Source organism: Sorangium sp. So ce426 (assembly GCF_051475585.1).
Lineage (GTDB): Bacteria > Myxococcota_A > Polyangia > Polyangiales > Polyangiaceae > Sorangium > Sorangium cellulosum_B.
The window spans coordinates 2,417,277-2,532,619 of the sequence record NZ_CP150341.1 but is presented as its reverse complement, the minus strand read 5'-3'; the positions used below and the strand labels follow the sequence as shown (position 1 = coordinate 2,532,619).

Below are 115,343 nucleotides of genomic sequence, written 5' to 3'. Positions count from 1 at the left end.
ATGGCGGCGATTGGACCGCCCCCCCCGTCGTGACGGCCTTGTCCGGAATGACCATCAACGCCTACAACCAGTCGTCGAGGACCATCGTCGCCCGCGTGGACGACGGCGCCACGACCGCCAGTTTCCAGCTGCGCGGCCAGCTCGCTGACAGCGAGACGACGTGCGACGTGGACCGCACGTTCACCCTGACGATCGACGAAGAGAACAAGGTTGAGATCACGAGGCACGACGCGCTCCCGTTCCTGCCGCACAGGCACGCCTCGCTCGATCCGGGCAGGCACTCCTCGTTCGACGTGATGCGATGCGACGGCGGCGACGCCGGGCCGCGCGCGTCGGGCGGTGAAAACGAGCGCGTCCCACGGACGAAGGCCGCTGGCACCACCGAGGCGACGGCCGACGTGGCGCGCGGCGACGCTGGCCGGAGGGGCCGGGCAACGACCAAGCGAAGAGGCTGAGCGAGCGCGGCGAGCACGTCTCCGCGCCGGCGTCGTGGCCCCTCGACCTCGCAGGTCGACTGCCCGCGCCCCGGGGAGCCGCCCCGACCGCTTCCATGGCACGGACGGCGTGGATCCAACGGAGGGTCGAGCGCCCGCGCCGCGTCTGGTAGCCTGGTCTGCGGGGAGCGGGCGGCCGGGATGCAGCGTGCTCGCCGTAGCGACGCTCCTCTGCGCATGGCGGTCCACGTCTTCATCTCCTACGCCCCCGCGGATCGGTCGCACCTCGAAGCGCTCGAGGCGCACCTCGCCTCGCTCAAGCGGCAGGGCCTGGTGAGCACCTGGCACCACGGCCGGATCGGCCCAGGCGCGATGCGCGACGAGTCGATCGCGGCGGAGCTCTCCTCCGCCGAGGTGGTGCTGCTGCTGGTGAGCGAGGCGTTCCTCGCCTCGGACAGCTGCTACGAGCGAGAGCTCGGGCGAGCGCTGGAGCGGCATCGCAGCGGGGCGGCGCGTGTGGTGCCCATCCTGGTGCGCGCGTGCGACCTGGAGGGCACCGCTCTTTCGGAGCTCCAGGCGCTGCCGCGGGACGGCGTGGCGGTGACTAGCTGGGGCAACGCGGATGAAGCGTGGAGGGAGGTTGTGCAGGGCATCCGCGCGGCGGTCGAGGAAGCCGCCGCGAGCGCGCGCCCGGAGGCTGCGCTCGCCAGCGCAACCGCGCTGCCCGGCGTGAGCCTGCGCGAAGCAGACGAGACGATCCGCGCTGTCGACAAGCAGATCGCCGCCGCGCAGAAGCGGCGGGTAAGGCTTAGAACCGCCGGTGCGAGCACGGAGGAGGTGGACCGGGAGATCGTGGACCTCCGGCGCAAGCGCCGGGAGGGCGGCCAGCTCCACGTCGGCGAGGAGCTCAGCGACGGTCGGTACCTGCTGCTGGAGCGGATCGGGCGCGGCGGGTTCGCGACCGTGTGGCGCGCGCTCGACGCGGGGCGGGGCGACCTGCCCGTGGCGATCAAGGTGCTGCACCCGAACCTGGCGGGCGACGAGAGCCGACAGGAGCGGTTCTTCCGGGGCGCGCGCGCAATGGCGGAGCTCGACCACCCCGGCGTGGTGCGCATCCTCGATCCCAAGGGCGAGGACAGCGGCTGGCACTACTTCGTGATGGAGCTCGTCCATGGCGAGGACGTGCGCAGCGCGGTCATCGGGAAGCGACTGCCAGCAGAGCGGGTGATCCCGATGCTCCTCAGCGCTGGAGAGGCGATCTCGTTCGCGCACGGGAGGGGGCTGGTACACCGGGACGTGAAGCCGGCGAACATCCTGCTCGATGCGGACGGTTTGCCCCGGATCACGGACTTCGATCTGGTGTGGGCACGCGACACGACTGGGGGCACGGGGACCGGCGCGATGGGGACGTTCCTCTATGCGGCACCGGAGCTGATGCACCGCCCGCAGGAGGCGGACGCGCGCGCTGACGTGTACGGGCTGGGCATGACGGCGGTGTTCTGCCTGCACGGCGCGGAGCTGCCGCCCGTCATGATGCGGTATCCGGGGCGGGTGATCGAGCGGCTGCCGTGCAGCGCTGCGGTGCGGAAGGTGCTGGAGCGGGCGATCGAGTTCGAGGCGTCCGAGCGGTTCCCAGATGTGGCGGCGTTCTGTGAGGCGCTGCGAAGCGCGGCGGGGAGCGGGGGTGAGGCGCCGCAGACCGCGACAGAACATACAGCGACGCTCGAGAGCGGCGAGCCGAGAGAGAGCACAGCGTCGAGCGAGCGCGTGGCGCAGCTCAACGCGGCGGATGGCGTTCAACGGTCACATGGCGGCCTCTCGCGCACGGTGCTGCGAGGCTTCGAGCAAGGCGGTCATGCGTACGCTGCGATCCGAGATGCCATCCTGGCCCCGCGGGAAGCGCGGGTCAGAGATCCGGTTGAGCTGACCGTCGTGGGGTTCGAGATGAACGGGGAGCAACTGGTCGTGTCGGGAGGCTGGAGCCTGCCATGGCCGAAGCACCCGGTCCCCGGATCGGCCGAGGAGCCATTCCAGGAGCACGGGACGTTCCGCTGCACCCTCATCGGGAAACCAGGCAGCAGCGGAGCCACGAAGGTGACCTACCGGAGCGACTTCTTCGAGTCGCTCTTGCCATGGGTGGACATCCCTGGTGGCACGTTCCTCATGGGCAGCCCCGATGACGACACGGAAGCCCACAGGGCCGAAAGACCCCAGCACCAGGTGGACGTCGAGGGATTCACCATGGCCGCTACGCCAATCACGGTAGGGCAATACGCGGCCGTGACAGGCCAGGCCGCCGAGCAGGAGGATCCGAATCGGCCGATCAGAAACGTATCGTGGGGAGACGCCATCGATTTTTGCAATACGCTCTCCCAGTTGGCAGGAAGGCAATCCTGCTACACGTCGACGCCGACGGGTCTGGCGTGGTCAGAGGACATAGACAGCTTCCGGCTACCGGATGAATCGGAATGGGAATACGCGTGCCGCGCCGGCACCACTACCCGATATTCCTTCGGCGATGACGAGCGCCAGCTGCGCGAGGTCGCATGGTACCTTGAAAACAGCAATGGCCAGATCGCCACGGTTGGGCTGAAGAAGCCGAATCCATGGAACCTTTACGACATGCATGGGAACGTGTGGGAGTGGACCTGGGACTCATTCCTTGACGTCAACGGCGAAGCCGCGGTGGGCAAGAGCAAGGTGTTCCATCTCGTCGAGAGGGCAACCGCCGACACGAGCAAGAGCGAGTCGGCTCGCCCTCGGACCGACAGCCTCCGGGTGGTGCGGGGCGGTTCGGCCATCGAGAGGCCCAGGTGGCTGCGCTCGGCGAGCCGGCTCGGATGCGTGCCCAGCCACAAATACGAGCACCTCGGCTTTCGCTGCGCCGGTCCCGCCCGCCGAAAAGGCTGATCTCCGTCTCCCCGCCTTCACCCCCCCGCCTTGCGCGTGTACCGGTGCTTCACCCCGAGCGGGAAGTACTCCGGATCTCCCGCCGCCCTCAGCGTCACCCGCGGCGCCCGCTTCCCTGCCGGCACGTAGCTCCTGAACTCGCTGTTCAGCCGGACGAGGTGCTCCTCGATCGACCGCGCCGCCGCCTCGCGCCGCGCCTCGCTCTCCCCCTCCCCGGGCGCGAGCTCGACCACCACCGAGAGGACCACATCCCTGTCCGCGCCCTCGCGGACCTCCAGCACGAACTTCCCCGTCACCCACTCCTTCACGCCGGGCTGCTCGATGCCCACGACCACGTTCTCCGGATAGATGTTCGCCCCGAAGTACGACACCGTGAAATCCGAGCGCCCGAACACATGGACGAACGGGAGCTCCCTGGCCCCACGCTCCCCGTCGAGCTCCCGCCGCGGGTCGAAGCCGAAGCCGGCCAGGGCGGCCATCATGTCCGCGTGCGAGGTGACACCCCCGCTGTCGAGGATCGCGTAACGCACCAGCGGGACGCCGTTGTCGCCCGAGAAGAGGAGCATCCCGTCGCGCTGCTCGAAGAACCGCTCCGCGGGGTCGTACTGCACCAGCGTGGGGAGCCGGTCCTGCCCGAACAGGGCGCGCGCGGCGTCCGGCCTCCCCGCGAGGAACCTGCGGATCGCGACGCTGAGCGGCGTCTCGTTGCCCAGCACGCCGGCGTCCGCCGTCCCGTACAGCGAAGCCGAGTCGTAGCAGGGCGACGTCGACCCGACGCGCTCGCCGACCAGGGTCCGCCACTCCTCGCTGAACACCTCCCCGGCCATCACGAGCTTGATCCGGAAAGGCGCCCAGTCGACGCCCCGGGCCCGCCCCGTGTCGATGACGTCCTTCAGGAACGGCGGATAGCCGAGCAGGACGACCTGCTCGAACGCCGGCCCCAGATCCTGCACGACGCGGAAGATCTCGTCCTTGTTGTTGCCCGGCGTGACGACCGTGATCGGATACCCCTTCGCCGCGAGGTGACGGCAGCACGCGGCGGTGTACATCCCGCCGACCCACGAGCCGAGCGCGAAGCACACGACCGCGAGCGTGCGGCGCGTGTCCGCCCGGAAGCCGTCGTGGAACACCTGCTCGAAGCGCCGGGCGACCGGGAGCTCGTCCGTGACGGAGCGCGGCCAGAACGTCGGCTTTCCGGTCGAGCCCGAGGAGACCGCGATCATGTCGCACGGCTCGACCCGCCCGCCGCGGCATAGATCCGCGATGGGGTGCCGGAGCACGTAGTTCTGCTTCGTGATCACCGGCAGCGCCGCGAAATCCGCGGGCGTCCGGATCGCCGCCGGGTCCACGCCGTGCTCCGCGAGGAAGCGACGGTAGGCAGGGACAGCGGCGGCGACCTCGTGGAACAGCGCGAGCGCGCGCTCGGCCGGATCAGCCTCACGGTGCCGCGACAGCGCCGCGTCGAGCGGCGTGCTCAGGAAGGCGTCGATGGCCGCCAGGACCCGCTTGGGTTGCACATCCTGCATCGCGAGATCTCCCTCCGTCCGATGGTTCGCAGCAAGCGGACGCCGCTTCAACGAGAGCGCCCGCCTGACTCTCTATCCGCTCGCGGGCGAAGGCGCCCCGCGCAGGGTCAGCGCCCTCCACCCCCCGCCGCGCCGGCGAGCTCCGCCGCGAGCGCGATCTCCTCGGCGCGCTTCTCGTAGCCGTCCGGCGGCTCGGAACGCGGGTTCGCGAGCAGCGACGTGATCACCGTCTCCAGCCAGCGCCGGAGCGGCGTGTGCTGGAAGCCGAGCTCCGCCCTCGCCTTCGCCGGATCCAGCATCGACATCCAGCGGTCGCTGAACGGCGACATCGCGACCGGATCGATGCCGCGGGCCCTGATCGCCGCCGACGGGATCGGCGCGAGCCGCGCCGGCGCGCCGAGCAGCGAGGCGATGAGCTCGAGCAGCTCGGCGAGCGTCGGCGTCTCGTCCATGCAGAGGTTGTACGCCTCGCCGAAGGTCGACGGCACGAGGAGCAGCTTCACGATCGCCCTGACGACGTCACCGCTGTAGACGTGCCGCACCGCGTGTCCGCCGCCGTCCGGGACGAGCAGCGGACCACCGTCGAGCATGCGGACGATGTACCGATCGAGGCGGCGGTAGGGATCGCGCTCCCCGTTCACCATCGGGATGCGCAGGACGGTCGCGGGGAAGCGGTCCCGCTGCCAGGCGGCGGCGATCTCCTCCTCGCAGCCGCGCTTGTTCACGCCGTAAGACCACGCCGCGCGGTCCTCTTCGCCCGCGGGCTCAGGGAGGAGCGGGCCGTTGTAGTCGCGCTCGCGCGACGGCCGCGGGCACGCCTCCCGGACGAGGTACACCGAGCCGGTGCTGATCATCACGTAGTGGCCGATGCGCCCGCCGCCGAGCGCCTGGGCCGCCGCGCGGCCGTCCGCGGCCGTGTACGCGGTGAAGTCCACCGCGGCGTCGAACGCGCGACCTCCGAGCGCGTGCGCGAGATCGCCGGCCGCACGATCGCAGCGGACCCGCGCGACGCGATCGCCGAACGCGTCGGGCGTCGCGCCGCGGTTCAGGAGCGTGACCTGGTGGCCCGCAGCGAGCAGGCGATAGACCAGGAAATGACCCATGAATCGAGTGCCGCCGAGCACGAGGACGCGCATGCGCGGCAACCTATCACCGCCGCGCGCAACGACGATGACGATGACGAGGACGCCATCACGCGCGGGAAGACGCGCGGGACGGCGCGCGGGACGGCGCGCGGGAAGGAAGCCGCCGCCGGGCGGCCTCGCGCGCGGCGCGGACCGGGACCAGGTCGACCCCGGGTCGTGCTAGATAGCGGGCCGTGCCGTTCTCCCACATCCTCGGCCAGGACACCGCGGTCGGCACGCTCGTTCGCGCGCTCGAGGCGGGCCGCGTGCACCACGCCTACCGCTTCGAGGGCCCGCCGGGCGTCGGCAAGGAGCTCGCGGCCGTCGCCCTCTCCCAGGCGCTCGTCTGCACCGGGGGCGACCCGCTCGGCTGCGGGCGCTGCGACGCGTGCCGGCGCGCGGCCGCGCGCTCCGACGGGCGCCCCGCGGCGCCGCTCCACCCCGACGTGCAGATCGTCGCGAAGAACTTCTACCCCGCCGCCGTCATCGGCCGGAGCCGCGACGAGCTGACCGAGATCTCGGTCGATCAGGTCCGCGCCATCGTGCTCGCCCGCGCCGCCTACCCGCCCCACGAGGGGCGCGCTCGGGTGTTCATCGTACGCGACGCCGAGGACCTCAGCGTCGGCGCCGCGAACGCGTTCCTCAAGACGCTCGAGGAGCCGCGGCCCGGCACCCACTTCATCCTCTTGACCTCGCGCGGCGACCGCCTGCTCAACACGATCCGCTCGCGCACCCTGCCCGTCCGCTTCGCCCCGCTCTCCGAGGCCCTCATCCGCCGCATCCTCCGCGATCGCGGCGTGCCCGAGGGGCGGCACGACCTCGCCGTCGAGCTCGCCGCCGGCAGCGCGTCCACGGCGCTCGATCTTGCCGACGAAGAGCAGACCGCCTCGCGCGACGCCTTTGTAAAGCGTGTCCTCGAGGCCGCGGCCGCCCGGGACCTCGGGCCCGCCGTCGTGTTCGCCGAGTCGGTGGACCGCGACAAGGGCGCCCTCAAGGACGACCTCCGCGCGCTGAGCGCCGCGCTCGCCCGCGAGGCCCGCGCCGCGGTCACGTCCGATCCGCGCCACGCAGGCCTGTCGGCCCGGCGTTACGCCGTGGTCTCCCGCGCCGTGGCGCAGCTCGAGCGCAACGCCTCGCCGAGCCTCGCGATGGCGTCGCTGATCGCGGAGCTGCGCAGCGTCGTCGGCTGACAGGCGCCGCGCGCCCACGTCGCCGCGCGGGCCGGCGTCAGCCCTCGCCGCCTCCGCCCAGCCGCTCGTATCCGCCGTCCTCGATGCGCCGCCCGGCCCACGCGTGGATCCGCCCCTCGCTGGCGAGCACCACGGCCGCGTCGCGCCCGGCGCCGTCGTAGAGGGCGATGATCCCTGCGTCGCCCACGGGGGGCGCGCCCTGCCCGCACCGCTCGAGCGCCGCCGGCAGCCGCGCCCGCCGCCGCATGGTCGCGCCCGCGATCTCGAGCGTCGCCGGCGGCTCGTCCGGCGAATCGGCCGCCGCGGGCGCGAGCCACAGGATCTCGCGCCGAGGCGCGGGGAAGGCCACGACCGCCCCGTGCGCGCCGCCCTCGGGCGCGAGGAACACCGCGGCGACGATCTCGCCCCGCTCGCGCGCGACGATCGCGCCCGAGAGCCAGCGCTCCTCGCTCCCGGCGAGGACCACGTCGCCGAGCGCGAGCGGCAGCTCGTGCCACGGCGCGTCCCCCGGGGGCGCCGCCGGCGCGCCTCGCGCGCGCTCGCCGCCGTTCCCTCCCGGCGCCTCCCGCTCGCGGCGCGACGCCATGTAGCCCACGGTCGCGGCCACCGCGGCGGCCGCCGCGAGCAGCGTGAGGCTCATCGCGCGCCCCTGTCCACCGGCGCCGCACGCGCGCCCGCGCCCGCGCCCGCGCCCGCGCCCGCCAGCGCGAGCGCCTGCTGGAGCGCCCGCGCCCGCGCGCTCACCTCCTCGAGGGCGCGCGGCGCGGGCGTGCCCTGCTCCGGCAGCAGCGCGGCGATGATCGCGGCGGCGGAGCAGCGCGCGCCCACCTCGGCCGCCCTCTCCAGCGAGATGCCGCCGATCGCCACGACCGGGAGCCCGGGACGCTCCCGCTCGACCAGGGCGCACAGCGACGCGAGCCCCTCGAGGCCGACCACCGCGTCGGGGCGCTCCTTGCTCGAGGTCGCGAAGATCGGCCCGATGGCGACGTAGTCGAGGCGCTCGACGGAATCGCCGGAATCACCGGCGTCGCGGAGCTCGCTCGACGCCCGGAGCGCGGCCTCGATCTGCGCGGACGTGTGGGTCGAGAGCCCGACGCGCAGCGGGACGGAAGCGCGCTGCGCCAGCCTGCGAACCGCGGCCACCGGGAGATCGTCCTGGCCGACGTGCACGCCGTCGCAGCGGGCGAGGATCGCGAGATCCGCCCTGTCGTTCGCGAACAGCGGCACCCCCGCGCGCGCGGCCAGGGGCTGGATCGCGCGGAGCAGCGAGAGCGTCTGGGCCGCCCCGCCCCGCTTGTCGCGCAGCTGGATGGCCGCGGGGCGCGCGTCGAGGACGGCCTCGGCGAAGGCCGCAGGATCGAGCCCGCGGCGCGCGAGCGAGTCGGTGTCGACGATGGCGTACAGGCCGCGCATGACCACGCTTCGAGCGGTGGGAGAGCGCCCGGGCGCTCCGGAGGAGGCCAGGCTCGCTGGCTACGCTAAGGTTGACGCCCCCGGAAAGAAAGCGGAAGCGTTCGCTCCCGAACGGATCCTCCATGCGCACACGTCTCGTCCGGATCGCCTGTCTGTTCACCTCGATCGCTCCTGCTGCAGCGGCCATGATGGGGCTCGCGTCGAGCCCTGCGCTCGCGCTCGCGGACGAGAAGTCGAGCCCCGCGCAGCAGACCGAAGGACCGGGCTCCGCCGTGCCCGCGGAGGGGCCGAAGGCTGGCGCCGCTCCGCCGCCCGGCGGGAGCAAGGTCGCCGCGCCCAAGGCGAGCGTCGCCGCGCCCAAGGCGAGCGCGAAGAAGAAGGCACCCGAGTCCCCGCCGCTGCCGCCTTCACCGGCGCGCCTGTGGCTCATCGCGCCGTCGCCTCACGGGCCCTGGACGTTGCGGATCGACAACGAAGGGGAGCGGCCGATGCGCATCCCGGCGGACGTGCGGCTGCTGCGCCTGGAGGTCGAGACGCTGAACAAGCGCGCGAAGAAGACGGTCCGCTGCGCCGCGCCCGCGGGGCTCAAGCCGAGCGGCTTCCCGGAGCGGCGCGCGCTGCTGCTGGCGCCCGGTCAGTCGTACATGGAGCATTTCGACCCGCGCCTGCTCTGCTTCGGCAAGGACGAGGCGGCGCTCGCGGGCGGCTCGGTGGTGAGGACCTGGTACGGCTGGGGTCCGCCGCCCAAGTGGTCGAAGAAGCCGCCGGCGGCGCCGTTCGCTGCGGAGTCGACGGACGATCCGCCGGCGTTCGCCCCTGCGCCCGGCCTCGCGGCGCCCACCGTCGTGCTGAGCTATGCCCTGCCCCCGGATGCGGCCGCGGACGATGCCGGCGGCTCCGAGCCAGCCTCTCCGGCGGGCGAGACGGCTCAGCCTCCTGGCGACAAGGCGGCTCAACCCACGGACGACAAGGCGGCTCAGCCCACGGACGACAAGGCGGCTCAGGCCACGGACGACAAGGCGGCCCCGACGTCCGCGGACAGGCCAGCTGGCGAGTCCGCGGAAAAGCGCGTTCCGGCGGACAAGGACCACGGCGCCGGTGCGCGGGGCAAGCCGATCGTGGACGCCAACGCGCCTCGCCTGGAGCTCACGAGCGAACCCTGGTCCGACGCGGCGAGCCCTCGCTCGATCGTCGTCCGGGTGAGCGCCAAGAACGCTGGCAGGCGCGCAATGACCGTCGCCATCCGGTCTCGGATGCTCGAGTTCCACGTGGCCGGCCCGAACGGCGAGACGATTTGCACGGCGGCCCCGCCGACGAGGGCGATCCCGCGCGATCTCTTCAGGACGCTGAAGCCCGGCGCATCGGCCGACGTCTCGGTCCTCCTCCGGGAGGTCTGCCCCGCCGACACGTTCAAGCGCGAGGGCCTCTACGAGGTCACGGCGACGCTGCACGCGAACGAGCCGGGCACCGGGCTCGGACTGGATGCGTATACCGCCGTCGTCCACGCCAAGAACACGACGCTCCTTCGCGTGAAGAGCGCACCAGAGCCGTTCTATGCGGCCGCGCCGCGAGCCGTGCCGACGCCGAAGCCCGAGGCCAGCCAGGCGCCGGAGCAGGAGGATCGCGACTGATGTCGTAGAGGTGTGCTGGGGTCGCTTCGATGCGACGCTCCATCCAGGATTTCTGGGCGAACGTACGCGCCAGAGGGGACCATGACCATCACGTGGCGACCACCTACGAAGCGAAGCAGGGTCGAGCGCATCCTGCACGACCATCCCGCAGACAGCAGCCGCTGCGACGAGGCCGCGAAGGCGATCTGGCCTCTCGCGCGCGAACAGGACGACGACGCGGGATTCTGGCTCCTGCGCGCTGCCCCCTGGTGTGGTCCTTTGTTGATGATCCAGAAGGGTCTCATCGGCATCCTACCCAAGGGCATCCCGGATCCGCCCAAGTGGACCCACCACATATGCGTGACCACGGAGAAGCATTGCGTCTGCGCGCTGACGGGCGCCGATGGATATCCCGAGGAGCGATACCTCACGGAGAAGTTTCAGTACACGGAGGACGTGCACACGACCAGGGTCATGGACTCTCCGGGGCTTGACGAGTCGCTGGCGGCGCTTCGCGCGGGATGGAGCACATGATCGATCCGATCAGCGCTGCCGTCGGCTACCTCGACCGGCGCCTCTTCACTATGAAACGCGCGCCTGGCACGTGGGGCTCGCCGGAAAGTCTGGAGCTTCAGGCCCTCCTATTGATCGAGCTGCGCACGTTCCTGTTGCGTCGCCGGACACACGCGAAGAATCCCTTCGAGGTACGCGACGCGTACATCCGCTTCATTCACGCGCGCTTCCCCGATCGGCCTGGATACTTGCTGTCCGCTCTGCTGCCCGCGGATGATGTCCAGGTCGACTTGCCTCCGCTGCTTGAGGAATTTCGAAGGCAGATCGTGGAGAAGCTCCTCCGTGAGGATCCGTTTGCCATGAACGAATTGGTGCTCGATCTCGTGCTCGGCGGGCGCAAGGGGGAGGGACGTTTCGCTGCGGCATGCCGCTACTTCTGTCGCTTCGAGCGCGCACTGCGCGCGTTCCTCCGTACAGGCGCTTCGGGACGGAGGAACACGCGGGGCATCCTCCCAGAGCCCGAGGTGCAGGTCCTGCGCGACGACGGAGGCGCAACGCGCGTGCGTATACTCATCAACGGTCTCGACCGGGGTGGAGGCGAACCGGTCGCCCGCGAGGCCCTGGGGGCGCTCCTCGCGACGCTCGCTCGGCTCGAGAAAAAGGCGGAGCAACCCCCGGCAGCGCACGACCGATCGTTGGTGGCAGCCGCGCGACGCCTGTTGCCGCGTAGCGGACTCCAGTCCATCTGCATCGGCGGCGTGATGACGGGCACCGCGCCGCTGGTCCTCCAAGCGAGCGGGGATCGCAGGGAGCCTGCGCTGCCGGACTGGGCCGCCCTTTCCGCGATGGATCCGCAGCTGCCCCCGCGGTTGTCTCCCGCGCCTCCGGAGGCGTTCCGTTGAGCATCACCCACGCGGATCGCCGGGTGGTCACGTTCTACGCCTACAAGGGCGGCGTAGGGCGGACCATGGCCCTCGCGAACGTTGCGTATCGGCTCGCGGACACCCACGCGCTCGACGTGATCGCGGTGGACTGGGATCTGGAGGCGCCGGGGCTGCATACGTTCTTCGGAGTCCCTGAGCGGGAGCTCGCTGAGGCGCGAGGCGTGCTCGACTACCTCGAGGCATGGGAGGAAGCCGTGCTGCGCAAGGACCCCGAACCGCCAGACGCGACTGGCTGGCTCATGCGGATCCAGGAAGGGCAGCGCGGCCCCCGGCACGGCTCGCTGCGCCTGATGATCGCGGGGCGCCAAGATGCCGAGTACGACAGCCGCCTTGCCCGCTTCGACTGGAAAGCGTTCTACGAGACGAGGGCGGGGGCGCGGGCTGTCGAGACGCTGCGCGCCCAGCTGGTGGATCGAGCGGACTTGGTGCTCGTGGACAGCCGAACTGGCCTCACGGATCCAGGGGGGATCTGCACCGTTCAGCTCCCGGACAGCGTTATGCTCATGACGTCGCCGAACCGGCAATCGCTTGAGGGGATCGAGCGCGTGGCGAGATCGATCGCTGCAGCAGGGCCCGAGCAGCGGGCCGGACGGAAGAAGCCGCGGGTGTGGCTTTCGGTCTGTCGGGTCCCGATCGTGGAGGAAACGACGCTGGCAGAGCGCTGGCTCGCGGAGCAGAAGCCGTGGTTTGAAGCGGGGATCGAGCAGGGCATCTGGACGCAAGAAGAGCATCCGTATGGGCTCCAAACCCATCTAGTACCGCAGCGGGCCCGCTACGGATTCGGTGAGGAGCTGCTCGGCCGGGCGACAGACATCGCCGTCCATGAGCCTCTGGCCGAGGCCTACGACGGGATTGCAGCCACGCTGCTCGAATGGGCGGTCGATCCATTCCGCACGACCGAACTGGTCGAGCCCACGCCACGGGACCGCGCTGGAAAGCAGCTCTCTCTTCTCCAGAGGCGCGCGGAGGAAGCGGAGGCGCGCGAGGATGTCCGCGGGCTCATTCTGGCACTCGCGGAGCTCGGTGTCGCCTTGGTCAATGCAGGGCAGAGCGACGCGGCGTTGAGGGTTTTCGAGCGCACTGCTGCTCTCGCGCAGGGGCAAGGCGATCGTGAGGCGCACGCATCGATCAGCGTCCTTATAGGGGTCGCTCTGACGCAGTGCAGGGAGCACGAGGCTGCCCTCCGTCGACTTGAGGAAGCCATTCGTGAGGCGGACTCGATCGGGAATCGACAGATCGCGAGCATGGCACGGATGCATGCATCGATGTCAGCAGTGGCTATCCAGCGGATCGACGATGCCGTTAGTATGCTCGTCTCGGCGTCTCAGGAGTTCCGAGCACTAGGAGACGAGAAGAATGCGGATGCTGCGCTACGTATGATGCTGAGATTTCAGGTTCTGGACGCGAAATTCCGCCCAGTGAAGCGTATGAGAGCGAAGATGGAGCACCAGGCTCGAGAAATCGCGTCGCTCGCACGCAGAACAAACCAGCCTGACAGAGAAGCTCTCGTCATACGCCAGCTACTCGCTCTTTCCGACCTTGGTCCCGCGCTGGCCGACCATGACGACCTTCGCCGCCGCCTCGCGGAGCTGGAGGGCCCCAACGCTGCGCCTGAGCCCTCGCCTGCCCGTCCCCCGCGCCCCAAACGCCGCCGCGCGCGCTAACGCACCGGGCTCGCCCTACACCGGAAGGATCCCCCGCTTCTTCTCCGGCCGCTCCACCCGCTTCTTCCGCGCGAGCTCCAGCCCCCACGCGATCGCCCTCCGGGTGTCCCGCGGATCGATCACGTCGTCGATGAGGCCCCAGCCGGCGACCTTCATCACGTCGATGTTCTTCTGGATCGCGTCGACCATCCCCTGCTTCACCTCCGGCGGCGGCGGCGCGTCGCCGAACATCTTCCTCGCCGCGATCCCGAGCATCCCCTCCGGCCCCATCACGCTGATCTCCGCGGTCGGCCAGCCGACGATGAGGTCCGGCTCGTACGCGCGCCCGCACATCACGTAGTAGCCCGCGCCGTACGCCTTGCGCACGACCACCGTGATCTTGGGCACCGTGGCCGCCGCCATGACGTGCAGCATCTTCGCCCCGTGGCGGATGATCCCCTCGTGCTCGACCTTCGAGCCGATCATGAACCCCGGCACGTCCTGCAGGAACACGAGCGGGATGTTGAACGCGTCGCAGATCTGCATGAAGCGCGCGGCCTTGTCCGACGCGTCCACGTCGAGGATGCCGCCCATCTGGGTCGGCTGGTTCGCCACGACGCCGACCGGCTGGCCGCCGATGCGCGCGAGGCAGGTGATGATCGACCGCGCCCACCGCGGCTTCAGGTCGAACCGCTCGCCGTGATCGACGATGGCGTCGATCAGCTTCAGCATGTCGTAGGCGCGCCGCGGGCTCTCCGGCAGGAGGTCGAGCAGCGACTCCTCCCGCCGGTCGATCGGATCCGTGATCGGCAGGCGCGGCGGCTCCTCGTCGCAGCTCGAGGGGAAGAACGACAGGTACCGCTTCACCGCGGCGACGCACTCGGCGTCGCTCGGGTACTCCGCGTCCCCGACGCCGCTCTTCGTCGTGTGCACCTTGCTGCCGCCGAGCTCCTGCTCGGAGATGTCCTCGCCCGTCATCGCCCGCACGAGCGCGGGGCCGCCGAGCGCCAGCGAGCCGACGTCCTTGACCATCGGCACGAAGTCCGCGAGCCCCGGGATGTACGCCGTGCCCGCGGCGCCGGGCCCCACCATGGCCGCGACCTGCGGCACGACGCCGCTCATGTGCACCTGCTCGCGGAACAGGTGCCCGGAGCCGGCGAACAGCGAGATGCTGTCCGGGTGCATCGAGCCGGGATCGATGCGCGCCCCGCCCGAGTCGATGAACCACACGATCGGCCAGCGGCCGCGGAGCGCCATCTGCCGCAGGCGGGTCACCTTCTCCTCGCCCGTCTGCCCGATGCTGCCGCCCTTCACGGTGAAGTCGTACGCCGCGGCGCAGACCATCCGCCCGTCGACCTTGCCGAACCCGCAGACCACCGCGTCCGCCGGCGGCCGGTCGCTCCCGTCCGGCCCGGCCGCGAGCCCCATCTGCGTGCCGTGCATCCCCACCTCGAAGTGCACCCCGTCGTCGAAGAACGCCGCGAGCCGCTCCCGCGCCGTCATCTTCCCGCGCGCGTGCTGCTTCGCCACGCGCTCCTCGCCGCCCATCCGCCGCACCAGCTCCCGACGGGCCTCGAGGTCCTTCACGAGCTCTCGCATGTTCACGGGCCACCTCTCCCTGCGCGCCCCGGCGCGCCTACCTGCCCGACCAGCGGGGCTTTCGCTTCTCCAGGAAGGCCAGGAGCCCTTCCCGCGCGTCGTCCGTCGCGAGGCAGCCGGCGAGCCGCTCGCGCAGGAGCGGCAGCGCCGACTCGAGGTCGAGATCGTCCTGCGCCGCGAACGCCTCGAGGCCGAGGCGCACCGCGATCGGGCTCTTCGAGGTGATGGCGGAGGTCACCTCGTCGACCGCGGCGTCGAGCGCTCCCGGCTCGACCACCTTGTTGAGCAGGCCGCACTGCGCGGCCTCGTCGGCGTCGAGGCGCTGCCCGAGGAGCATCATCTCCAGCAGCTTGCGCCGGCTCACGTGCCGCTGGAGCACCGCCATGATCATCATCGGGAACAGGCCGACGTTGATCTCCGGCGTCCCGAGCTTGGCGCCGCGGGCGCCGATCGCGAAGTGCGACGCCGCGACGAGCCCGAGCCCGCCGCCCAGCGCGTGCCCGTTCACCCGCGCCACGATCGGCTTGCTCGAGTTCGCGAAGGCGAGCAGGAGGTCCGCGTAATCGCCCTTCATCTCGGGCGGCGGCGCCCCCTCGGCGCCCGCGATCTGCGCGAAGTCCCCGCCCGCGCAGAACGCGTCGCCCGCGCCGGTCAGGACCACGCAGCGCACCGCCTCGTCCGCCGCGCCCGCCGCGAGGGCGTCGAGCAGCTCGCCCACCATCGCCGGCCCGATCGCGTTCTTGCGCCACGGGTTGTTCAGCGTGAGCCGGAGGACGCCCCCCGCGGAGAAGGCCTGGATGACCGTGTACGCGCGCTCCGTCACGAGGCCGTTCCTCCTGTCGCTCCTGCCGCGCCGCCGTCGTGAAGGCCCAGGATCTGCCGGGCCTCCTCGACCGTCGCCGGCCTGCGGCCGACGTCGCGCACCATGCGCACGGCCACCTCGCAGAGCTCTCCGTTGCTGCGCGCCATCTCGCCGCTCGGCAGGTAGAAGTGGTCCTCGAGCCCGCACCGCACGTTGCCGCCGAGCACGAGCGCCGCCGCCAGCATCCTCCACTGCCCGTGGCTGATCCCGATCACCTCCCACTCCGAGCCGGGCGGCATGATCCTGGTCTGGAGCTGGAGCGACTCCACGTGCGCGGGGATGCCGCCCAGCACGTTGACGATGAACGAGAACTGGAGCGGGGGTTTGAGCAGCCCCATGTCGACGAGCGGCCAGGTACCCTGGGTGTGCCCCGTATCGAAGCACTCGAGCTCTGGCTTCGTCCCGGCCTCGTTCATTGCGTCAAGGAGCTTGCAGATCTTCGCGTACGTGTTGGGAAACACCATATCGAAATCGAAGGTCTTCCGCGCGCGCGAGTACTTCGAGTAGTTCATGGTGCCCATGTTGAGCGCCGCGATCTCGGGGCGGCTCTCCCGGACGGTCGCGCACTGCTCGCTCACGTCGTCGAGGAGGGTGCCCGTCGAGAAGTTCAGGATCACCGGGCAGCGCTTGCGCACCTCGTCCTTGATCCGCGCGAACACGGCCGGAGAGAACGTCGGTGATCCGTCATCGTTGCGCGCGTGGATGTGCACCGCCGCCGCCCCTGCGTCGTAGGCCCGCTTCGCCTCCTCGGCGATCTCGACCGGCGTATAGGGGATGGCGGGGCATTGCTTGCGGCCGGCGAGCACCCCTGACAGCGCGCAGGTCACCACGCAGATATCGGGATCTCGTCCGTTCGGATCCCTCGGTTCCCCGGTGAACGTCGGCTTCTCTCTCATGCCCCCTGCCTCCCTTTCGCGTCCTCAGCGCCGTCGCTCTTCTTCTGTCCGGCTCAGTCCGACCCGCGAGACCACCTGTTTCTGCAGCTTCGTCAGGATCCGGAGCAGATCGCGCAGATCGGTCGAGCTCAAGCTCAGCAGCGCGCTCCGGAAGATCTCCATCGGTTCGACCTGGATCTCGCGGGCGAGCCGCGCCCCCTTCTCGCTGAGCCGGATGTGGACGACGCGCCGGTCGGCCTTCGAGCGTTCGCGGCGGACGAGCCCCTCTCGCTCCATGCGATCGACGATCCCGGTCACCGTGCTGTTCTGCGCCCGGATGCGCTCCGACAGCGTGGACAGCGAGAGATCCTGGAACGACTCGAGCAGCTTGAGGATGGTGAGCTGTGGCCCGGTGAGGCCGAATCCGCTCGCCATGCCCTTCGTGAGCCTGCGCGACTCCGTGTAGAGATAGATGATCATCTCCACGATGGCGTCGATCTCCGGCCTCTCGGGCGGCGGCAGGGTCGCTGTCACGATGCTTCGTGTACGAAATATTCGCTCCCCGGGGGAAGCGCAACCTGGATCTACCGCCGTCCCAGCCGCGGCTTCCCTGTCGCCCGGTCTGCCCGGAGCTCCCGGATGCACCACCTCAGCGCCTCCTGGAGGTCCCGATGCACCTGGACGGACGAGAGCTCGACGCCGAGCGACGAGGCCGTCTGCGCCACCTGCGGCTGGACCCCGGCCACGACCCCTTGCGCGCCGAGCAGCTCGATCGTCTGGAGCATGCTGATGAGGTGCTGCGCCGTCGTCGAGTCGACCTCCTCGACCCCCGTCACCTCGACGATCGCGTAGCGCGACTTCGTCTCGACGATCGTGCGCAGCAGCTTCTCCGTGATCTCTGTCGCCCGGTGGCGATCGATGCTGCCGACGAGCGGCAGCACGAGCACGCTGTCCCAGACCTGGATGATCGGCGTCGACAGCGTCTCGATCGCGGACTCCTGCCGCGAGATCACCGCGCGCATCGACTCCTGCTGCTCGACCACCGCGCGGAGCGACTCCTCGGCGCGCATGCGCTCCAGCGTGATCGCGAACATCTCGCCGATGACCTGGAGCAGCGCCCGGACGCTCTTGTCCCACGCGCGCGTCGATCGCACCGCGTCGAGCCCCACGACGCCCACGAGCCGCCCCGCGTACGCTGCAGGCATCCGGACGAGCGAGGCGATCCCGAGCTCCGTGAAGGCCCGCCGCTCGCTCGCTGCCTCCTCCGGCAGATCGGCCACGCGCGGCACGTCGCACACCTCGAGGCGGAACAGCCGCTCGACGAGCCACGGATACACGTCCCTGGACACGACTCCCCGCTCCGCGCGCAGCGACGGCACCCCGTCGGCGCACCACTCGTGCGTGTTCAGGAACCTCCGCCCGTCCTCCGCGAGGAGGAACAGGCTCGTCCTGTCGGCGCAGAGCGCCTTGCCGAGCTCCGCGAGCGCCGAGTGGAAGCCGCGGTCGACGTCCGAAAGCTTCACGTTGATGAAATGGGCCGAGATCGACGCGACAAGCATCTTGGTCTCGATCCGCTGCATCAGCGCCCGCTCGAGGCGCTTCTGCTTGCCCACGTTGCGCGCCCACCCGTACACGAGCCCCTCGCTCGGCACCGAGAGCATCGACCACGACAGCCAGACGTAGAGGCCGCTCCTGCTCCTGCACCGGTTCTCCAGCCCGAGCGTGACGGGCCCCTGGCGGAGCCGATCCATCTGCTCCCTGGTCGCGACGACGTCGTCCTGGTGCACGAGATCGAGGAGGCTCCGGCCGACGAGATCCTCGGTCCCGAGGCCGAGCGTCCGCTCCCAGGCGCCGCTCACCCGCAAAAACGATCCATCGCTCCGCAGAACACACAGCGGATCGGGACAGACAGCGAAGAACCTCTCTACGTCCGCTTCGTTCGCAGGTGTGTCCATCGCCGGTCGCCTTCCCCAGCCCACACCCCCGCGCTTAGGTCTCCTTGACGTCCTCGAACGTCGTCCGCGCGGCCACGTGCTCCTCGTTCAGGTTGAGCAGGATGGGCAGCGTCTCGTGCTGCCAGTCATCGTCGAGGATCCGCCGCACGGTCACCCGGCCGGGCACCAGGTTGTACACGGCGTCCACGATATCCATGATGACGTAGAAGCCGTTCGAGTTGCAGAACCGCATCTTCACGAAATCCATCACCGTGGACGTGATCGGGTGCTGCGGGAGGACTCGGGCCAGCTCGTCCAGGTAGCTCGACAGGTACCGGTACGGGTTGTCGATCCGGATAGCGCCCTCGAAGGTCAAGACGAGGCGGTTGTCGTCATCGAGCCGGGCGACCGACTGAAAGACGCTCAGCCCGCCATCCGTGATTTCTCCATAGCTGAGAGCCTTCATACGCGACCTTTCGTGGAAAACATACGCAGCCTTTTCAAGGGAAAGTAGCCTGGACGACGAGGATTCCATCGACGTACTGCGTCGAGAGATGGAATTTGTTCTCGGCGGTCAACCGAATGAGCCCTAGACCGCCCCTGCGTCGATCGTTGCGCCGCTCGCGCACCGTCCTGGCAAAGAGCTCTCTCGGGTCCTCCGCGGCGAAGATCTCGTCGAATACCGCCTTGACGGTCCGGTACTCTTCCGGCGTAACGCGGTTGGATACCTTGATGAGCAATCGATCCGGATCGATGCTCAGATCGAGCCGCACCTCGCTCTCACGCTCGGTCCCGTGCTGGAGCACGTTGGTGACCAGCTCCGTGACCACCACGTTGACCTTCTGGCAGATCCGTCTGGGATAGAACCTCACCAGAAGCGCGTCCAAAAAGTTCGCAAGCAGGCCGGCCACGTCGCCCGTGATGTGATCGATCGGAGATATATATATCGATGCACCGACCGACGTCTGCGAATGATTCTTCTCGGGCTTCATCAGGCGCACCTTCGCAGGATGATCAGTGTGATGTCGTCGGCGTCCGCCACCCGGAACCGCGTGTAGTCCTCGATGCACCGGTCGAGGATCACCTGCACCGGTTCCTCGCTGTGCTTGACGACGATTTCGTTGAGACGTTGCACGGAATATATCTCCCCGCTCGCGTCCTGCGCCTCGAACATCCCGTCTGTGTACAAGGCGAGGACGTCATCCTCCTCGAACGGCAGCTCGAACTCGTGAAATGGCTTGATGCGCAGACCGATGAAGTTGCTCACCCGGTTGAACGAGCGAGGCGTACCGCGACGGACCAGGAGCCCGTACCCTCCGCCCGAGACGTAGCGGAGGAATCGGTCAGTAAACATGACGAAGTTCACCGTCGCGTACCGGCGAACCTCCCGGAGGAACGAGTAGGCGCTCCGGTTCACCCAGTCCACGATCGCCCCAGGGCTATCGAGCCGCTTGGTAGCGTGGGCGAACTGCGCCTTCAGAAACGCCATGATGAGCGCCGACGATACTCCGTGACCTGAGATATCGTAAACACCTATCGCGTGGCGCTCGCCGGGGAGGTAGAAGAAGTCGTAGTAGTCTCCTCCGACCTGGGCGAGCTGCTTGTGGAAGATGGCCATGTCGAACGAGGAGGCGATGGCCCCGCTCGCCTCCGGAAGGAGGGCGCGCTGGACCTGCCGCGCCACCGCGAGGTCGTCGTCGATGGCCCGGTTGTACCCTTCGAGCTCGTTCTCGATGCTGGTCGCGTGCTCCAGGATCGCCTCGTGCACCAGGGAGAGGTCGTCGAAGTCGAGCTTCAGCTTGTCGACGTACTCCAAGAGCGCGCTGCAGCGCTCCATGAAGTCTGTGAAGTTCCCCTCCTCGCGGAGCAACGTGTTCCACGCTTGCCGCTCCTTCACGATCGCCCTGATGGCATCCAGATTGCTCTGCTTCTGTAGGAAGCCTCTGGAGTGCATCGAGCTGATGTCCTTGGGTGCAGTCATGGCTCGACCTGGACGCGATTCGGGTTGGACGGAAGAACCCATCCGATCTCAATCACAGAGTATCATCTCGAAGTTCTGATTGAACTTCTTGAGGTTGGGCAGCGACTTCCCCTGCCACGGGATGGACTTCGACCCGCGGACGATGAGCTGGAGCTCGCCCTTCTTCCTGGTGGCGATCGCGAACTTGTAGAGGACGTTGATCCCGGAGCTGTTCAGGAAGTTCAGCGCCCTGACGTCGAGTGTGATGGTGGGAGGGTTCGTGGCCAGGACCTTGTCGAGCAGCTCCTCGATCGGGGCGTACTCGGTGGTGCCGCCAAGACGAAGGATTCCTTCCAGGTACACCACCACCTCAGAGGGATCGTACCAAACCCGGTAGTTACCACCTTTGATTTCCATTCTCGACCTTTCATTCAAAATAGGAATCCTGGCCATCGTCTTGATGCTGAAGCTGTTGACCGAGATCGGGTCCAGCTTCCAGCCAAGACTGACACCGTAATCATTCATGATGATGAGATACCCGAGCCCCGACCCGGCGTTCTCCGCGTCTTCGGCGTTCGCCTCCGCCTGCCGACGCAGGAGCTCCCCAGGGTCCTCCTGTGTGAGCTCTAGGAGCTTCTCACGAAGCGAGGGGACGGCGGCGTTCGTGATCTGGTTGCTGACGAGGCACACCAGGTCCTCACGCCCGATACCCACGGTCACCGTGATGTCACCGTGCTGATTGAACTTGACGGCGTTCTCAACCAGTTCGTTCAGCACGTACCCGATGGCGCCTGAGACCTCGTCTCGGCTGATGAGCCTGTCCTCGCCGTCTATCTCCGGAAAGAGCTCGCCGAAGTACTCGGCCATGAAATTGGCCGTCAGGTTACAAAGGCTCCATCTCACCGCGAACGAGTCGGGGTACAACGTCAGCGACATGTGTTCGCTGAACGAATCGTCTAAAGAGTAGACGCCGATGATTTCGCTCATGGTAATGCCCAGTCTCCCCCTTGCTCATACCCTCTTAATGACAAGTACAGTAATGTCATCATGGATTTTGTTGTAGCCTACGTGCGCCAAGACGTCCTCGATGATAGCGTCCTTGATCTCCCGCGAGGTTCTTTCGTGGTTCCGCGAGATCACCTGACACAGACGGTCGATTCCGTACTGCTCCTCTGAAGAGTCCTCCGCCTCGGTGATGCCGTCGCTGAAGAGCGTCACGACGTCCCCGGCCTCCAGCTTCACCTCGATGCTACCGATGAAATCGCTGATATCCAGGTCGATGCCTATCGGCAACCCGAGCCCCATGGTCTCGACACGATCGAGGGTCCCGTCCTTCCGGACGATGATGAGATCCTCGTGCTGACCGGTGAGCTGGAGCTCGCCGTCGCTGTAGTCGAGCAGGGTCAAGGACAGGTTCTTGTCCGATCGGATGCGCTGGATGTTCTGGTAGATGACCTTGTTGACGATGCTCAGGAACTTCTTCGGATCCCGCTCGTTGGCCGCGAGCAGCGTCCGGACGGCCGTCTGGACCATCAGCATCAAGACGCCGCTCTCCAGCCCGTGGCCGGTGACGTCGCCGATGCCGATCTTGACGAGCCCGTCGCTCCGGAGCACGTCGTAGTAGTCCCCGCCGACCTCGTCGGCAGGGGCCATGTAGCCCGCGATGTCGAGGCCCGGGATCTCCTGGAGCTCGCTCGGCGCGGGGAGCACCATGAGCTGGAGCTGCCGCGCGACGTTCAGCTCGGCGCCGAGCCGGATGTTCTCCTGGGCGAGCTTCGCGTTCAGCTCGCTGATCTCCTCGTTCGCCTTCTCGAGGGCCCTCGTCCGCTCGCCGACGAGCTCCTCGAGGTTGTTCGTGTAGGCCTCGATCTCGCTCGCCATCTCGTTGAACGCGACGCCGAGCTGCCCGATCTCGTCCGCGGAGTTCACGTCGATGCGAACGCCGTAATCGCCCTCGCGCATCCGCGTCGCGCCGGTCGAGAGCGCGACCAGGGCGCCCGTCATCTTGCGGGAGATCAGGTAGACGCCCAGCATGAGCACGAGGAACGAGGCGATCGTGATGAGGACCTGGGTCCCGACGATCACCGTCCTGCTCTTCTCGATGCTCTTCTGCGCCGCGAGGAGCGAGGCGTACATCTCCTTCTTCGGGACGACGAAGCCCATCGTCCACCGCTCCTTGGCCACGCGCGCGTCCGGCCCGGCCCAGCCGTTCACCGGCGCGAGCCGCTGGAGGGCGATGATGTACGTCTCGCCCGATATCACCATCTCCCGGTAGTCGACTTTATCATCGTTCGGAAGGACGATGCCAGAGACCCCCGGGTCCTCGCTGTCCTTGAAGAACCGCTGCAGCATGCCGACGCCGGAGTTCTGACCGGCGCCCGCGTCCGTGCGCAGCCGCAGCGTCTTCGCGCCGAGCTCGTTGACCGCGAAGACGTTCCCGTCCGCCTGCGCCAGGAAGGCGAAGCCCGCGGTGGCCAGCTTGACGTCCTTGATCGACTCGATGAGCTGCGCGAGCGTGAGATCGAGCCCGACGGACCCCACGAAGCTCTTGCGGTCCTTCGCCCAGAGCGGGTGGAACGCCGTCATCACGATGCCGCCGCCCGCCGCGTCGTCGTACGGCGCCGTGACCGTGGTCTGATCCGGGTGCGCGCCCAGCCCGGCCGGGTCCTTCGCCCACTCGTTCCAGCTCTCGGCGATGCCGGGGAAGAAGAACTTGTACCACCCCTGGTCGTTGTGCCCCGGATACAGCTTGTCGAACGTCGACGCCAGCTCCGTGTACGGCGTCAGCCGCACATACGGCTTGTCCTCAGGGCCGACGTAATAGATCTGAAGCTTGTCGGCGCCGTACTTGCCGAACGCGGGCATGATCAGGTCGAGAAACGCCGTCTCGTCGACGGCCCGCTGGACCTCGGGCAGGATCGTCCCGTCCTTCCCCATGTAGCCCCAGACGCTGACGACGCTCGGCTCGCTAGGATCGTTCTGGTACCAGTTCCCCTTCGGGTTGTACTTCATCTGATCGCGGAAATACGGGAAGTCGGCGGCCGTCCGCAGGAACGGGGCGACGTCCTCCTCGCGATCGATCACGATCTGCAAGACGCCGGCGAGGGTCTGGAGATCCCTGTACGCCTCGCCGAGCCTGAGGTTGACGTGAGTGGCCTTGTCCTCCAGGTGATTGGTGAGGTACTCGCGGTTCGCCGAGTTGAGGCCCGCCTCGATCTCGGCGGCGGCCTCGCTGCTCAGCCGGTGGATGCCTTGCCGCCCGACGACGACGTTCCACACGGCGCCGAGCAGGACGCTCACGCCCGTCACGAAGATGATCTTGGTGCTGAACTTCCTGAACCTGAAGAGCAGGCTCTGAGGCCGCTGTTCGCCAGAGTTCCGAGGTTGAACGCTCACGGCTGGCAATCTCCTAACGGCACGGCCCTGGGCCACTCGATCGGCATCACGACGCGGCGGAGCATGACGACCCGGTCTCTCCCCTCACATGACCCGCATCGGCTTGCGGCCCGAGCCGGCGTAGATCGGCCACGAGGCGAGGCCGTGCGGGTGCGTGATCGCCGCCATGTGAGCGCGAAGCCCGGTGCTCAGCTCGGCGTGGTAGTCCGGCGGGGCGCCGGCGGTCCGGGCCATGTTGGCGGTCACCGAGATCCAGCACTCGACGACGCGCGCGAAGTCGAAGCAGTCCGTATTCATGTTGTTGATGTCGATCAGGTTGACGCGGATGTCCTCGAGGCCCGCCTCTCCCATGATCTGCCGCGTCTTTATCCCCGTATCGAGATCCATCCCGATCGACCTGCCGAGCTCGACGAACCGCTTGTAGGTCGCGCGGATGAGGTCCTGCTCCGGATAGCCGTACGCGCACGACAGGAGCTCGTTCGTGATGTAGATCCGGCCGCCCGGCTTGCAGATGCGATAGAGCTCCTGCATGATGCGCTCGGGCTGCGGAAAGACCTGGAGAGACAGACGGCAAGACACGAAGTCGAACGAGTTGTCCGGCAGGAGCAGCGCCGCGGCGTCGCCGTACTGATACTCGACGTTCTCCAGCCCGAGCCGCCGCACGTGGTCCTGCGCGTAGCGGAGCGCGGGCCGGGAGTGATCGACCCCGACGACGTGCTCCGGCTTGAACTCCTTCTGGAGCAAGATCGCGAAGTCGCCGAAGCCGCACGCGATGTCGGCGATCTTCATCCCCGGGTAGAGGCCGTGGTTCGTCAGCCCCGTCTTCTCGTGCTCCCAGATGATGCGCTCCTGGAGGCGGAGGACGTCGATGAACTCGGCATCTTCGAGCATCCCCTGGCTCGGGTAGAACGCGACGTCGTAGATCTCGACGGAGACGCTCGAGTAGATCTCCGCGATGACCTGGAACTTGCGGATCGCCCAGGGGATGACGCTGGAGATGATCAGCCTGATCTTCAGGTTCGGACGAGCCTCGACGGCCCAACGGACAAACCTGTTTATCTCCAGGAATGCCACGTTGTTCATGTACTTGAGCCGCTTGAAGTCCAGGCAGAGCTCGCCGCTCGCGTTCTTGGCCGCGGTCTCCAGCGTGCCGCGGATGGCCCTCATCTGATCGGCACCGAACGGCCGCAGCATGCCCGAGAGCGCAACCTCCTGGTCGGTCTGGTCGACGCGCATGCTGAAGGTCACCTGCGAGCGCCACGAAGGGAGGCCGCTCGCAGACGAGGGCGGTACGGCGGATTCGCGACCGATCGGAGCTGTCATAGTTCTTCTACCTCAGTGAACGGGAACTGAATCGCCAGAAGGAGCCAGTCCCCGTTCGTGGGTTCGGAGATACTGAGCTTCGAGCCGTAGACGACCGCGAGTTCGAGCAGCCCGAGCGCCTGAGCGTCATCATCCGGAACGTCGTGCTCGAGCTGCTCTCGATACCAGGCCATCGGATCCGGCTGATTGGCCAGCTGGACGGCGTGGTTGTAGAACTTGGCGCTCTGCTCGTTGATCGGGACCTCCGCCTCGACGAGGATGTGGTTCTGCTTCTTGCGGAACCGCATCTTGATCTCGCCGGTGGAGCCGTGATTCCGGTATATCGCTTCCAGCAATTCGTTGAAGAACGTCGAGAGCAAGGTCGCGTGGCGCTCGGGGTCATCCTCATTGGCGCTCGCGTACCTCGCGAGGAAATTGGCTAGCTGATGACAGTGGTTCCACCGTTTACTGAAGCCACCGACCGAGAAGTTCGCGGAAATGACCATGCCGTCCGCCGGTAACGCGGGCGGCGGTCGCAAGGTCGGAGCTATGTCGGCCTGCTTGGAAACGGACATCAAAGCCTCGGGGGTTGGTTGACAAGTGAGGCACGAACGAGGTTACCCGGGTTCGGGGTGCCCCGTCGAGTGCATCGCGAGGTTTCCAGCGAGCGCCATCCGGGCCTTCACGCGGCAGAAACGTCAGCGACCGCCCGGCCGGTTGCACCAGGCATGCCACCGCGCCGTAAGCTTTCTGTAATACAGCTCGCATTTATCGACGATCACTGGTCTCATGACCAGGTGAACCGATGTAGGGCGCCGCCTGCTGGTCGGCGGCTCCGTTCGGTCGTTGCGCGCTTATCCGGGTGAAACGGGCTCCGCTTGCCTCAGCACGCGATGTTCGTGGGTCACCACGACAGGCAGACATTTTGTCCACAGAGCACCCGCGCCGGCGGCGCCATTTGTAATTCGCTACACATGTGCGCCCCGCCGCCTCGGCGGGGCGCACGGTCGTTGACCATCAGACCATTTGGAGCAGCAGAAGAGAGGTAATCGAAAGTGCGTCGCTGCTGTCAACCCCTTCCTGCGCGCGGCGGAGGTGCGCTCAGACATCGTGTGGTCCGGCGAGTCGCCGCGGGAGTGCGAGGAGATCCGTGCGCCCACCTACCACGTGGCCCATCGCGCGCCGGGGCCGAGTGCGTCTCTCGGGCGCGGATTCGGTATGCGGCCCTCTCGCGCGGGAGTCGGCGTCTCGAGGCAGCGCCGCGACGAGCCCCACGCCGGGCGAGCGCTCGCGGCTGGCGCTGGGTGTCGTCAGGCGTCCGGGAGCGCGTCGCAACATCGATGGTCCCGCAGCCCTCGTCCTGCGGCTGGGCGCCGCTCGACCGAGCACCCTCACCTTCGCCGCGAGCTGCGCGCGCGGCGCGAACGGCGCGAACGGCGCGAACGGCCAAGAAGCGCGCGAGGCCGGACATGGCAACGATTGAGCTTGACAATCATCCATGCGGGCCGCGTGTGTTCGCCGTCGCGCTGTCCGGCGCTGCAGCGCGCCGCGTCCCGACCGCAACGCGCGGCGCCGCTGTGGCGCGCGCGACCGGCGCCTCGGCGTCACCGCGGCGGAGCGCCGCGCCGCTCGATGGCGTCGAGCTCGTCCATCACCGCCTTCACGCGCGGATCCGTGGGATCGACGGCGCGCGCCTTCTCGTACGCTGCGCGCGCGTCCTTCAGCTGGCCCGACTGCGCAAGGGCGTTGCCCAGGTTGATCCAGGCGCTCCCGAGCCTGTCGTCGAGCTTGAGCGCCTCGCGGTAGAGCGCGGTCGCCTTCTGCAGGTCGCCGCGGAGGTGGTGCGCATACCCGAGGTTCGATCGGTAGGTGGCGCGCGCCGGATCGCGCGCCACGGCCGCCTCGAGGTGCGGAACGGCGCGCGCGGGATCGTTCGCGGCGAGGAGCGCCGTCCCGAGGTCGTTCTGCAGCCGCGCGTCCGCTGGCGAGAGCCTCGCGGCGCGCTCGTAAGCGCGGATCGCGTCGGACGTCCTCCCTGCGGCCAGGAGCGCTGTCCCGAGGTTCGCCTGCCGCTCCGCGTCCCCGGGGGCGAGCTCCGCCGCCCGCGTCAGCTCACGGACAGCGTCCTGCAGGTCGCCGAGCGCGAGGTGCGCGACGCCGAGCGCGGAGTGCGCCTCGGCGTCGCTCGGGGCGAGCTCCGCGGCACGTGTCAGCTCACCGAGCGCCGCGTCGGCCCGGCCGAGGACGAGGAGCGCGCGGCCGAGCTCGAGGTGCGCGAGCGCGTGGTCGGGCTCGAGCGTCACCGCGCGCTTCAGCTCCGGGAGCGCGGCGAGCAGCGTCCTGTCGCCCGGCGCCCCGTTGTAGTCGGTGGACACGCCTGCCCTGGCGATCGCCGCGCGCTGGGCGCCGACGATCGCCGCCGCGTCCTTCTTGTCGAGCCGCGCGGCCGCGCGATAGGCCCTCTCGGCAGCGGCGAAATCGCCGCTCGCATAGGCGGCGTCGCCCTCTTCGAGCTTCCTGTCCGCCGACGTGCCGGTGCCGCGCGCGACGCGCGGAGGAGGGCTCGCCGCCGCGGCCTCGCTTGTGGACGGCGCGTCGAGCGGGACGCCCGAGCCGACCGGCGCGCCCGCCGCGCCCGGGGCAGCGCCGCTCCCCGGAGGCGGCGCGGGCGCCGTGTTCGCCGTCGGATCGAGCCGGGCAGGCGGCGCAGGGGCCTCCGCCGAGGGTCGCGGCGCCGGCGAGCGCGACGCCGGCGCCGCCGGGGCGCAGCCGGCGAGCGCGAGCAGGACGCCGAGCCGGCGGATCGCTCCGCAGGCGCTCACAGCTTGTACGGGGTCATCGCGTGCTCCTTGCCGTCGTACCGGAGCAGCACAGGCTTGTTATCCATCTTCGTCGCCACGCCGACCGGCCGCTTCCAGCACCGGACGAGCGCCACGAGCGTCTCGCGCGCGTAGTCGGCGCGAAGGTCGAAGCCGCCGTGCACGTGCTCGAGCAGGAGCTCTCCCCGGTTGCCATAGTTGGCGTCGACGACACGGATGTACGGGTCGCCGAAGTTCGTCAGCTGGAAGAGGAGCTTCTCCTTCACCTCCTTGAACTCGCGGCTCTCGATCTCGAACCTGTCGTTCCGCCCCGAGAAGCCGAACGTGTACATCTTCTGCTCGATCACGAACTCCGGCGTCAGGAACTCGTCGATGAAGGTCACGTCGTTGTAGAGCGCGCGCACCTGGAAGATCTTCTCGCGGCCGAGGCCAAGCCGCATGTCCCACGTGCGCTTCGCGTCGAGGTCCGCGCACTCCTCCCACTCGCGGCCGAAGCGGCCCTTGTTCCATCGCTCCTCGATGTAGCGATAGAGCTCCACGCCGACCTTGTAGGGGTTGAAGCGCCCCGGCGCCGTCGCCATGACACCGGCGTTGTTCTCGGCGTAGTCGATGATCTCCGACGCATCGAGGACCTTCTCGGTCATCATCTTCGAGTGCCAGTACGAGGCCCACCCCTCGTTCATGATCTTCGTCTGGCGCTGCGGGACGAAGTAGTAGGTCTCCTCGCGGATGATCTCGAGCACGTCGCGCTCCCACCGATCGAGCGGCGCGTGGTCGATCAGGAACTTGAGCACGTCGCGCTCCGGGCGCTCCGGCACCTTGCGCTCCGGCTTCTTCTGGTCCTGCCGCTTCTTCCGCTGCGCCGCGAGGATCTCCTCCGGGTTGATGAAGGAGTCCATGTACTCCTTGGCCCGGAGCTTGTAGGTGTCCATCGGCTCCTCCGTGGGCTCCTCGTCCTCCTTGACCACAGGACGGCCGGTGAACGGGGCCCACGGGTCGATCAGGTTCTCGAGCGAGAGGCAGTGGTCGACGAACGCCTCGACCTTGTTGATGCCGTAGCGCTCGATGTGGCGCGACACGCGCGCGCCGTGGTTCGCCATCTTGTCGATCCACTTGCGGTCCGGATCGTAGGCGTCGCTCTTCCGCACCGGGTCGAGGATCGGGCCGCGATGGTCGAGATCGGTGGACCGGAAGCAGAAGTTGTTCTTGAAGAAGTCGACGTGCGCGTACACGTGCGCCATGACGAGCTTCTGGTCGGTGAGCGAGTTGCCCTCGAGGAGGTAGGCGTACGAAGGGTTGTTGTTGATGACCATCTCGTAGATCTTCGAGAGGCCATACTCGTAGCTCTTCGAGAGCTGCTCGTACTCCATGCCGAACCGCCAGTGCGGGTAGCGGCTCGGGAAGCCGCCGTACGCGGCGATCTCGTTCATCTGATCGTACGTCAGCATCTCGAAGATGACGGGGAAGAAGTCGAGCCCGTAGTCCCGGGCGATCTTCTCGATGCGCTCCTTCTCGGTGCGCAGGTAGCGGGGAAGCGCGGTGTTCAGGGCGAACTTGCTCATACCGCTCTACTTCCCCTTCCCCAGGAAATCCTTGATGCTGCCCACGATCGCGTCCTTGTCCCTGATCTCGCTCACCACCACCCGATCGTCCTGCGAGAAGTGTTCTTTCAGATCCTTGATGAACTGGCCCGAGCCGTACGGGCTCTCGACCTGCCCGTAGGCGAACATGTTGACCCGCGGCAGGATCTGGGTCTTGAGCACGTCCACGCAGGAGAGCGTGTCGTCCATCGACCAGTTGTCGCCGTCGGAGAAGTGGAACGGATAGATGTTCCACTCGTCCGGCGGGTAGTCGTTGTCGATGATCTGCGAGCACAGCTTGTAGGCGCTCGAGATCATCGTGCCGCCGGACTCGCGCGTGTGGAAGAACGTGTCCCGGTCGACCTCGCGGGCGATCGCGTCGTGGATGATGAAGCGCGACTCGAGGCCCTTGTACTGGCGGGTCAGCCACGCATCGATCCAGAACGACTCGATGCGCACGATCTCCTTCTGCTCGTCGCCCATCGACCCGGAGACGTCCATCATGTAGATGATGACCGCGTTCGCGACGGGCTCGGTGATCGTCTTCCACGAGCGGTACCGCTTGTCGTCCGGGACGGGGACGACGACGGGCGCCGACGGACGGAACGTCCCGCTCGAGATCATGCGCTTCAGCGCCTCGCGGTACGTCCGCTTGAAGTGGCGCAGGGACTCGGGGCCCACCCTGCGGATGCCGGAGTAGCGATCGTGGGCGTTCGAGATCTTGCTCTTGCCCTTGTCCTGGATGTCGGGCAGCTCGAGCTCCTCGCCGAGGATGCCGGCGAGCTCCTCGAGCGTGACGTCGACCTCGAGGAGGTGGTCCCCCTCGCCGCTGCCCGCCTGCCCCTGGCCGGGCTGCTTGTCGTCCGAGCCCCCCACGGGATCGCCGGGGTTGCCGTCGCCCTGCCCCACGCCGCCGCGTTGCTTGTCGCCGAAGCGGAAGCGCGGGATGTCGATCTGAGGGATGGGAATCGAGACGAGGTCCTTCCCCTTTCGTCCGATGAGCTCGCCCTGCGAGATGTACTTGCGCAGGTTCTCGCGGATGCGGCCGCGAACGATCTGACGGAAGCGCCCGTGATCCTGGTCGATCTTCAACGACACGCTCGCGAGTGTAGCATCGGAAGCGGCCTCGGGTCCGCACGTTCGGCGGGCCGCCGAGGTCTCCCGCCCCGGCGGCGCCGCTTCCCCGCTTCCGTTCGACATCTCCATCTCCACTTCCCCACGTTCCCCACGTCCCCGCCGTTGCCCCACCGCCACGCCCGCCCGTCGTGAACTGCCCCCGTGGTAGCCTCCGCGCCGTGCTTTTCCGAGCGCGCTGCCTCCTCGTGTTCCTCGTGCTCGTGGTCCTCGCGGCGCCGGCCGTCGGGTGCGGCTCCAGGGAGCAGCTCGTCGGGCTGCCCGATCTCGCGGGCGCAGGGGGCGCCCCCGACGCGCCGCCCCCAGATCCGCCGGTGTGCCGGGAGGACGGGCTCCCCTGCCAGGGCGCGGCGGACTGCTGCAGCGCCGCGTGCGCGCAGGGGATCTGCGGCGGCGACGGCTGCGCGCGGGACGGCGCGCCGTGCGCCGCCCCGGGCGACTGCTGCGCTGGCCTGTGCGCCGGCGGGCTCTGCGGGCAGGGCTGCTCGGCCGACGGCGCGCCGTGCCAGAGCGCGGCGGAGTGCTGCGCCGGGGTCTGCATGGGCGGGGCCTGCGGGCGGGGCTGCTTCCGGGACGGGAGCGCGTGCGGGTCCGCGGGACAGTGCTGCTCGCTGAGCTGCGTGGAGGGCGCGTGCCGCGCGCCGTGCATCCCGAACGGCGCGCGCTGCGGCGCGGGCGACGCGTGCTGCAGCGGCGCCTGCGTCGCGGGCGCCTGCGCCGAGGCGTGCGCGCCCGACGGCTCCGCGTGCGGCCAGGGCGCGGACTGCTGCACCGGGCGCTGCAACGCGGGCATCTGCGGCGGGTGCAGCTCGGACGGGGTCGCGTGCGGCTCGGCCGATGCGTGCTGCTCCGGCGTCTGCGCGCAAGGCGTGTGCGGGGGCGCGGCGTGCTCGCACGCGCCCTGCGAGATCGGCGCGCCGCTCGCCGCGGACTGCGGCGGGTGCGCGGCCGAGCTCTGCCGGTTCGACCCGTTCTGCTGCACCACCAGCTGGGACGAGATCTGCGTCGGCGAGGTCCCCAGGCTCTGCGGGCTGGTCTGCGCCGAGTGCGCCGCAGACGGCGGCCGCTGCGCGTCCGGCGAGGCGTGCTGCAGCGGCGCGTGCGAGGACGGCGTCTGCCGGCCCCCGTGCGCGCGCGACGGCCAGCCGTGCGCGGACTCCGGCGAGTGCTGCAACGGCAGCTGCCAGGACGGCCTCTGCGGCGGCCCCGCTTGCCCATCGGACGGGACGGGCTGCGGAGGATGCGTGGCCGACCGCTGCTGCGCGCAGCTGAGCCAGTGCCTGCTCAGCCCCACCTGCGCGGACGACGTCGCGTGCTTCTTCGGCTGCCTCGACGAGGGGAGCGGCCCCGCCGTCTGCGGGTTCCAGTGCATCCACAGCCCGGAGACGTTGCAGCTGCTGCGCTGCGTGGGCAGGAGCTGCGGCGGCGGCACCTGCTTCTGACGCGCGGCGCGGGGCGTGGTGGAGCGCGCCTCGCGCGGGCGTGGGGCTCGCCGCGCCCGCGGCTCCACCGCGCCCGCGGCTCCACCGCGCGGCTCTGGAGCGCGGAATTGCCGAGCGCCTGACGCGCAATAGGCGCTTTCGCCGGGGTTGGCTACAGCGGATCCTGATTTCGATTCCGGTGCTTCCCGCCGACTTTCCGACCGGGAAAGAGGGAAGGCTGTGGCACCATGAGTCCACGAGCGAGCTCATGTCGAGAGAGCTCGGGGGGAGGGCTCAATGCCGAGAGGCGAGACATCGAAGGATACGTCCAAGCAGAGGAAGCGGGTCCAGAGCGGCGAGCGCGAGCAAGCTGCGCCCGCGAACTCCCAGGGTGAGGCGGGTCGGAAGGCTCCGCGCAGGCGGACGAAGTCCGCCGCCGCCGCACGGATGGCCGCTGCGTCGACCCGGCGAGTGACCCGGGCGAAGAAGGGAGCGAGCAAGGCAGGAGCGAGCGCCGCGGCGCGACCGGGCACGGCGCGGAGCACCGCGGCGGCGGAGAAGAAGAAGACCAGCAGCGCGCCGAGGAAGGCGACAGCCGGACAGACGAGCCGGCAGCAGAGCGGCGCGGCCAAGAGGGCGGCCACGACGAGGAAGCGGACCGCCACCGGTAGCGCGGCGGGGCGCGGCCGGAGCGCGGCGGGCGCGACGCCGGGCGGGCGCAAGACGACGCGCGCGGCGGGCGCGACGCCGGCCGGCGGGCGCAAGACGACGCGCGCGGCGGGCGCGAAGCGCGCGGCGCCGCAGCGCGCAGCTGCGATGAGGAAGCCGTCGGCCAGCGCCCGCGTCGGGCGCGGAGCCGCGCGGCGAACGAAGGCGGCGCAGCCGGGCGCGCAGAGGGCGGGGCAGAAGCGCGCGACCGCCGGCAAGCGGTCGGCGGCCAGCTGAGCAGCAGCGTCGGGCGCGCCGCTCGCCGCGGAGCGCCCAGCCGCACCTTTCCCATCACATCCCATCCCAAGCATCCCAGGAGGGCGCCGGCAGATCTCGGCCGCCGAGCCTCCGCGCGAGGGCCCCACCTCCGGGCGCAGCGGCGCGCCAGCCACCTTCGCGGCCAACGGGAGAGGTGGGCGCGCGTCAGCCGCTCCGCCGCGCTGGCGACGAACGCTCCCGGAGCGCAGCGTCGTGCGCGGCAGCGCGGCCGACGCGCACGACGCAGCGCACGGGCGCTGCAGCGCGGCCGGCGCGCACGACGCAGCGCCCGGGCGTGATCAGGGCGGTGACGGCAAGGGCTCGCCGACCATGAGGACCACCCAGGTGGCGGCCAGGAAGGGATACGGCGCCCCGCCGAGGCCTGGCATCGTCGACCGAGCGCGCCGCGCGCAGAGCGGGCAGCCCGCGTCGCCGCGCCGGCTGAACAGGTACCGGCGCGAGGACGGCGGCGGCGGCGCAGGACAGACCTGAACTTCATCGCCCTCCATCACTCCGCGCATCCCCCCCATCTCGCCCTGCAGCGGGAGCGCCTCCGTGCGCCCGGTCTCCTGCGACGCCCCGCGCAACCGCGGAGCACGACCGCCCTCGCGAAGCCAACGCTCGATGGCCCGACATGCAGCCGCTGGCTTAGGGCGATGCTGGACCATCGTAGGAATGTTCCTTCTGCCGAGCCGAAGACCGCGACCCAGGCTCCGGATGTAACCCCGCACTGCGGGCGAGATTCATCCTAGCAGGATCCCCGGACCATGCATGGATGACATTCCGTATCTGCGTGGTGCTTCCCACCGCGACAGCCCCTTGTCTCGGCTGTCGTCATGATTGTCGTCTTCGTTCGTCTTCGTGCGTCTTCGTACGCTTCCGTCTGCTCAATCGATATCGAGGACGCTCTCCGCCCATCATCAAGGATCGTTTGCGGGGCAGCTCGGGATGGAGACGACGTAGTTCAGGAGAATACCGACATGCGTCCTTCAGCGCCGGCGGGGCTCCGGGGCCGGCGCGCGGGCGCGCGGGGCGCCGGCAGCGCGGTGGATGCCAGGGAGGCAGGTCACTGCGGGATGGGGATGGGGATCGGCGGCGGCTCGTCGTCGGGCACGATGCAGGACGACAGGTCGAACAGCATGAAGAGCAGCGCCTTCTCCTGAGCGCTCAGCTCCTCCGTGGAGCACCCATCCGGGAAGGGCGGGCCCGTGAGGTCCGCCGCAGAGACATGGATGTCCGTGAACACGAGACGCCCGCACTGCTGATCTTCTGGGACGTCGACGGGCGTGTTGAATGTGAAGTACTGGACCCCGGCCGGCTCGGGCTCGTCGTAATAGATCCACCGGGTCGAGATGTCCTCGGTCACGTCGCTCACCGTATGCTGTGCGCCGTTGATCACGATCTGGCCGGGCACGTCCGACGCGCCGACATTGACGAGCCACTCCGCGAGGGCTTGCCCCTTCGGGAGCGTGGTGTCCACGAGCGCCGTGAGAGGGCTCTCCGGGTCCGTGATGTCGTTGTCCCAGACCGCCGTGTCCGGGAACGGCGCCGGCCCCCGCTTCAGCCAGACGTTGTGCCAGTGGGACGCGAACACGCGCCCGCCGAGCGAGGTATAATCGAACATGGCCTGGCGCGCCGGCCCGGGTTTGTCTTCCTGGTGCGGGTCGCCCTCGCAGGCGAGGATCACCATGTCGTACTGGCTCAGGGCGTCGACGGTCCCCCAGAGGCTCGTGGCCGGCGTGAACTCCGCGCCTTGATTCAGGCGGTCCGCATAGCGCGTCGTCTCCACGTGATCGACGTCCCCGCGGCCGGCGAACAGGTGGATCCGCCCGGTCCCGGTCTCCGGCGTGAACTCGCTCTCATCGATCCCGAGTTTGTGCAGCAAGCACTCGAGCGGATCGGCGCCGCCCGTCGTGAGCGCGATCTTCGGGATGTGCCCCTCCGATTGGTTGCGCGGCAACCGGATGATCCCGGCGTCCGTCGCGGTGTCCTCGCATCGCTCGACCACGGGGAGCGTCATCTCGCGGCGCCATTTGCCCACCTGCACGACGAGCGGGATGTTCTCGCCGACCGGCACGTCCTCCAGGACGAATTTTCCTTCCGTATCGGTCAGCGCTGTCACGAGCGGTTTGCCGGAGAGCGTCGCGCTGCACTGATCGCAGGTCGCACCGTCGGGGATGGGATCGAGCGGCGCATTGGGGACGTAGACGATCACGTTGTAGAGCGGCAGTTTGCCCGAGGGGTCGTACACGGTGCCGCTCACCGTCGTCTTCGCCCCGTTCTCGCATTCGGCCTGCTGGCATTCGAGGCCCTCGCAGCCGCCTTCGCCTCCGACACCGCCCCCGCTGACGCTCGCCGGGAAGCCGCCGAAGCCACCGCCAATTCCACCGCCAATTTCACCGCCGATTCCAGCGCCACCGCCAGGCCCCGCGCCGCCGGATGCTAGAGGCGCCGTGCCCCCGGTATCTCCGCAGGAGCAGCCAGCCATGACGCCCGGTGCTACAGCGATCGCAGCCATCAAGACTCCCGCCTTGCCCGACCAAGTCACCATTTCGAGCCTCCCGGCGACGCGAGCAAAGGTGCTCTGCTGCCGCCCAGTCTCTATCGTATGCCAGACTGTAGAAATCGGGAAGTATGTCCAGCAAAGAGCAGGAATGGAGCGATGGGTTATTAGGGCGAGCCCTGATACCTCTGACTACCGCGTCCGCGAAGGACATGCGTGTCGCGCGGCCGGACGGCCCGGACAGTGGATCTCCGTGCGTCCGACATGGTGCGTGACGCAATGACAAGAAGGATTGACGGATCGATGATTCGCGACGGGCGCGTTGCTCTCTGACGTCGCACGTCGCACGTCGCACGTCGCACGTCGCACGTCGCGCGCCGCGCAATTGCGCCGCGAGCGAGGTCCCGCGACGAGCGCCGCTCGCGCCTCCGGCTCGCCTGAGCCCACTTCGGGCCCGTCCGGCCGATTACTGCGGATCGACGCGGGTCAGCCCGAACCAGAGCACGGCGTGCCACCGCTCGTGCCACTTCAGCAGCATCGGTCCGATCGCGAGCCCGGGCTCCACGGTCCGCAGCTCGTCCTTGACCGCGCTCACCGGCCAGGGATTGCCGAACGCCTTCTCGCCATACGTCAGCGCGAGCGTCGGCTTGCCGTCGAGCTCCGAAGGGATCAGCTGCGCCTTGAAGCGGCAGATCCGGCTCCCGAAGACCACGTTCGTGCCGGAGTTGCCGCCATGATCGAACTCGTTCCCTTTCCAGGGCATCCAGCGCGACGCGAGCGCCGTGATCAGCGGGCGGGTCGCCAGGTGGATCCCGGCCGTCGGCTGCAGGGCGAGCAGGCGCCCTCGCGGCAGATCGCCGAGCTCCGCCGGATCCGCCGGCTTCCCTGCCTCGTAGAACTGCCTCAGCGTACCCGGGTGCGCGCCGACGAGGCTATCAAGGGAGCTCGTCCCGGTGACATGACGGTGCCCGACGGACGGGCGTGCGCTCTGCTCGCTCTGGGTGGTCATCGGAACGCCTGGCATTCCACCGCGTCCGACAAGGGTCAACGGCAACCTTCAGCGCTCGTCGTCGCGCGGTTCCCTCGGTTCCCTCGGTTCCCTCGGTCCCCTCGGTCCCCTCGGTGCCCCCGGTTCCCCCGCGCTCGCCGTGCTCGCCTCTCGCGCCTCGCTCGCCTCACCGAGAGGCGCCGCGCCGCCCGCGACGATGGCCTCGTACGCCCGGCGTACGCGCTCGGTGATCGCGCCATAGCGCGCGAGCAGCTCGCGCGCGGCCTCGGCCGCGGTGCGGCCCCGGATGCCCGTCCGACGCGCGAGGGTCGGGACCCCGGGCGCGTCCTCCTCGAGGAGCTGCGACGCGTCCGCGTGCACGATGCGGATCCGCTGCTCCAGCTTGCGCAGGAACGCGTGGCCGTCCCGGAACGTCTCGGCGTGCCCGGCCGAGAGGTGTCCGGCCGCGGCGAGCGCGTCGATCGCCGCGAGCGTCTCGGTGGTCCTGACGCGCGGATCGGCGCCGTGCCGGATCTGCAGGAGCTGCACCGCGAACTCGATGTCCGCGAGGCCGCCCCGCCCGAGCTTGAAGTCGCGGCGGCCGCGGCGCTCGTGCGAGAGCTCGCGCTCCATGCGCAGCCGGAGCCGGTGGATCTCGTCGGCGATCCGATCGAAGTCGTCGGCCTGGAGGTACGCAGCCTCGTGCGCGATGGCGATCGCCTCCGCCCCAAGCTCGGGATCGCCGGCCGACGCGCGCGCCCGGATCAGCGCGAGCCGCTCCCAGATCGCCGCGCGCATGTGCCGCGCCCCGGGCGACGACTCCGGCTCCGCGGGCGCCGGAGAAGCCGCGTCGGCGCGGCGGATGCCGTGGTAGCGAGCGAACGAGTCGACGGACGTGACGAGCAGCCCCTGGCTGCCCGAGGGGCGCAGGCGCGTGTCGAGCTCGTAGCCTGGGCCCGCCGCGTGCGACATGGAGATGAGCCGGATGATCTGCCGCGCGCGCCGCGCGTAGTACGTGCCGGGGTCGGACGCGGCCCCCTGCTCGCCGGGCGGCGCGCACGCCGGGTCGAACAGGAAGAAGACGTCCAGATCCGAGCCGTAGCCGATCTCGCGGCCGCCGAGCTTGCCCATCGCGATCACGGCGAGCCCTCGCACGGGCTCGCCCGGCGGCGTCCCCAGCGCGAAGCGCGTCGCGGCCTCGAGCGACGCGTCGGCCAGATCCGAGAGCGCGAGCGTCGCCTCGCGCGTGCCGACCTCGCCGCTCAGGTCGGCGAGGCCGACCTCGATGGTGACGCGCGCCTTGGCGCGCCGGAGCGCCCCGATGAGCGCCTCCTCCGGATCCTCGTCCGGCGACGCCTCGCTGAGGCTGGCCTCGATCGTGTGTCGGATCAGCTCGGCGCTCGGCGCGCCGCGCGCGAACAGGACGGCGTCGACGAGCTCGGGGTACCTCACCATGGCGTCGCCGATGAACGCGCTCGACCCGAGCGCCTCGACGAGCCTGCGGAGCGCGCGCGGCTCGTCGCCGAGCATGCGCGCGTAGACGGAGGAGTGCCTGATGCGGGAGAAGCACAGCCGGAGGAAGCGCGCGGCCTGCTCCGGATCGGCGGCGTCGACCACCGCGGCGAGCAGCGTCTCCGCGAGGGACGAGGACGCCTCGCGGCTGCGCGCCCCGAGCAGGCCGTCCGGGTGGCGGGACAGCTCGAAGAGATCGTCGGCGACGTCGCGGAAGCGCGCCGTCAGCGAGGCGTGCGGCTCCGGCGGCGCGGCGAGCTCGGGCGCGGCGCCGTCGGCGGCGGCCGCCGGCTCGCCCCCGAGGACGAGCACGGCGTGCTTCGCCAGCGCCTCGGCGAACGCGTCGCGATCGCCATGGTCGAGCGCGGCCATCGCGTCGATCCACCGCGACGGCCGGGCGCTCCCCTTCGGAAGGAGCGACAGGAGCCGGGCCTTGATGCGCCCCCGGCGCTGCGCAGTGTCGGCCAGGAACGCCGCGGCGTCCTCGAAGCGCAGCGCCCGCGCGAGGCGGGCGATCTCCGCCTCGCTGTCGGGGAGGAGGTGCGTCTGCACGCCCGTCGCGGACTGCACCGCGTGCTCCGCGCGCCGGAGCGCGAGGTAGCCCTCCGCGAGCTCCCGCCCCTCCCGGTCGGTCACGTACCCCAGGGTGCGCAGGCGCCGCAGGCCGTCGAGCATGCCCTGCGCGCGCGCGCGGGGCTCGCGCCCGCCCCAGATGAGCTGCAGGGCTTGCACAAAGAACTCCGCCTCGCGGATCCCGCCCGGGCCGAGCTTCAGGTCGCGCGACGCGTCGTGCGGGAGCTCCGCGCGAGCGCGATCGACGAGCTCGATCATGTCGACGGCGAGCTGCGGATCGACCTGGCGCCGCCACACGAACGGGCCGAGCACCCCGAGCGCCTCCGCGCCAAAGTCGAGATCGCCGGCGATCTCGCGGGCGCGCAGCAGCGCGGCGCGCTCCCAGAGGCGGCCGAACGACTCGTAGTAGCGCTCGGCTGCGGCCAGGGAGTTGACGAGCGGGCCGCTCCGGCCCTCCGGGCGGAGCCGGAGATCCACGCGCCAGACGAAGCCGTCCTCCGTGACCTCCTCGAGCGTCGACGTGAGGCGGCGCGCGACGCGGGCCCAGAAGTCGTGCAGGGTGACCGAGACGGGGCGGTCGCCGGGCAGGCCCACGTGCCCGTCGTCCGTGTCGTAGAGGTAGATCAGATCGACGTCGGAGCCCGCGTTGAGCTCGTCGCCGCCGAGCTTCCCCATCCCGAGCACGACGAACTTCGAGCGCGCGCCCGTCGCGGTGCGCGGCTCTCCGAACCGCGCGGTCACGGCGGAGACGGCCTCGGCGAGCGCGACCTCGATCGTGGCCTCGGCGAGCGCGGTGAGCTCGCGCGCGGTGACGTCGATGTCCGCGCCGCCCGCCGACGGCGGGAGCAGCTCGCGCAGCGCGACGCGGATCCGCTCCTCGCGCGCCACGCGCCGGAGCTCCCGCCGGACGCGGTCCGTGTCCGAGACGTCGCCGACGCGGCTCCGGATCCGCGCCAGGTACGTGGCGCGATCCCGCGCCGTCTGGTGGCCTTCCGCCGCGAGCCGCTCCACGATGTCCGGATTCGCCTCGATGATCGCGCCGATCGCGGGGTAGGCGGCCGTCAGGAGCGCCGCGATGGCGAAGGCCATCGTCCCGGGACGAAGGCGAGACGACAGCCGCTCCGCGCGGTCCTTCACGCGTTGCTCATCGATCGCGCTCGCGATCTCCAGGAGCCTCGAGACCTGTTGCATGGCGGGAGGCTAGCAAGACCGTGGGGGCGTGAACGGCGGTTCCGCAGGGCCCGACCGCCGGTTTATCGCCACCTGGCCCCACCTCGCGCCTTGGCGGCGTCGCTCTCAGATCCTATGCTCGCCGGGTGCGATTGCTCTGCGTCTCGGATATTCACGGCCACGCCGACGCGCTCGCGGCGGTCCTGGCCACGGCCGAGCGCCGAGGGTACACCCAGCTCCTGGTCGCCGGAGATCTCTGCTTTCCCGGCCCGAAGCCGCTCGAGACGTGGCGCCGGCTCACCCAGGCCAAGGCGGTTTGCGTACAGGGCGTATCGGATCGCGCCCTGGCGACGCTGGACCTCGACAAGGTCAGGGCGCGGAGCGAGCACGAGCGCGCGCGGCTCGATCGCCTGTCCCAGACGCGAACCGAGCTCGGCGAGCTGATCCTTGCGCGGCTGGCGCGGCTCGCCCCGACGTACCGCCTGCCGCTCGAGGACGGCGGCGAGCTCGTCCTGGTCCACGGCTCCCCGGCGGATCCGCTCGAGCCGATCTCTCACGACATGACCGACGAGGAGGTGCTCTCCCTGCTCGGCGACGATCCGGCCGATGTCGTGATCTGTGGTGGCTCCCACGTCCCGTTCGATCGGATGGTGGGCGGGGTGCGCATCATCAACGTCGGCTCGGTGGGCGAAGCGCCGTGCTCGCTGCGGGGCACCGTCGATCACGTGCGCGCAGGTGCGCGCGCTCCTGGCGAGCTTGGCGAGCTTGGCGAGCTTGACGACCTTGTGCGGAGCGGCGCCGTCTCCGCGTATGGCGCGGGGCACGCCGACGCGACGTTCGTCGAGCTCCGGGCGGGCGAGCTCTGGGTCGAGCAGCTCGTGGTGCCGCTCGGCAGGGCTGCGTGAGCGCACAGGTGCGCGGGAGCGCTCCGTCGGGAGCGCGCGCAAGGGGCGGAAAACGCGCGTTCCGCGCGAAACGCGCGACGCTCCGTCACGCACCCTACCCGACAGGGAACATCGCCTGTGCCATGCCCTCCCGCTTGAACCTATTTCAAGGATTTAGGATCATCCTCAGGGAGCATGGGCAGCTACCTCCCCGACGATGACTTCGAGGCCACGCGGGTGGCCAACGTTGGGGAACTCCACAAGGAGCTCCCGGCGCGCTCGCCGAAGGACCGCGCCTACCTCATCGTGCTCGCTGGCTCGAACGTCGGCGAGATGTACCGGGTCGAGGGCGCCGAGATCGTGATCGGCCGGGCATCCGGGGCGACCATCCGGCTGAACGACGACGGCATCTCGCGGCGCCACGCGCGCCTCCTCCAGATGGACAGCCAGGTGCTGATCGAGGATCTCAACAGCTCGAACGGGACGATGGTGAACGGCGAGCACATCACGCGCGTCGCCCTGCACGACGGCGACAAGATCCGCCTGGGCTCGACGACCATCCTCAAGTTCACCTACCACGACCACCTGGATGAGTCGTTTCAGCAGCAGATGTACGACGCCGCGCTGCGCGACGCCCTCACCAAGGCCTTCAACAAGAAGTATTTCCTGGATCGGCTCGAGACCGAGGTCTCCTATGCGCGGCGGCACGGCGCGCACCTGTCGCTGCTCATGTTCGACGTCGATCATTTCAAGAGGATCAACGACACCTTCGGGCACCTCGCCGGCGACTACGTGCTTGCGAGGATCGCCAAGATCGCGAGCCACACGGTGCGGACCGAGGACGTGTTCGCGCGCTACGGCGGTGAAGAGTTCGGCATCCTGTGCCGCGGCGTGGGGCTCGAGAACGCGGGCATCCTCGGCGAGCGGCTGCGCCTCCTCATCGAGGGGTCGGTCTTCGAGCACGAGGGCGTTCGCATGCCGACGACGATCAGCGTCGGCGTCGCGGCGCACCCCGAGCTCGCGGTGCAGAACGGCATGGAGCTCATCGCGGCGGCCGATGAGGCGCTCTACGAGGCGAAGCGCACCGGCCGCAACCGCGTGCTCCTGAAGTTCGGACCGAAGCCGTAGAGCGGAGCGCGGGTTCATCGCAGCGCCGATCCGCACGGCCGCGCCGGGGCGCCGCGCCGCCCGAGCGGCCGGCGCATGGAATCGTGCGCCCGCGGAACGCGGGCGACGGGGCGCGGCCGCCGGCGCGCGCCTCAGTCGATCTTGAGGAGCTCCTTGACCTTGGCGATGACCTGCGGGGCCTGGATGGGCTTCGTGATGTACGCGTTCGCGCCGAGCTGCAACGCGCGCTGACGATCCTCCTGAGACCCCTCGGTGGTGATGATGATGATCGGGGTGTCCTTGTGGACCGGATCCGTGCGCACGCGCTTGACGAGCTTGAGCCCGTCCATGATCGGCATGTTGATGTCGGTGATGATCACGTCGTACTTGGTCGAGGCGAGCTTGCGGAGACCGTCGACGCCGTCGTCTGCCTCGGTGACGCGGAGGTTCTTCACGCGCGCCAGCGCGAAGACCAAGAGCTGCCGCATCATGGGCGAGTCTTCAACGATCAGACACGAGTACTCGGCCATGATCAGTCCTCCAGGTCCAGGAATGCCTGGACGCCAGGCACCTTCCGGCCGGCGTCGGTGAAGAGCCGCGCGTTGATGAGGGCGGGGGCGGCCTGGGCCCCGAGGAGCTTGAAGAGCTCGGTGTCCACGTTCACGAACTCCGTCTTTTGCGGGAGCGTGCTGAAGATCGCGATGACACCCACGGTGCGCCCGTTGAAGTCGAGCGGGATCACTGCAGCGGGATCCTCGATGCTCCCCTTGGAGACGTCCTTGGTCTCGTCGAAGAAGATTTCCCCCTTCGAGAATGCCTGGCCGACGACGCCTTCGGTCACGGGCATGCGCGCGATCTCCTCGACCGCGACGCCTTCGCTCGCGATCGAGACGAGCTCTTTACCATCGGGGGACGCCAGGTACACGGAGAAGGCGCCCGCCCCGAGGAACTGCGCCAGGAGCTCCTTCAGGTTGCGGAGGACATGGCGCACGTTGCGCGCCGCGTGCAGCTGCGACAGCGCGACGTACAGGTTCGCGAGGTTCGCGAGCTCTCCCTCCGCCTCCGAGTAGCGGCTGTTGAAGCGGTCCGAGGCCGCCACCATCCGCACCGACTGCGTCACAAGGTCGCGTTTCTCCTGCTCGAGCTCCTCGATCTTGCGGAGCAGATCGCGGATGGCCGAGTCGCTCGCGAGGTGCGCGCGGAGCTTGCCGTTCTCCGACTCGAGCTCGGAGATCTTGTCGCGAAGGCGCTCGTTCTCGCGGAGGAGCTCCTCGGTCAGCTGCGCCCCCTTGCGGAAGAACTGCTGAATGAAGGCATCGCGCTCCTTCTTCAGGTCCTCGGGGGGACGATCGCTCGGACGCCCTTTTTTCTCCGTCATTTTATCCCGGGGTTCTCCAGAGCTTCGGACCGTATCATGCGGGGCTGACCGGACGGAAGCGTCGAGCGCGGGCCAGAGGCGTGCCCGGCGCCCCCGCCAAGGACAGCGACCGCTGGGCGCCTCGCCGTCCCCGCCGACAACGTCGGTTCGGCCCCGCCGGCCCTACCCCGGGGACCGGACCCCGCCGACTCGGCCCCCCTACCCCCGTTGCCCCGACCGCCACGACTACGCCCTCTCCATCTGCTTCATGTGCTTCAGCAACCGGGTCCACCTGCGCAGCTCCCGTCCGAGCAGCACGGGTGCCTTCTGGAGCGACGCGACGTCGCGCGCGCCGACGAGCAGCATGACCGCCCGGAGCTCGGCCTCGACGCTCTCGAGGTACCGCACCGCCGCGTCCCGTCCCCCCGAGACGAACGCCTGGAGGACCGGGCGCGCGATCCCGGCCGCATGCGCGCCGAGCGCGAGCGCACGAGCGACGTCAAGGCCGCTCGTGATGCCCCCGGTCGCGACGATCGTCTTGAAACGAGGACGGATAGCGCGGGCGATGAGCACCGAGGCGGCCGTGGGCACCCCCCACTCGCGCAGCGCCGCACCGAGGGAGCGGGCCGCCCCCTCGGCGCGGGCCGCCTCGACGGCGACCCAGGAGGTGCCTCCAGCGCCGGAGACGTCCAGGTCGCGGACGCCCGCCCGGGCCAGGCGGTACGCCGTCCCCGGGCCGATCCCGCAGCCGGTCTCCTTCGCGACGACCGGCACGCTGAGGCCGCTCGCGAGCCGGCCCATCGCATCCAGCGCGCCGGCGAAGTCCCGGTCGCCGCCCGGCTGGACCAGCTCCATCGCGGGGTTCATGTGGACGCAGAGCGCGTCGGCGCCGACCTGGGCCACGAGCTCGGCGACCGCCTCCGTGGACAGCGATCGCGCCTGAACGGCGCCGATGTTCCCGAGGAGGAGGGTGGTCGGAGCGTGCGCGCGGACCTCGTAGGTGGCGGAGGCGTCGCCGTTCAGCATCGCCCGCTGGCTCCCGAGCCCGAAGCCGTACCCGCGCTCCTCGGCGATCTGCGAGAGCTCCCGGTTGATCGCGCGCGCGCGCTCCGTCCCGCCGGTCATGGCCGCGATCAGGAGCGGGACGCGGAGCCGCTTCCCGAGCAGCAGCACCGAGGTGTCGATCGCGTCGAGGGAGAGCTCCGGCAACGCGTCGTGGATCAGCTCGACCTGCTCCAGCAGCGTGGTCTTGGCGCGGAACCCGACGTCGCCGGTCGCGCAGAGCTCGATGTGATCCGCTTTCCTCTCGGAGATGCCCTTCGCCTCTTCCGTCATGGGGGCACAACTTTACGCGGTCGCCGACCGCCGTCGAAAAGGAAGTGGCATGGACAAAAAAACGCCAAAATTCGCGTCCCCGAGCCGGGCGTTGCCGCCCGGCCGGCCTTCTGCTGAGGCGACCTGGGAACTACCGCGCGACCGCCGCGCAGCGGTGGCATACACTGGCTGTATGGACCTCCCGGACGAACCGCAGATCCGCTGGATCCTTCGTACGACCGCAACGCTCCTCCAGCACGGCGCGGAGCCGGTGCGCGGGCTGGTGCAGCCGACGGCCGAGTTCTTCCCGGACGCGTTCGACGGCTCGCCGAAGACGGTGGCCGCCCTGATGGTGCGGGTCCAGGAGCACGCCGGGCTCCAGGATGTCCCGGTGGAGCTCGCGGTGGTCACCCCCGAGGGGCAGGCCAGCACCGTGAGCTGCTCGAGCGGCGCATGCGGCGGGATGGCGCTGGAGTCGAAGCTGGAGCGCGTCGCCCCGCGCGGCGACGGCGGGTACCGGGTCGCGCTCTCCGCGGGTGAGCTCCGCAACCCCACGGTGCTCACGACGGCGTTCGTGCGCGCCGTGGCGTACATGTTCCTGAGCGAGGCCGGCGCCTTCGACGCGCTCGCGCCGTCGGACCGCGAGCCCGCGGTGGATCTCGCCGCCGTGCTGCTCGGCTTCGGCGTCCTCGCGACGAACGGCTCCTACCTGTACGCGAAGGGCTGCGGCGGCGTGCAGGTGCACTCGGCGACCAAGATGCCGGTCGACGAGCTCGCGCTCGCGCTCGCCGTCTACTGCCGGCTGCACGACGTGCCCGATCGGACCGCCGCGCGACACCTCGACGTGACGCCGCGCGCCCACTTCGACGAGTCCGCCGTCTGGGCCAGCTCCAACGCCGCGCTCGTCCGCATGCTGCGCGCCGCGCCGGACCGGATCGCCGCGGACGACTACGCGATCGGCGAGTCGAGGAGCTGGCTGGCCCGCGCGCTCGGCCTCGGCAAGCGCCGGCCGGCGCGGACGGCGGACGACGAGCTGCGCGAGCTCGAGCGAGAGCTCGCGCCCGCGGCCGGCGCGGCGAAGCCGCGACCGCTGGACGAGGGCAAGGCCAGGAAGCTTGCCGAGATCCGTGCTCTCGTGGACGAGAGCCTGGGGAGCTGAATGAGCGTACGACTGTGGGACAAAGGGGGCGCGACCGACGCCCAGATGCTGCGTTACACCTCGCGCGACGACTGGCAGCTCGATCAGCGCCTGCTCGCGTACGACCTGCGGGCCACGATCGCGCACGTGCGCGGGCTCGCGCGGATCGGCGTGCTCAGCGAGGCGGAGCGGGACGCGCTCGTCCGCGAGCTCGAGGTGCTCGCGGCCCAGAACGAGGCCGGCGAGCTGCGGCTCACCGAGGACGACGAGGACGGCCACAGCGCGATCGAGGCCGCGCTTGTCGCCTGCATCGGCGACGCGGGCAAGAAGGTGCACACCGGCCGGAGCCGCAACGATCAGGTGCTCGTCGCCACGCGCCTGTACGAGCGCGACGCGCTCGACGAGCTCGCCGAGAACGCGACGGCCGGGGCCCGCGCGCTGCTCGATCTCGCCAGGCGCGAGGCGGAGACGCCGATGCCCGGCTACACGCACTTGCAGCGGGCGGTGCCGTCGTCCGTCGGCTACTGGGCCGCCTCGTTCGTCGAGGGGCTCACCGACGCGATCGACGTGGTGCGCGCGACGCGGGCGCTCGTCGATCGCTGCCCGCTCGGGGGCGCCGCGGGCTTCGGCGTGAACCTCCCGCTCGATCGCGTGGGCGTCGCGCGCGAGCTCGGGTTCGCCGGCGTGGCGCTGAACCCGCTCGCGTCCCAGACGTCGCGCGGCATCATCGAGGCGCAGATCCTCGCCGCCGCGTGGCAGGTGATGGCCGTGAGCCGCCGGCTCGCGTGGGATCTCAGCCTGTTCGCGATGAGCGAGCTCGCGTTCATCCGCCTCCCGGAGGCGTTCACGACCGGCTCGTCGATCATGCCCCAGAAGCGCAACCCCGACGTCGTCGAGCTCATGCGCGCGGCGTGCTCCGTCGTCCAGGGGGCGCTCGCCGAGGTGCAGTCCATCGTGGCGCTCCCGTCGGGCTACCACCGCGATCTCCAGCTCACGAAGGGCCCCACGATGCGCGGGCTCGACGAGGCGCTCGCGACGTCGCGCCTCTTGCCGCGGCTCGTCGAGGGGCTCGCGTTCGACCGGGAGCGCATGGCCCGCGCGATCACGCCGGAGTGCTTCGCCACGGATCGCGCCGTCGAGCTCGCCGTGGAGGGCGTCCCCTTCCGCGAGGCCTACCGCAAGGTCGCGGCCGAGATCGCGGCGCTGCCGGCCGGCGACGCCGCGGCGAGCCTCCGCGCGCGCGTGTCGCTCGGGGCTCCGGGCAACCTCGCGCTGGACGACCTGGCCCGCAGGCTCGATCGCCACGCGCGCTAGCTCCACCTGTCATCGATCCCGCCATGAGCGGGCGCGCGCCGCGCTGGCGCCGCCCGCCCGAGGGCCGTGTTCCCTGGCCTCGCGTGCGTGCGATCCCCGACGGGATCCGTGACACGCCGAGCTAGCGCTGCCGCGTCAGCTCGCGGACGGCGCCCGGGTCCGCCACCAGCACGAGGGTCGCCATGTCGAGGAACAGCCCCGTGTCGACGACGCCGGGGATCTTGCGGATGCGCGCGTCGACCGCCGCGGGCGCGTCCATCGGGCCGAACGCGGTGTCGAGGATCCAGTTGTGGTTGTCGGTCTGAAACGGGTACCCGTCCGCGTTCTTGCGGATCACCGGCTTGCCTCCGAGCGCGATCAGGTGCCGCGTGGCCGTCGTGCTCGCGAAGGGCACCACCTCGACGGGGATCGGCACGCGCGAGCCGAGCTTCTCGACGAGCTTCTCGGGCGTGACGAGGATGATGAACTGCGCGGCCTCGTAGGCGACCACGCGCTCGCGGAGGAGCGCGCCGCCGAGGCCCTTGATGAGGCCAAGGTCGGGCGCCACCTCGTCCGCGCCGTCGACGGCGATGTGGAGGCGCTCGACCTCCTCGAGCGACACCATCGGGATGTTCTCGCGGCGGGCAAGCGCCTCCGAGCGCTCCGACGTGGCGACGCCCTTGATCTGGAGCCCTCGGCGGACGCGCTCCCCGAGGCGGCGGATGAAGGCCTCGGACGCCCGCCCGGTGCCGAGCCCGAGCAGCATCCCGCTGTCCACGCGCGCGAGCGCGGCGTTGGCGATTCGATCGAGGTCGGAGGGGTCCGGTCCCGCGGTGCTCATGCGCTGCTCATCGGCCATCGGGACCGTCAGCGCAACGGGATTTTGTCGAGCTGGTCGAGCGGCCCCGGGCAGAGCGGCCGGAGCTTGCAGCCCTTGCACTCGGCGCCGGTCCAGATCGCCTCGAACGTCCCCTGCATCTCGTCGAGCAGGAGGTCGTCGTCGGTGAGCACGCCCGCCTCGAAGTTCCGCCGCCCCTCGCCCTTCGCCCCGAGCCCGGCGCCGGTGAGGTTGGCGGAGCCGAGGTAGAGGAGCGCGCCGTCGACGGCGATCATCTTCAGGTGGACCCGCGGGCAGCGCCGCATCTCGATCGGCGGCCGGGGCCGCCGGCGGAGCTCGGCGCGGAAGGCGCGCGACGGGACACCGGCGTGCAGCAGGCGCAGCTCGACCCCCCGGGCGGCGAGCGCGTCGAGCAGGTCGAGGAACGACATGTACCGGCCGCGCGCCCGCGCCCTCGATCCGATGGGCGCCTCCACGCGCAGCTCCTTCACGTTGGCCGTCGCGATCCACACGGAGACGCGCGCGTTCGCGACGGCGCCCATCACGAGCGCGTCGTAGTGCGCCCTGTCGCGGAGGAGCGTCAGCTCGACGCGCCGCTTCAGCAGCGAGCGCGCCTTCGCCTCGGGTTCGGTCCTCGCGCGTGCCCGCGGGCGCGCCGGCCGAGCGCTCACGCCGGTCGACCGGCGCTGGAGGGCGCCTGCTCGAGATCGAGGTGAGCGCCGAGCAGGGCCCGGACGTCCTCCGGCATCGGGACCGACACCAGCTGCACGAGGTCGGTGGTCACCACCGTGTGCCGTAGCTCCGCCGACAGCACGCCGTCATGGGCGCGGTGCATGCGGTACCGGAGCGTGGCGCTCCGCCGGCCGATACGGACGACCGACGTCTCGATCCGGAGCGCCTGGCCGTAACGCACCGGCGCCGCGTAGTCGGCCTCGACCCGCACCGCCGGCAGCCCGATCCGCCGCTCGAGGATGAGCCCGGCGTAGCCCCCGTCGAGCGGCGCGAAGAACCGCTCCATCGCCTCGTGCGCGTAGTTGAGGAAGCGCGCGAAGAAGACGATGTTCGCGGCGTCGACGTCTTCGAACTTGATCGGACGATCGAGGGAGACCATCGCGGCTAGGACAGGTCCTCGGCGAGCTTCTCCAGGGTCGCTCTCCCGAGCGGCGCCTTCACCGTGTAGCGCGGGTGCCCGACGACGAGCGATACCGTCGCCTTCCTCGCCTTGATCGCGGCCTGCGCCTCGGCAGGGAGATCCGCCTTGAGGTAATGCACGGCCGTCGTGCGGTCTTCCATCGTTCCGTCGCGCTTGCCGAGCGCCCGCGCGGCGACGCCGTCGACCTCGATCGAGACGGTGTCCTCGAGGCCCACCAGATCGATGAGCATCCGATCGCGCAGCGCTCGATCGGGGATCTCGACGAAGAGCGTCAGGCTGAGCTGCCCCGCGCCCGGGATGAGATCGTTGTACGTCTCGATCTCGTGGAGGATGCCGCTCTCGCTCGTGATGCGCTCGGTGCGGAGCATCTCCTGGATCTGGAAGAGCACCGAGTCGCGGTTCTCGAAGACCGCGGTCAGGTGGTCTCCGAGCCGCACGCGGCGGGGTCGCTTCTCCTCGATGATGCGGCTGCGGAATCGCTCGCGGATCGCCTCGTATTCGCCGATCCCGAGCACCTCGTTGCGATCGATGGGACGCATGACGCTCCTCTCCTTGACGACGTCGGACCGAGGTTCACGGCGTCGGGCCGAGCCCGTAGGCGTGGGCGAGCGCCTCGACCGGGTGCAGCACCTTCGCGCCGTTCTCCTTGACCATCCTGAGACCGGCGAGGGTGCAGTCGCTGACGATGACGTCCGCGCCGGCGACGCCGCGCACGAGCTTCGACGCGTACTTGCGCCCGGTCTCGTAGTGGGCCGCCTTCATCCCCCACGTGCCGTCGACCGCCGAGCACTGCTCGATGACGCGCACGTCCGTGTCGGGGACGACGCCGAGCACCCTGGCGCCCGGGAAGCCGATCTTCTGCGCGCGCAGGTGGCACGCGGCGTGGTACGCGATCGTGCCGAGCCCCTTCTTGAACTCGCGGTTGAGCTTCTTCTCGCGGCCGAGCTGGACGAGGAACTCCATCATGTCGACCGTCGCGGCCGCGACCTCGCGCGCCTCCGCCGTCTGCAGGTACTCCGGCCACTCCTTCTTCATCGTGTAGCCGCACGTCGGGCCGACCACGACGATCTTCCTCCCCCTGCGCACGTGCGGCAGCAGGAGCGCGACGTTGTGCTTCACCTTCGCGGTGAAGGCCGCGAGATCGCCGCCGTCGAGGTTCGGCATCCCGCAGCACGTCAGCGCCCCCGCAGGGGTGTCGCGCGGATCGTCCGCCCGCGGAGCGTCCGCCGACGAGCAGCCAGGGACGTGCACCGCGTAGCCGTTGTGCTCGAGGACGCGGACCGCCGCCTCGGGGACCGCGGGCGTGTTGTACTCGCCGTAGCAGGTCGCGAAGAGCACCACGTCGCCTTGCTTGCCGGCGCCGGCCGCGGCGCCGTGCTCCGCGAACCAGGACGAGAACGGCCTGCGCGCCATCTCCGGGAGCGGGAACTCCGACGAGATCCCGGTCACCTTCTCCTGCACCTTGCGCAGCAGGCGGCTCGCCTGCACGAGGTTCGCGAGCGGCGCGGCGGCGCCGGAGCCCAGCTCGCCGATCAGCTGCGGCTCGCCGAGGATCCTGTCCACCAGCGGGATGCCCTCCCGCTGGGCGCGCACCGCGCGCTCTCGCGCGAGCACGCGCGGGAAATCGAGGAGCTCGTAGGCGTGCTCGTCGGCCGTGTACGGGCACTTGATGTAGCAGAGCTTGCACTGCCAGCACGCGTCGCCCACGGCCTTGAAGTCATCGTAGGTGAGGGCCTCGGCGCCTTCGGCGACGCCGGCCTCGATGTCCCTGTCGACGCGCGCGAAGAGCTCGGGGAACGAGCCGCAATACCCGACGCACATGCGGCACTCGTGGCAGATCTGGAACGTCCGCCGCAGCTCTGCCTCGAGATCGCGGGGCTCGAGATATCGCTCGTCGTTCGGCGATGTCGCCGGTGGACGGTCTGGTGCACGCCGGATGACGCTCACTGGTCGGCTCCTCTCCAAAGCTTCAACTTGGGGTACGGCGCGGAGCGACGGCTCGCCGCGCGGCCTGGCGCCGGACGGCCGTCGAGGTCGCGATGGCGCGCGCGCCCCGGGTCGAGCCGACGTCGGTTCGGCGCGCCCCGGAGCGCTCGCGCTCTCGCGTCGGTCGCCCTCAGAAGTCGAGCGACTGCAGCGCCTTCGTGAAGCGCCCTGCGTGCGACTTCTCGGCCTTCGCGAGCGTCTCGAACCACTCCGCGATGTCCTCGAAGCCCTCGTCGCGGGCCTCCTTCGCGAAGCCCGGGTACATCGTCTCGTACTCGTGGGTCTCGCCGGCGACCGCGGCCTTCAGGTTCTTCTCCGTGCTGCCGATCGGCAAGCCGGTCGCCGGATCGCCCGCCTGCTTGAGGTAGTCGAGGTGGCCGTGCGCGTGGCCGGTCTCGCCGTCCGCCGTGTCCTTGAAGAGACCGGCGACCTCGGGGCGACCTTCGACGTCGGCGACCTTTGCGAAGTACAGGTAGCGGCGATTGGCCTGCGACTCCCCGGCGAACGCGTCCTTCAGGTTCTGGTGCGTCTTCGTGCCCGTAAGCTGCTTGGTTGTCATGGGTTCGCTCTCCTTCCTTCGGTTGAACGGCTGGGATGATGAGTCCCTGGTGCCCGCGCAGGTCGCCTCGGCGGCGCGGTGGATCCGCTAGACACGTCCAGGGCGCCGCGCCCCTCGAGCCCCTGCAGGGCGGAGTCGACTGTCCGCCGCGCCTCGCCCGGCGTCTCGCGCCTTGCCACGCGCGCCTTCGCCCCCCCGGGTGCCCCGCGCGCAGGCAGCGCAGAGCCCCCGGTAGATCCGCTCGACGGCGCGGACCTCGAAGCCGGGCGCGGCAGCGAGAGGCGCGGGGGCGATCTCGTCCGAGCGCTCGGCGGATGGCTCGGGCGGCTCGCACGGCACATCGCGGACGAGCCCGCAGCGATCGCAGACCGCGTGATGATGCGCCGCCATGTTCGGGTCGAAGCGCGATGCGCCCGGCGACAGAGACAGCGCGGCGCACAGCCCCGCGGACGCCAGCGCGTCGAGCGTGTTGTAGACCGTGGCGAAGCTCATGGTCGGCAGCGCCTGCCGGAGCCGCTCGAACAGCTCCTGCGCCGTCGGATGCGTCGGATCCGCCGCGAGCTCGCGCACGATCGCCAGGCGCTGCGGCGTCAGCTTGAGCCCCGACGCTCGCACGCACGCCAGCATGGAGGCGATCCGGGTATCCGCCTCGACCACCCTGCGCTCGAAGCCGACCGCGCGCCCCCGGGCACCCCGTGGCGCGGCCCCCTTTGCCGCAGCTGTCCGCGCGGTGGCCACCGAAAGATGTGTACTTAGAAAGTTTCTCAGGTGCAAGTCCTAACAATTACCCACGGGAAGCCTGAGAAATCCGGGGAAACTGCGGATTCGGGCGAAACCTGACGAACAAGACGAGTCAGTCGGGTCTGGCGAAACAGGCGAAACAGGCGAAACAGGCGAAACAGGCGAAACAGGCCGGACGGCGCGCCGTGACGTCGTGCCGCGCGACTACCGGGAGGTCTTGCGAGGCTAGAAGGCCTCTGCCATAGTGCGCGCCCCGCGCTGCCGGCCCCCGCCGGCTTGCATTTCGCCCGCCGAGTGGGCCAGTTTTTTCCCAGCAGAGGACGCTTCGAGACATGCCGACAGACGCCATTCAGTGCAAACCGCTCGAGGTCGCCGTGGGCGACAAGGGTATCGAGCGCGCCATCAAACATCTCAAGAGGAAGATGGCCGCCGAGGGGATCCTCCGCGAGCTGAAGCGCCGTCGGCACTACATGAAGCCGTCCGTGAAGCGACGGAAGAAGGCCTCGGAGGCCGCTCGTCGTCGCCGGAAGCGGTCGAAGATGGACATGGTCGCCTAGAGCGGCTGGAGCGACCACCCCTCGCGCAAGAGCAGCCGGCCAAGACGCAGAAGACGCACACGGACGCTTGATTCGAGCGTCCGCGGCGTGCTCTGCGTCTTGTCATTTTGTTCGTCCAGCAGTTGCCCCGGCAGGGTGATGCAACCGCGGTTGCGCGCCTGAGCGGCGCGGAGGCGGTGCCGCGCCGCGTCCAGCCTGGTGAGGTCCCGATGCGCGCCGTGGTGGTCACGACGTCCTATCCTGTCAGCGACGAGGATCCCTCCGGCCATTTCGTGCGGTCGTCGGCGGAGGCGCTCGCGCGCAGCGGCGCCGAGGTCCACGTGATCGCCGCCGGGGGCTCGCACATCGATCCACCCTCCCGGGACGGCCGGCTCGTCGTCCATCGGGCAGGCGGGGGCGCGCTGTTCGCGTGGCCCGGCGCCGTGGCGCGCGCGCGCGAGTCGCCGCTCCGGCTGCTCTCCGTGGCGCCGTTCGCGGCCGGCGTGCTCCAGCGGCTCCGTGAGATCGGGCCGGTCGATCGCGCGGCGGCGCACTGGATCATCCCGTGCGCGTGGCCGCTCCTGCTCGCGCTTCCGCGCACGCCGATCGAGGTGCACGCCCATGGCGCCGACGTCCGGCTCCTGCTCCGCGCGCCGCGCGCGGCTCGCGCCGCGGTGGTGAGCGCGCTCCTCCGGCGCGACGCGCGCTTCGTCTTCGCGGCCCGCGCACTGCGCGACGCGCTCGCAGGCTCGCTCGCTCCGGAGCAGGCTCGCGCGCTGGACCTCGCCTCGCGCGTCGAGCCCCCCGTGTTCGATCTGCCGCCGGTGGCGGGGCGCGCTGCCGCGCTCCGTCGCGAAATCGTGAAGGGCCCCGGCGAGCGCCTCGCCGTCGTCGCGTGCCGGCTGATCCCGACGAAGCGGGTCGAGCTCGCGATCGAGGCGGTGCGCGCCGCTGGACCCGGGTTGCGCCTCGTCGTCGTCGGAGACGGTCCAGAGCGCGGCGCGCTCGAGCGCCTCGCGAGCCGCGGCGACCTCGATGCAGAGAGCTCGCGCGGCGCGGGCGTCACGGCGACGAGCGACGGCAGCGCGGCGGTGCGCTTCACGGGCACGCTCCCGCGGAGGGAAGCGCTCGCATGGATCGGCGCAGCGGACGTGCTGCTGCACCCTTCATCGCACGAGGCCGCCCCCACGGTGATCCGCGAGGCGCGCGCGCTCGGCGTGCCGGTCATCGCCTGCGACGCGGGCGACGTGGTCGCATGGGCAAGGAGCGACGACGGGATCCTCGTCGCGGACAGCACAGCGCAGGGCCTCGCCACCGCGCTCCGCGGCATCTGATGGCGCCGCTCGGATCGCGCGCCCGCGGCGTCGCGGGGAAAGCCCCGGCGTTCTCGTTGGACGATCCGCGCCCCGCGCCCGGCTGCATCCAGCGCCAAACGCCCCGTCTGGAGCGAGTCTGCGTTCCTCGATGCGATGCCCTTGCAATTCCCAAGGCTTCGACTACGGTGCGCCCTCGCTCCGCACCGAAACGTGGCGGCGGAGTGGCTCGGGGCGTAGCGCAGCCTGGTTAGCGCACTTGACTGGGGGTCAAGGGGTCGGTGGTTCGAATCCACTCGCCCCGACTGGTCCGGCGGAGAGGTTCTCCGGCGGACCTTTCGGCTTTGTAGGGCTTCAGTTTTTGTCGACCGTGGACGCGCCGGACAGCGACCGCGCGGCGGCATCATGGAGCTCCGGTGTCGCCCTGGTCAGCCGGCTCCCGGCGTTCGCCGCGTCATCCGGCGAGCGAGGGCGGTGAGACAGGCGTGACGGGCCGATCGGCCTCGCCGGCGAGCTCGTCCTCGATGGCGATCATGGCGGCCATCACCACGTGTTCGGTGAAGGGGAAGCCGACCACCTGCACCCCGACGGGCAGGCCCACGCTCTTCGCATCGACCTCGGCGGCCCGCTTCTCCAGCCGGTCGCGTGGCCGCTCGCGGCGCGCCTCCTCGGGCCGCACGCGGGTCACGGGGACGACGCCGGCCGGGAACTGCGTGAGGTTCCACAGCATCGCGGCGCTGCCCGCGAGGACGAAGTCGCGCGACGCGGCGTGCGGCAGGGCCGGCGTGGCGTACGGCGGGCAGAGCAGCAGGTCGAGCGCTTCGGCGCGCATCGCCGACGCGATCGCGGCGCGCGCCTCGCGCAGCGCGTGCGTGGTGCGCCAGAACTCCGAGACCGACTTCGGCCCGGTGACCTCGAGGAGACGCTGGAGCCGCCGCTCGCCCGCGAGGCCAGCGACGCGCGCGGCGGCGCGGCGCGCGAGCGGCGGGAGCGAGGCCATCGTGCGGAGCGAGCGGAGCGAGACGTCGATGTCCGTCGCCTCGCTGCCGTCCTCGCCGGCGTCGAGGAGCGACAGCGCCGTCGCGCCGCCGTCCGCCGAGAGCGCCGCGAAATACGCGTAGACCGCGTCGGGGATCCCGGGCGGCGTGAACGGCACGACCGTCGCGCCCCGCGCGCGCAGGGCCGACGCCGTCTTCGCGACGGCGCGGGCAACGGCGGTCGAGGGAGGCACCAGCCCGTCGTCGCAGTAGAACCCGACGCGCAGGCGCGCCACCTCGACGCTCCCCGGCTCGACGATCGGGAGCGGCGGCACGCGCACGTCGAGCTCCACCATCGACGCGGGATCGAGCTCGGACATGACGAGCGCGACGTCGCGGGCGCTCCTGGCCATCGGCCCGACCTGCGCGCGGATCGCCTCCTGTCCGAGGAGCGCCGTGTTGCTCCCCTTGTTGGTCCAGCGATCGAGCGTGGGCTTGAGGCCGACGATACCGCAGCAGTGCGCGGGGACGCGGATGCTGCCGCCGATGTCCGTGCCGATCCCGAGCGGCGACATCCCCGCCGCGATGGCGGCCGCCTCGCCGCCGGACGAGCCGCCTGGGCTGTGATCGAGGCTCCACGGGTTCGCCGTCTGCCCGAAGAGCGGGTTGCGCGCCTCGTTGTACAGCAGCAGCTGCGAGACGTTCGTGCGCCCGAGGATCACGGCCCCCGCGCGTCGGAGCAGCGCGATCACCGTCGCGTCGCTTGTCGCCCGATGCCCCCTGCGGGAAGCGACGCCGAGCGTCGAGGCCATGCCGGCCATGTCGAGCGACTCCTTCACGGTGATCGGGAGCCCGTGGAGCGGGCCGCGGATGTCCCCGCGACGGCGCTCCTCGTCGAGGCCGCGGGCGGCCGCGAGCGCCTCGTCCCGGAGCACCTGGGTGAAGGCGCGGAGCCGCGGCTCGAGCGCCTCGATGCGCGCCAGGTGCGCCCGCGTGAGCTCCTCGGAGCTGATCTCGCGCGCCGAAAGGAGCGTGGCGAGCGCGGTCGCGGAAAGATGGGTCGGATCGGTCGATGCGCTCACGGCAATTCGACGAGTATCACAGGTCCGCGCGCGCCAAGGATTGCTAGGCTCCGCTGCCGCGCGCCCATCGCGCGGAGAGCGCCGAAGCCATGCAGCCGCTGCCGATCGATCCGATCCTCCCCGATCTCTGCGCCGCCCTGCGCGCGCGCCCGAGCGTGGTGCTCGAGGCCCCGCCCGGGGCGGGCAAGACGACGCGCGTGCCGCGCGCGCTGCTCGACGCGGGCTTCGCGGAGCGCGGCGAGATCCTGGTGCTCGAGCCGCGGCGGCTCGCGGCGCGCCTGTCCGCGCGGCGCGTGGCCGAAGAGCTCGGCGAGCGCGTGGGCGAGACCGTGGGCTACACGATGCGCTTCGAGGAGGCGTCCAGCCCGGCCACGCGCGTCCGCTTCGTGACCGAGGGCGTGCTGACGCGGCGGCTCCTCGTCGATCGCGAGCTCCGGGGCGTGAGCGCCGTGGTGCTCGACGAGTTCCACGAGCGGCACCTCGCCGGCGACGTCGCGCTCGCGCTGCTCCGGCGCCTGCAGCGCGGCGCGCGGCCCGATCTCCGCCTCGTGGTGATGTCCGCGACGCTCGACGCCGGGCCGATCGCGGCGTTCCTCGGCGGGCCGGAGGCGCAGCCCGCCCCGGCGGCCGAGGCCGAGCGCGGCCACGACACCGCGGCGGCGGGAGCCTCGGCGGCGCCGACCCTGCGCGCCGAGGGGCGGATGTTCGACGTCGCGATCGAGTACCTGCCGAGCGCCCGGGTGAGCGCGTCGACCCACGCCGCGGGCGACCGCCGCGCCCCGGCGCACTGGGGCGACAGGACGCTCGAGAGCCTCGTCGCGTCGTCGGTGCGGCAGCTCATCGAGGAGGGGCTCGACGGCGACGTGCTGGTGTTCCTGCCCGGCTCCGCGGAGATCAGGCGGGCGATGGACGCGTGCGCAGCCATCGCGAAGAGCGAGGATCTGCTGCTCCTGCCGCTCCACGGCTCGCTGTCCGCGGCCGAGCAGGACCGCGCGGTGCGCCCCGCGGATCGGCGAAAGATCATCCTCTCGACCAACGTGGCCGAGACCTCCGTGACCATCGACGGCGTCGTCGCGGTCGTCGACAGCGGCCTCGCGCGCGTGGCCGCGCACGCGCCGTGGTCGGGGTTGCCGACGCTCCGCGTCGCGCCCATCGCCCGCGCCTCCGCGGCGCAGCGCGCGGGGCGCGCCGGGCGGACGCGGCCCGGCCGCTGCCTCCGGCTCTACACGCGCGGGGATCTCGCCTCGCGGCCGGAGCACGAGGCGCCCGAGATCCGCCGGCTCGATCTCGCGGAGACGGTGCTCGAGCTCTGCGCGGCAGGGGTCACGGATCTCGAGGCGTTCGGGTGGCTGGAGGCGCCGCCCGCCGCCGGGCTCGCCGCGGCCGAGGCGCTGCTCGTGCGGCTCGGCGCGCTCGACGAGGGGCGGCGCGTGACGCCGACCGGAAGGCGGATGCTTCGCTTCCCGGCGCACCCGCGCCAGGCGCGGATGATCGTCGAGGCCGAGCGGCGCGGCGTCGCCGGCGACGGGTGCACCCTCGCGGCGCTCGTCGCGGAGCGCGACCTCGGCGCGCCGTCGGGCGCGCGGGAGCCCCATGGTCGGAGGAGCGACGCGCGGCACAGCTCCGACCTGCTCGCCGCGCTCCAGGCCTTCGAGGAGGCGGATCGCGCGCGGTTCGCGGCGGACCGCCTGCGGTGGCTGGGCGTGGACCCGGCGCGCGCGCTCACCGTGGAGCGGACGCGCAAGCAGCTCTCGCGGCTCGCCGATCACCGCAGCGCCGCGCCGCCGGAGACCGTCGAGGCGCGCGAGATCGCCCAGCGCATCGCGATACTCTCCGGATACCCCGACCGGGTCGGGCGTCTCCGCCGGCCGATCAGCGCGACGGGTCGGACCGGACGGGAGGTCGTGCTCGCCGCCGGCGGGACGGCCGCGCTCTCCGAGGCGAGCGTCATCGACGAGGTCGATCTCGTGGTCGCTGTCGACATCGAGGAGCGCAGCGAGGGGCGCTCGGCGCGCGCGGTCGTCCGGGCGGCGAGCGCGATCGAGGCCGACTGGCTGCTCGACCTCTTCACGGACGCGATCCGGGACACGACGGAGGCGACGTGGAACGCCGCCGCGGAGCGCGTCGAGGTCGTGCGCCGGCTGTCGTACGACGCCCTCGTGCTCGACGAGGCGCGGCCGGCCGCCGGCGCCGGCGGTCCGCTGGCGGAAGCGGCGGCGCGGGAGCTCGCGGCGCAGGCGAGGGCGAAGGGGTGGCGAGCGTTCGTGAAGGGCGACGCCCTCGAGAGCTGGCTCTTGCGGGTCGCGTTCGTGCGCGCGCACTGCCCCGACGCGGCGTTACCGGACGTGGACGAGGACGCGGTGCTCGCCACGCTCGAGGCGCTCTGCGACGGGCGCAGGAGCTTCGCCGAGCTCCGCGACGCCGATCTCTCGAGCGCCGTGCAGGCCTCGCTGGGCCCCGCGAAGGCGCGAGCGCTCGCCGAGCTCGCCCCCGAGTCGATCGTCCTGCCCGGCGGCCGGCGGGCGCGCCTCGAGTACACGGCGGGCGCGGCGCCGTCGCTCGCGTCCCGGCTGCAGGACTTCTTCGGCATGGCGGAGGGGCCGCGCGTCGCCGGTGGACGGGTGCCTGTCGTGCTGCACCTGTGCGCGCCGAACCAGCGCCCCGTGCAGGTCACGACCGATCTGTCGGGGTTCTGGGCGCGCCACTACCCCGCCATCGCGAAGGAGCTCCGCCGCCGCTACCCGAAGCACGCGTGGCCGGACGACCCCGCCCACGCCGCGCCGCCCTCGCGCGCGCCGCTCCGCAAGGCGTGAGTCAGCGCACGAGCGCCACGCTCCGCGCCGTGTCGGCGACCGTGCGGAGGAGCATGCGCACGATCCCCTCGCCGAGGGGCAGCGTGAACGCGACGTCGCTCTCGCGCTGCGCGACCTGCATCGGAGGGACCGAGCCGTAACCGAAGCCCCACGAGGAGAGCAGGGTCGCGATCCTGGCGATCTGCTCGAGGTTGCGGAGCGCGACAGCGCCGTTCGCCGCGCTCTGCGGGTCCGTGTACGTGAGGGCACCGGCGAAGTTGACCCCGGGCGGCTGGAAGTTGCCGATGACGCGCACGTACTGGAGCCCCGCGAGGAAGGGGAACTGCCCCGCCGCAGACGCGACCGCCGCCTGGCTCGAGAGATCGCCGGCCACGGCGAACGACGCGCCCTTGGTCCCGAGCAGCTCGACCATCCACGAAGGCACGGAGCGCGTCAGCTTGCCGGAGCGGAGCCGATCGAGGGCCCGCCGCATCCCGGTCTCGTTGCCGGTGAGGATCGTGTGCGGCGTGAGCACGACGAAGCCGACGTTGCCGGCCGTGAAGAGATCGTTGTCCGCGTAGCGCGTCTTCACGAGCGGCGCGCCGATCACGGTGACCGACCTGGCGTCGGCGGAGCGGCGGATCGCGTCGACGTCGAAGTTGCCCTGCATCACGGCGCAGAAGTCCGCGCCCTGCATGGCATAGAGGCCGCCGTAGACCTTCACGATGTCGCGCGACGGGACGAAGTTCGACTCGGGGCCCAGCGGGAGCAGGCTCGTGACGATCTGGTTGACCTCTCCTCCCAGGCCGGACGTGAACATGGCCGCCGCGTCGAGGTAACCGAGCATCACCGCGCCGCTCGGGAGGACGGCCAGGGGGTCGCGATCGATCGCCGTCGCGTCGATCTTCTCTCCGCCGACCAGCGCGAGGCTGTCGTCGGCGCCGCCGCAGCCGCCGAGCGCCTGGAGGGCGAGCGCCGCGATCGCGATCGCGCCCGCCGCGCGGCGCAGGGCGGCAGCGCCTCGGGAATGGAACAGCGTCCGCACCATCTCGTTCGCCATCAAGCTCGCTCGTGCGGCGGGTCGGGGCGCTCCAGCGGGAAGGAGCCGATGATCTTCAGCATCTTCGTCTCGCGCTTCACGCCCTCGAGCGCCGCGACGAGCGCCCGATCGGTCGTGTGTCCGCTGACCTCCACGTAGAACACGTAGTCCCAGCCCTCGCCGGGGACGGGGCGGGAGTGGACCCGCCGGAGGTTGCAGCTGCGCTCCTTGAAGTGCTGGAGGATGTCGTGGAGCGCGCCGGGCCGATCGTGGACGCTGAAGAGGATCGCCGTGGCGTCGTGGCCCGAGCGCGGCGAGGGGAGCCGGGACAGCACCGCGTAGCGGATCCGGAGCTCCCCCTCGTCGCCGACGTTCTCGCGGGCGACCCTGAGCTCCTGCCCGCCCGCGAAGCCGCGGGGGACGATGGCGGCGCTGCCCTCGTTCTCCGCCGCGAGATCCCAGGCGGCCTGCGGGCCCCGCACGTCGAGCACCAGCGCGCGCGGGTGCTGGAGCTCGAGGTAGTTCACGCAGGCCACGTGATCCTGGGGCGAGGAGTACACCCGCTCGACGGCGGCGAGGCTGCCCGTCCGGTTCACGAGGTCGAGCGCCTGCACCAGCTGGCGCTCGCCGACCACCTTGAGATCGGCGCCGCCGATCGCCTGGATCGTCGGGAAGATCGGCCCTTCCTTGAGCGACTCGTACGGGATCACCGCGAAGTCGGCGCGCGAGCGCGCGACCTCCTCGATGGCGGCGAGGGGGCTGTCGGCGCGGACGAACTCGCCTCCGATCCCGAAGTGATCGTGCGCCGCGGTCCAGCCATAGTCGCCCTCGGCCCCCAGGTACGCCACCCGGGGCGCGACCTCGAACGCGCGCGAGGCCGCGTCGATGGCGACGAAGATCGGCCGCACCGCGCGCTGCGGGAACGGCGGCGTCACGGCGCGCTCGAGCGCCTGCACGTGGGCGGCGTCGGCCGTGGGGGCGAACCGGGCCGTGCCCGTCCTCAGCTTGGCAAGCTCGTGCGCGATGCGAGCCCGCCGCTCGATGCTGCGAAGGATTTCTTGATCCAGCTCCGTGAGCTGCCGGCGGAGCTCCTCAAGTCGCTTTCTCTCATCCATCCAGGGCACCCTAGCACCGCGCCCGGCGCCGGTGGGCACGCAGCATTGCCGGCGCACCACGACGGCGCCACTGCGCGCTGCGCCGCGCTGGCCACACCCCCGTCGCTGCTCGCCGAGCTGGCGTCAGGCCGCCGCGGAGGAGGAGGAGGCGGACGACGCGCTGGAGTCGCTCTTGGTGCTGCCGCTCGCCGGCGAGGCGCTGCTCGACCCGGAGTCCGAGCTCGCCCCCTCCGACCCGGAGGAGCTGCCCGACCCGCCCTCCGACTTCGCGGGCGGCTTGTTCGACCCCGAGGCGTAGAGGTCGGAGTACCAGCCGCTGCCCTTGAGGATGAAGCCCGTGCCGCGCGAGATCTGCCGCCGGGCTGTCGCGTTGAGGCACGACGGGCACTCCGAGAGCGCGGCCTCCTTGATGGACTGCTCGGCCTCCCATTCATGCGCGCAAGATGTGCAGGCGTACTCGTAAGTGGGCATGACGTTTCTACTCCTCGGAACAACCCGAGGAGTATGGCCACGTTAGCCACCTGTCAAGGCGGCTGCCAAAAGCACACCTTGCGCTCCGGACATCGCTGCACCAGCGGGATGCGCAAGACCTGGTCCTCGGCGCGCGTCAGGAGCCAGGATTCCGCTCTTGCCGCGCGGCGCCAGCCCACGTAGACCCCGAGACGCCAGTTGTGACGGTACGTGGCGTGCTGTGACGATACGTTTAAGCCCGCCCGGCCGGTCCCGGGGACGTCATGCGCATTCGTAAGCTCGAGATCAGCGGGTTCAAATCGTTCGTCGACCGGACGGTGGTCCATTTCGACACGGACGTGGTGGGCATCGTCGGTCCCAACGGCTGCGGCAAGTCGAACATCGTCGACGCCATCCGGTGGGCGATCGGGGAGCAGAGCGCGAAGCACCTGCGCGGCAAGTCGATGTCGGACGTCATCTTCAACGGCTCCGAGACCCGCGCCCAGCACGGGATGGCCGAGGTGACGCTCACCTTCGACAACAGCGAGCCGACGGCGGCGTCGCAGCTGCCGCTCGAGTACCGGGACTACGCGGAGATCGCGGTGACGCGCCGGCTCTTCCGCGACGGGACGAGCGAGTACCTCATCAACAAGACCCAGGTCCGGCTCAAGGACGTGACCGACCTCTTCCTCGGCACCGGCGTCGGCACGAAGGCCTACTCCATCGTCGAGCAGGGAAAGATCGGGCTCATCGTCTCGGCGCGCCCCGAGGACCGGCGGATGCTCATCGAGGAGGCCGCCGGCATCACGAAATACAAGGCCAGGAAGAAGCAGGCCGAGCAGAAGATGGACCAGACGCGGCAGAACCTGCTCCGCGTGGGGGACATCGTCTCCGAGATCCAGCGGAACCTCGCGTCCTTGAAGCGCCAGGCGGCCAAGGCCGAGCGGTACGTCAACTACCGCAAGGAGCTGGAGGACCTCGTGCTCCACGAGGCGTCGCACAAGCTCCTCGAGATCACGGTGCTCACGCAGCACGAGTCGCACGGCAGGGCCGCGCACGCGGAGCGCGAGCAGGCGTCGCGCACGGCGCTCTCGGCGCGCGAGGCCGAGATCGAGGTCACCCGGCTCGAGGCCCTCGCCTGCGAGGAGCGGGCCGAGCGCGCGCAGAACGAGGCGTTCGCGGCCGACAACCAGGTGCGCACCCACGAGGCGGAGATCGCGCGGGCGCGCGACCGCCTGCGGCACCTCGAGGAGCGGCTCGTCACCGCGGCCAAGGAGCAGGGAGAGCTCGAGAAGACGGTCGACGAGCTCAGCGCAGAGAAGGCGCAGCTCGAGGCGCAGCTCGCCGGCGTCGACGAGGAAGAGGCGCGGGAGAGCGAGCTCGCGCTCGAGCAGCACGAGCGGCTCGAGGAGCTGCGCCACGGAGAGCGGACCGCCGAGCACGAGGTCGCCGCCCTGCGCCGGCGGGCCGCCGAGGCCACCGCGGCGGTCGCGGCCGCCGAGGCGTCGCTCGCCGGGTTCGATCGGCGCATGGCGGAGATGAGCCAGCGGCGCGCGAAGCTCGAGGACGAGCTCGGGCGGCTGATGTACGAGTCGGAGGAGCTCGAGCGGCGGCGCTCGTCGCTGACGCGCAACGTGGCGGAGCTCGCCGAGGGGAAGCGGATCTCGGCGGAAGACCGGACGCGGCTGGACGCAGAGATGAAGGCGCTGCGCGAGCAGGCGGTCTCGAGCGACCGCGCCGTGGAGCACGCCAAGAACGAGCTCGGGCAGCGGCGCAACCGGCTCCGCGCGCTCGAGGAGCTGCACGCGCGGCTGGAGGGCGTCGGCGCCGGGGTGAAGAACCTCCTCAAGACCAAGGACCCGGCGCTGCTCGGGCTCGTGGCCGACCGCATCGAGGCGCCGGCCGAGCTGACCGCGGCCTTCGCGGGGCTGCTCGGGGACCGGCTGCAGTGCGCGGTCGTGAGCGACGTCGAGCGCGGGATCGCGCTGCTCGCGGATCTGTCGAAGAACAACCGGGGGCGGGCGAGCGTGATCGCGGCGCGGCCCTCGTTCGTGGCCGGCGCGGCGCGGCGGCCGCCGCGCGGGGAGGGCGTGCTCGGGCCGCTCGTGGACCGGCTCGTCTTCGCGCCCGAGGACGAGGCGCTGGCGCGCGCGCTCGTGGGGGACGCGGTGGTCGTCGCCTCCGCCGAGGTCGCGGCGCGGCTCGCGGCGGAGGGCGCGGGGTGCACGCTCGTGACGCTCGACGGCACCGTCCTGCGCGAGGACGGCGTGGTGAGCGGCGGCTCGGGCGACGCGGTCGCGGCCGGTATGATCGAGCAGAAGCGGGAGATGCGCGCGCTGCACGAGTTCGTCGCGACCAAGTCGGAGGAGGTGACGGCCCTGCTCGACGCGCAGCAGAAGCTCCGCCTGCGCATCACCGAGGTGGGGACGGCGCTGGAGCGGGCGCGGAGCGAGGCGCACGAGGGAGAGCTCGCGCTCGTGACCGCCGAGAAGGATCTCCGCCGCGCGGAGGAGCAGCTCGCCGCGGCGCAGAAGCGCGAGGGCGTGGTGCGATCCGAGCTCGAGGACCTCGCCGACAACCTCGACGCCGGCGGGAGCGAGCAGCAAGCGGCGCGCGACAAGCTCGAGGCGGGGCGAGCGGCGCGCGAGGCGGCGGCGGCCGGCCTCGAGCACGCCGAGCAGGTCGCGGCCGAGTGGCGCGAGCGGGTGCTCGGGCAGCAGTCGGTCGTGACCGAGCGCAAGGTGAAGCTCGCGCGCGTGCGCGAGCGCGCCGCGGCGGCGCGGGGCACGGTCGAGCGGCTCACGCGGTCGTGCAACGAGCTCCGTGGCCGGATCGCCCGGCTCGACCAGGAGCGGACGGAGAGCGCCGTGGGCGCAGGGAAGGCCGCGGCGACGATCATGATCGCGCGCGAGGCGCTGGTCCGCGCCGTCGCCGAGGCGCACGCGGCGCAGGCCGCGCTGACCGAGGCGCGGCGCTCGCTGGACGAGGCGCGGCAGGCGCACGGGGTGCGCGAGGCCGACCTGCGCGGGCTGCGGCAGGAGCTGGCCGAGGTGTCGGAGCGGCTCCGCAAGCACGAGCTCGCGCTGGAGCGGCTGCGGGTCGAGCACGACCACCTCATCGAGGGGGTGCGCGAGCGCTTCCGCGGGCTGGAGCTCGCCCGCGTGGTCGGCGACTACCACAAGCGGCCGCCCGCCGACGCCTCGCACCGCGCGCGCATCCAGGAGCTGACGGAGCTGCTCGACCGCATGGGCCCCGTCAACCTCGACGCCGTGCGCGAGCACGCCGAGGCCGAGGAGCGGTACACGTACTACTCGGGCCAGAAGGCCGATCTCGAGAAGGCGATCGACGACCTCGAGAAGGCGATCGCCCAGATGAACCGCGAGTCGAAGCGGCTCTTCAAGACGACGTACGACGGCATCAACGCGCGCTTCAAGACCCTGTTCCCCAAGATGTTCCGCGGAGGGCAGGCGGAGCTCCGGCTGACGAACCCCGACGACATGCTGGAGACGGGGATCGAGATCCTGGCGCAGCCGCCGGGCAAGAAGCTCGGGAACATCGAGCTCATGAGCGGCGGCGAGAAGGCGCTCACCGCGGTGTCGCTCATCTTCGCGATCTTCCAGTTCAAGCCGTCGCCGTTCTGCATCCTCGACGAGGTCGACGCGCCGCTCGATGAGGCGAACGTGGCCCGCTACAACGAGGCGATCCGGAGCATGACGAGCCACTCGCAGTTCATCCTCATCACGCACATCAAGCGCACGATGCAGTCGGTCGACGTGCTCTACGGCGTGACGATGCAAGAGCCCGGCGTCTCGAAGCTCGTCAGCGTGAAGATCAACGAGACGGCGAAGCGCCCGGAGCGCGAGGCGGCGCCGGCGGCGGCGGTGGCGTGAGCGCGGACGGGGCGGCAGGGCGGCGCCTGTCGCGCGGCGCATCCGGGCTCCGGCACCTCCGCTGGGCCCGCGAGGTGCTGGCGACGCTCGAGGCCCACGTCGAGCACAACCCGGCGCTCTCCGGCGCCGATCGCGAGGCGCTCCGGGGCGAGGCGAACGCCCTCGCGGCGGCGGTGCAGGCGCTCAGCGGGGCGGTGAAGCCGTACCGGGATTTCCTCGAGCGGACGCGGGTCCGCTACCGCGGGCGCGTGCGCGTCGCGGAGTACCTGGTCCGAGAACCCGACGCGGGCGAGGCGGGCGGTGCGGCGCGCGCGCACCTCGAGGAGGCGCTCGTGGAGCTCACCTGGATGGAACAGGCGCAGCGCCAGCCGCTCAAGGCAGCGCTCTCGGCCGAGATCGATCGGCTGCGCGAGGCGATGGCGCGGATGGATGCACACCTCGCGGGTCGGCTCTCCGGGGAGTTCGTCGAGAGCCTGTACCCGCTGCTCGCGGACGGCGCGACGAGGGTCGCCGACGACGGCGATCCGGACGACGACGCGACGTCCAGCCCCCGATAGCCGCGCGAAGCGGGCGAGCCGACCGGCTGGCGAGCGGCGCGAAGGAGACCGGCGACGCGGCGAGGCGCCTGGCAGGCGCAGCGGAACGGATCACCATGCCTGCACGCCGGGATGGAGATGCGGTAAAGGATCTTCGAAGGACACCTGAAACGGGTCTTCGAAGGACAGCTGAGAGGACGTCGATGGGCTGCGCGGAGCCGGCCGCCATCCTGCTCCTCCGCGGGCGCGCCGCGGCGAGCGAGCGATTCGAAGCGCTGATCCGACGTCACGCGCCGGACGTCGGCGTCACCTCCGACCCCGCGCATGCCCTGGAGCGGTGCCTGGGCGAGGCGCCGCCGGTGCTCGCCGTCGACTGGAGCGAGCCCGCCAGCGCCGCCGCGCTCTGCGGCCGCGTGCGGGCGCAGCCCGGCGGCGATGCGGTGTTCGTCCTCGCGATCACCGAGCGCGACGGGGACATCGACGGCATCCTCGCGGCCGGCGCGAGCGATTTCCTGCTCGCGGGCGGCGACGGCGCGGGCCCCCGGGCGCGGCTCTCCCTCGTCCGCGAGCGCGCCGCGCGCGACGCCGCCTCGCGCCAGGCGCTCGCGCAGACGCAGGCCCGCCTCGTCGGCGCCGGCCGCATGGCGAGCGTCGGCACGCTGGCCGCCGGCGTCGCCCACGAGATCAACAACCCCCTCGCCTTCGTCATCACGAACGTCGACGCGGCCATCCGGCGCATCGGCTCGCTCGATCGCCGGAACAGCGCCGCGCGCGGCGGCCCCTGGGCGCGCTCTCACGGCGACGGCCGCGCGCCGTCGAGCGAGCTCTCCGACGTGCTGAGCCTGCTGGAGGACGCGCGCGAGGGCGCCGAGCGGGTGCGGCTCATCGTGCGCGATCTCCACAGCTTCTCGCGCGCCGAGGAGGACCGACGCGGGCCGGTCGACCCCCGGCGGGTGCTCGACGCCTGCGTCCACATGGCGATGAACGAGATCCGGCACCGCGCCCGCGTCGTCCGGAGCTTCCAGGAGGTGCCGCCCGTCCAGGCGAACGAGCCGCGGCTCGCGCAGGCCTTCCTGAACCTCATCGTGAACGCCGCGCAGGCCATCCCCGAGGGGCTCGCCGAGCAGAACGAGATCGAGCTCTCGACGCGCTGCGACGCCGAGGGGTCGGTCGTCGTCGAGGTGCGCGACACGGGCGCCGGGATCGCGCCCGAGTCGCTCGCTCGGGTCTTCGAGCCGTTCTACACGAGCAAGGAAGCTGGCGAAGGGCTCGGGTTGGGGCTCGCGATCTGCCACTCCATCGTCACGGCGCTGGGGGGTCGGATCGAGGTGGACAGCCGCCCCGGCAAGGGGAGCACGTTCCGCCTCGTCCTCCCCGCCGCCGCGGCCAGCGAGGCGCGCGCCTCCGCCGCGCCCGGCTCCGCCGCGTCGAGGTGGCCGCGCGAGAGCGGCAGCCTCGACGCGCTCGCGCCGGAGGCGGCGCAGCGGCAGCGGGTCCTCATCATCGACGATGAGCCGCTGCTCACGCGGGCGATCGCGGGGACGCTCGAGCCACGGCACGAGACGACCGCGACAGCGAGCGCGCGCGACGCGCTCCGCCGGATCCGCGCCGGAGAGCGCTACGACGCCATCCTGTGCGACCTCATGATGCCCGACATGACGGGGATGGATTTCTACACCTCGCTTGCCGAGCACGCGCCCGAGCAGCAGCGCCGTGTCGTGTTCCTGACCGGCGGCGCGTTCACGGAGCGCAGCAAGGCGTTCTTGCAGCAGGTCAACGCCCGGCTGCTCCTGAAGCCGTTCGACGCGGCGACGCTGCTCTCGCTGGTCGACGAGGTCGTCGCCGCCCGCTGACGAGCGCGCTCGCGTCGACGAGGTCGTCGCCGCTCGCTGACGAGCGCGCGTGCTCTCCTCACGCGCCGCCGATCGCCCCGCGCTCCGGGAGCGCGGCGTCGGCGCGCCCTCACCGGTAGTCGCGCGATTTGAGCGCGATCTCCTCGCCGCTGGGCAGCTCCAGCCGATCGAGCTCGCGCGCGAGCACGTGGACGACCTCGCCCTGCCGCTCGATCCGCCCGGCGACGAGCAGGAGCGCCGCGTTCCTCGCCACGTGCTCGTACTCCGCGAAGACCTGCCGCTGGACGATGACGTTGACCACGCCGGTCTCGTCCTCGAGCGTCATGAACGTCACGCCGCTCGCGGTCGCCGGCCGCTGGCGTCCGACCACCATCCCGGCGACCCGCACGCTCTCCCCGTCGCGCGCGGCCTTGATCTCCTCCGCGGTCCGCACGCGCCCGGCCCCGCGCCGCCGCTTGAGCGCCCGCCGCACGTGCCGCATCGGGTGGTCGTGCAGCGACAGACCCACGCGCCCGTAGTCCAGCGCGAGCTGCTCCAGCGGCCTGAGCGGAGGGAGCCCGACGTCCCGGTCCTGCTCGATCGGAACGCCCTCGAACAACCCCTCCACGCGGGGGGCGCGCGCGCGCCAGAGCGCCTCTCTCCGGGCAGGCACCAGCGCGGCGAGCGCGCCCGCTTCTGCGAGCGCCTCCACCTCGTTCTTCTTCAGCTCCGTGCGCCTCACGAGATCCGGGAGGCTCGTGAACGGCGCCTCCTCGCGCGCCGCCACGATCGCCGCCGCGGCCGCCTCGCCGAGCCCCTTCACGAGCCGCATGCCGAGCCGCAGCGCCGGGCCCGCCGAGGGCTCGGCGGAAGGCTCCAGGGTCGCGTCCCACGCGCTCTGCACCACGCACACAGGCCGCACGTCCACGCCGTGCCGCTGCGCGTCCTGCACCAGCGCCGACGGGCTGTAGAACCCCATCGGCTGCGCGTTGAGCAGCGCGCAGGTGAACGCCGCCTGGTGGTGGACCTTGAGCCAGGCCGACGCGTACACGAGGAGCGCGAAGCTCGCCGCGTGCGACTCCGGGAAGCCGTACTCCCCGAAGCCCTGGATCTGCTGGTACAGCATCTCCCCGAACTTCGCCGAGATCCCCTGCTCGGCGAAGCCCTGGATGAGCCGCCCGCGGTGCCGCTCCAGGCGCCCGTGCTTCTTCCACGCCGCCATGTCGCGGCGCAGCTGGTCGGCCTCGCCCGGCGTGTAGCCCGCGCCGACCATCGCGATCTGCATCACCTGCTCCTGGAAGAGCGGAACGCCGAGCGTGCGCTCCAGGATGGGATCCAGGCACGGGTGCGGGGACACCGGCGGCTCCTGCCCCGTCCGCCGGCGCAGGTAGGGGTGCACCATCCCGCCCTGGATGGGCCCGGGGCGCACGATCGCCACCTCGATCACCAGGTCGTAGAACTTGTTCGGCTTCAGCCGCGGGAGCATCGCCATCTGCGCGCGGCTCTCGATCTGGAACACCCCCACCGTGTCGGCCCGGCCGATCGCCTCGTAGACAGCCGGGTCCTCCGGCGGGATCTGCGCGAGCGCCGCGATCGGATCGAACGCGGCGCCTCGGCCCGCGTGGAACGAGACCCCTGCGGGCGCAGGGTCCCGTGCCGCGTCGACCAAGCGACCCGCGAGCCCGGCGTACCGGTCCGAGTGGATCAAGCCGAGCGCCTTGCGGATCGCCGTCAGCATGCCGAGCGCCAGGACGTCGATCTTGAAGAAGCCGAGATCGTCGAGATCGTCCTTGTCCCACGGGATCACCGTGCGGCCCTCCATCCGCGCAGGCTCGACCGGGGCCACCTTGTGCAGCGGCTCGGACGACAGCACGAAGCCGCCCACGTGGATCGAGAGGTGGCGCGGGAAGCCCTCGAGCGCGCTCGCCATCATGACGGCCTGCCGGACGCGCACGTCATCCGGATCGAGGCCCGCCTCGCTGACCCGCTGCTCGGTGATGTCCGCCTCGTGGTGATGCACGAGGCCGCTCAGCCGGTCGACCTGATCCGCCGAGAAGCCGAACGCCTTGCCCACCTCGCGGAGCGCGCTCTTGCCGCGGTAGGCGATCACCTCCGAGACCATCGCCGCCCGGTCGCGCCCGTACATCTCGTAGATCGCCTGGATCACCTCCTCCCGGCGTTCGTGCTCGAAATCGACGTCGATGTCCGGGGGCTCGTGGCGCTCCTCCGACAGGAAGCGCTCGAAGAGCAGGCTCGACCGGGCCGGGTCCACCGCCGTCACGCCGAGCACGAAGCACACAGCGCTGTTCGCCGCGCTCCCGCGGCCCTGGCAGAGGATCTGCCGCGCGCGCGCGATCTTCACGACCTGCTGCACGCTGAGGAAATAGGGCGCCACGCCGAGCTTCGCGATCAAGGCGAGCTCCTTCTCGATCTGCGCGCGCACCGGAGGCGGCGCCCCCTCCGGGTAACGGTCGCGGCAGCCCTCCTCGGTGAGGCGGCGCAGCGCCTGATCCGACGTCTCCCCCGGCATGCAGAGGGCGTCGCTCGGGAAGCTGTAGCGGAGCTCGGACAGCGAGAAGCGGCAGCGGGACGCGACCTCCACCGTGCGCGCGACCCAGGCCGGATGATCGCGGAACAGCGCCGCCATCTGCGCGCCGGACCGCACGTACGCCTCCGCGTTCGGCGCGATCCGCGTCCCCGCTTGATCGAGCGTGGTCTTGGTCCGGATGCACGCGAGCACGTCCGCGAGCGGCTTGCGCGACGGGTGATGATAGAGCGGGCGCGCCGTCGCCACCACGCAGGGGCCGTAGCGGCGCTCCGCCGCGAGGGCCGCCGCGACGCGCTCGCCGTCGCGGCGATCGAGGTGCTTCCAGGTCGCGACGAGCGCGCGCTCGCCGAACGCGTCGCGCAGCGTGCCGAGGAGCGCGCCGGAGACGCCCTCGGGCACGAGAGGATCGAGCGGCACGATCGCGGAGAGGCCTCGCTGCGCCGCCGCGATCGCCTCCGCCGAGATGCTCGCCATCCCCTTCTCGCACTCGGCATGCGCGATCGTGAGCAGGCGGCAGAGGTTCGCGTAACCCTCGCTGTCCTCGACCAGGAGGACCACCGACGGCCGGACCTCCGGCGCGCGCTCGGCGCCCCCGCGCGGCGCGCCCAGCGTCAGCTCGGCCCCGACGATCACCCGCTGCTCGACCTTCTTCGCCGCCGTGTGCGCGCGCACGCTGCCGTAGATCCCGTCGCGATCGCAGAGCGCGAGCCCCTCGAGGCCGAGCTCCTTGGCGCGGTGCACGAGCTCCTCGGGGTGCGAGGCGCCCTCCAGGAACGAGAAGCAGGAGCGGCCGCAGAGCTCCACGAACGGGACCGACGCGCCGGCGCTCACTCGCACCACCCCTGCAGGAACGCCTCGCCCGTCGCGCGGTCGACGTAGATCCACGCTTCGCCGCAGGAGCTCGCGCTCGCGCCGTCTCGAGGAGGGCGCAGCTCGCCGAGGCGCGCCGGGGCGGCCTTGCCGGACGGAGAGCCCGAGACGAGCCAGGCGCGCGCGTAATCGCGCGACGCCGGCGTGGGCGTCCACCACTCCACCGCGTCGATGCGCATCACGAAGGAGAGCCGCTCGATCGCGTAGAGGTGCCGATCGACGGCCACGATCGCCCCGCGCCCCACCCGGCCGAGCGGGATCGGCTGCGCGAGGAGCCGCGCGGGCTCCAGCGCCGGCGCGTCCGCGCCCCCGGCCTGCTCGGCCGCGCCCCGATCCGCCGCGGTGCGCGCGCGGGCCGCGGCGGACGCGCGCGTCATGGCCGCCTCGCCGGAGGCCGGCACGAGCCGCGAGCGCGCCTCGGGGCGGTGCGCGTCGGCGATCTCCAGGATGCCCACCCGCTCCTGGCCGATCTCCGCCGAGAGCTCGGCCAGGAGCGCCGGCAGGCTGTCGGGATCGACCGACCGGTCGCGCGACAGATCGAGCTGCACCCGGCGGGCCCGCGCGATGCGCGAGGCGATGACGTGCACCCCCACCGCGGGCGCCGCGAGCTCGATCCGCTCGAGCCTCGCCTTCAGCGGACGGAGCAGATCGCCCGCGTCCGAGAGGGGCACCGGCATGTCGACGTGGAAGCGCAGCGAAGGGCCGCGCCCGTCGTCTTCCAGGAGCGCCGCGGCGGCGTCGTCCTCGCGCTCGCCGAGGCGGAGCCGCGCGATCGAGCGATCGTAGGCGATCGCCACGTTGAGCCGCCCGCACGCCTCCCCGCGCGCGGCGAGCCGCGACGCGATCCGCGACGTCATGCCGCGCAGCACGAACAGGAGCGACTCGGCGCTCTCGATCGGCTCGTCGAAGAGCACCTCCTCCTCGAGCAGCCGGGGCACCTCGAACGGCAGGAGCGGCACGGGATCGCGGCCTGCGAGGAGCTCCATCACGTCCGCCGTCCGCGGCCCCAGCCGCGCCGCCACCTGCGCCCGCGGGAGGCGCGCGAGATCCTCGACGCGGAGCACCCCGAGCCGGACGAGGAAGCTCGCCACCTCGCGCTCGACCGGGAGCGCCTGCACCGGCAAGGGCCCGATCGCCTGCGCCCCCTTTCCTGGCGGCGCGATCGGGGCCTCCGCCCCTCCCCCGCCGTCCGCGTGCGCGCCGAAGCGCGCGAGCGCCTGCGCGAGCCGCGGCCCGTCGGCGATCGCGAGCCGCGCCCGGTGGCCGAGCGCCGCGACGCGCTCGCCGAGCTCGCCGAGCAGCGCCTCCTCGCCGCCGACGAGGTGCGACGCCCCGGTGATGTCGAGCCACACCGTGTCGTACGGGCCGTCGCCCCACGGGCTCCGCGCCTCGCTCGCGGCGCGCTCGGGAGCGCGGCTCGCCCGCGCCGCGCCGGCGCGCGGGGCGCCCTGCTCGCCGAGCTGGATCGCCGCCGTCGCCCCGAGCCCGAGCGCCACCTCGGCGACCCGGCCGAGCGCCGCGTCGATCTCGGCGAACGTCACCCGGTGGATCGCGAGGTGGGCGACCAGCGCCGCCGCCTCGACGACCTTCTGCCCCGGCCTCACCCCGTACCGCCTCGCCTCGTCGTCGACCACGTCGATCACCGCCGCCGGCGCCTGCGGCTCGCGCTCGGGCTGCGGGGCGAGCGCCGCGCGGCGGTCCTCCTCGCCCCCGAGGATCACCGCGAGCGGCGCCTTCCCGCTCGGCGAGACCGGCCCGCGCTGCTTCACCAGCTCGCACGCGAGCTGCGGGAGCACGATCGCCACCATGCGCCTCACCGCCATCGCCTCTCCTCCCTCACGCCCGCGACAGCGCGGGCCGCGGCTCGCCGCCCGCCGTCCGCTCTGCCTTGTCCCCGGGCCGCTCCCCGAGCACCACCGGGGTCGGCGAGGTCACGCGCCCTCGGCGGTCCTTGGCGACGCGGACCATCAACCGGTTCTCGGCGACCTGCTCGAGCTCCAGCCGCATCGCGACCGGCAAGGGCATCGGCCGCGCCGCCTGGCGATCGGTGAGGAGCAGGATCGTCCCGTCGCTCCCCTCGATCGCCAGGGCGAGCTTGCGCACCACGTTGACCCAGCGCGCGAGGTCCTCCTCGCGGCGCCCCGCCCCGGGCGCGCTCCGCTCCCCCTTCCCCGCGCCCTGGCCGAAGGCCCCCGGGACCCCGGCCACGTCGATCACGAGCACCGCGAACGCCCGGCTCATCGCCATCCGCACCGCGACCTTCGCGAGCACCTCCGGCGGGGGCCGCACAACGAGCAGCCGGCTCAGATCGACCTGCGCGCGCGCGACCGCCGGCGCGTAGAGCGAGCCGCTCGGGTCGATCCACGCGCACCACGCCCCCGCCGTCGCGCTCGTCCCGCGCAGCCGCGCCTCCGCTTGCGCCGACGCGCACGCCGAGAGGGCGAGCGAGGTGGAGCGCCCCAGCCCCCGCGGCGCGGCGAGCTCCACCACCCCCCCGCGCGGCAGCCCCCCTTCCGGGAGCGCGTCGTTGATTTCCCGCAGGCCGAGCGGGAGCGTCTTGGCGCGCGCTTCGAACTCGGGGAGGGTATGGCGCAGGAGGTCCCGGGCAAGCGGAGCGGCAAGAGCGGCGGACGACATACTGAACACGATAACAGTGCCCCCGCGAGGCTGCCAACTTTGCAGGACGAACAACGTCCTACCCGCGCCCGGCGCGTTCTCCTTTTGTCCTTCGAGGGCTGTGGAACGGCCTCTCCGGCAATTTCTGTGCGGATAGGATGGAAGGACGACGGGGGTGAAGTGAATGCCGTCACGGACTCTTCAATAAGTCCGACCTGGGCAGGTCGACCTCGTGGCCGGCACGAGCGCTCCTGCCAGCAGCCTCACCGCGCGCGCGGCGGGCCCGACGCCTCAATGCGGCGGAGCTGCCGCTCCAGGGACGCCCCCGATGTAGCGTGAGCTCGGGCGAATGAGCCGCCCCGCGCGCCGTTGCTCGTCGATGTGCGCGCACCAGCCCGCGACCCTGCCCGCCGCGAAGGTCGGCGCGAAGAGCGCGCGGGGCAGCCCGAGCGCGTCGAGCAGCACCGCCGTGTAGAACTCGACGTTCGCGCGCAGCGGGCGCTCCGGGTGCCGCGCGCGGAGCGCGGCCTCGGCCGCCCGCTCGACCTCACGCGCCAGCGCGAGCCGTGCGCTCCGCGCGCCGCCTGCCGTCCGCTCGAGCCGCTCGAGCCGCTCGATCGCCCGCTCGAGCACCGCCGCCCGCGGATCCCTCACCCGGTAGATCCGGTGGCCCATGCCCATGATCCGCCGGCCCGCCGCGAGCTCGGACTGGATCCAGCGCTCGGCGGAGCCCTGGGGCGGCGCGCCGCCCTCGCCCGCCTTCGCCGCGATCGCGTCCAGCATGTCGAGCACCGGCCCGGGCGCGCCGCCGTGGAGCGGCCCCTTCAGCGCGCCGATCGCCGCGACCACCGCCGAGATCGCGTCCGACCCCGTCGAGGTGACCACGCGCGCGGTGAAGGTGGACGCGTTCATGCCGTGGTCCGAGACCGTCACGAGGTACGTGTCGAGCTCTCGCGCCTCGGCCTCGCTCGCCGCGGCCCCCCGCGCCATGCGCAGGTAGTCGGCCGAGAGCCGGAGCGCCGGATCGGGCGCGACCGGCGCCTCCCCCGCGCAGCGCCGCGCCCACGCCGCCGCGAACGTCGCCACCGCCCCGGCGATCGCCGCGGGCGGGACGTCGCCCGAGAGGTGCGCGACCGCGGCGCGGATCGCATCCATCCCGTCGCCCGCCTGGAGCGCGTCCCCGAGCCGCCCGAGCAGCGCAAAGGCCCTCGTCCGCCCCTCGGCGATCGCTCGCCGGAGCGACTCCCGCTCCGCCGCCCCGGGCAGCGCGCCGCCCCAGAGCAGCCCGCACGCGTCCTCGAAGGTCACCCCGCCGCCGCCGGCGAGCTCCTCGACGTCGTGGCCCGCGAGGGTGAGCCTCCCCCGCTCTCCGTCCACCTCCGAGAGCCGCGTCTCCGCCACCACCACGCCCTCCAGGCCGCTCGCGAGCGGCGCCGCCACATCCCTCATCCCGATCACCTCCACTGACGACATCTTGGGCACCGCACGAGGTTGATCAACCTTGATTGTACAATCAACCATGCACGGCCTCGAAGCGCGTCGAGGAAGAATCCCGGAGGATGCCGAGGAGGGCGGTGCTAGGAGGAATGGATGTCGCCGATGTCGCCGATGTGCCGATGTCGCCGGCGCGCGCGACGCCGGCGCCTCGTGCATCGGAGGACAGGATGGATGCAACGTTGATGGGCGCTCATGGTGGATCTACCTGACTCGGGTCAGCGGCCCTCGGCGTACGTGACCGGCGCCGAGGCGGCGGAGCTGCTCGGCGTGAAGCGGGAGACGCTCTACGCGTACGCGAGCCGGGGCGTGCTCCGGGGGGTGCCCGGCGGGCGAGGGCGCGCGCGGCTCTACCTCCGGGCGGACATCGAGCGGCTCAAGGCGCGGCACGACGCGCGCGCCGGCCACGGCCCGGTCGCCGCCGAGGCGCTCCGGTGGGGCGAGCCGGTGCTCGAGTCGGCGCTCACCGCGATCGGCCCGCGCGGGCCCGTCTACCGGGGCAAGGAGGCGGTCGCGCTGGCGCTCGACGACGTGCCCTTCGAGGCGGTCGCCGAGCTGCTCTGGACCGGCGAGCTGCCGGCGGAGGGCGCGCCGGCGGCGCGGCCAGGCCGGCCGAGCGTCCGCCCGGCCAAGCTCGCGGCGCTCCTGCCGGAGGGCGCGCCGCCGTTCGTCGCGCTCGCGCTCGTGGTGCCCGCGCTCGGCGCGCACGACGCGACCCGCCACGTGGGCGCGCCCTCGGGCGACGGGCGCATCCCCACGGGCGACGCGGAGCGCGCGCGGGCGCGGGCCCTCGTGCGATCGCTCGCGGCGCTCGTGGGCCTCGGGCGGGACGCGCGCAGGGCGACCGACGCCCTCGAGGCCGACGGAGCGGCGCGGCGGCTGCTCATCGCCCTCGGCGCGAACCCCTCGAAGAAGGCCGAGCGCGCCGTGAACCGCGCGCTCCTGGTCTCGGCCGATCACGAGCTGAACGCCTCGACGTTCGCGGTCCGGGTGGCCGCCTCCACCGGCGCCGACCTCTACGCCTGCGTCAGCGCGGGGCTCGCCGCGCTCTCCGGCCCGAGGCACGGCGGCATGACCGACCGGGTGGAGGCCCTGGTCGCCGAGGCAGGCCGGCCCGAGCGCGCCGCCGCCGCGGTCCACGAGCGGCTGCGCCGCGGCGAGCCCATCGCCGGCGTCGGGCACAGGCTCTACCCCGAGGGCGACCCCCGCGCCCAGCTGCTGCTCGACACGGCCCGCGCCCTCGCCCCGCAGAGCGCGGCCTTGCGCACGGTGCTCGCGCTCGTCGACGCGCTGCGCGACGCCGGCCTCGATCCGCCGTCGCTCGACCTGGGCCTCGTCGCGATCGCGGCCGCGCTCGGCCTGCCGGCCGGCACGGCGGCCGCGCTCTTCGCGGTGGGGCGCGCCGCCGGCTGGATCGCCCACGCGTTCGAGCAGCGGGAGGCGGGGTACATGCTACGGCCGCGCGCGCGGTACACGGGGCCCTGAGCCCCGCGCCCTCCTAAAAATCCACCTGCATTCCGAGCTCGACCACGCGGTTCGGGGGCAGACCGAAGTACGCCGTCGCCGGCCGCGCGTTCCGCGAGATGAAGGCGAACAGCCCCTTGCGCCACCGGGACATCTTCGAGCGCCCGGTCGTCAGCAGCGTCTCCCTGCCGAGGTAGTAGCTCGTCCTCCCGAGATCGATGTCGAGCCCGTGCCGCTTGCACCCCTCGAGCACCGACGGCGCGTTCGGCGTCTGCATGAAGCCGTAACACGCCGTGACCTGGTAGATCCCCTCCCCCCGCGGGATGACCGTCGTGCGCCGCTCCGCCGGCACCTCCGGCACGTTCGTCACCTGGATCGAGAGGAGCACCACCTGCTCGTGCAGCACCTGGTTGTGCTTCACGTGGTGCAGCAGGATCGGCGGCGTGCCCTCCGGGCTCGACGCCATGAAGACCGCCGTCCCGCGCACCCGGTGCGGCTTCACGCGCTTCACGTCCTCGAGGAACATGTCGAGCGGCAAGATGGCCGACTTGATCGCCTCGGCGAGGTGCTTTCGCCCCGTCTTCCAGGTCGTCATCACCGTGAAGATCGCCGCGCCCATCACGATGGGCACCCAGCCCCCGTGGAAGAACTTGGCGCTGTTCGCCGCGAAGAACGCGAGATCGATCACCAGGAAGAGCCCGGCCAGCGGGAGCGACTTCCAGACCGGCCAACCCCACGTCTCCCGGGTGACCACGTAATAGACCACCGTGGTGATCCCCATCGTCCCCGTGACGGCGATGCCGTAGGCAGCCGCGAGCGCGCTCGAGTTCTTGAAGGTGAGGACCAGCACGATGCACGAGATGAGGAGCCCGCTGTTCACCTCGGGGATGTAGATCTGCCCCGCCTCGTCCTTCGACGTGTGGACGACCGTGACACGCGGGAAATACCCGAGCTGCACCGCCTGCTGGGTGAGCGAGAAGGCCCCGGAGATGAGCGCCTGGGACGCGACGACCGTCGCCGCCGTGGCGATCGCCACCGTGGGGTAGAGCGCCCACGACGGGACGAGCGCATAGAACGGGTTCGCCGCCGCGGTGGGGTCCGCGAGGAGCTTGGCGCCCTGGCCGAAATAATTGATGAGCAGCCCGGGCCAGACGATCGTGTACCAGGTGTACTTGATCGGCACGCGGCCGAAATGCCCCATGTCGGCGTACAGCGCCTCGCCGCCCGTGATGCAGAGGACGACCGCGCCGAGGATCAGGAAGCCATGCAGTTGGTTCTCGGCAAAGAAGCTCACCGCGTAGGTCGGTGAGACGGCCCGGAGCACTCCGGGGCTGCGCATGAGCTCCTTGGCCCCGAGCAGAACGAGCGTGACGAACCACACGAGCGTCACCGGCCCGAAGATCGACCCGACCCCGGCCGTGCCGCGCTTCTGCACGAGGAACACGGCGAGCAGCACGCCGCAGGTGATGATCGGCACGACGGCAGGGTCCAGCCTCGGGATCGCGACCTCGAGGCCCTCCACGGCCGAGAGCACCGAGATCGCTGGCGTGATCACGCCGTCGCCATAAAGGAGCGCCGCGCCGAAGAGGACGAGGAGCACGAGGAGGCCGCGGCCCTCGCCCTTGCGATCGCCGCTCGGGACGAGCGCGAGCAGCGCGAGGATGCCGCCCGCGCCCTCGTTGTCGGCCCGCGTGATGAACGTCACGTACTTGACGGTCACCACCATCATCAGCGACCAGAACATCAGCGAGAGCACCCCGAGCACGTTCGCGGGCGTCGGAGCGACGTGGTGCGGGCTGCTGGGGCTGAAGCACTCCTTCATCGCGTAGAGCGGGCTCGTCCCGATGTCGCCGTAGACGACCCCGAGCGCCGCGAGCATCAGCGGCCACATCTTCTTCGAGCTCCCCAGGTGGGCGCGCTCGGCCATCGGAGAGGACGCGGGGCGCTCTGCGGCAGGGGCCGGTCGTGGGCTCATCGTCATCGCGGGCGGATCCTACTCCATCGAGAGCGCTCCTCGTGAGGAGGCGACGCGCGCCGGCTCAGCCGAGCGCGCGCGCCGCCACGGTGAGATCCTCGATGAAGCGGGAGAGCTCGGCTCGCCTCGTCGCTTCGTCCGGCATGCGGAGGATCGACGCGGGGTGCACGGTCGCCAGCACGCGCGGCGCGAGCGGCGAGGCGACGATCCTGCCGCGCTCGCGCGTGACCCGGAACGAGCCGCCGAGCAGCGCCTGCGCCGCCGTCGCGCCGAGACATACCACGATCGCCGGCTGCACCACCGCGATCTCCGCGGCGAGCCACGGCAGGCACGCGCGGATCTCGCGCGCGTCCGGCTTCATGTGGACGCGGCGCTTGCCGCGCGGCTCCCACTTGAAGTGCTTCACCACGTTGGTCACGTACGCCCGGCGCCGCTCGATCCCCGCCGCCTCGAGCGCGCGATCGAGCAGCTGCCCCGCCGGGCCCACGAACGGCTTGCCGGCCAGATCCTCCTTGCCGCCCGGCTGTTCGCCGACGAGGAGCACGTCCGATCGCGCCGCGCCCTCGCCGAACACCGTCTGCGTCCCGCGCTCCCAGAGCGGACACGCCCGGCACCGCGCGGCGGCCTCGCGCAGGCTCGGCAACGAAGGAGGGCTGGGGACGAGCGCCGCCGCCGTCGCCTCGCCGGCGCCGCGCCCTGCTGCATTTCGTCTCGCCACGGTCGTCATGACCGCCTCCGCAGCATCGCTCGTGCCATGGGCGACGCGGCGCGGTCGAACGCGCCGCGTCGCGAGGAGCGCGGCCGACGAGCGTCTTGACGGCTTCCGGCGGCCTTCCCATAGTGCCCCGGTCCTCCGACGTTGACCGACCAGTCAGAATGCCCCGCCTTGCCGATCGCCGCGCCAGGATCGAGCTGCTCCGCGCCGCCGAGGCTGCCTTCACCGAGCGCGGCCTGGCCGCCGCGAGGGTCGAGGACATCACCGAGCGCGCAGGCGTCTCGAAGGGCGCGTTCTACCTGCACTTCCAGAGCAAGGACGACTGCTTCAAGCAGATCGTCGAGACCTTCATCGCGCGCCTCGCCGACTGCGTGGAGCCGCCGCCCATCGTCTTCGAGGCCGAGCGAGCGTCGGTGAACGAGTACTTCAAGCGGGTCCTCGCCCACGACCTCGAGGTGCTCGAGTTCTGCTGGCAGAACCGGGCGCTCCTCAGGATGATGCTGGCGGGAGGCGGTGGGACCCCGTACGCCTACCTGATCGACGAGTTCGCCCAGCGCGTCGCGCGGCAGGTGGAGGGCCGCGTCCGGTACGCGATCGACATCGGCCTCTACCGGCGCGATCTGGAGCCCAGCGTCATCGCCGCGCTCATCTCCGGCGCCTTCGATCGCCTGGTGCGCAAGCTCATCGACGCGCCGTCCAGGCCAGACATCGCCGCCTGGGCCGCGCAGGTGCTCCAGCTCTTCACGCACGGCCTGCTCGCCCCGGAGGTGCGCGCCGTCGCTGACCTGTCGGTCATGAAAGCCCCCCCGCGCAGCGCGCGGCCGACCGCCGACCCGCCGCCTGCCTCAGCGTCGAGCAGCGAGCGCCGGCGCTCCAAGGCCAAGGCGACCTAGGCGGCCTGCGTGACCCAGAGACGACCTGCGTGACCCAGGCGACCCGGACGTAGGGCTTTGCCTGAACAAAACAGCCGGAGGCTCAGCGGTGCCAGGACAGCTTACAGGGAATCCCTGACGAGCGATTCCATATCGCCCTAGCGGTCGGTCGGGCAGCAGCTGAGCTACAGCTAGCGGTCAACGGGATTTTCGGCGGGACAGTGAGGGGGTGGAGCGGGGAGCCGGAGGGGGAACCGCTCGGGCAACTCGGGAGGAGCGCAGCCTTGGGGAGCGGTCCTGCTCGTTCAATCGCGCCAGGCTGACCGTCGCGCGCTCTGGCCGGTCGCAGGCACTCTCTGGACGGCTCTCCGCAGAAGAACGGAACTGTCGAGGGGGGCGGGATGGGCAACCAGACGGGTCGTGATAGACGGTTAATCCAGGAGCTGCTCCGGCAGACCTGCCGCTCGATCCAGTGGCGCGCGGACACCGCAAGGTCGATCGCGGACAGGATCGACGTCGCCCTCGCCGAGCACGCGCTCCACGTCTCCACGCCGGACGTCGACCTGCGCGTCCGGCTGACCAAGGACTTTGCGCTCGCCATCGCGATACGCGTGCTGTCCTTCGGCGAGGACGCCGAGGAGTCGCTGAGCAAAGCCCTGTGTCAGGACAGGTCGCTCATGGCGGAGCTCGTGAAGGCAGAGTGGCAGCTCGTGCGCACCGCCTGCAGAACAGCCGAGCAGACCGCCGGGAGGCTGGTGCTGCTGACGGCGGTACCGGAGGCGTGAGACCGCTAGCAGGACGCGCGCCGAGAACTCGCGCCCTGGGCTCACGGCGCGAGATCCGTGAGAATCTCATGGAGCGGGGGGCTCGCCCGCTCGGCCCGGCGCCATGGCGAGCCGCACCCCGGGAGCTGCTATCAAGAAGAGCGCGGACACCGCATGACGCGACCGGGCCGACGAGGCGATGGAGATGGCGCCCCAGACCAGCTACAGCATTTACGTTCGCTTCCGGGGCAGGCGGCTCGCGCTCACGAAGCACATCCGCTCGCTCGAGGCGGCCCGGTCCGCGCTGCAGGCCTTGCGGGCAGAGCGGTTCCACGACGCCGATCAGGTCTTCCTCGTCAACGACGCGACGAAGCAGATCGTCGACGAACGGGGGTGGGAAGACGCCGGGGGGCCCGCGGAGGATCAGCAGATCAGCGCCAACCTCCGCCTTCCGACCGATGGCAAGCGCGCGGAGCGCACGCAGGAAGCCGGGAACGACGAGGCGGATCGATCGCTGCGAGGGGCGCAGGCTCCCGCGCTGCTCGCGGCGCCCGACGCGCTCGCGCCGCCGCTCGCGGCGCCCGCCGATCACCTGGCGCGAGCCGAGGGCGAGGCGCGGCGCGTCTCACCGGAGAGGAGGTGGTCCGGCGTCGAGAACCTGGAGCCGCCGCGCGCACGCCTGCGCCGCGCGATGGAGGCAGCCCAGGTCGCCCGAGCGCGCCACGACGCCGCGCTGGAGGCCATGACCAAGCTCCAGCCCGGCGGGAGGATGGATGAAATGACACTGACGAGGCTCAACGATTCTGCCCGAATGGTATCCGACCGATCCGCACACATCATCGAGCGGATCGAGCAACTCCTGAAGCGCCTGGAAGGCGCGCGCTGATATGGTGAGATGACCGTGAGGCGCCGTGTCCCATGCGCGACATGGACGACGACAGCCATCGTTGATCGACCGCCCACCGGAACCCTGGCTTAGTCCCTGTCAGGCTCTCGCCGCCGCGAGACGCGTGAGAGAGCGCCCAACCGTTCAAGCCGACAATGCCCGAACAGAAGAAGTCACGCCGGACGCAACTCGGGGCACCGGGCCCGAGCGACGCCGCGCCCCAGGCCGGCAGGGCATCCGCGCCGGGGCGCGCGCCGGTCCCGCCCGAGGACGCCGGCGAGAGCGCCGCGGCGGGCGGGCCGCGCGCCGAGGGTGAGCTGCGCTTTCCCGTCGTCTGTGTGGTCGCTTCGGCCGGCGGACGCGGCGCGATCGCGGAGCTCCTCCGGCGGTTGCCGAGCAGGGATACCAGCCTCTCTCTCGTCCTGATCTACAGCGCAGATCCAGGGGAGCTCCCCCTCCTCGAGCTCGTGGCGCAGAGCAGCCCTCTCCCTGTGGCCGAGCTCCGATCGGAGATGAAGCTCGCGCCGGGTCGCGTCCAGGTCCTGCCCCCGGAGGCGCAGGCGACGCTGGCGGGGCTCCGCGTCGAGCTCGCGCCGCGGGGCGAGGGCGGCCCGGGCCCTGGCGATCTCTTCCTGCGCTCGCTCGCGGGCGAGCTGGGGTCGGGCGCGGTGGCCGTCGTGCTGTCCGGCGCCGGGAGCGACGGCGCGCTGGGGCTGAAGGACGTGAAGGCCGAGGGCGGGGTCACCTTCGCGGAGAACCCGCGCGGCGCGGAGCGGCCGGCGCTCCCGCGGAGCGCCATCGCGGCGGGAGGCGTCGACTTCGTCCTCAGCGTCGAGGAGATCGCGGCGGAGCTCGTGCGGATGGGTCGCCCCGGGCACGTGCTCGCTCCATGGCTCAGGCAGGGTGCGCCCCTCGGCATGGACGCCGATCTCAGCAAGCTCCTCAGGCTGGTTCACGCCGCGGTGGGCGTCGACTTCAGCCAGTACAAGAAGAGCACCCTGAGGCGGCGCATCCAGCGGCGAATGACGCTCCATCGGCTCGCCACCCTCCAGGATTACCTGGATCATTTGAGAGCGCACCCCGGCGAGATCGAGGATCTCTACCAGGACCTCCTCATCAAGGTCACCACGTTCTTCCGCGATCCGGGCGCCTTCGCCGCGCTGAAGACCCACGTGTTCCCGGTGCTCATGCACGGCAGGCCGCAGGACTCCCCTGTTCGCATCTGGGTGCCGGGCTGCTCGACGGGCGAGGAGGTCTACTCTCTCGCGATCTCGTTGCTCGAGTTCCTCGAAGCCGACGCGACCGATCATGCCATCCAGATCTTCGGCACCGACCTGAGCGAGGCCGCCATCCAGCAGGCGCGGTCCGGCATCTACATCGAGAGCATCTCGATGGACGTCTCTCCCAGCCGGCTGCGCCGCTTCTTCGTCAGGGTACAAGGCGGCTTTCAGGTCAACAAATCGGTCCGCGATCTGTGCATCTTCTCGCGCCACAACGCCGCGACCGACCCGCCCCTGTTGAAGCTCGATCTCACCAGCTGCCGCAACCTGATGATCTACCTGGAGCCGAGCCTGCAGCGCCGGCTGCTGCAGACGTTCCACCAGGCCCTCAAGCCCACGGGGTTCCTGCTCCTCGGCTCGTCCGAGAGCCTCACCACGGCGCCCGATCTGTTCGGGGTCGTGGACAGGACCCACAGGATCTTCTGCAGGCGCGCCGCGTCGGAGGCGGCTCACCCGCTCGCCCTCAGCGCGCCCGCTCTGCCCGGCGCGCCGGTGGTCGCGCTGGCGTCGGAGCGGCCGCGGGAGCCCGAGGGGCTCGGCATGGATGCGGTGCGCAAGGAGGCCGACGCCATCGTCATGGCGCGCTATGCCCCCGCCGGCGTGGTCGTGGACGAGGAGATGCAGATCGTCCAGTTCCGGGGCAAGACGGGGCCCTACCTCGAGCCGTCACCGGGCGACGCCAGCCTCCACCTCTTCAAGATGGCCCGAGAGGGGCTCGTCCTCGGCATCCGGGCCGCCATCGACGCGTCGATGAACTCGGGGGCGATGGCCCGCAAGGAGCAGCTCAAGGTCAGGCAGGACGAGAAGATCCGGTACGTCGACGTCGAGGTCTGGCCGCTCAAGGTGCGGCTCCCGCAAGGGCGCTGCTTCCTCGTCACCTTCTCCGAGTCGGGCGCCGCGCGGCTGGACCGGCAGGGCAGCGACCCGGCCCCGAGCGACGCCCAGAAGGATCTGGAGATCGTCCAGCTCCGCAGGGAGCTCGTGACCACGAGGGAGTACCTCCAGTCGCTCATCGATGAGCTCGAGGCGACGAACGAAGAGCTCCTGTGCACGAACGACGAGATCCTCGCGAGCAACGACGAGCTGCACAGGGTGAACGACGCGCTCGAGGGCGCCCACGACGAGCTCGAGTCGGCGAACCAGGAGCTGACGACCATCAACGAGGAGCTCCGCAGCAGCAACGTCGCGCTCGGCCTCGCCAACGACGAGCTGCGCAAGCTCCTCGGCGGCATGAACATCCCGATGCTGATGGTCGACGCGGATCTACGGATCCGCCGGGTCGCCGGCGCCGCCGACAAGCTGCTCGGCCTCGCCGCGAGCGACGTGGGCAGGTCCATCCTCGAGGTGAAGTCGAGGAGCGTGGCCGACATCGCGCCGGTCGTCGCCGAGGTGCTAGGCACGATGAGCACCGTCGAACGGCGCGTCGAGGACCGCGACGGGCGCTGCTATCTCATGCGGGCACGCCCTTCCCGGACCACCGACGACGAGGTCGACGGCGCGGTGATCTGCTGGCTGGAGAGCGATGCGCCGAGGCGCGCGGCGCGCGACCTCGCGGGCGCGCGCGACGGCCTCTCCGCCGTCTTCGAGGTGCTGCGCCATCCGTTCCTCCTGCTCGACGGGGAGCTCCGGATCCGGGCGGTCACCCGGCGCTACTGCGAGCAGTTCATGGTCCCGCTCGGGGACATCGAGGGACGATCGCTCTCGGCCATCGACGCCGGATGGAACACCCCGCAGCTGGAGCAGCAGCTCCGGGACGTGCTCCACCGCCGCGCCGCGCTCGTCGACTTCCGCCTCGAGGCCGTGCTCGCGCACGCCGGCCGCAGGACGCTCTCGTTCTCAGCCTTCCGGCTCCAGGCCGACGAGGGCGAGCTCCCGGCCCTGCTGCTCGTCGTCGAAGACAGGACGGCGCCCGAGATCGACCCGGCCGGTCCACCCGGGCTGCGGCCAGCGCGCCGCGCCGGCCCCGGCTGACGCGCTCATCGCCGCCGTGTCCGCCAGTCCCCCGAGGCGATCCGAGGCCACCCGAGCGCCTGCCCCGCGGGCATCAGGTAGGCCTCGCAGAGCGCGCCTCCATGGAGCTCGATCGGCTCACGCCTGAAGAGGTCGGGGCAATCCTCGTAGAGATCGAGCGAGGGCAGCGCCTCCGGGTCCGGCTCGTACAGCTCCCCGAGGACCGCGACCGAGCCCCCGCGCACGAGCGCCGGGTAGGCGCCGAGATCGGCGAGCTCGAACGACGGGGCCGTGCGGGCGGGCCCGAGGCACCGCGCGCGCCCGAGCAGCGCGTGCGCGCGCTCGCCGCGCATCAGCGTGCCGTAGACGAACAGGCGCGCCGTCACCGGCAGTGCTGTTCGACCGCGGCGAGCAGCTGCTCGAGGTTGATCGGCTTCTTGAGGAACTGCGCCGCGCCGAGCGAGGACACGAACTCGTCGCGGCCCGTCGCCGAGATGATCACCACCGGGATCGCGGCGAGCTCCGGATCCTTCTTCTGCTCCGCCCTGAACTGCCAGCCATCCATGATCGGCATCATGAGATCGAGCAGGATGAGCCCGGGTCTCGGATCCGTTCTCAGCGCGCTGAGCGCCTCGCCGCCGTGCGCCGCCGACGCGACGGCGTACCCCTCCTCCTGCAGGAGCTCGGCGAGGGTCTCTCGAATATCCGGATCGTCATCGACAACGAGGATCCTCTTCAAGGGAGTGGCAGGCACGGTGCATCAACCACTATGCGAAAGCCTGACGTCACGGCGAAACAGGGAAAGCCCTGAATCCCTGCTCGGGTTCCGCTTGATGAGGCTCTTTCTGCGAGGAAGGGGGCTCATGAAGGTCTCTCTACGTCTCTCTACGTCTCTCTGCGTCTCTCTCCGGCAATCAGCGCCGCAAAGACGCCTCGGAGCGGAGCCCGCTCCCGCGTCGCCCGTGCGGCCAACCAACCACGCGGGGTCGACGTTGGTTGAGCCGGCAGCTCTGGCAGGCGGGTACGGGCGTACGCATTACGGCGATCGATCGTCGGCGGTCGAGCCCGATGTTACAGCACGGTGACGCTCCGGCGAAGCCGCTCTGTGCCCGATCTGCGGCCAGCCAGGGTGAGCGCAGCGCGGCCTGCTCGCCATCCACCACGTCATGAGCGGCGATCCTACCACCGGCGCCGGGGGGCGCAGCAGCCCGGCGTCCGCCGGAACGACGGCCCGAGGCGCTCGCGACGCGGTCCGAACGGGCAGCGTCAACGGTCGATGTCTGTTGATCCGCGCGAGCCGAGCGAGCCGAGCACCACCTTCGAGAGGGTGCCCAGCAGGACGTCGATGTCCACCGGCTTCGGGATGAGCGCGGCCGCATGCAGCCGCTCGGCGATCGCCTGCATCTCGTGGGGGAGGCGGGCGGAGAAGATCATGAGGGGCGAGGGCGTGCCGAGCCCCTCGATCTCGGAGACGAACCGGTCCGTCGTCATGCCCGGCATCGTCAGATCGAGGAGGACCGCGTGGAAGCGCCGCTCCGCGAGCGCATCGAGCACCGCGCGCGCGGTGGCGGTCAGCTCGACCTCGTACCCTTCCAGGGTCAGGAGCTCTTCCAGCATCGTCGCGGTGTCAACGTCGTCCTCCGCAACCAGGATCACGTGCTTGCCACACATGGCTCCCCTCGGCTTTCTTCAGTAGCGGGGGTCGCTCGCCAGGGCAGCGCGCCCTCTCTTCCCCATGCTGGGCGAGGACGGGATGGGCGCTCGACGCTGCCCGAGCCTCCGCTGGCCAGCAGCCAGCGCAGCGCGAGCAACCTCGGTGATGCCCCCGGTGTGACGAATCGTCCGGACACACCGAAGCGCTCGCCGCGGTGCGCCACACGTACGACCACGCCACCAGGTGCGCAGCCCGACAGTCCGCCGCTGTCTGCCGATCCAGTACGTTCCGTTCCCCCTCTCCCGCCCAGGGCAGTATGAAAGCCCGACTGCGCGCCGGATGCAACTCCGGGTAGAAGGAGCGACTCCGGGCGCGAGGAACCGACCGGGGGGGGTGGGGAGTGAGAGCAGACAGAGAGCGCGAACGGACTCCCCGACAGGGGAGACACCCTGGTAGACTCTCATGGATGCCTGGCGAACGCCGCGTCGCGCTACTCGCGATGGAGCCAACCATGCCGGACGGTGGGGGAGCGCCGTCCAGCCATGGAGTCCGTCGTGTCGAGGCCTCCTTGCTCGCCGATCCGGACCTCGCCGGCGTACCGATCCACGTGATCGACGCGCAGACGAGGGATCTCGACGCGTGGGTCGCGGAGGTCGAGACCGTGGACGCGGACGTGGTCGGCCTCGCCGCGCACGTCTGGTCGTTCCCCACGTTCATCGAGATCGCGCGCCACCTGCAGCGCAACCGGCCGGGGCGCACGATCGCCCTCTGGGGGCCCCTCGCGCGCCCCGCGATGTTCGCGCTCGCGCCCTGGCGCGACGCCACCGCTTGCATCGACGCCCTCGTGCACGGCAACGAGCTCACGTTCCGGGACATCGTCCGGCTGAGCGAGCGCTCTCCCGATGCGCTGCGCGCCGTGCCGGGGCTGCACGTGTGCACCGCCGGCGGCTGGGTCTCGACGGGCGACCCCCTCTACGTGGCGCCCGACGCGCTCCCCTCGCCGATCCGGATGAAGCTGCTCCCGACCGATCGCATCGTCCCGCTCGAGATCTGCCGCGGGGGCGCCATGAGCTGCGCGACGTGCGGCGTCTCCGCGGGCGACGCCGGCGGCGTCTTCTCCGAGGCCTACCTCGTCGAGGAGCTGAGCGCGCTCCGCGCCGCCGGCGCGCCGGGCGCGCAGATCGTCGACGCCCCGCTCAACCTGAGCGCGGAGGCGTTCCGGAACCTGGTGGCCGCGGAGAAGCAGGTCGGCTTCTTCAAGCAGGCGACGCTGACGGCATCGATCGATCCCGAGCACGTGCACGACGAGCACCTCGAGTTCCTCCGCGGCGTCGCGCGTGTGTCGCTCGACGCGCGGCTGCCGCCGCTCAACAAGGAGACGGGCGACGGCACGCAGCGCCCCTTCAGGGAGTCGAAGTTCGCGAAGGTGATCGAGGAGCTCTCGACGTTCACGGACATCGAGGTGGACATCCTCCTCGGCCTCCCGGGCGACGGTCCGATCACGTTCCGGCGCACGCTCGAGCGCGCGCGCGAGCTCCCGTGCAAGGTCCGCATCTTCCACAGCCTCGTCCTTCCGGACGACCTCATGGTCCGCGCGCCCGCCTCGTTCGAGCTCCGCTTCGACCCCTTCACGCTGATGATGCGCTCCTGCCTCGGCTGGTCCGAGGACGCGCTCTCTCGCGAGCGCAGCCGCCTCATCGAGATGGCCTACCGCGAAGGCGGCGAGATCACGCCGGACATGTGGTCGTTCCCCGGGCCTCGGGAGATGCGGCGGCCCGCGATGCCGCTCGGCAGCGGCGTGGTCCCGCCGGGCGCCGAGATCCGGGTCGAAGGCGCGACGACGCTCGCGCCGGCGGGTCAGGACTTGCAGCGCGTGCTCGAGCTCGGGATCAAGGAGGCGACCTCCGGCGGGTGGACGTTCGTGGAGGCCTCGGCGCGCCCGGGCGAGATCGTCGTCATCATGAAGACGCGCGACGGCGCGCTGGTCGTCGAGATGCGCCCCGCCTCACCCACGGAGAACGCCTACAAGGTCGTGGACGGCGTCGCGTTCGGCTACCGCTCGCCGCGCGGCGTGAAGATGAGCGACGGCGCGCTCCGCCTGCTCGATCGCGTCCTCCAGCGCCTCCACGCGCCGGCGCGCACGGCGCTCGGCCTGTCGACGCAGGACGGCGGCCCCGGCTCGGCGCGCGTCCGGCGCTTCCGCGCCACGCCCTCGTGACCCCCTCGCCCTGATCGCGCAGCGCGCCGCGAGCCTCCGGCTACTCCTTGCCGCGCAGGGCGGCCGGCGCCCGCGGCGGCATCGATTCCATGGGACGGGCCCTCGAGAGGAGCTCTCTCCGGAGCTCGCTCAGGCGCGCCGGAGACAGCTCCATGTGGTCCACGATGTAGGGGTGGACCTGGCGGCTCTTGCCCCGGATGCTCAGCGCGCCGGTCGGCTGCGCCGGGACGCAGTCGTCGAGGGTCGCGTACGTCGTCTGGCAGATGATGATCTTGGAGCCGAGCTCCTTGTTGAACTGCTCGAGGCGCGCGGCCGTGTTTACTGTATCTCCGATGCAGGTGTATTCCATGCGCTGGAGCGAGCCGATGTTGCCGGAGATGACGGTGCCGGTCGCGATGCCGACGCCCATCTGGATCTCGCCGCAGCCGAGGAGCTTCCGCTGGTTCATGCGCTCGAGCGCCTGCACCATCTCGATCGCCGCGATGACGGCGCGCTTCGGCGCATCCTCGACGGAGAGCGGCGCGCCGAACACCGCCATCAGCCCGTCGCCGATGTACTTGTCGAGGGTGCCCCCGTAGCGGAACACGATCTCGACCATCTCCGTGAAGTACTCGTTCAGGAACGAGACCACGGCCTCCGGCTCGACCGACTCGGTGAGCGGGGTGAAGTTGCGGATGTCCGTGAACATCACCGAGACGTGCCGCCGCGTGCCTCCCAGCTTGAGCCGCCTCGGATCGGACAGGACGAAGTCGACGAGATCCTTCGACAGGTACCGGCCGAGCTCCTGCTTCTCGCGCTCGAGCCGGAGGCGGGCCATGGACTCCACCTCGGCCCGCACGACCAGGTTGCGCGACATCCGCGCGATGATGCCGGCGACGACGCCGGGGAGCGCGATGAAGAGGATCTGCTGGCACTGATCCGCGATGTTGATGGCGTTCTGTCCGTAGACGGACACCGGGCTGATCGGGACCGCGCCGGAGCCGACCGTGACGGCGAGCACGATCGAGTTGAAGAGGGCCGACAGCCCCGCCGAGTACAGGCACGCCGCGAGGCTGTAGCGGAAGCCCGACATCAGGTTCCAGAGCACGTAGACGGTCGCGAGGTAGCTCGTGAAGTACTCGATGATCCCGGAGTGATTCCTCGCGTTCCCCAGGGCCGTGAGCGTCAGGAGCGCGAGGTCGACGAAGATGCTCACGTACTTGAGCCAGCCCGCGTAGACGCCGGGGCGCAGCCGGAAGAACGCGTAGAGCACGAGCGAGTAAGCGAGGTACCCGCCGGTCAGGATCGCGAAGATCTGGTTGGCGGCCGGCGTGTTGATCGTCCACACGTGCACGAGCGTGGCGGCGCTGAGCAGCGCGAACGCGAGCCGGATGTGGTTCACGATCTGCTCGCCGCGCATCTCCTGCGCCTCCATGATCCGCACGATCTCGGGCGACTTCTCGATGCTCATGTGCGACGCCCCCCTGCGCGCTGCAGCCGGGACCGCGCCGCGGCGAGCCCGCGCGCGCAGAGCGCGGTCGTCAGCGCTCTGCCCTGGTGGTGGCCCTCGCGACCGCGCTTCATGGGCACCCGGTAGAGCGGCTCCGCTGGCCAGGAGCCGTCCACGAGCTGGCGCTCGCCGAGGTAGCGCATCCCTCGCTCGAGGAGCAGCGGATCGGGCCGCTCCCTCATCGCGGCCCCCTCGAGGCACGCGGCCGTGCGGAGCGGCGCCCCGGAGCCGCCGTCGAGCCGCGGCGACTGGAGCATCCGCGACAGCGTCGCGGCCTCGACCGCCGCGACCTCGTCGGCCCACCGCGCGTCCCCCGCCCTCCCCCGGTAGAGCCGCGCGAAGCGGAGGAACGCGAGGTCCGTGTACGAGGCATCGTAGAAGCAAGCGCCCTCGAAGCCGCTCCCCGAGGCGACGTCGAGCACGCGCCGCGCGTTCGCGTCGATGAGCCGCGCGAACCGCTCCGCGTCGAACGAGAGCAGGCCCACGAGCAAGTTCAGCCGGACGGTCGTGCAGTCGTCGCCGGCCCACGCCACGCCCGGCGTGGTCGGCCCCGCGGGCCCGCGGTAGAACCAGGTCGGAACGACGCTGTCGTCACCCACGTTGGCCAGCATGACCTCGATCCACGACTCCGCCCGCTCCTTCGCCGCGCCCGTCTCGGCGACCAGCTCGAGCGCGACGCCGAGGAGGTCGGCGTCCGGCGGGACGTCACGGAACGCGGTGAAGTAACGGAGCTCCCCCGCCGGGATCTCCTCGAGCAACGCCGCGGCGTCGGCGCGGACGTCGCGCCCGACCTCCCCGATCTCGAGCAGCGCCCTCAGGATCGTCGCCCGGACGAACCAGTGCCCGACCGGCTGCTCGCTCGACCCGAGCACGCCGAAGCGCTGCACTTCCCAGGACTCGCGCCACGGCGCGGCGTCCAGGAGGAACGCGACCGCCGCCTGCAGATCCGCGCGCGCCTCGTCGGGCGGCGCCGGCTCGCCCTGCGCGCGCGGCGGCCCGAGCGCCGCGCCGGGGCCGAGGAGATCGCGGAAAGACATCAGCCCCTCGAAGAAGCGGAGGCGCTCGCCGAGCGCCTCGAGGAATTCACGCTGCGCCTCGGCGAGGCCGCGCGCGCTCGGGCTCGTCCGAGGAGAGGCGGCCACGACCTCACGGGCGGATGCGAGCGTCTCCTGCATGCGCGCGGCGAGCGCGGCGCGGTACGGGCGGGTCGCGAGCAGGCCGTGGATCTCGCCGCGGCGCACGCGGGACGCGCGCTCGCCCGAGAGCGCGCGGAGCAGCGGCGGAGCGAGCCCCGCGCCGCGCAGCCAGAGCGCGAAGAGCGGCGTGAGCGTCGGCGCTGCGAGGTCAGGCGCGATCGGATCGATCCAGAGGCGCACGAGCCCGTCCAGCAGCCAGATCGGCTCGGCCACGGTCTCTCCGAAGCGACGGGAAGGCGCGAGATCGTCGCCTGCGACGAGCGCGGGCGCCGTCCAGAGGGCCACGGCCTCGCGCGCGCCGGCGGCGGGGGGCGCCGCCAGGACGCCGGAGCCGTCGATCTCGATCACCGGGTTCTCGCGCCACGAAGCCTCCGCCAGGTCGGCCAGGCCCAGGAGCCACCCGTGCGCGCGCGCGTCGTCCGCGTGCCGCGCGAGGAGACGCGCGGCGATCGCGCCCCGCGCGAGCGCGTCAGGAGCGCCTTCGATGCCCCCGGCGGCCACCGCGGCGACCGCCACGGCGGCGTCCGCGGCTGCGTCGCGCGCGGACACCCGCCCGCAGAGCCGCAGCGCCCAGCTGGCCCACGGAACGCTGTACCCCGGCGGTGTGCCCACGCTGCGCTCGAGCGCGAGCGCTCCCCACGCCGATCCACCGCGCTGAAGCGCCCCCTCGGATGACAGGTGCGCCGACCAGGCGTGCTCGCACACAGCCCGGTCACCCGGGTCGAGCCATGGCCAGGCGGCGGTCACCCCTCCAGCAGGGGACAGCGTCACATACCGACTCCGCCCTCACGCGCCGCGGCCGAGATGGCCGCATCGACCGCTTCGGGCGTCGAGGTCGCGGCGTCCCGGATGCGCTGGAGCGTCTCCGCGCCGACGTCGTACCCCTCTGCCTCGATGGTGCGCTCGGGATCGGCAAGGAGCTGCTGGCGGAAGCTCGAATCCACGACGGCGCGACCGATGAGCTCTGCCTCTGATTTCTTCGACGTCACGACTCCTCGCTTTCTCGCTCGGGAGGCTAGGAGACCTCCAAACGGCGAGCAAGTACAAGCAGGCGCGTCCGCGCGTGCTCGCGTCCTCGCGGGGTGAAGCGTCCGCGCACGACACACCGGTTCACCGCGGCGCGACGACGGGCTCGCCGGCGAGCGCGCTGAAGAACGCGAGGAATACCCGCCGCTGGATCGCGACCATGTACTGCTCGCGCTCCCTGCAGAACCGCGCAGCCTCCGGTAGCCCGAGGGCCCCCGCGGCGATCTCGGCGCGAGCCAGCTCACAACGCGCCTCCTCCAGGATGGCGTCGAAGCCGCCGCGCGCGAACAGCCGCGCGCGCAGGGCCGCCGCGCTGCGCATCTCCTGAGCGCGACAAGACCCGCTGTCGGAGACGTCGGCCCCGCTCGGCGACGCCGCATCCGCCTCGGCGAGCGCCCAGAGCCGGGAGAGCACATACGTTGTGTTGCCGAACGCACGATCCTTCTCCGCGTGCAGCAGGTCCGCGAACAGCTGATGCGCTGCAACAAGGGCGGAAACGAACTCCTCGAGGGCGGCCATGTGCTCGGCCTGCGACACCGCGAACAGGGCCGCCGCGGCCGGGAGCACGAGCGGGCGCGAGCGGGCGAGCACCCGCCGGAACGCGGCGCCGTCCCGCGGGCCTGCGCCGCGGTGGAGCCGCCGCTCGAGGAGCATCGCCTCGCCATACCCGAGCCAGACCTCCTCGAAGAGGCCCCAGAAAGCGCTCCCGCCGGGCAGCGAACGGGCGAGCAACGCCTGATGGCGAGCGAACAACGCCCCGGACAGGAGCACCGTCGCTCCAGGCTCACCGACCCCTTCGTCCAGCAGGTCATCCTCGATCCGGACGTGCAGGTACCCGACCGCTGCCGCCTCGGCGAGGTCGGCGGCGAGCGGCGGAAGCGCCGGCGATCCAGCGTCCAGCGCGAGCGCCGGCCCGCCGGGACGCATCGCGACCCAGAGCGGCAGCTCGAGCACCGGGAGCGCCGTCGGGTGCGAGAAGTAGCCCTCGCCCGGCTCCCCCTCGAACAGCCTGAGGCGCGCGGCGAGCTCATCGAACAGCGCGCCGAGCTCGCGCCCCAGCCGAGCCCGGAACGACGCGAGCCGCCGCAGCACCTCGGCCTCGAGCGCCGCCTCGATGGCGCCTTGCGCGCTTTCGCCTCCCCCTGCGCGGCTGTCCTGGCTCATCCCACCTCCGGACGGCGCTGGCGGCGCCGGCCCGGGCGACGCTAGCACGAGCCGCCCGAGGGGGCGGGCCCCGCCGACTTTGCCCCGCGCGCCGCCCGTGCGACACTCAGCGACTTCACGAGATCAGAGACCATGATCGATTCCGAGCGTTTCGCTGGGCGTCACGGGGACATCACGACCGACGCGCGCGCTGACGTCCTCGATTTTCGCGACACCCTCTATCGCCCCACGATGGTGGAAGTGCCTCCGATCATGCCCCCGGAGCGCTTCGTGGAGTACGGCGTGCCCGTGCTCGACCAGGGCAAGAACAACGGCTGCACCGGCTTCACGGTCGCCACCGTGGCGCACTACCTGCTGCGCAGGCGCCGGGTCTCGCCGGACCGCAGCCTCGTCAGCCAGAACATGGTGTACACGATGGCGCGCCGCTACGACGAGTACCCCGGCGAGGACGACGCGAGGGGATCCAGCCTGAGGGGCGCCATGAAGGGCTGGCACAAACACGGTATCTGCTCCTATGAGCACTGGCCGTGGGACGCGAACGATCTCCACGGCACGCTCACGCCGGAGCGCGCAGTGGACGGGATGCTCCGGCCGCTCGGCCTGTATCAACGGGTGAACCACAGGGACCTCCCGGCGATGCACAGCGCCCTCGCGGAGGTCGGGATCATCGCGGCCTCGGCGCTGATCCCGTTCAACGGCTGGTATTATGGGACCCAGAGGAACGGCATCATCCCGACGGTCGACAAGACGAACCCCTTCATCGCCCCCTGGGGAGGTCACGCGTTCGCGATCATCGGGTATGACGCGGAGGGCTTCTGGCTCCAGAACTCGTGGGGTGTCGGCTGGGGCAAGGGCGGCTTCGGTCGACTCTGTTACGACGACTGGCTTCAATACGGCTTCGACGCGTGGGTCGGGCGGCTCGGCGTCCCGATCCGCCTGAACCAGGCGCGCTCGCTCCGCCCGCTCACGTCCACGAGCCGGACGTTCGCCAGCCTGCGGCCGCACCTCATCAGCGTCGACATGCACGGCCAGCTCCAGCAGCGCGGCGCCTACGGCACGTCGTCGGAGGACGTCCGTATCATCATGGAAGAGGATTTCCTGAGCGCGACCGCGACATGGAAGCGCCGCCGGCTCGTCCTGATCGCGGGCGGCGGGCTGCGCCGGCAGATCGACGCGATCAACCGGATGTCGCGCCTCCGGCCGAAGCTGCTCGGGCACGAGATCTACCCCATCGAGCTCCTCTGGGAGACCGACCATTACCCGCGCCTCCTCGAGATCCTCCATCGCGCCACGGAGGGGCGCCGCCACGACGGCTACGATCCCAGGGCGTTCGGGTTCATGATCGATCGGCGCGACGACGCCCTCGAGCCGCTCGTCCGCCGCATGGGCGGCAAGGCCGAGTGGGACCGCATGAAGCTGGCCGCGGGTGACGCGACGATGGACGCCGACCACGGCGGCCTCCGCGAGATGATCGGCCGCCTCGCGTCGCTGATGGACGGCGATCCGAAGATCGAGCTCCACCTGGTCGCCCATTCGAGCGGCACGTTCCTGCTCGCGCCGCTCGTCCAGCTGATCACCTCGGAGAAGGGCAAGAAGATCGAGGGCGGCCCGATGCGAGGTCAGCTCGGGCTCGGGCTCCCCATCGAGTCGCTCTCCCTGCTCGCGCCGGCGAGCGCCATCGACGCGTTCCGCGACACGTACATGCCGCCCATCAAGAGCGGCATGGTGCGCCGGTTCGCCCTGTTCACGCTCACGGACGAAGCGGAGCTCCAGGACCACTGCGAGGTCTACGGCAGGTCGCTCCTCTACCTGGTGTCGAACGCCCTCGAGCGGCGCCCGCGGGTGCCCGGCACGAGCGGCGTCTCGCTGCTCGGCATGGAGGCGGGGCTCCTCGATCCGGAGAACGCCGACGTCCTTTCGCTGCTCACGGAGACCAAGGACGACCGGCCCGTCGTGTTTCCGAGGGCGGAGTGGATCAAGGGGCCCAACACGAGGCCCCCTCCCCACGGCTCCGAGGCGCGGCGGCATGAGGACTTCGAGAACGACATGACCACGTGGAAGTCCGTCATCGCCCGCATCCTCAACCAGCCGTTCGCCGATCACCTGCCGCCCATGTCGGCGCGGGATCCGTGGTGAACGCGCGCCCCTCACCCCTCCGGGCGGCGCCGCTCCGCTGAGCTCAACCCGCCGAGCGCCGGGGCGCCGAGCCGCCCGGGCGCGAGCGGCGGCGCGCTCGCGCCGCTCAGGAGGAGCGCGAACGACGCCCGGATCTCCTCGCCGAAGTTGATCCGGAAGAGGCCCATATCGGGGCGGCTGCGGATATCGCGGATCACGTCGCTGGGATCGCAGACCTGGCGCATCCCGATGAGCAGGGCGTACATCCGGATGAGGGTCGGGCCGCCGTGGCCGGGAGCGAGCGACGGCAGGCACCGCTCGAGCAGCACCCCGGTGCGCTCGACGTGACCCAGGAGAGAGAGCTTGAAGCGGAGCGCGGCCTCGTAGCTGACGTTCTGCTCGAGCACGCTGTGGAGGATGCCGAGCAAGCGCGTCATCGCGTCGCGCGCGGCGAGGGTCGTCGACAGGATCGAGGCGACGCTCGCCGACGCGTCCTCGGCAGGCGCCCCGGGCGCGGCGCGGCGGGCCCGCGAGGGCCGAGGGCGCGCCGCGCTCGCGTCACCGCGGGAGGCGCAGAAATGCGTCAGATGGATATCCACATCGTGGAACCACTTCGCGAGCTCTTGATCGACGACCGCGAGAAAGAGCTCCTCTTTCGTGGTGAAGTAGAGGTAGAGCGTGCCCTTGGCGAGCCTGGTGCGCTCGGCGACCTGAGCCATGGTGACCTCGGGATAGGGGGTCTCCTGGAACAGCTGCCAGGCTGCGTCGATGATGAACCGCCGCCGCTCCTCCTTCTGCTCCTCCTTCCTCGCTCTCCGCGTCGGGCCCATAGACTTCTCGGTCTACGATGTCTCCAGAAGCGCCGCAATCCAGACTCAGCGGTCACCACACAGCGAGAATTCGAGCCGACGGGCGCGACCAGCGCTCGCCGCGATCGCTCAGCAGAGCAGCGAAACGCATGTTGCAGCCGCGGTAACCGCGTTCATCACATTTCGCCGGACACGGTCACACCGAACCCGTGCAGACCAAGGAACATCGGGGTGACGCCCGAGCGCGCCACCCACGAGACGGTCCTTGAGAGGGCGCGCGCGACCCGCGCCGGGAGCCAGCCCGAGGCCTCGGGTACGCCGGGAGGCACGGCGGCGCGCGAGACGCGCGCGACGCGCGGCGCGGGCAGCGCGAACAGGCCAGCCCCATCGTTGCAAGGCAGCGCGAAGCAGAGAGGAGAAGAGACCAGGGTCGCCACCACGACGACCACCAATCCCCTCATGATCGCCGGACCAGCGCTCACCCCTGCCCCCACATCCAACCTAGCGCTGCCACCGGCGATTGTCGTGAGCGTCAGGGCAGCAAAATAACGTTGCCGCTGTCCAACCATGGACGTTCGACATGGAGAGTCGCCCTTTCTGCGACATCTCACCTCTGCCACGGCCGCGCCAAGTCGGGCGCTCCCTGGATCGCGCCGTTTCAGCCGACGGCCGCCATCGCCAGGGCTTTATGGATCACGCGGAGCGCGACCTCGGTGAGGCCGTAGGCCGGCAGCTCGGGGACGGGTACGAGGGCCACCTCGGAGGCGTCGTCGCCTGGAGAGAGGGCGCCTCCGATCGACTCGCACAGATAATCGAGGATCACATAATGATAGGGAGTCGCCACGATCTCCACGACCTCCACGAGGGGACCGACGCGGACGTCGAGGCCCGTCTCTTCGCGGATCTCGCGGGCGACGGCGTCCGCGAGCCGCTCTCCGGGCTCCACGCGCCCACCCGGAAGCGACCAGGAGCCCTCGAGCGGAGGACGAGCGCGCTTGACGACGAGCACGCGCGGCGCGTCAGGCGCATCCGGCCGGCGATCGATGACGACGGCGCCCACCGCGACGCGCGGGGGCGAGAGGGCGCATGCCGGCGCGTCGCTCACGGGGCGGCGGCTTCCGTGCGGCCGGCCTTGCAGCGGACGTCGCCCGGCGTCGCGACCGCGAGGTCGTACTCGCCCAGCGCGAAATCGCCGGGGATCACGACGGCCCCGTCGTACCGGCCGCGGTCGTCGGTCGACAGCGAGCCGACCGTCACGCCCTGCGGCGCCGCGGTCCCCGTCAGGACCACGTCGACGCGGACGTGCCCGCACGGCGCCCCGGCGCTGCTGACCTGTCCCTGGAGGTGGAGGGGAAAGCCGCGGCGGATGTCCTTGTCCAGCGCGGTCACGACGACGTCGGTGCTCTCCGCCGCGCGCCCGGCCGCATCGGTCGTGGGCGTGGGCGCGGGGGGCGGCGGCGCGGCGGCGCCGCTGCTCCCGGCCCCTGGGCCAGCGGGCCCCGGCTGCGCCTGCTCGGCGCGCGTGCGATCGGCGAGATCCTGGCCCGAGTCGCGCTGCTCCGGCCAGCTGTAGGGATCCGGCGGCGGCACATGCGGCGGGCGGCTCGGATCGACCTCCTGGTCCATGTTGAGGGCGGCCCCCCCGAGGTCGATGCGGTGCCAGAGCGAGCCGTCGAAGACCTCCACCCAGGCGTGCGCCTCGTTGACGACCATCCGCGCGGGGATCCCGATGTGCAGGGCCGTGACGAGGAACGCGAAGGCGCGGTGCCGGCAGACGCCTTTTCGCGAGAGCGCGAGATCCAGGTAGATGTCGCCGTTCCCCTTGGGCGGGTCGTCCGACGGGGCGAACGACCGGAAGTACTCGACCATCTTCTGAACGACGTCGCGCGGCCGCATCGCGGACGAGATGCCGATCGCCTGGGCGACCTGCCTGAACGCCGCCTCGTGGGAGGCCTCCTGCGGCCCGCGGAAGGGCTCGAGCTTGCTCCAGCCGACGTCGGCGAACTCGCTGCCGAAGGTCGCGCGGGCGATGGCGAGCTGCACGATGAGCCGGACGCGCGCGCTCTTCGTGCCGCGCACGAACCAGTTGTCGGCGCCGTCACGCAGGACGACGACCGGGGTATCGGGGTTCACGTGCATCCGCACGAGCCGCGTGTCCGGCCCGACCGTCGGGATCCGGACCGGCTCGTTGGGCACGAGATCGACCGCGATGTCCCCGTAGAACGCCTCGTCGCCCGCCGAGACGGCGCTGTCCGCCTTGACGGTCTTCAGGTTCCTATCTCGGACGACGAGCGAGTAGTCCGCCCTCACGGCGTCGTACGCTTGCAGCCGCTTGAACGGCGCGGTCGCGGGGGAGAACGGATCGTCGTAGCGCTCGACGTTCGGGCGGCGGGTGTCTCGATCCGGCTCGTAGGACGCGTCGGGGCCGGCGTCGGATCCGACGTTGCTGTAGACCTGCTGCTGGTTCGACGGCGGGCGCTGCGGGTCGGGCGCCGTGGCCAGGCCGCTCGGCGTCTGGATCGCCGCGGGGAGCCCGCCGTCGAGCGTCGTCGTGGCGAGCGACACGTCCTCCGCGGGATCCGGCGCGATGAACTCGTGCAGGAGCGACGCCTGCGCATCGGCGAGCCGCGACACGGCGCAAGCGAGCGCGAACACGAGCAGGCTGCGCGCCGAGCCGCCGGACCGGCGCCTGGACACGGGGACAGCCGGTGGAGCAGCAGGGCGCAGGCGCGCGGCCGGAGAGGACATCAGGGGCCTCTTATGAAACCAGAAACCCCGGTGATGTTCCACGGCGGCTGGTCGGTTGCCGCCAGCTACCTGCCCGGCGGCCACCTTCGATCGCGCCGGCGGCGCCGGCGTCGCCCACGTCGCCCACGTCGATCACCGGTCAGCGCCGGAACTGCGCGGCGTCGGCGTGCTGGCGCCGCGGGTGCGGGGCGGAGCGCAGCCGGTCGATCGCTTCGGTCGACTCTCCGCGCGCGGTGAGCTCGGCGGCGAGCACGTCGAGGGCGGGCTGGAAGATGTCCGTCCGCGCGAAGCGGCCAGCGCGCCCCCCCGCGAGCCTCGGCAGGACGGCGACGATGCGCCGCATGCCGTCGGCGTAGCGCCGGGAGATGGCCAGCCGGTCGATGAGAGGCTCGAGGAAATCGGCGACCGCCGCCGCGCGGTCGCGGACGCCGTCGCAGGCCTCCTTCATCGGCTCGAGGAGCAAGAGCGTCCAGAGGACCGTGTCGTCGAGCGGGCGATCCGCCGCGGTGCGCCGGTCGACGTAGTCGAGCACGCGCCAGAGGCGCTGGCCGGGGCCGTCATCGCCGCGATCGTCGTAGAGCAGCGCCGAGACCTCCGGCAGGAGGACGTCGAGCACCCCTGTCTCCCACGCGAGGTAGATCGTCCGGCGCGCCTGGCCGCCGCGCAGCAGGCGCAGGATCTCCTCCGAGAGGCGCGGGCGCGCCGCGAGCGCGAGCGCGTCCCGGCAGTAGACGACCGCATCGTAGACGTCGGGGGTGATCGCGAAGCCCAGGCGACCAGCGAACTTGAGCGCGCGCAGGATGCGGATCGGATCCTCGCGGAAGCGCGTCTCCGGATCGCCGATCGTGTGGACCACCTGGCGGCGCACGTCCTCCATGCCGCCGACCCAGTCGAGGATCTGCCGCGCCTCCACGTCGTAGAAGAGCGCGTTGATCCGGAAGTCGCGGCGGAGCGCGTCCTCGTGCGCGACGCCGAACGCGTTGTCGCTGCGGATGAGCAGCTCGCTCCCGTCGTCGGAGTCCTCCTTCGGGTTGCGGCGGAAGGTCGCCACCTCGATGACCTTGCCGCCCTGGAAGAGGACGTGCACCAGGCGAAACCGCCGGCCGATGATGCGCGAGTTGCGGAACAGCTCGCGGACCTCCTCCGGCCGCGCGCTGGTGGCGACGTCGAAGTCCTTCGGGCGCCGATCCAGCAGCAGATCCCGCACACAACCGCCTACCAGGTAGGCTTGAAAGCCGTGGCGTACCAGGCGTCGCACGACTTTCTGGACGTCCGGATCGATCCGCGCCTCGTCGAAGACGACCTGGTAGCGCCGCGGGGTGGGGATGTCTTCGTCGACCAGCTCGACGCGAAACGGATCTTCGTCGAGGGCGCCTGTGTCCGTCGGCATGAGCTCGCCCTCGGGCCCAGCGCGCGGCCCGGAGGCGCTGCGGCTCTCGTACATCGGGAGTTCGGCGTCGTGAAACGCCGCTGTGCCGTTATCAGGTGATGGGGTCGCGCGACCCATAGTCAGCAACCGAAAAAGCGCCAGGCAAAGCCTGGAGGGAGTGGAGGACGACTGGCGCGCGATTCTGGGATTCCAGGACTCGCTGGAGAACCGACCCGCGCAGATGAGGCCCGCGCCCGCGGACCTCCGAACCACGCCGGCTCGCTCGCCGCGGCCAGCGTCGGCCTGACGAGCGGATCCGGCTGTCGCCCGGAACAAGAGATGGTAACGGCCGTCTAGCAGGGCTTCGCCGTGAGAGCAAAGCCGAGGCGCAGGGGGGCCGACGGAAGCTTCCGGAGCGAGCGGGCTTCACGGTTTGGTGCCCCAGTGCCCGACGCCGGGGGGCGGCGGCGCGCCGGCGTCGGGCGGAGCGGCGGACGACGTCCCGGCGCGGGCCTCGGGCGTCGCGAGCAGCGCCTGCCGCAGCTCCGCCGTCGAGGCGAACCGGCCGCGGGGGTCCTTCACGAGCGCCTTGCGCACGACGGCGTCGAGCTCGCGCGAGATGAGCAGCCCCGGGTGTACCCGGTGAAGCGGCGGCGGCGGCTCGCGCCCGTGCTTCTCTGCGATGGCTGGGTACGGGCCCTGAAAGGGGACACGGCCCGCGAGCATCTCGTAGAGCACGATGCCCAGGGAATAGACGTCGGCGGCGGGCGCCGCCGGCGCGCCCTGCGCCTGCTCGGGCGCCATGTACTCCGGCGTCCCCACGACCCGGGGGAGCAGCGCGCCTTCGGCGCCCTGGCCCAGGATGCACGCGAAGCCGAAGTCGAGCAGCTTGACGATCTCGCGCCCGTCGGCCGCGTGCACGAGGAACACGTTCTCCGGCTTCACGTCGCGGTGGATCACCCCGGCGCGGTGGGCGGCGTCGAGGCCCGAGGCGAGGTCGGCGGCGATCCGGACCGCGCGAGACGGGACGAGCGCTCGGGTGAACGTCAGCGTGTCGGCGAGATCGAGCCCGACGAGCAGCTCCATCGCGAAGCACGGCGCGTCGCCGGCGCGCTCGAGCGCATCGACGCAGAGGACGTTGGGATGACGGACGCGCGACGCCGCGCCGGCCTCTCGCTCGAATCGCGCGACGAGCAGCGGATCGTCGCGGAGCTCTGCCCGGAGGACCTTGACCGCGACGCGCGACGTCGCGGCCTCACGCGGCCTGCCGACGCGATCCGCGAGGTAGACGTGCCCGACCCCGCCGCTGCCGAGCAGCTGCACGACGCGGTACTTGTCGCAGAGGAGCTTGCCCACGAGCGCTTCAGCGGCGACGCGAGCGGGAGGCATGGGATCGATCGTAGCGCAGTCGCGCCTGCCGAAGGGCACGGAGGGCACACGGACGCGACAGCGGCGCAGAAGAGAGCGCTGGCCAGCCTGCGCGCAGCCAGGAGAGGTTCGCGCCCGCACCATCGGGAGGCCGCGTCGCGCGCCCCGCTGCAGCGCAGCGCTCCGGCCGCGACCGTTCCCACCGGCCGGGCCGACGCCACAGGAGGACCGTGGCGCCGCGAGATGACGCGCAAAGTCATCGGTGTGCGCGCAGACCTGGTCGAGCCTGCAGCAGGCGTGGTCGAGGGTCCCGCGGCCAGACGAGCACACCGCCACCGCAGGGCCGCGCGCCGCCCAGCAGCGCCGCGTGCGCTCCCAGGGCGCGGCCGAACTGCCCGCCCTGAGCGCAGGCGCGCGTGGATCGCTTGAGCGGCGGCGAGGAGGCGGCCACGCTAGGCGCCGCATGACCGACGACCGTCGATCCTCCACCCCGAGCACGCTCGATCTCGACGCCGAGCTGGCGCCCGCGGCGACGAGCTCCGCAGAGTCGAGCGCAGCAGCCGCTTCGCACCCGCCCCCGCTGCGATGGCAGAAGAACCTCGCGCTCTTCTGCCTGACGGTCGTCTCGGTGTTCGTCGCCGGCACCCTCTGGACCCCGATCACGCCGGACGACGACAGCGCGCTCTCGTTCGTGAAGGCGCTGCCGCAGACGTGGCCGTTCGCGGTGCCGTTCCTGTCGATCCTGCTGGCGCACGAGTTCGGGCACTACTTCGCGGCGCGCGCGCACGGGGTCGAGGCGTCGCTCCCCTACTTCATCCCGCTCCCGGTGGTGAGCCCGCTCGGCACGATGGGCGCGGTGATCTCGATGAAGGGCAGGATCAAATCGCGGAACGCGCTGCTCGACATCGGCGCCTCCGGCCCGCTGGCCGGCCTCGCGGTGGCGCTCCCGGTCCTCTTCGTGGGCCTCATGCACTCGGATGTGCACGCGAGCTCCGGACCTGCGCTGCAGGAGGGGCGCAGCCTCCTGTATCTCCTGCTGAGGCGGCTCGCGGTCGGCTCGATCCCCGAGACCGATGACGTCTTCCTCGGCCCCACGGCGATGGCGGGGTGGGCCGGGCTGCTCATCACGGCGTTCAACCTCTTTCCCGTCGGCCAGCTCGACGGAGGGCACGTCGCCTACGCGTTGTTCGGCAAGGAGCAGGACCGCTACAGCCGCGCCGCGCACTGGCTGATGCTCGCGCTCTTCGTCGGCAACGTCGCCTATTTCACGCGGCACTTCATCGCCGAGGGGCTGTCCGACGCGCTCCTCTCCGCGGTCGCGAACGGGATGCCGTGGCTCACGTGGTTCGGCTTGGTCCACCTGATGTTGCGCGTCGGCGGGCGGGAGCACCCTCCCACGGAGGCCGGCGAGCTGTCGCCGGCGCGCAAGGTGATCGCCGTGGTGACGCTGCTCCTGTTCGTGCTGCTGCTGATGCCGACCCCGTTCGGCACCTACTGAGCGCTCGGGCGCTCAGGGTTTCGCGGCGCCGAACTTCGCCCGGAGCGCGTCGCAGACGGCGGCGGGCGCGTAGTGGCTGACGTCGCCGCCGTGGCTCGCGATCTCGCGCACGAGCGACGCGGAGACGAAGCCGTAGTGGGTGCGCGTCGGCAGGAAGACGGTATCGACGCCGGGGAGCATGTCCGCGTTCGCGTGGGCGATCTGCAGCTCGTACTCGAAGTCGGTCGCCGCGCGCAGGCCGCGGACGATCACCCGCGCGCCGACGCGCTGGCAGTACTGGATGAGGAGCCCCTCGAACGAGTCGATCCGCGCGTTCGTCACCTCGCTCGTGGTCTGGCGCAGCAGCTCGAGCCGCTCCGAGTACGTGAACAGCGGGTGCTTCGTCGGATGCCGGCCGACGGCGATGATCACCTCACCGAACAGCTTCGACGCCCGCTGGATCAGATCGAGGTGACCGAACGTGATCGGATCGAAGCTCCCCGCGTAAACCGCCAACAGATCCTTGGACATGACGCTCACTGGTCCGGCGTCCGCTTGGGAGCGCCCGCGGGCGGCGCCGGCTTCGGAGCGGCCGCAGGCGGAGTCGACCTCGGAGCGGCCGCGGGGGGTGCCGTCGGGGGGGTCAGCGGCGCCTGGAGCGCGGGCCCCTGGGGCGCAGGTGAGCCGGGCGCGCCTGCTGGACCGGCGCCCTCTGCTGGCGGCGCGGCGGGAGCCTGCCCTTCGTTGACGGGTGCCGGCGCGCCGCCCCGGAGCACCTTGTTCACGGCGGTGTCGTCCTCGATCCACATGAGCCGACCGCCGTCGCCGAAGGTGACACGGAAGTAGGCGAGCAGCCCCGCCCCGATCACGCCGTCCAGATCGAGCTGGAGCTGCTTCTCGAGCGCCTGGAGCGGCGCCCCGTACACGCCCGGGACCTTGGGGATCTCCAGCGCGCCCAGCCGCAGCATCGGCACGACGCCCTGCTTCAGCTTCTGCTCCGGATCCTGCTCGACCCGCTTCAACCCATCGGCCTCGAAGCCGGCCTTCTTCCAGCCTTCCTTGTCGAGCGCGATCGGGAACGTCATCGACGTGTCGATGAGCAGCGGCCCCTGCACCGACTTGTCGGGGCCGAGGCTGCTCCGCAGCACCATGCCGCCGCCCTTGATGAAGGCGACGTCGACGCGCGTCGCGTCGGGCGGCGCCGGCGGGGAGAAGCTGCGCACGACGAACTGCCAGCCGCTGTAGTCGATGGTCGCGTTGAGGCGGCGGAGCAGGTTCACCCCGAGCAGCGCCTTGACCGGCGCGCCGATCTGCTTCGAGACGCCCGACAGGTCCTGCGTGAGGGCGGGCACGTCGTTGATCTCGAGCTTCTTGCCGAAGCGGAGGGACACCCAGCTCGGCTCCTTGCGCGTGCTGCTGTCGAGGACCACCTCGCCCGTGCCGGTCGACACCATCGCGAGCGCCGACTCGCCGTCGATCTCGAGCGGGACGACGAAGAACGGGGCCGCGGGGCTGACGTGCTGCATCTCGATCGCCGCGAGGAGCGCGCCCGAGACAGTGAACGGCGCGCGCCCCGCGCCGCGCCGCGCCAGCTTGGCGATCGACTTCGCCCACTCGTCGACGACATCGGGATCGTCGAGCATCGCCTCGAGCTCGTCGGCGGCGGCGTCGAGATCGCCCTTGTACCAGAGCGCACGCCCGCGGAGCCCTGCAGCCTCGGAGCCGGCGACGCCCTTGAGGAGGCGCAGCGCCTCGGCGTAATCGAGCCGGGCCAGCGCGATGCGCCCCGCGAGCAGCCGGGCCTCCGTGTCGGTCGGGACGATCGTCAGCGCCCTCGAGACCGCATCGCGCGCGTTCTCGACGTCGGCGGACTGGAACTCCTGTCGAGCGCGGGCGAGCCATTTCTCGGCCGCCGGCGGGCGGGCGGACTCCGGGCCGATCATGCTCGAGCACGAGGCGAGGAAGGTCGCGGTCAGGAGGCCGCCGAGGCGGACGGCGAGGGAGCTTCTCGTCGGCGAGGTTCGGTTCGAGTGGATTCGCACGTGGATCTCAGGCCCTTTGCGGCACGCCGTCCGGCCCGAGCTCTCCCGGCGAAATCGGCTCGATCGCCAGGATGCGATCGGCCCGTAGCTCGCGACGGCTGCGCGACGGGAGCAGATAGCCGAGAACCCGGGGTGGGTCGAGGTCCGTTCGCACCCCCGTTACGCACACGACGAGCTCCTCCGGCCCTCGGCGCGCCGGACGGTACCTCACGCGCACGGTGGCGGCATGCTCGGCCGCGCGCACCGCCGCTGCCACCAGCGCCGGGCGGGCGTGGCGCTCGCCGATCCGGACGTGCCACAGGTCGCGCGGCGTCCGCGGCGCGAGGACCTCCACGATCTTGCGGAACACGGCGCGCAGGGCGTGGACGTCGTCTTCGGCGCGGTGAGCGCGCTCGCGGTGCACGCCGAGCTCCCTGCAGAGGGAGGCGAGGCTGTGGCTCGGCAGGGCGAAGGCCCGGCGGGAGAGGACGAGCGTGTCGAGGTAGTGCGGGAGGCGCCTCGCCCTGCCCGCCCGCGCGAGCTCGGCCTCGAGGAACGCCACGTCCCACGCGGCCGCGTGCGCGACGAGCACCGCGCCCTCCGTGACCTTGTCGATGCGATCGCAGAGCTCGGCGAACGTGGGCGCGCCCGCGAGCTCCCGCGGATCGATGCCGTGCACGTGCGCGTTGCCGAACACGCCCGGCTCGGGCCGCACGAGCGACGTGATCGCGTCCTCGCGCGCATCCCCCCGCGTCCGCTCGGCGCAGACCTCGATCACGCGATCGCTCTCGGGGCGGAGGCCCGTCATCTCGAGATCGAGGAACACGAGCGGCGCGCTCTCGATCGGATCATCCCATGGCGAGCCGGCAGGGGGCTCCGCGCCGGTCGCCCGCTCGGGCCCCACCCCTTCGCGCTGCTCCGTCATCCGACCTGCTTCCCCACCACGGCGGCTCGACCCAGGAGACGACCGTCCCTCGACATGGACGCGTCTTAGCGAATACGGCGCCCGATCGAAAGCGATCCGCGCGGAGCGTCGAGCGCGGCGCGCCCGGCCCGTGACGTCCGGGCTCCGGCGCGCAGCCCGAGCTTCGACAGGGCGGGCGCGGGGGGGTTCGAGGCGATGCCCTGACGGCTCAGGGCGCGGCGTCGCGCCCGATCCGCCGCGCGGCAATGGCAGAGATCCAGCAGAAACGCCGCCGTGCAGCGCCGGATGTTCACCGGAGCTTTCGTTGCTACACTGCCCAGCGTGCCGGACGGGGTAGCTACAGTCCCGGGGGGCTCTCCTCACGAGGAGCTCGATCTCGGCGACGGTTTTTCAGGGTTCCGCTGCGAGCGTAGGACCGAGCCGCTCGATCTCCCGGTCCTCGTGGTGAACCGCTTCTTCCAACCTGTGCAGATCACGACCGCGCGTCGCGCTTTCCTGCTGCTCTTCGGCGGGGCCGCCCTCGCGGTCGACGAGGTCGGCGATCTCCACGATTTCTCGGCGTGGCGGACTTTGCCGGTGCGCGAGAAGGACGATGGCCTCCCCGTGGTCGGCGGCTCGCTCCGCGTGCCGCGCGTCCTCCACCTCCGCCGGTACGACCGCATGCGGCGCCCGACGATCCGGCTGACGCGGAAGAACGTGATGCTCCGCGACACGCACCAGTGCCAATACTGTGCGCGCCGCCCGCCCGTCCGCGATCTCAACATCGACCACGTGCTCCCCCGGTCGCGCGGCGGCGAGGACACCTGGGAGAACCTCGTGACCGCGTGCCGCACGTGCAACCTCCGCAAGGGCTGGCGCACGCCGGACGAGGCCAGCATGCGGCTCATCCGCCAGCCTCTGCCGCCGCGGTGGTCGGCGACGATGCAGATCCTGATCGGCTTGCCGCATTCGTTCGACGAGTGGAGCCCCTTCCTCAGGGCCGGCTGACGCGCCCCCCCGTGGCTCTCTCCTCGGCGCCGAAGGCAGGCGCCGACGAGCCGATCGTTCACTGCGCCACGATCACGCGCCCTTGCTGGTCGCAGTAGGCGATCGCTCTCCACCCCTGCTCTGTGCAGAGGAAGAAGTCGATGCAGCCGGTCCAGCACGCGGTATCCGCGCAGGTCTCCGCGGCGTCCGCCGGGCAGTCCGGCTGCTGCAGGGCGGGCGAGCAGCCCGCGGCCTCGCCGCTGCGATCGAGCGTCACGACCTCGCACGCGCCGGGGTCGCCGCCCGCGCCCGCATCCCCATCCCCGGCAGGCTCACCCGCGGAATCGCAGAACGCGGCCTCCGTCCAGGCCCCCTCGAGGCAGTCGTAGAGCGCACGGCACGCGGCATCGTCGCAGGTGCCCCCCCGGCCGACCGGACACCCTCCCTGGGGGATCTGGCCGCACAGCTGCGGCTCCGCGACGGGATCGCAGCCTGCGGGCGCAAGGACGGCGACGGCGGCGGCCACGGTGAAGCACAGCGGGATCTTCAAGACGGCCGTCGAGGAGACCCCGGATTGCCGGCGCGAGGGGAGAAAAACGCAAGGCGCCTCGCCTCCGCTCAGCCGAACCGTTTAGTATGCGCGCCATGCGTCCCTGCGCCACCGCCAGCGCCGTGTTCACCGGAGTCCTCCTCGCCGCGGCCCTGTTCGCGGCCTGCTCGAGCGGCGCCGCGCCGCCGCCTTCGCCGCCTGACAGCGCGCCGCCGCCTTCGCCGCCGCCGGCCTCGCAGCCGACGTCCCCTGGCGCCGCGGACCCTGGCGCCACGGCCGCTGGCGCGGCGGACCCGGGCGCCGCCGCGCCCGCGCAGCCGGACCGGCCCGCGAGCCGCAAGAAGGCCGCCGAGACCGTCGAGGACTGCAAGGTCATCGCCTCCGAGATCACGAACGATCCGCCGGACGGCGGGGTCGTGATGAACAACGCGACGACCTCCGCCGACGCCGGATCGAGCGATCGCCTGCAGCCGCTCGTCGACGCGATCAAGGCGAGGCGCGACGCCTTCCGCTGCTGCTTCGATCTCTACGCCCGCAAGCACCCGGGCGCGCAGGGCAGGGTCACGTGGCAGCTCAAGCTGAAGCCCGACGGGACGTTCGAGGAGGCGAGCATCGTGCGCGACAAGAGCGACGTGACCGCGCCGCAGGTCGAGACCTGCATGGAGGAGCTCGCGAAGTCGATCACCTGGGCGCGCTCGCCGAGCGGCAAGGAGACCGTGCTGACCTACCCCTTCGACTTCAAGCGACGCAACTACTAGCAGCGCGCCGCCTGCGAGGAGCACGTCAGTGTCGAGCGACGCTTCGGGGATCCTGCGCGGCTCGGGCCACCCCGGCCGCAACGCCTACGCCGAGCTGCTCCGCGACACGCGCGGCCTGAGGCGGGAGCAGCAGCAAGCGCGCGAGGCGTGGTTCGCGCGCCTCGCGGCCGACAAGAAGGACGAGACGCTCTTCGAGCTCGAGATCCTCCTGAAGGGCGTCGCCTGCTTCGCGAACCCGCGGAACCACCCGGGCGCCGCGCGGCGCCAGACGATCGTCAGCCACGACTTCCGCGAGCACCTCCAGCACGCCCGCGACGGCATGGCGCGCGTCGTCCAGCTGACGCGCACCATGCTCGGCGATCGCGATCGCGCCTTCGTCTTCCAGCGCTACCTGGAGACGGTGCTCCCGGAGGACACGGCGCGCACCCGCCTCCTCCACGCGACGATGGCGCAGGAGTCGCCGGAGTCGAGCCTGTTCGTGCTCCGGCACGGCTTCACGAACCTCATCGAGGTTGCGGGCGGGCTGCTCCGGCTGCCGAGGGTCAGCTTCAGGCTCTTCTACGCCCACCTCGCGACGGCGATGCGCGAGATCGCCCAGAGCACGTTCTTCAACCCGCTCCACGCGCTCGAGTTTCGCCCGGAGTTCGATCGCATCCCGTCGACGCAGGTGCTCGAGCTCATCCACCGCGTGCCCGGCGAGCAGGCGCACCGGCTCGTGGCGCTCACGTTCCTCGCGCTGTTCAGGATGCTCAGGTACCTCCGCCTGCTCGACGCCATCGCGCTCGATCACTCGGATCACCGCGTGGCGGGGCGCGGGTACCTCGTGCTCGCGGTCCTGCGCAGCGACGCCCGCGCGCTCTCGAACTACCTCCGGCGCCGGGCGGGCGCGCTGCTCGCGGACAGCTTCGAGCGCGATCTGCTGCGCGTGCCCGCAAGCGACATCGTCGCGCGCCACGACGAGCTCGCCGCCGAGGGGCACCGCCTCCTCTCCACGAAGGCCGCGCTGAGCGGGCTCGCCGCGAACCTGCGGCTCGAGATGCGCCGCGCCTTCGAGCACGACCTCCCGCCCGCGGACGCGCTGGTGAGCGAGTCCGAGTACCGGGTCCGCCTCCGCGCCGTCTCGCACGGCCTCCGCCCCGCGCTGCAGAACGCGATCCTGTTCCTCGGCAGGTCGCTCGGCGCGAAGCTCGAGGAGGGCCGCGTCTTCGACGATCAGGCCGCGCGGCGCGCGACGAGCGATCGCCTCCGGCGCGACGTGTGGATGTTCGCCCAGATCTCGCGCGCGTTCGCGAGCAAGGCGCGCCACACCGGCCCGGCGCCCGACCGATGGACCGGCATCGCGAGCTTCGCGTTCGTGCGCGAGTTTCTCTCGTATTTCCGGGCGATGGGCTACCCGCTGCTCCGGGTGGGCGACTACCCCCACGTCGACGCGTTCGTCTCCGCGATGACGGCGCTCGAGGAGAGCGACCTCCTCGATCCGCAGCGGCTCGACGCCGCCATCCGCGAGTGCGAGGCGTTCTTCGAGTTCCTGATGAAGCTGTTCGAGCAGATCTCGAAGCGCGAGGACCTCGCCGGCGTCCCGTTCGATCGCAAGGGCGCCGCGCGCGCTCTCCGGCTCTACCTCGGCGAGCGCACCTGAGCGCCCCTCGCGCGGGCCGCGCCGCCGCGGGGACATCGTCCACCCGCGCGCGCCTCCGGCCTGGACCCGCGCGTCCGGATCCTCGGCGTCCTCACCCCCCGATGGTCTTGTAAGACGGATTATCTGGTCGCAACCGGCGGGTCGGGTCGCCGCGCCTCGTTCTGTTGGAAGACCCGAGGCGCTCCCGTGTCGCCTTATTCCGACTCGTCGGACGGGCCGGTGCTCGCAGGAGCAGGAGCCGGCGTGCTCTTGCGCGCGCCGCGGGTGCTCGCGCCCTTGGCCGGCGCGCGCTTGGCGGCGGCGCGTCCTCGAGGAGCGGCCGCCTTCTTCGGCGCAGCCGCCCGCTTGCCGGCGGCCTTCGCCTTGCGCTTCGGAGCGGCCTTCTTCGCGGCCGGCTTCTTGGCGGCGGCGCGCTTCGGGGTCTTCTTGGCGGCGGCGCGCTTCGGGGCGGCCTTCTTCGCTGCCTTCCGCGCCGGCTTCTTCGCGACCTTCCCGGCCTTCGCGGCGGCCGGCTTCTTGGCCGACTTCGTCACCTTCTTCGCAGGCTTCTTCGCGGTCTTCTTAGCAGCCATTGGAAATCCTCCTGCATTCGCCCCGGCACGGCACGGCGGACATCGCCAAACGTCCTCTCCGCTACAGTTTCCCTACCGAGGCAACAGATGTTGCACGACGTATATTGCCACGCATGGTGATGGTCAAGGAAAATCTTGCAGGCCCTAAACCGATGTATCCCGTGTGTTCCAGGCAAACTGGTCCGCAAGCGTTGCGAGGGTAAACGTCGGAGCAGGCCATGGTGAAGCAACCAGACCGAACCGTACGATTGATTTTTGTTGACAGTTGACGGGATGTCTGTCTTGGCCCTTCGCGCTCCTTCCTGGCGATCGCGCGCCTGCACGGCGCGGCAAACGGCGCCGGTGCGCTCATGGTCGCACGGAGCTCCAGCGTTGCGCAGGCTCTAGAGAGCCTTGTGCGGCGCCATTCGCCTCGCTACGGTCGCGCCGCCTGCGCGGCGCCCCTCATGGCCGAGCGCCGCGCTGCTCTAGGCTGCTCTAGGAGGAAAGGTATGTTGGTTCGTCGCTCGACGTCGTGGTTGTTGCTTGGCGCAACGCTCCTTGCGGGCTCGGGGGCGCTCGGGTGCGGCTACTCGGAGGAGGAGATGCAGGCGAAGATCCGCGAGATCGAGGGCCTGAAGACCCAGCTGAGCGCCGAGCAGGCGCAGAACAAGAAGGCCAAGAGCGAGCTCGACGAGGCGGCGGCCCGCATCGAGCAGCTCAAGTCCCAGCTCAAGGCGGCGGGCGTGGATATCTCCAACCTGAACGCGAACCTCGAGCAGCAGGCGCGCGCGCTCGAGGACTTCCGCCGCCGTGCCCAGCAGCTCGAGGACATCAAGAAGCGCTTCGAGGTCCTGCGGGACAAGCTCCAGGCCCTCACCAAGCTCGGGCTCAGCGTGACCGTCCGCAACAACCGGATGGTCATCCAGCTGCCCGGCGACGTCCTCTTCGACTCGGGACGGGAGACGCTCAAGAAGGAGGGGCAGGAGATCCTGCTCAAGGTGGCCGAGGTCATCCGCAACGACTCCGGGCTGTCGGCGCGCTCCTTCCAGGTCGCCGGGCACACGGACAACGCGCCGCTCGCCGGCGGCCGCTTCAAGGACAACTGGGGGCTCAGCGTGATGCGCGCCCGCGAGGTGCTCGCGTTCCTGCTCCAGCCCGAGGACAAGGCCGGCGGCGGCCTCAAGCCCGAGCGGTGGAGCGCCTCCGGCTACGGCGACACCGACCCGGTGAAGCCCAACGACACCCCGGAGAACAAGCAGGCCAACCGGCGCTGCGAGCTGGTGGTGCTGCCGAACGTCGAGGAGATGCTCGACCTGAAGACGCTCACCCAGTAAGGCCCGGGGCATGAGCGTCGCGGCCATCGACATCGGCACGAACTCGGTCCTCCTGCTCATCGCCGAGCGCCGCGGGGGTGAGCTCGTCGCGCTCGTCGAGCGCGCGACCATCACCCGGCTCGGCCAGGGGGTCGACGCGGCGCGCGCGCTCGCGCCCGAGGCCGTGGAGCGCACGCTCGCCTGCCTCGCCCGCTACGGGGAGGAGCTCCGGTCCCGGGGGGTCGAGCGCGTGGACGCCGTCGGCACCAGCGCGATGCGCGACGCCGCCGGCGGCGAGGCGTTCATCGCCCGCGCCCGCGAGCTCATCGGCGTCGCGCCGCGCGTGATCTCCGGGCCGGAGGAGGCGGAGCTCACGTACGCCGGCGCGCTGACGGGGCTCGACCTGCCGGCCCGCGGTCCCACGATCGTTGTCGACGTGGGCGGCGGCAGCACGGAGATCATCGTCGGCAGCGCCGGCGGCGCGGTGGAGCAGGCGGTGAGCCTCGACGTGGGGAGCGTCCGCCTGACCGAGCGTCACGTGCGCACGGATCCGCCGGCCGCCGCGGACCTCGAGGCCGTCCGCGCCGACGTCCGGGCGGCGCTGGCGACGCTCCCAGCCGTGCCCCAGCTCGCGGCGCCCACGCTGGTCGGCGTCGCGGGCACGGTGACGACCCTCGCCGCGCTCGTGCGCGACGTGGCCCCCTACGACGGCGCCCGCGTGCATGGCGCGCGGGTATCCGGGGCAGAGATCGTGGACGTCACGTCCCGCCTCGCTTCCCTGCCGCTCACCGCGCGCAGCCAGCTGCGCGCGCTGGATCCAGCGCGCGCGGACGTCATCGTGGCCGGCAGCGTGCTCATCGAGGAGATCCTCGCGTGGGCCTCGCGGCTCGCCGGAGCGCCTGTCGACCTCGTCGCTTCGGATCGCGGCGTCCGCTGGGGGCTCGCCGAACGCCTCAGCGCCGCCTGAGCACCCCGGCTCGTTTGAAGGCCGGACGGACGTAACGCCCGCCGTCCGTCGCGTCCGTCACATTTTCGAGTCATCCCACCCAGGTCAGGTCCGCCACCTCTCCCGGAGACGCCCGCTCTGCCCTAAACTAGGCGGGTGAGCCGGCGCGCACCCACGCCGATGCCTCCATCGGTACACACTGTCACCCCGCCCGACCCCGAGGAAAAACCAGAGTGATCACGCCACGATGGCTCAACCCCGGGGATTTTCGTTGACGTATCTCTGCCGGCTCACTAGAGTGCGCGCGCCTGGCGCAAACCGGCCCTTTTTCAAGAGGGCCGTTCCCCCAACCTCAATCCCTTCCGCCCGCACCCGTCCGCTTCAACCGCCGCTTGTCAAGATTCCGCTGTGCACGCCAGAGCACCGACCCCTCGCGGGTCATGGAGGGTGCTCGCGTTCCTGCTTCTCGCACAGCGGTCTCGAGCGGCGGCTCATGGCTCTTTTCTCGGAATTTTTCTCGGAATGCGTGACGGTGTGTGTCGGTTCTGCGGGTCCAGGTTCAACCGCATGTGCAGCGTACGCCCCTCGAAGGGATTTCGGGAGGCAGACGAAAAACTAAAAGGACGGCGGGGTGGAAGGCAAAGGAGACGATATGCAGGCTCGTTCGGAGATCCAGTTCAAGGTGGGCGACAAAGCCGTCTACCCGGCCCAAGGCGTGGCCGAGGTGGTCAACATCGAGGAGAAGGACATCGCTGGCAACCGTCAGCGATTCTATGTTCTCCGCATCTTGGACACGGATCGAAAGATCATGGTTCCAGTCAGCAACGCGAGCGCGGTCGGCCTTCGCCAGGTCATCTCTGAACAGGAAATCCGGGAAATTTTCGACATCCTCCGCGAGCGTACCATCGCGTTCGACAACCAGACCTGGAACCGTCGGTACCGCGGCTTCATGGACAAGATCAAGACGGGTTCTATTTACGATGTCGCCGAGGTGCTACGCGACCTCTATCGCTTGAAGACGGACAAGCAGCTCTCGTTCGGTGAGCGCCGCATGCTCGACACCGCCCGGACGCTGATCGTGAAGGAGATCGCGATCGCCCGAGGTCAGACGGAAGAGCAGGTGAAGACCGAGATCGAGGCGATCTTTCTCGCCAACTAAGGCGTTACCTCATGGTTAGCGGCCTTGCGGCCGCTGCCGATGGAGGCCGGCACTGCCGGCCTCCGGGCTTTTGTGGGCCGAAAACGCCGTGCGCCATCGGTGCGGGCGCGTTCAGAGATCGCTGCCCGGTCGCTTCTGCACGGGAGGGAGCGGGGGCAGCGCCACATCGACGCGCCACCCCGCGTCCTCGTAGACGCAGGGCACCTGGACGCGCTCTCCCGGGAGCAGGCCGGCGATGTCCACGAGGGCGTGGGCGCCGGCGATCTGGGCAGAGTAGCGCTGCGGCTCGAAGCGCAAGAGGAAGCGGGACGGCGTGATCATCGCCTCGGGCGCGATCGCCTTGCCGGTCGCGGCGCTGTAGCGCTGCGCGCGCGACGCGAGGTTGTCCCGAGCGCGGCGCGACAGGAGCTCGAAGGCGGCCTTGGCGTCAGCCGGGTCGCCGTGCAGCTGGCGCAGGCGAGCGACCAGCTCCCGGACGGCGCCGTCGGGCGTGCCGCTCGGAGGCCGCCTGCTGCATCCGGCGGAGGCGAGCGCCGCGACCGAGAGCGCGACCGCCACGCCGGCCCGGACGAGGCGCGCGGCCGGCCGTCGGGCGTCCTGTCGCGCGGGTTG

At 71.2% G+C, this 115,343-nt stretch carries 95 protein-coding genes and 1 tRNA gene (2 of these 96 cut by a window edge); 34 read left to right on the top strand and 62 right to left on the bottom strand.

The genetic code is table 11. From position 1 onward, the window contains the following. Both WMF44_RS09665 and WMF44_RS09660 read left to right on the top strand, forming a co-directional pair. On the top strand, positions 1-455 hold the 3' portion of the coding sequence (locus WMF44_RS09665; RefSeq protein ID WP_437298833.1) for a hypothetical protein. It extends 217 nt beyond the left edge of the window; 455 of the gene's 672 nt are visible here — the last part of the coding sequence; the start codon falls outside the window, past its left edge; the stop codon is at positions 453-455. 216 nt (positions 456-671) lie between these two features. Next, positions 672-3,344, top strand: coding sequence for an SUMF1/EgtB/PvdO family nonheme iron enzyme (locus tag WMF44_RS09660; RefSeq protein ID WP_437298832.1), 2,673 nt, complete (start codon positions 672-674; stop codon positions 3,342-3,344). A gap of 17 nt (positions 3,345-3,361) precedes the next feature. Here WMF44_RS09660 and WMF44_RS09655 read toward each other — a convergent pair whose 3' ends face one another. Further along, positions 3,362-4,870, bottom strand: coding sequence for a phenylacetate--CoA ligase family protein (locus WMF44_RS09655; protein WP_437298831.1), 1,509 nt, complete (start codon positions 4,868-4,870; stop codon positions 3,362-3,364). 107 nt (positions 4,871-4,977) lie between these two features. Further along, positions 4,978-6,006: an NAD-dependent epimerase/dehydratase family protein gene (locus WMF44_RS09650; RefSeq protein WP_437298830.1), complete on the bottom strand. Its 1,029-nt coding sequence runs from the start codon at positions 6,004-6,006 to the stop codon at positions 4,978-4,980. A 182-nt stretch (positions 6,007-6,188) separates the two neighbouring features. On the opposite strand from WMF44_RS09650, the gene WMF44_RS09645 reads away from it, so the two are divergent. Next, on the top strand, positions 6,189-7,184 hold the full coding sequence (locus tag WMF44_RS09645) for an ATP-binding protein (protein WP_437298829.1): 996 nt from the start codon (positions 6,189-6,191) through the stop codon (positions 7,182-7,184). Positions 7,185-7,221: 37 nt separating this feature from the next. Here WMF44_RS09645 and WMF44_RS09640 read toward each other — a convergent pair whose 3' ends face one another. Together WMF44_RS09640 and WMF44_RS09635 are read right to left on the bottom strand one after the other, a co-directional pair. Next, on the bottom strand, positions 7,222-7,824 hold the full coding sequence (locus WMF44_RS09640) for a hypothetical protein (protein WP_437298828.1): 603 nt from the start codon (positions 7,822-7,824) through the stop codon (positions 7,222-7,224). Beyond that, positions 7,821-8,597, bottom strand: coding sequence for a thiamine phosphate synthase (locus WMF44_RS09635; protein WP_437298827.1), 777 nt, complete (start codon positions 8,595-8,597; stop codon positions 7,821-7,823). The genes WMF44_RS09640 and WMF44_RS09635 overlap by 4 nt, the downstream gene beginning before the upstream one ends. 122 nt (positions 8,598-8,719) lie before the next feature. Between WMF44_RS09635 and WMF44_RS09630 the strand changes: the two genes are divergently transcribed. The 4 genes from WMF44_RS09630 to WMF44_RS09615 all read left to right on the top strand — a co-directional run bounded on the left by WMF44_RS09630 (position 8,720) and on the right by WMF44_RS09615 (position 13,328). After that, positions 8,720-10,228: a hypothetical protein gene (locus tag WMF44_RS09630; RefSeq protein WP_437298826.1), complete on the top strand. Its 1,509-nt coding sequence runs from the start codon at positions 8,720-8,722 to the stop codon at positions 10,226-10,228. 264 nt (positions 10,229-10,492) lie between these two features. After that, on the top strand, positions 10,493-10,741 hold the full coding sequence (locus WMF44_RS09625; RefSeq protein ID WP_437298825.1) for a hypothetical protein: 249 nt from the start codon (positions 10,493-10,495) through the stop codon (positions 10,739-10,741). Then, positions 10,738-11,622: a hypothetical protein gene (locus tag WMF44_RS09620; protein ID WP_437298824.1), complete on the top strand. Its 885-nt coding sequence runs from the start codon at positions 10,738-10,740 to the stop codon at positions 11,620-11,622. Before WMF44_RS09625 ends, WMF44_RS09620 begins: the two co-directional genes overlap by 4 nt. A 23-nt stretch (positions 11,623-11,645) precedes the next feature. Then, the gene (locus WMF44_RS09615) at positions 11,646-13,328 is read left to right on the top strand and encodes a KGGVGR-motif variant AAA ATPase (protein WP_437298823.1); all 1,683 of its coding nucleotides are present in this window, start codon (positions 11,646-11,648) and stop codon (positions 13,326-13,328) included. Positions 13,329-13,343: 15 nt separating this feature from the next. On the opposite strand, the gene WMF44_RS09610 is transcribed toward WMF44_RS09615, so the two are convergent. The 15 genes from WMF44_RS09610 to WMF44_RS09540 form a co-directional block, all read right to left on the bottom strand. Further along, a complete protein-coding gene (locus WMF44_RS09610; protein ID WP_437301544.1) occupies positions 13,344-14,906 on the bottom strand; it encodes an acyl-CoA carboxylase subunit beta in 1,563 nt (520 codons plus the stop codon). 37 nt (positions 14,907-14,943) lie between these two features. Beyond that, a complete protein-coding gene (locus tag WMF44_RS09605) occupies positions 14,944-15,729 on the bottom strand; it encodes an enoyl-CoA hydratase/isomerase family protein (protein ID WP_437298822.1) in 786 nt (261 codons plus the stop codon). Beyond that, positions 15,726-16,664 carry a 3-keto-5-aminohexanoate cleavage protein gene (locus tag WMF44_RS09600; protein WP_437298821.1) on the bottom strand — a complete coding sequence of 313 codons (939 nt, stop codon included), beginning with the start codon at positions 16,662-16,664 and terminating at the stop codon, positions 15,726-15,728. Before WMF44_RS09600 ends, WMF44_RS09605 begins: the two co-directional genes overlap by 4 nt. Before the next feature lie 24 nt (positions 16,665-16,688). Further along, positions 16,689-17,177 (bottom strand): MarR family winged helix-turn-helix transcriptional regulator, encoded by a 489-nt coding sequence (locus WMF44_RS09595; RefSeq protein WP_437298820.1) that lies wholly within the window; start codon positions 17,175-17,177, stop codon positions 16,689-16,691. A 50-nt stretch (positions 17,178-17,227) separates the two neighbouring features. Beyond that, complete coding sequence (locus WMF44_RS09590) at positions 17,228-18,598, bottom strand: STAS domain-containing protein (RefSeq protein ID WP_437298819.1); 1,371 nt, start codon at positions 18,596-18,598, stop codon at positions 17,228-17,230. A gap of 34 nt (positions 18,599-18,632) precedes the next feature. Next, positions 18,633-19,043 (bottom strand): hypothetical protein, encoded by a 411-nt coding sequence (locus tag WMF44_RS09585; protein ID WP_012234416.1) that lies wholly within the window; start codon positions 19,041-19,043, stop codon positions 18,633-18,635. Between the two features lie 34 nt (positions 19,044-19,077). Further along, the gene (locus WMF44_RS09580) at positions 19,078-19,569 is read right to left on the bottom strand and encodes an ATP-binding protein (RefSeq protein ID WP_231864758.1); all 492 of its coding nucleotides are present in this window, start codon (positions 19,567-19,569) and stop codon (positions 19,078-19,080) included. Further along, positions 19,569-20,558 (bottom strand): PP2C family protein-serine/threonine phosphatase, encoded by a 990-nt coding sequence (locus tag WMF44_RS09575; protein WP_044964406.1) that lies wholly within the window; start codon positions 20,556-20,558, stop codon positions 19,569-19,571. Before WMF44_RS09575 ends, WMF44_RS09580 begins: the two co-directional genes overlap by 1 nt. 48 nt (positions 20,559-20,606) lie before the next feature. After that, the gene (locus WMF44_RS09570) at positions 20,607-21,524 is read right to left on the bottom strand and encodes a slr1658 superfamily regulator (protein WP_012234413.1); all 918 of its coding nucleotides are present in this window, start codon (positions 21,522-21,524) and stop codon (positions 20,607-20,609) included. Positions 21,525-21,548: 24 nt separating this feature from the next. Continuing rightward, entirely contained in the window at positions 21,549-23,933 is a 2,385-nt protein-coding gene (locus tag WMF44_RS09565) for a SpoIIE family protein phosphatase (RefSeq protein ID WP_437298818.1), read from the bottom strand. Between the two features lie 84 nt (positions 23,934-24,017). Continuing rightward, positions 24,018-25,181, bottom strand: a complete 1,164-nt coding sequence (locus WMF44_RS09560; protein ID WP_437298817.1) for a methyltransferase domain-containing protein — start codon at positions 25,179-25,181, stop codon at positions 24,018-24,020. 71 nt (positions 25,182-25,252) lie between these two features. Beyond that, entirely contained in the window at positions 25,253-25,810 is a 558-nt protein-coding gene (locus WMF44_RS09555; RefSeq protein ID WP_437298816.1) for a hypothetical protein, read from the bottom strand. A gap of 1,029 nt (positions 25,811-26,839) precedes the next feature. After that, positions 26,840-28,057, bottom strand: a complete 1,218-nt coding sequence (locus WMF44_RS09550; RefSeq protein ID WP_437298815.1) for a tetratricopeptide repeat protein — start codon at positions 28,055-28,057, stop codon at positions 26,840-26,842. Further along, the gene (locus WMF44_RS09545; protein ID WP_437298814.1) at positions 28,054-29,616 is read right to left on the bottom strand and encodes a SpoVR family protein; all 1,563 of its coding nucleotides are present in this window, start codon (positions 29,614-29,616) and stop codon (positions 28,054-28,056) included. Before WMF44_RS09545 ends, WMF44_RS09550 begins: the two co-directional genes overlap by 4 nt. 6 nt (positions 29,617-29,622) lie before the next feature. Next, entirely contained in the window at positions 29,623-30,732 is a 1,110-nt protein-coding gene (locus WMF44_RS09540; protein ID WP_044964401.1) for a DUF444 family protein, read from the bottom strand. A 197-nt stretch (positions 30,733-30,929) separates the two neighbouring features. Between WMF44_RS09540 and WMF44_RS09535 the strand changes: the two genes are divergently transcribed. Further along, a complete protein-coding gene (locus tag WMF44_RS09535) occupies positions 30,930-32,210 on the top strand; it encodes a hypothetical protein (RefSeq protein ID WP_437298813.1) in 1,281 nt (426 codons plus the stop codon). Between the two features lie 245 nt (positions 32,211-32,455). Here WMF44_RS09535 and WMF44_RS09530 read toward each other — a convergent pair whose 3' ends face one another. Next, entirely contained in the window at positions 32,456-33,199 is a 744-nt protein-coding gene (locus WMF44_RS09530; RefSeq protein WP_437298812.1) for a hypothetical protein, read from the bottom strand. Between the two features lie 169 nt (positions 33,200-33,368). On the opposite strand from WMF44_RS09530, the gene WMF44_RS09525 reads away from it, so the two are divergent. After that, on the top strand, positions 33,369-33,647 hold the full coding sequence (locus WMF44_RS09525; RefSeq protein ID WP_437298811.1) for a hypothetical protein: 279 nt from the start codon (positions 33,369-33,371) through the stop codon (positions 33,645-33,647). Between the two features lie 574 nt (positions 33,648-34,221). Here WMF44_RS09525 and WMF44_RS09520 read toward each other — a convergent pair. From WMF44_RS09520 to glnE, 3 genes are all read right to left on the bottom strand, one after another. Next, positions 34,222-35,418, bottom strand: coding sequence for a carboxypeptidase regulatory-like domain-containing protein (locus WMF44_RS09520; RefSeq protein WP_437298810.1), 1,197 nt, complete (start codon positions 35,416-35,418; stop codon positions 34,222-34,224). A gap of 706 nt (positions 35,419-36,124) precedes the next feature. Then, positions 36,125-36,667 (bottom strand): hypothetical protein, encoded by a 543-nt coding sequence (locus tag WMF44_RS09515; RefSeq protein WP_437298809.1) that lies wholly within the window; start codon positions 36,665-36,667, stop codon positions 36,125-36,127. Positions 36,668-36,715: 48 nt separating this feature from the next. Continuing rightward, a complete protein-coding gene (gene glnE, locus WMF44_RS09510) occupies positions 36,716-39,922 on the bottom strand; it encodes a bifunctional [glutamate--ammonia ligase]-adenylyl-L-tyrosine phosphorylase/[glutamate--ammonia-ligase] adenylyltransferase (protein WP_437298808.1) in 3,207 nt (1,068 codons plus the stop codon). A gap of 125 nt (positions 39,923-40,047) precedes the next feature. Between glnE and WMF44_RS09505 the strand changes: the two genes are divergently transcribed. Continuing rightward, complete coding sequence (locus WMF44_RS09505; RefSeq protein ID WP_437298807.1) at positions 40,048-40,806, top strand: metallophosphoesterase family protein; 759 nt, start codon at positions 40,048-40,050, stop codon at positions 40,804-40,806. Between the two features lie 174 nt (positions 40,807-40,980). Then, on the top strand, positions 40,981-41,913 hold the full coding sequence (locus WMF44_RS09500) for a diguanylate cyclase (RefSeq protein WP_437298806.1): 933 nt from the start codon (positions 40,981-40,983) through the stop codon (positions 41,911-41,913). A gap of 131 nt (positions 41,914-42,044) precedes the next feature. Here WMF44_RS09500 and WMF44_RS09495 read toward each other — a convergent pair whose 3' ends face one another. The 3 genes from WMF44_RS09495 to fni all read right to left on the bottom strand — a co-directional run bounded on the left by WMF44_RS09495 (position 42,045) and on the right by fni (position 44,584). Next, positions 42,045-42,422, bottom strand: coding sequence for a response regulator (locus WMF44_RS09495; RefSeq protein ID WP_012234398.1), 378 nt, complete (start codon positions 42,420-42,422; stop codon positions 42,045-42,047). A gap of 2 nt (positions 42,423-42,424) precedes the next feature. Next, on the bottom strand, positions 42,425-43,270 hold the full coding sequence (locus tag WMF44_RS09490) for a GAF domain-containing protein (protein ID WP_012234397.1): 846 nt from the start codon (positions 43,268-43,270) through the stop codon (positions 42,425-42,427). Between the two features lie 225 nt (positions 43,271-43,495). Continuing rightward, complete coding sequence (gene fni / locus WMF44_RS09485) at positions 43,496-44,584, bottom strand: type 2 isopentenyl-diphosphate Delta-isomerase (protein ID WP_437298805.1); 1,089 nt, start codon at positions 44,582-44,584, stop codon at positions 43,496-43,498. Between the two features lie 172 nt (positions 44,585-44,756). On the opposite strand from fni, the gene WMF44_RS09480 reads away from it, so the two are divergent. Beyond that, on the top strand, positions 44,757-45,722 hold the full coding sequence (locus tag WMF44_RS09480; protein WP_437298804.1) for a hypothetical protein: 966 nt from the start codon (positions 44,757-44,759) through the stop codon (positions 45,720-45,722). Beyond that, positions 45,723-47,015, top strand: a complete 1,293-nt coding sequence (gene argH / locus WMF44_RS09475; RefSeq protein WP_437298803.1) for an argininosuccinate lyase — start codon at positions 45,723-45,725, stop codon at positions 47,013-47,015. Positions 47,016-47,136: 121 nt separating this feature from the next. Here argH and rpiA read toward each other — a convergent pair whose 3' ends face one another. The 7 genes from rpiA to WMF44_RS09440 form a co-directional block, all read right to left on the bottom strand. Beyond that, positions 47,137-47,835, bottom strand: a complete 699-nt coding sequence (gene rpiA, locus WMF44_RS09470) for a ribose-5-phosphate isomerase RpiA (RefSeq protein WP_437298802.1) — start codon at positions 47,833-47,835, stop codon at positions 47,137-47,139. Positions 47,836-47,861: 26 nt separating this feature from the next. After that, positions 47,862-48,503 carry a phospholipase D family protein gene (locus tag WMF44_RS09465; RefSeq protein WP_437298801.1) on the bottom strand — a complete coding sequence of 214 codons (642 nt, stop codon included), beginning with the start codon at positions 48,501-48,503 and terminating at the stop codon, positions 47,862-47,864. After that, positions 48,500-48,943, bottom strand: a complete 444-nt coding sequence (locus WMF44_RS09460) for an acyl-CoA thioesterase (protein WP_437298800.1) — start codon at positions 48,941-48,943, stop codon at positions 48,500-48,502. Before WMF44_RS09460 ends, WMF44_RS09465 begins: the two co-directional genes overlap by 4 nt. A gap of 5 nt (positions 48,944-48,948) precedes the next feature. Next, complete coding sequence (locus tag WMF44_RS09455) at positions 48,949-49,524, bottom strand: DUF3501 family protein (protein WP_437298799.1); 576 nt, start codon at positions 49,522-49,524, stop codon at positions 48,949-48,951. Positions 49,525-49,558: 34 nt separating this feature from the next. Beyond that, positions 49,559-50,932 (bottom strand): hypothetical protein, encoded by a 1,374-nt coding sequence (locus tag WMF44_RS09450; protein ID WP_437298798.1) that lies wholly within the window; start codon positions 50,930-50,932, stop codon positions 49,559-49,561. A gap of 169 nt (positions 50,933-51,101) precedes the next feature. Next, the gene (locus tag WMF44_RS09445) at positions 51,102-51,530 is read right to left on the bottom strand and encodes a rubrerythrin family protein (protein ID WP_272101433.1); all 429 of its coding nucleotides are present in this window, start codon (positions 51,528-51,530) and stop codon (positions 51,102-51,104) included. Positions 51,531-51,617: 87 nt separating this feature from the next. Continuing rightward, a complete protein-coding gene (locus WMF44_RS09440; RefSeq protein WP_437298797.1) occupies positions 51,618-52,157 on the bottom strand; it encodes a Fur family transcriptional regulator in 540 nt (179 codons plus the stop codon). A 446-nt stretch (positions 52,158-52,603) separates the two neighbouring features. Here WMF44_RS09440 and rpsU point away from each other — a divergent pair, with 446 nt between their 5' ends. The 3 genes from rpsU to WMF44_RS09425 all read left to right on the top strand — a co-directional run bounded on the left by rpsU (position 52,604) and on the right by WMF44_RS09425 (position 54,425). Beyond that, positions 52,604-52,828, top strand: a complete 225-nt coding sequence (gene rpsU / locus WMF44_RS09435; protein WP_012234386.1) for a 30S ribosomal protein S21 — start codon at positions 52,604-52,606, stop codon at positions 52,826-52,828. A gap of 209 nt (positions 52,829-53,037) precedes the next feature. Beyond that, positions 53,038-54,141, top strand: coding sequence for a glycosyltransferase (locus WMF44_RS09430; RefSeq protein WP_437298796.1), 1,104 nt, complete (start codon positions 53,038-53,040; stop codon positions 54,139-54,141). Between the two features lie 209 nt (positions 54,142-54,350). Beyond that, positions 54,351-54,425 (top strand) — tRNA-Pro (locus WMF44_RS09425). A gap of 149 nt (positions 54,426-54,574) precedes the next feature. Here WMF44_RS09425 and WMF44_RS09420 read toward each other — a convergent pair. After that, a complete protein-coding gene (locus WMF44_RS09420; RefSeq protein ID WP_437298795.1) occupies positions 54,575-56,179 on the bottom strand; it encodes an amidase in 1,605 nt (534 codons plus the stop codon). An 89-nt stretch (positions 56,180-56,268) separates the two neighbouring features. Here WMF44_RS09420 and WMF44_RS09415 point away from each other — a divergent pair, with 89 nt between their 5' ends. Further along, positions 56,269-58,992, top strand: a complete 2,724-nt coding sequence (locus WMF44_RS09415; protein ID WP_437298794.1) for an ATP-dependent RNA helicase — start codon at positions 56,269-56,271, stop codon at positions 58,990-58,992. Between the two features lies 1 nt (position 58,993). Here WMF44_RS09415 and WMF44_RS09410 read toward each other — a convergent pair whose 3' ends face one another. The 3 genes from WMF44_RS09410 to WMF44_RS09400 all read right to left on the bottom strand — a co-directional run bounded on the left by WMF44_RS09410 (position 58,994) and on the right by WMF44_RS09400 (position 61,596). After that, entirely contained in the window at positions 58,994-60,031 is a 1,038-nt protein-coding gene (locus WMF44_RS09410; RefSeq protein ID WP_437298793.1) for a hypothetical protein, read from the bottom strand. Continuing rightward, complete coding sequence (locus tag WMF44_RS09405) at positions 60,031-61,125, bottom strand: bifunctional chorismate mutase/prephenate dehydratase (protein WP_437298792.1); 1,095 nt, start codon at positions 61,123-61,125, stop codon at positions 60,031-60,033. Before WMF44_RS09405 ends, WMF44_RS09410 begins: the two co-directional genes overlap by 1 nt. Before the next feature lie 123 nt (positions 61,126-61,248). Continuing rightward, positions 61,249-61,596 (bottom strand): FmdB family zinc ribbon protein, encoded by a 348-nt coding sequence (locus WMF44_RS09400; protein ID WP_437298791.1) that lies wholly within the window; start codon positions 61,594-61,596, stop codon positions 61,249-61,251. A gap of 263 nt (positions 61,597-61,859) precedes the next feature. On the opposite strand from WMF44_RS09400, the gene smc reads away from it, so the two are divergent. The 3 genes from smc to WMF44_RS09385 all read left to right on the top strand — a co-directional run bounded on the left by smc (position 61,860) and on the right by WMF44_RS09385 (position 67,854). Then, complete coding sequence (gene smc / locus WMF44_RS09395) at positions 61,860-65,465, top strand: chromosome segregation protein SMC (protein ID WP_437298790.1); 3,606 nt, start codon at positions 61,860-61,862, stop codon at positions 65,463-65,465. Further along, positions 65,462-66,022: a hypothetical protein gene (locus WMF44_RS09390; protein WP_437298789.1), complete on the top strand. Its 561-nt coding sequence runs from the start codon at positions 65,462-65,464 to the stop codon at positions 66,020-66,022. Before smc ends, WMF44_RS09390 begins: the two co-directional genes overlap by 4 nt. 182 nt (positions 66,023-66,204) lie before the next feature. Continuing rightward, positions 66,205-67,854, top strand: coding sequence for an ATP-binding protein (locus WMF44_RS09385; RefSeq protein WP_437298788.1), 1,650 nt, complete (start codon positions 66,205-66,207; stop codon positions 67,852-67,854). A gap of 109 nt (positions 67,855-67,963) precedes the next feature. Here WMF44_RS09385 and WMF44_RS09380 read toward each other — a convergent pair whose 3' ends face one another. The 4 genes from WMF44_RS09380 to WMF44_RS09365 all read right to left on the bottom strand — a co-directional run bounded on the left by WMF44_RS09380 (position 67,964) and on the right by WMF44_RS09365 (position 75,316). Beyond that, complete coding sequence (locus WMF44_RS09380) at positions 67,964-71,212, bottom strand: error-prone DNA polymerase (RefSeq protein WP_437298787.1); 3,249 nt, start codon at positions 71,210-71,212, stop codon at positions 67,964-67,966. Further along, entirely contained in the window at positions 71,209-73,074 is a 1,866-nt protein-coding gene (locus WMF44_RS09375; protein ID WP_437298786.1) for a DinB/UmuC family translesion DNA polymerase, read from the bottom strand. The genes WMF44_RS09380 and WMF44_RS09375 overlap by 4 nt, the downstream gene beginning before the upstream one ends. A 13-nt stretch (positions 73,075-73,087) precedes the next feature. Continuing rightward, a complete protein-coding gene (locus WMF44_RS09370) occupies positions 73,088-73,888 on the bottom strand; it encodes a recombinase A (protein WP_437298785.1) in 801 nt (266 codons plus the stop codon). 270 nt (positions 73,889-74,158) lie between these two features. Further along, entirely contained in the window at positions 74,159-75,316 is a 1,158-nt protein-coding gene (locus WMF44_RS09365) for a citrate synthase (RefSeq protein WP_437298784.1), read from the bottom strand. A 240-nt stretch (positions 75,317-75,556) separates the two neighbouring features. On the opposite strand from WMF44_RS09365, the gene WMF44_RS09360 reads away from it, so the two are divergent. Next, positions 75,557-76,846: a citrate synthase family protein gene (locus WMF44_RS09360; protein WP_437298783.1), complete on the top strand. Its 1,290-nt coding sequence runs from the start codon at positions 75,557-75,559 to the stop codon at positions 76,844-76,846. A 13-nt stretch (positions 76,847-76,859) separates the two neighbouring features. Here WMF44_RS09360 and WMF44_RS09355 read toward each other — a convergent pair whose 3' ends face one another. Next, entirely contained in the window at positions 76,860-78,806 is a 1,947-nt protein-coding gene (locus WMF44_RS09355) for a potassium transporter Kup (protein ID WP_437298782.1), read from the bottom strand. Between the two features lie 58 nt (positions 78,807-78,864). Further along, positions 78,865-79,527 (bottom strand): UdgX family uracil-DNA binding protein, encoded by a 663-nt coding sequence (locus WMF44_RS09350; protein WP_437298781.1) that lies wholly within the window; start codon positions 79,525-79,527, stop codon positions 78,865-78,867. Between the two features lie 149 nt (positions 79,528-79,676). Here WMF44_RS09350 and WMF44_RS09345 point away from each other — a divergent pair, with 149 nt between their 5' ends. From WMF44_RS09345 to WMF44_RS09330, 4 genes are all read left to right on the top strand, one after another. After that, positions 79,677-80,408 (top strand): TetR/AcrR family transcriptional regulator, encoded by a 732-nt coding sequence (locus tag WMF44_RS09345; RefSeq protein ID WP_437298780.1) that lies wholly within the window; start codon positions 79,677-79,679, stop codon positions 80,406-80,408. A gap of 380 nt (positions 80,409-80,788) precedes the next feature. Further along, complete coding sequence (locus WMF44_RS09340) at positions 80,789-81,172, top strand: hypothetical protein (protein ID WP_012234367.1); 384 nt, start codon at positions 80,789-80,791, stop codon at positions 81,170-81,172. 184 nt (positions 81,173-81,356) lie between these two features. Continuing rightward, positions 81,357-82,037, top strand: coding sequence for a hypothetical protein (locus WMF44_RS09335; RefSeq protein ID WP_437298779.1), 681 nt, complete (start codon positions 81,357-81,359; stop codon positions 82,035-82,037). Positions 82,038-82,192: 155 nt separating this feature from the next. Beyond that, positions 82,193-85,288, top strand: a complete 3,096-nt coding sequence (locus WMF44_RS09330; protein WP_437298778.1) for a CheR family methyltransferase — start codon at positions 82,193-82,195, stop codon at positions 85,286-85,288. A gap of 5 nt (positions 85,289-85,293) precedes the next feature. Here WMF44_RS09330 and WMF44_RS09325 read toward each other — a convergent pair whose 3' ends face one another. The 3 genes from WMF44_RS09325 to WMF44_RS09315 form a co-directional block, all read right to left on the bottom strand. Further along, complete coding sequence (locus WMF44_RS09325; RefSeq protein ID WP_437298777.1) at positions 85,294-85,653, bottom strand: gamma-glutamylcyclotransferase family protein; 360 nt, start codon at positions 85,651-85,653, stop codon at positions 85,294-85,296. Then, on the bottom strand, positions 85,650-86,006 hold the full coding sequence (locus WMF44_RS09320; protein ID WP_044964390.1) for a response regulator: 357 nt from the start codon (positions 86,004-86,006) through the stop codon (positions 85,650-85,652). Before WMF44_RS09320 ends, WMF44_RS09325 begins: the two co-directional genes overlap by 4 nt. Positions 86,007-86,533: 527 nt before the next feature. Further along, entirely contained in the window at positions 86,534-86,938 is a 405-nt protein-coding gene (locus WMF44_RS09315) for a response regulator (protein ID WP_437298776.1), read from the bottom strand. Positions 86,939-87,432: 494 nt separating this feature from the next. Between WMF44_RS09315 and WMF44_RS09310 the strand changes: the two genes are divergently transcribed. Further along, positions 87,433-89,139 carry an oxidoreductase gene (locus WMF44_RS09310; RefSeq protein ID WP_437298775.1) on the top strand — a complete coding sequence of 569 codons (1,707 nt, stop codon included), beginning with the start codon at positions 87,433-87,435 and terminating at the stop codon, positions 89,137-89,139. A 40-nt stretch (positions 89,140-89,179) separates the two neighbouring features. Here WMF44_RS09310 and WMF44_RS09305 read toward each other — a convergent pair whose 3' ends face one another. From WMF44_RS09305 to WMF44_RS09290, 4 genes are all read right to left on the bottom strand, one after another. Beyond that, on the bottom strand, positions 89,180-90,589 hold the full coding sequence (locus tag WMF44_RS09305) for an adenylate/guanylate cyclase domain-containing protein (RefSeq protein WP_437298774.1): 1,410 nt from the start codon (positions 90,587-90,589) through the stop codon (positions 89,180-89,182). Next, complete coding sequence (locus WMF44_RS09300; protein ID WP_437298773.1) at positions 90,586-92,571, bottom strand: hypothetical protein; 1,986 nt, start codon at positions 92,569-92,571, stop codon at positions 90,586-90,588. The genes WMF44_RS09305 and WMF44_RS09300 overlap by 4 nt, the downstream gene beginning before the upstream one ends. Positions 92,572-92,591: 20 nt before the next feature. Then, positions 92,592-92,813, bottom strand: a complete 222-nt coding sequence (locus WMF44_RS09295) for a Franean1_4349 family RiPP (protein ID WP_012234358.1) — start codon at positions 92,811-92,813, stop codon at positions 92,592-92,594. Between the two features lie 121 nt (positions 92,814-92,934). Beyond that, positions 92,935-94,014: a geranylgeranyl pyrophosphate synthase gene (locus WMF44_RS09290; protein ID WP_437298772.1), complete on the bottom strand. Its 1,080-nt coding sequence runs from the start codon at positions 94,012-94,014 to the stop codon at positions 92,935-92,937. Positions 94,015-94,146: 132 nt separating this feature from the next. Here WMF44_RS09290 and WMF44_RS09285 point away from each other — a divergent pair, with 132 nt between their 5' ends. Next, positions 94,147-96,150: a C1 family peptidase gene (locus WMF44_RS09285; protein WP_437298771.1), complete on the top strand. Its 2,004-nt coding sequence runs from the start codon at positions 94,147-94,149 to the stop codon at positions 96,148-96,150. Positions 96,151-96,161: 11 nt separating this feature from the next. Here the strand turns inward: WMF44_RS09285 and WMF44_RS09280 are convergent, their stop codons facing one another. The 6 genes from WMF44_RS09280 to WMF44_RS09255 all read right to left on the bottom strand — a co-directional run bounded on the left by WMF44_RS09280 (position 96,162) and on the right by WMF44_RS09255 (position 102,444). Then, positions 96,162-96,959, bottom strand: coding sequence for a TetR/AcrR family transcriptional regulator (locus WMF44_RS09280; RefSeq protein WP_437298770.1), 798 nt, complete (start codon positions 96,957-96,959; stop codon positions 96,162-96,164). Between the two features lie 155 nt (positions 96,960-97,114). Continuing rightward, positions 97,115-97,399 carry a hypothetical protein gene (locus WMF44_RS09275; protein ID WP_437298769.1) on the bottom strand — a complete coding sequence of 95 codons (285 nt, stop codon included), beginning with the start codon at positions 97,397-97,399 and terminating at the stop codon, positions 97,115-97,117. A 197-nt stretch (positions 97,400-97,596) separates the two neighbouring features. Beyond that, positions 97,597-98,043, bottom strand: coding sequence for an NUDIX hydrolase (locus WMF44_RS09270; RefSeq protein WP_437298768.1), 447 nt, complete (start codon positions 98,041-98,043; stop codon positions 97,597-97,599). Then, positions 98,040-99,686: a transglutaminase-like domain-containing protein gene (locus tag WMF44_RS09265; RefSeq protein WP_437298767.1), complete on the bottom strand. Its 1,647-nt coding sequence runs from the start codon at positions 99,684-99,686 to the stop codon at positions 98,040-98,042. The genes WMF44_RS09270 and WMF44_RS09265 overlap by 4 nt, the downstream gene beginning before the upstream one ends. A 139-nt stretch (positions 99,687-99,825) precedes the next feature. Beyond that, positions 99,826-101,076: a polynucleotide adenylyltransferase PcnB gene (gene pcnB / locus WMF44_RS09260; protein WP_012234352.1), complete on the bottom strand. Its 1,251-nt coding sequence runs from the start codon at positions 101,074-101,076 to the stop codon at positions 99,826-99,828. A 405-nt stretch (positions 101,077-101,481) separates the two neighbouring features. After that, entirely contained in the window at positions 101,482-102,444 is a 963-nt protein-coding gene (locus WMF44_RS09255; RefSeq protein ID WP_437298766.1) for a serine/threonine-protein kinase, read from the bottom strand. A 442-nt stretch (positions 102,445-102,886) separates the two neighbouring features. Here WMF44_RS09255 and WMF44_RS09250 point away from each other — a divergent pair, with 442 nt between their 5' ends. Further along, complete coding sequence (locus WMF44_RS09250; protein ID WP_437298765.1) at positions 102,887-103,921, top strand: site-2 protease family protein; 1,035 nt, start codon at positions 102,887-102,889, stop codon at positions 103,919-103,921. A 12-nt stretch (positions 103,922-103,933) separates the two neighbouring features. On the opposite strand, the gene coaD is transcribed toward WMF44_RS09250, so the two are convergent. The 3 genes from coaD to WMF44_RS09235 are packed head-to-tail and all read right to left on the bottom strand — an operon-like array spanning position 103,934 to position 106,846. Beyond that, complete coding sequence (gene coaD, locus WMF44_RS09245; RefSeq protein WP_012234349.1) at positions 103,934-104,431, bottom strand: pantetheine-phosphate adenylyltransferase; 498 nt, start codon at positions 104,429-104,431, stop codon at positions 103,934-103,936. Positions 104,432-104,436: 5 nt separating this feature from the next. Then, positions 104,437-105,942 carry a tetratricopeptide repeat protein gene (locus WMF44_RS09240; RefSeq protein WP_437298764.1) on the bottom strand — a complete coding sequence of 502 codons (1,506 nt, stop codon included), beginning with the start codon at positions 105,940-105,942 and terminating at the stop codon, positions 104,437-104,439. A 7-nt stretch (positions 105,943-105,949) separates the two neighbouring features. After that, on the bottom strand, positions 105,950-106,846 hold the full coding sequence (locus WMF44_RS09235; protein WP_437298763.1) for a 3'-5' exonuclease: 897 nt from the start codon (positions 106,844-106,846) through the stop codon (positions 105,950-105,952). 285 nt (positions 106,847-107,131) lie between these two features. Here WMF44_RS09235 and WMF44_RS09230 point away from each other — a divergent pair, with 285 nt between their 5' ends. Further along, positions 107,132-107,833 (top strand): HNH endonuclease, encoded by a 702-nt coding sequence (locus tag WMF44_RS09230; RefSeq protein ID WP_437298762.1) that lies wholly within the window; start codon positions 107,132-107,134, stop codon positions 107,831-107,833. 58 nt (positions 107,834-107,891) lie between these two features. Here the strand turns inward: WMF44_RS09230 and WMF44_RS09225 are convergent, their stop codons facing one another. Next, positions 107,892-108,362, bottom strand: coding sequence for a hypothetical protein (locus WMF44_RS09225; RefSeq protein WP_437298761.1), 471 nt, complete (start codon positions 108,360-108,362; stop codon positions 107,892-107,894). Between the two features lie 95 nt (positions 108,363-108,457). Between WMF44_RS09225 and WMF44_RS09220 the strand changes: the two genes are divergently transcribed. Further along, a complete protein-coding gene (locus WMF44_RS09220; RefSeq protein WP_437298760.1) occupies positions 108,458-109,120 on the top strand; it encodes an AgmX/PglI C-terminal domain-containing protein in 663 nt (220 codons plus the stop codon). A 28-nt stretch (positions 109,121-109,148) separates the two neighbouring features. Continuing rightward, positions 109,149-110,759 (top strand): hypothetical protein, encoded by a 1,611-nt coding sequence (locus WMF44_RS09215; RefSeq protein WP_437298759.1) that lies wholly within the window; start codon positions 109,149-109,151, stop codon positions 110,757-110,759. Positions 110,760-110,953: 194 nt separating this feature from the next. Here WMF44_RS09215 and WMF44_RS09210 read toward each other — a convergent pair whose 3' ends face one another. Continuing rightward, the gene (locus WMF44_RS09210; RefSeq protein WP_012234342.1) at positions 110,954-111,331 is read right to left on the bottom strand and encodes a hypothetical protein; all 378 of its coding nucleotides are present in this window, start codon (positions 111,329-111,331) and stop codon (positions 110,954-110,956) included. A gap of 491 nt (positions 111,332-111,822) precedes the next feature. Between WMF44_RS09210 and WMF44_RS09205 the strand changes: the two genes are divergently transcribed. The 3 genes from WMF44_RS09205 to WMF44_RS09195 all read left to right on the top strand — a co-directional run bounded on the left by WMF44_RS09205 (position 111,823) and on the right by WMF44_RS09195 (position 114,731). Next, the gene (locus tag WMF44_RS09205; RefSeq protein ID WP_437298758.1) at positions 111,823-112,647 is read left to right on the top strand and encodes an OmpA family protein; all 825 of its coding nucleotides are present in this window, start codon (positions 111,823-111,825) and stop codon (positions 112,645-112,647) included. Positions 112,648-112,657: 10 nt separating this feature from the next. Then, positions 112,658-113,593 carry a Ppx/GppA phosphatase family protein gene (locus tag WMF44_RS09200; RefSeq protein WP_437298757.1) on the top strand — a complete coding sequence of 312 codons (936 nt, stop codon included), beginning with the start codon at positions 112,658-112,660 and terminating at the stop codon, positions 113,591-113,593. 631 nt (positions 113,594-114,224) lie between these two features. Beyond that, positions 114,225-114,731: a CarD family transcriptional regulator gene (locus tag WMF44_RS09195; RefSeq protein WP_012234339.1), complete on the top strand. Its 507-nt coding sequence runs from the start codon at positions 114,225-114,227 to the stop codon at positions 114,729-114,731. A gap of 111 nt (positions 114,732-114,842) precedes the next feature. On the opposite strand, the gene WMF44_RS09190 is transcribed toward WMF44_RS09195, so the two are convergent. Next, on the bottom strand, positions 114,843-115,343 hold the 3' portion of the coding sequence (locus tag WMF44_RS09190; protein ID WP_437298756.1) for a hypothetical protein. It continues 9 nt past the right edge of the window; the window shows 501 of its 510 coding nt (coding positions 10-510); its start codon lies beyond the right edge, outside the window; its stop codon occupies positions 114,843-114,845.

Excerpts from the sequence above, each read along its gene's own strand:
- WMF44_RS09200 (WP_437298757.1), top strand. The coding sequence starts at position 112,658 with ATGAGCGTCGCGGCCATCGACATCGGCACGAACTCGGTCCTCCTGCTC.
- WMF44_RS09610 (WP_437301544.1), bottom strand. The coding sequence starts at position 14,906 with ATGCGAGAGCTCGTGAAGGACCTCGAGGCCCGTCGGGAGCTGGTGCGG.
- WMF44_RS09340 (WP_012234367.1), top strand. The coding sequence starts at position 80,789 with ATGGGCAACCAGACGGGTCGTGATAGACGGTTAATCCAGGAGCTGCTC.
- WMF44_RS09640 (WP_437298828.1), bottom strand. The coding sequence starts at position 7,824 with ATGAGCCTCACGCTGCTCGCGGCGGCCGCCGCGGTGGCCGCGACCGTG.
- WMF44_RS09515 (WP_437298809.1), bottom strand. The coding sequence starts at position 36,667 with ATGACCACCCAGAGCGAGCAGAGCGCACGCCCGTCCGTCGGGCACCGT.
- WMF44_RS09375 (WP_437298786.1), bottom strand. The coding sequence starts at position 73,074 with ATGGCGGTGAGGCGCATGGTGGCGATCGTGCTCCCGCAGCTCGCGTGC.
- WMF44_RS09620 (WP_437298824.1), top strand. The coding sequence starts at position 10,738 with ATGATCGATCCGATCAGCGCTGCCGTCGGCTACCTCGACCGGCGCCTC.
- WMF44_RS09570 (WP_012234413.1), bottom strand. The coding sequence starts at position 21,524 with ATGAGCGAAATCATCGGCGTCTACTCTTTAGACGATTCGTTCAGCGAA.
- WMF44_RS09365 (WP_437298784.1), bottom strand. The coding sequence starts at position 75,316 with ATGAGGGATGTGGCGGCGCCGCTCGCGAGCGGCCTGGAGGGCGTGGTG.
- WMF44_RS09280 (WP_437298770.1), bottom strand. The coding sequence starts at position 96,959 with ATGGGCCCGACGCGGAGAGCGAGGAAGGAGGAGCAGAAGGAGGAGCGG.
- WMF44_RS09655 (WP_437298831.1), bottom strand. The coding sequence starts at position 4,870 with ATGCAGGATGTGCAACCCAAGCGGGTCCTGGCGGCCATCGACGCCTTC.
- WMF44_RS09385 (WP_437298788.1), top strand. The coding sequence starts at position 66,205 with ATGGGCTGCGCGGAGCCGGCCGCCATCCTGCTCCTCCGCGGGCGCGCC.
- WMF44_RS09490 (WP_012234397.1), bottom strand. The coding sequence starts at position 43,270 with ATGACGGAGAAAAAAGGGCGTCCGAGCGATCGTCCCCCCGAGGACCTG.
- WMF44_RS09400 (WP_437298791.1), bottom strand. The coding sequence starts at position 61,596 with ATGCCCACTTACGAGTACGCCTGCACATCTTGCGCGCATGAATGGGAG.
- WMF44_RS09305 (WP_437298774.1), bottom strand. The coding sequence starts at position 90,589 with ATGAGCATCGAGAAGTCGCCCGAGATCGTGCGGATCATGGAGGCGCAG.
- WMF44_RS09255 (WP_437298766.1), bottom strand. The coding sequence starts at position 102,444 with ATGCCTCCCGCTCGCGTCGCCGCTGAAGCGCTCGTGGGCAAGCTCCTC.
- WMF44_RS09460 (WP_437298800.1), bottom strand. The coding sequence starts at position 48,943 with ATGGTCTCCCTCGATCGTCCGATCAAGTTCGAAGACGTCGACGCCGCG.
- WMF44_RS09360 (WP_437298783.1), top strand. The coding sequence starts at position 75,557 with ATGGTGGATCTACCTGACTCGGGTCAGCGGCCCTCGGCGTACGTGACC.
- WMF44_RS09195 (WP_012234339.1), top strand. The coding sequence starts at position 114,225 with ATGCAGGCTCGTTCGGAGATCCAGTTCAAGGTGGGCGACAAAGCCGTC.
- WMF44_RS09635 (WP_437298827.1), bottom strand. The coding sequence starts at position 8,597 with ATGCGCGGCCTGTACGCCATCGTCGACACCGACTCGCTCGCGCGCCGC.
- WMF44_RS09350 (WP_437298781.1), bottom strand. The coding sequence starts at position 79,527 with ATGACGACCGTGGCGAGACGAAATGCAGCAGGGCGCGGCGCCGGCGAG.
- WMF44_RS09445 (WP_272101433.1), bottom strand. The coding sequence starts at position 51,530 with ATGACAACCAAGCAGCTTACGGGCACGAAGACGCACCAGAACCTGAAG.
- WMF44_RS09625 (WP_437298825.1), top strand. The coding sequence starts at position 10,493 with ATGATCCAGAAGGGTCTCATCGGCATCCTACCCAAGGGCATCCCGGAT.
- WMF44_RS09455 (WP_437298799.1), bottom strand. The coding sequence starts at position 49,524 with ATGCGTCCCATCGATCGCAACGAGGTGCTCGGGATCGGCGAATACGAG.
- WMF44_RS09230 (WP_437298762.1), top strand. The coding sequence starts at position 107,132 with ATGTTCACCGGAGCTTTCGTTGCTACACTGCCCAGCGTGCCGGACGGG.
- WMF44_RS09370 (WP_437298785.1), bottom strand. The coding sequence starts at position 73,888 with ATGTCGTCCGCCGCTCTTGCCGCTCCGCTTGCCCGGGACCTCCTGCGC.
- fni (WP_437298805.1), bottom strand. The coding sequence starts at position 44,584 with ATGACGGAAGAGGCGAAGGGCATCTCCGAGAGGAAAGCGGATCACATC.
- smc (WP_437298790.1), top strand. The coding sequence starts at position 61,860 with ATGCGCATTCGTAAGCTCGAGATCAGCGGGTTCAAATCGTTCGTCGAC.
- WMF44_RS09575 (WP_044964406.1), bottom strand. The coding sequence starts at position 20,558 with ATGACTGCACCCAAGGACATCAGCTCGATGCACTCCAGAGGCTTCCTA.
- WMF44_RS09335 (WP_437298779.1), top strand. The coding sequence starts at position 81,357 with ATGGCGCCCCAGACCAGCTACAGCATTTACGTTCGCTTCCGGGGCAGG.
- WMF44_RS09545 (WP_437298814.1), bottom strand. The coding sequence starts at position 29,616 with ATGAGCAAGTTCGCCCTGAACACCGCGCTTCCCCGCTACCTGCGCACC.
- WMF44_RS09405 (WP_437298792.1), bottom strand. The coding sequence starts at position 61,125 with ATGGATGAGAGAAAGCGACTTGAGGAGCTCCGCCGGCAGCTCACGGAG.
- argH (WP_437298803.1), top strand. The coding sequence starts at position 45,723 with ATGAGCGTACGACTGTGGGACAAAGGGGGCGCGACCGACGCCCAGATG.
- WMF44_RS09630 (WP_437298826.1), top strand. The coding sequence starts at position 8,720 with ATGCGCACACGTCTCGTCCGGATCGCCTGTCTGTTCACCTCGATCGCT.
- glnE (WP_437298808.1), bottom strand. The coding sequence starts at position 39,922 with ATGCAACAGGTCTCGAGGCTCCTGGAGATCGCGAGCGCGATCGATGAG.
- rpsU (WP_012234386.1), top strand. The coding sequence starts at position 52,604 with ATGCCGACAGACGCCATTCAGTGCAAACCGCTCGAGGTCGCCGTGGGC.
- WMF44_RS09555 (WP_437298816.1), bottom strand. The coding sequence starts at position 25,810 with ATGTCCGTTTCCAAGCAGGCCGACATAGCTCCGACCTTGCGACCGCCG.
- WMF44_RS09310 (WP_437298775.1), top strand. The coding sequence starts at position 87,433 with ATGCCGGACGGTGGGGGAGCGCCGTCCAGCCATGGAGTCCGTCGTGTC.
- WMF44_RS09330 (WP_437298778.1), top strand. The coding sequence starts at position 82,193 with ATGCCCGAACAGAAGAAGTCACGCCGGACGCAACTCGGGGCACCGGGC.
- WMF44_RS09500 (WP_437298806.1), top strand. The coding sequence starts at position 40,981 with ATGGGCAGCTACCTCCCCGACGATGACTTCGAGGCCACGCGGGTGGCC.
- WMF44_RS09495 (WP_012234398.1), bottom strand. The coding sequence starts at position 42,422 with ATGGCCGAGTACTCGTGTCTGATCGTTGAAGACTCGCCCATGATGCGG.
- WMF44_RS09205 (WP_437298758.1), top strand. The coding sequence starts at position 111,823 with ATGTTGGTTCGTCGCTCGACGTCGTGGTTGTTGCTTGGCGCAACGCTC.
- WMF44_RS09530 (WP_437298812.1), bottom strand. The coding sequence starts at position 33,199 with ATGGGATGTGATGGGAAAGGTGCGGCTGGGCGCTCCGCGGCGAGCGGC.
- WMF44_RS09410 (WP_437298793.1), bottom strand. The coding sequence starts at position 60,031 with ATGGCGAACGAGATGGTGCGGACGCTGTTCCATTCCCGAGGCGCTGCC.
- WMF44_RS09285 (WP_437298771.1), top strand. The coding sequence starts at position 94,147 with ATGATCGATTCCGAGCGTTTCGCTGGGCGTCACGGGGACATCACGACC.
- WMF44_RS09660 (WP_437298832.1), top strand. The coding sequence starts at position 672 with ATGGCGGTCCACGTCTTCATCTCCTACGCCCCCGCGGATCGGTCGCAC.
- coaD (WP_012234349.1), bottom strand. The coding sequence starts at position 104,431 with ATGTCCAAGGATCTGTTGGCGGTTTACGCGGGGAGCTTCGATCCGATC.
- WMF44_RS09430 (WP_437298796.1), top strand. The coding sequence starts at position 53,038 with ATGCGCGCCGTGGTGGTCACGACGTCCTATCCTGTCAGCGACGAGGAT.
- WMF44_RS09440 (WP_437298797.1), bottom strand. The coding sequence starts at position 52,157 with ATGCTGGCGTGCGTGCGAGCGTCGGGGCTCAAGCTGACGCCGCAGCGC.
- WMF44_RS09600 (WP_437298821.1), bottom strand. The coding sequence starts at position 16,664 with ATGAGAGAGAAGCCGACGTTCACCGGGGAACCGAGGGATCCGAACGGA.
- WMF44_RS09580 (WP_231864758.1), bottom strand. The coding sequence starts at position 19,569 with ATGAAGCCCGAGAAGAATCATTCGCAGACGTCGGTCGGTGCATCGATA.
- WMF44_RS09355 (WP_437298782.1), bottom strand. The coding sequence starts at position 78,806 with ATGACGATGAGCCCACGACCGGCCCCTGCCGCAGAGCGCCCCGCGTCC.
- WMF44_RS09220 (WP_437298760.1), top strand. The coding sequence starts at position 108,458 with ATGCGTCCCTGCGCCACCGCCAGCGCCGTGTTCACCGGAGTCCTCCTC.
- WMF44_RS09265 (WP_437298767.1), bottom strand. The coding sequence starts at position 99,686 with ATGTCCTCTCCGGCCGCGCGCCTGCGCCCTGCTGCTCCACCGGCTGTC.
- WMF44_RS09275 (WP_437298769.1), bottom strand. The coding sequence starts at position 97,399 with ATGAGGGGATTGGTGGTCGTCGTGGTGGCGACCCTGGTCTCTTCTCCT.
- WMF44_RS09650 (WP_437298830.1), bottom strand. The coding sequence starts at position 6,006 with ATGCGCGTCCTCGTGCTCGGCGGCACTCGATTCATGGGTCATTTCCTG.
- WMF44_RS09235 (WP_437298763.1), bottom strand. The coding sequence starts at position 106,846 with ATGACGGAGCAGCGCGAAGGGGTGGGGCCCGAGCGGGCGACCGGCGCG.
- WMF44_RS09290 (WP_437298772.1), bottom strand. The coding sequence starts at position 94,014 with ATGAGCCAGGACAGCCGCGCAGGGGGAGGCGAAAGCGCGCAAGGCGCC.
- WMF44_RS09315 (WP_437298776.1), bottom strand. The coding sequence starts at position 86,938 with ATGTGTGGCAAGCACGTGATCCTGGTTGCGGAGGACGACGTTGACACC.
- WMF44_RS09345 (WP_437298780.1), top strand. The coding sequence starts at position 79,677 with ATGCCCCGCCTTGCCGATCGCCGCGCCAGGATCGAGCTGCTCCGCGCC.
- rpiA (WP_437298802.1), bottom strand. The coding sequence starts at position 47,835 with ATGAGCACCGCGGGACCGGACCCCTCCGACCTCGATCGAATCGCCAAC.
- WMF44_RS09590 (WP_437298819.1), bottom strand. The coding sequence starts at position 18,598 with ATGGACACACCTGCGAACGAAGCGGACGTAGAGAGGTTCTTCGCTGTC.
- WMF44_RS09250 (WP_437298765.1), top strand. The coding sequence starts at position 102,887 with ATGACCGACGACCGTCGATCCTCCACCCCGAGCACGCTCGATCTCGAC.
- WMF44_RS09480 (WP_437298804.1), top strand. The coding sequence starts at position 44,757 with ATGGACCTCCCGGACGAACCGCAGATCCGCTGGATCCTTCGTACGACC.
- WMF44_RS09210 (WP_012234342.1), bottom strand. The coding sequence starts at position 111,331 with ATGGCTGCTAAGAAGACCGCGAAGAAGCCTGCGAAGAAGGTGACGAAG.
- pcnB (WP_012234352.1), bottom strand. The coding sequence starts at position 101,076 with ATGCCGACGGACACAGGCGCCCTCGACGAAGATCCGTTTCGCGTCGAG.
- WMF44_RS09585 (WP_012234416.1), bottom strand. The coding sequence starts at position 19,043 with ATGAAGGCTCTCAGCTATGGAGAAATCACGGATGGCGGGCTGAGCGTC.
- WMF44_RS09415 (WP_437298794.1), top strand. The coding sequence starts at position 56,269 with ATGCAGCCGCTGCCGATCGATCCGATCCTCCCCGATCTCTGCGCCGCC.